The 111748-nt window shown below is 56.5% G+C and carries 118 protein-coding genes, 3 tRNA genes and 1 pseudogene (1 of these 122 cut by a window edge); 61 read left to right on the forward strand and 61 right to left on the reverse strand.

The annotated features are described in order from the left end of the window. The 10 genes and pseudogenes from IEX10_RS20195 to dusB form a co-directional block, all read right to left on the reverse strand. Positions 1–180, reverse strand: a pseudogene (locus IEX10_RS20195) (Arm DNA-binding domain-containing protein); the annotation flags it as partial. A gap of 291 nt (positions 181–471) precedes the next feature. After that, on the reverse strand, positions 472–1734 hold the full coding sequence (gene hflX / locus IEX10_RS10820) for a GTPase HflX (protein ID WP_188674795.1): 1263 nt from the start codon (positions 1732–1734) through the stop codon (positions 472–474). A 3-nt stretch (positions 1735–1737) separates the two neighbouring features. Next, the gene (gene hfq, locus IEX10_RS10825) at positions 1738–1974 is read right to left on the reverse strand and encodes an RNA chaperone Hfq (RefSeq protein WP_069299985.1); all 237 of its coding nucleotides are present in this window, start codon (positions 1972–1974) and stop codon (positions 1738–1740) included. Between the two features lie 130 nt (positions 1975–2104). Continuing rightward, positions 2105–3610: a TrkH family potassium uptake protein gene (locus IEX10_RS10830; RefSeq protein ID WP_188674798.1), complete on the reverse strand. Its 1506-nt coding sequence runs from the start codon at positions 3608–3610 to the stop codon at positions 2105–2107. 4 nt (positions 3611–3614) lie between these two features. Next, positions 3615–4991 carry a Trk system potassium transporter TrkA gene (gene trkA / locus IEX10_RS10835; RefSeq protein WP_188674801.1) on the reverse strand — a complete coding sequence of 459 codons (1377 nt, stop codon included), beginning with the start codon at positions 4989–4991 and terminating at the stop codon, positions 3615–3617. Between the two features lie 49 nt (positions 4992–5040). Then, the gene (gene ntrX / locus IEX10_RS10840) at positions 5041–6456 is read right to left on the reverse strand and encodes a nitrogen assimilation response regulator NtrX (protein ID WP_188674804.1); all 1416 of its coding nucleotides are present in this window, start codon (positions 6454–6456) and stop codon (positions 5041–5043) included. 27 nt (positions 6457–6483) lie between these two features. Continuing rightward, positions 6484–8730 carry a sensor histidine kinase NtrY-like gene (locus IEX10_RS10845; RefSeq protein ID WP_188674807.1) on the reverse strand — a complete coding sequence of 749 codons (2247 nt, stop codon included), beginning with the start codon at positions 8728–8730 and terminating at the stop codon, positions 6484–6486. A gap of 48 nt (positions 8731–8778) precedes the next feature. After that, positions 8779–10164: a sigma 54-interacting transcriptional regulator gene (locus tag IEX10_RS10850; protein ID WP_188674810.1), complete on the reverse strand. Its 1386-nt coding sequence runs from the start codon at positions 10162–10164 to the stop codon at positions 8779–8781. Beyond that, positions 10164–11273: a two-component system sensor histidine kinase NtrB gene (locus tag IEX10_RS10855; RefSeq protein ID WP_188674813.1), complete on the reverse strand. Its 1110-nt coding sequence runs from the start codon at positions 11271–11273 to the stop codon at positions 10164–10166. Before IEX10_RS10855 ends, IEX10_RS10850 begins: the two co-directional genes overlap by 1 nt. Next, positions 11270–12259, reverse strand: a complete 990-nt coding sequence (gene dusB / locus IEX10_RS10860) for a tRNA dihydrouridine synthase DusB (RefSeq protein WP_188674816.1) — start codon at positions 12257–12259, stop codon at positions 11270–11272. Before dusB ends, IEX10_RS10855 begins: the two co-directional genes overlap by 4 nt. Positions 12260–12397: 138 nt before the next feature. Here dusB and IEX10_RS10865 point away from each other — a divergent pair, with 138 nt between their 5' ends. From IEX10_RS10865 to IEX10_RS10875, 3 genes are read left to right on the forward strand one after another with little or no spacing between them, the layout of a single operon-like run. After that, entirely contained in the window at positions 12398–13549 is a 1152-nt protein-coding gene (locus IEX10_RS10865) for a bifunctional 2-C-methyl-D-erythritol 4-phosphate cytidylyltransferase/2-C-methyl-D-erythritol 2,4-cyclodiphosphate synthase (RefSeq protein ID WP_229678528.1), read from the forward strand. Further along, positions 13546–14037 carry a phosphatidylglycerophosphatase A family protein gene (locus tag IEX10_RS10870; protein ID WP_188674819.1) on the forward strand — a complete coding sequence of 164 codons (492 nt, stop codon included), beginning with the start codon at positions 13546–13548 and terminating at the stop codon, positions 14035–14037. Before IEX10_RS10865 ends, IEX10_RS10870 begins: the two co-directional genes overlap by 4 nt. After that, complete coding sequence (locus tag IEX10_RS10875) at positions 14034–14513, forward strand: CinA family protein (protein WP_188674823.1); 480 nt, start codon at positions 14034–14036, stop codon at positions 14511–14513. Before IEX10_RS10870 ends, IEX10_RS10875 begins: the two co-directional genes overlap by 4 nt. A gap of 7 nt (positions 14514–14520) precedes the next feature. Here the strand turns inward: IEX10_RS10875 and IEX10_RS10880 are convergent, their stop codons facing one another. Continuing rightward, complete coding sequence (locus IEX10_RS10880; protein ID WP_188674825.1) at positions 14521–14982, reverse strand: type II toxin-antitoxin system RatA family toxin; 462 nt, start codon at positions 14980–14982, stop codon at positions 14521–14523. Positions 14983–15101: 119 nt separating this feature from the next. Here IEX10_RS10880 and hpt point away from each other — a divergent pair, with 119 nt between their 5' ends. Next, entirely contained in the window at positions 15102–15644 is a 543-nt protein-coding gene (gene hpt / locus IEX10_RS10885) for a hypoxanthine phosphoribosyltransferase (RefSeq protein WP_188674828.1), read from the forward strand. On the opposite strand, the gene IEX10_RS10890 is transcribed toward hpt, so the two are convergent. Further along, complete coding sequence (locus tag IEX10_RS10890; RefSeq protein ID WP_188674831.1) at positions 15635–16513, reverse strand: LysR family transcriptional regulator; 879 nt, start codon at positions 16511–16513, stop codon at positions 15635–15637. The two genes, hpt and IEX10_RS10890, sit on opposite strands and share 10 nt — an antisense overlap. A gap of 108 nt (positions 16514–16621) precedes the next feature. On the opposite strand from IEX10_RS10890, the gene IEX10_RS10895 reads away from it, so the two are divergent. Next, positions 16622–17086, forward strand: a complete 465-nt coding sequence (locus IEX10_RS10895) for a c-type cytochrome (protein WP_188674834.1) — start codon at positions 16622–16624, stop codon at positions 17084–17086. A 32-nt stretch (positions 17087–17118) separates the two neighbouring features. On the opposite strand, the gene IEX10_RS10900 is transcribed toward IEX10_RS10895, so the two are convergent. After that, positions 17119–18081 (reverse strand): TDT family transporter, encoded by a 963-nt coding sequence (locus tag IEX10_RS10900; protein ID WP_188674836.1) that lies wholly within the window; start codon positions 18079–18081, stop codon positions 17119–17121. Positions 18082–18155: 74 nt separating this feature from the next. On the opposite strand from IEX10_RS10900, the gene speB reads away from it, so the two are divergent. After that, complete coding sequence (speB, locus tag IEX10_RS10905) at positions 18156–19124, forward strand: agmatinase (protein WP_188674838.1); 969 nt, start codon at positions 18156–18158, stop codon at positions 19122–19124. Between the two features lie 58 nt (positions 19125–19182). Here speB and IEX10_RS10910 read toward each other — a convergent pair whose 3' ends face one another. Both IEX10_RS10910 and IEX10_RS10915 read right to left on the reverse strand, forming a co-directional pair. Beyond that, positions 19183–19890, reverse strand: a complete 708-nt coding sequence (locus IEX10_RS10910) for an RlmE family RNA methyltransferase (protein ID WP_188674841.1) — start codon at positions 19888–19890, stop codon at positions 19183–19185. 2 nt (positions 19891–19892) lie between these two features. Beyond that, positions 19893–20987 (reverse strand): Ppx/GppA phosphatase family protein, encoded by a 1095-nt coding sequence (locus IEX10_RS10915; RefSeq protein WP_373287468.1) that lies wholly within the window; start codon positions 20985–20987, stop codon positions 19893–19895. 201 nt (positions 20988–21188) lie between these two features. On the opposite strand from IEX10_RS10915, the gene IEX10_RS10920 reads away from it, so the two are divergent. The 8 genes from IEX10_RS10920 to IEX10_RS10955 all read left to right on the forward strand — a co-directional run bounded on the left by IEX10_RS10920 (position 21189) and on the right by IEX10_RS10955 (position 27996). Continuing rightward, on the forward strand, positions 21189–21485 hold the full coding sequence (locus IEX10_RS10920) for a virulence factor (RefSeq protein ID WP_188674847.1): 297 nt from the start codon (positions 21189–21191) through the stop codon (positions 21483–21485). A gap of 26 nt (positions 21486–21511) precedes the next feature. Beyond that, a complete protein-coding gene (locus IEX10_RS10925; protein ID WP_188674850.1) occupies positions 21512–22441 on the forward strand; it encodes a methylenetetrahydrofolate reductase in 930 nt (309 codons plus the stop codon). Positions 22442–22452: 11 nt separating this feature from the next. Then, the gene (locus IEX10_RS10930; RefSeq protein WP_188674853.1) at positions 22453–23517 is read left to right on the forward strand and encodes a methyltetrahydrofolate cobalamin methyltransferase; all 1065 of its coding nucleotides are present in this window, start codon (positions 22453–22455) and stop codon (positions 23515–23517) included. 113 nt (positions 23518–23630) lie between these two features. Continuing rightward, on the forward strand, positions 23631–24134 hold the full coding sequence (locus IEX10_RS10935) for a VOC family protein (protein ID WP_188674856.1): 504 nt from the start codon (positions 23631–23633) through the stop codon (positions 24132–24134). Between the two features lie 62 nt (positions 24135–24196). After that, on the forward strand, positions 24197–24871 hold the full coding sequence (locus IEX10_RS10940; protein WP_188674859.1) for a hypothetical protein: 675 nt from the start codon (positions 24197–24199) through the stop codon (positions 24869–24871). 122 nt (positions 24872–24993) lie between these two features. Further along, the gene (locus IEX10_RS10945; RefSeq protein ID WP_188674866.1) at positions 24994–27051 is read left to right on the forward strand and encodes an ASKHA domain-containing protein; all 2058 of its coding nucleotides are present in this window, start codon (positions 24994–24996) and stop codon (positions 27049–27051) included. Positions 27052–27166: 115 nt separating this feature from the next. Then, positions 27167–27240, forward strand: a tRNA-Gly gene (locus tag IEX10_RS10950). Positions 27241–27504: 264 nt separating this feature from the next. Continuing rightward, entirely contained in the window at positions 27505–27996 is a 492-nt protein-coding gene (locus tag IEX10_RS10955; RefSeq protein WP_229678556.1) for a fasciclin domain-containing protein, read from the forward strand. 74 nt (positions 27997–28070) lie between these two features. On the opposite strand, the gene pgi is transcribed toward IEX10_RS10955, so the two are convergent. From pgi to zwf, 3 genes are read right to left on the reverse strand one after another with little or no spacing between them, the layout of a single operon-like run. Then, positions 28071–29675, reverse strand: coding sequence for a glucose-6-phosphate isomerase (pgi, locus tag IEX10_RS10960; protein ID WP_188674869.1), 1605 nt, complete (start codon positions 29673–29675; stop codon positions 28071–28073). Between the two features lie 11 nt (positions 29676–29686). After that, complete coding sequence (gene pgl / locus IEX10_RS10965; RefSeq protein ID WP_188674872.1) at positions 29687–30364, reverse strand: 6-phosphogluconolactonase; 678 nt, start codon at positions 30362–30364, stop codon at positions 29687–29689. Further along, on the reverse strand, positions 30361–31815 hold the full coding sequence (gene zwf / locus IEX10_RS10970; protein WP_188674877.1) for a glucose-6-phosphate dehydrogenase: 1455 nt from the start codon (positions 31813–31815) through the stop codon (positions 30361–30363). Before zwf ends, pgl begins: the two co-directional genes overlap by 4 nt. A gap of 141 nt (positions 31816–31956) precedes the next feature. On the opposite strand from zwf, the gene IEX10_RS10975 reads away from it, so the two are divergent. Next, complete coding sequence (locus IEX10_RS10975; RefSeq protein WP_229678529.1) at positions 31957–32919, forward strand: radical SAM protein; 963 nt, start codon at positions 31957–31959, stop codon at positions 32917–32919. Further along, positions 32919–33818 (forward strand): DMT family transporter, encoded by a 900-nt coding sequence (locus tag IEX10_RS10980; RefSeq protein ID WP_188674880.1) that lies wholly within the window; start codon positions 32919–32921, stop codon positions 33816–33818. Before IEX10_RS10975 ends, IEX10_RS10980 begins: the two co-directional genes overlap by 1 nt. Here IEX10_RS10980 and aroB read toward each other — a convergent pair. Both aroB and IEX10_RS10990 read right to left on the reverse strand, forming a co-directional pair. Continuing rightward, positions 33815–34927, reverse strand: a complete 1113-nt coding sequence (gene aroB / locus IEX10_RS10985) for a 3-dehydroquinate synthase (RefSeq protein ID WP_188674883.1) — start codon at positions 34925–34927, stop codon at positions 33815–33817. The genes IEX10_RS10980 and aroB overlap by 4 nt on opposite strands. Beyond that, a complete protein-coding gene (locus IEX10_RS10990) occupies positions 34927–35469 on the reverse strand; it encodes a shikimate kinase (protein WP_373287469.1) in 543 nt (180 codons plus the stop codon). The genes aroB and IEX10_RS10990 overlap by 1 nt, the downstream gene beginning before the upstream one ends. A 203-nt stretch (positions 35470–35672) precedes the next feature. Here IEX10_RS10990 and IEX10_RS20105 point away from each other — a divergent pair, with 203 nt between their 5' ends. From IEX10_RS20105 to IEX10_RS11005, 4 genes are all read left to right on the forward strand, one after another. After that, positions 35673–35807 (forward strand): hypothetical protein, encoded by a 135-nt coding sequence (locus tag IEX10_RS20105; RefSeq protein ID WP_268237044.1) that lies wholly within the window; start codon positions 35673–35675, stop codon positions 35805–35807. Positions 35808–35841: 34 nt separating this feature from the next. Continuing rightward, positions 35842–37248 carry a hypothetical protein gene (locus tag IEX10_RS10995; protein ID WP_188674889.1) on the forward strand — a complete coding sequence of 469 codons (1407 nt, stop codon included), beginning with the start codon at positions 35842–35844 and terminating at the stop codon, positions 37246–37248. Next, positions 37248–38168: a site-specific tyrosine recombinase XerD gene (locus tag IEX10_RS11000; protein WP_188674892.1), complete on the forward strand. Its 921-nt coding sequence runs from the start codon at positions 37248–37250 to the stop codon at positions 38166–38168. The genes IEX10_RS10995 and IEX10_RS11000 overlap by 1 nt, the downstream gene beginning before the upstream one ends. A 121-nt stretch (positions 38169–38289) precedes the next feature. Continuing rightward, positions 38290–39606: an HlyC/CorC family transporter gene (locus IEX10_RS11005; protein ID WP_188674895.1), complete on the forward strand. Its 1317-nt coding sequence runs from the start codon at positions 38290–38292 to the stop codon at positions 39604–39606. A gap of 124 nt (positions 39607–39730) precedes the next feature. Here IEX10_RS11005 and IEX10_RS11010 read toward each other — a convergent pair whose 3' ends face one another. Together IEX10_RS11010 and IEX10_RS11015 are read right to left on the reverse strand one after the other, a co-directional pair. Continuing rightward, positions 39731–41302, reverse strand: a complete 1572-nt coding sequence (locus IEX10_RS11010; protein WP_188674898.1) for a helicase HerA-like domain-containing protein — start codon at positions 41300–41302, stop codon at positions 39731–39733. 238 nt (positions 41303–41540) lie between these two features. After that, positions 41541–41744: a hypothetical protein gene (locus IEX10_RS11015; RefSeq protein WP_188674901.1), complete on the reverse strand. Its 204-nt coding sequence runs from the start codon at positions 41742–41744 to the stop codon at positions 41541–41543. Positions 41745–41755: 11 nt separating this feature from the next. Here IEX10_RS11015 and IEX10_RS11020 point away from each other — a divergent pair, with 11 nt between their 5' ends. Next, the gene (locus IEX10_RS11020) at positions 41756–42385 is read left to right on the forward strand and encodes an invasion associated locus B family protein (protein ID WP_188674904.1); all 630 of its coding nucleotides are present in this window, start codon (positions 41756–41758) and stop codon (positions 42383–42385) included. Between the two features lie 68 nt (positions 42386–42453). Here the strand turns inward: IEX10_RS11020 and IEX10_RS11025 are convergent, their stop codons facing one another. The 4 genes from IEX10_RS11025 to IEX10_RS11040 all read right to left on the reverse strand — a co-directional run bounded on the left by IEX10_RS11025 (position 42454) and on the right by IEX10_RS11040 (position 46766). Next, on the reverse strand, positions 42454–43668 hold the full coding sequence (locus IEX10_RS11025; RefSeq protein ID WP_188674908.1) for a beta-ketoacyl-[acyl-carrier-protein] synthase family protein: 1215 nt from the start codon (positions 43666–43668) through the stop codon (positions 42454–42456). Between the two features lie 3 nt (positions 43669–43671). Further along, complete coding sequence (locus tag IEX10_RS11030) at positions 43672–43938, reverse strand: acyl carrier protein (RefSeq protein WP_188674910.1); 267 nt, start codon at positions 43936–43938, stop codon at positions 43672–43674. A gap of 36 nt (positions 43939–43974) precedes the next feature. Next, positions 43975–45069 (reverse strand): UDP-3-O-(3-hydroxymyristoyl)glucosamine N-acyltransferase, encoded by a 1095-nt coding sequence (gene lpxD / locus IEX10_RS11035; RefSeq protein ID WP_188674913.1) that lies wholly within the window; start codon positions 45067–45069, stop codon positions 43975–43977. A gap of 89 nt (positions 45070–45158) precedes the next feature. Then, on the reverse strand, positions 45159–46766 hold the full coding sequence (locus IEX10_RS11040; protein ID WP_188674916.1) for a L,D-transpeptidase family protein: 1608 nt from the start codon (positions 46764–46766) through the stop codon (positions 45159–45161). Between the two features lie 318 nt (positions 46767–47084). On the opposite strand from IEX10_RS11040, the gene mepK reads away from it, so the two are divergent. After that, a complete protein-coding gene (gene mepK, locus IEX10_RS11045; RefSeq protein ID WP_188674919.1) occupies positions 47085–47657 on the forward strand; it encodes a peptidoglycan L,D-endopeptidase MepK in 573 nt (190 codons plus the stop codon). A 151-nt stretch (positions 47658–47808) separates the two neighbouring features. On the opposite strand, the gene IEX10_RS11050 is transcribed toward mepK, so the two are convergent. The 8 genes from IEX10_RS11050 to IEX10_RS11085 all read right to left on the reverse strand — a co-directional run bounded on the left by IEX10_RS11050 (position 47809) and on the right by IEX10_RS11085 (position 55645). Beyond that, positions 47809–49062 (reverse strand): glutamate-5-semialdehyde dehydrogenase, encoded by a 1254-nt coding sequence (locus IEX10_RS11050; protein WP_188674922.1) that lies wholly within the window; start codon positions 49060–49062, stop codon positions 47809–47811. Positions 49063–49088: 26 nt separating this feature from the next. Continuing rightward, positions 49089–50231 carry a glutamate 5-kinase gene (proB, locus tag IEX10_RS11055; RefSeq protein WP_188674925.1) on the reverse strand — a complete coding sequence of 381 codons (1143 nt, stop codon included), beginning with the start codon at positions 50229–50231 and terminating at the stop codon, positions 49089–49091. After that, entirely contained in the window at positions 50219–51250 is a 1032-nt protein-coding gene (gene obgE / locus IEX10_RS11060) for a GTPase ObgE (RefSeq protein WP_188674927.1), read from the reverse strand. The genes proB and obgE overlap by 13 nt, the downstream gene beginning before the upstream one ends. Before the next feature lie 70 nt (positions 51251–51320). After that, a complete protein-coding gene (locus IEX10_RS11065; protein WP_188674929.1) occupies positions 51321–51863 on the reverse strand; it encodes a GNAT family N-acetyltransferase in 543 nt (180 codons plus the stop codon). Between the two features lie 3 nt (positions 51864–51866). Further along, complete coding sequence (locus tag IEX10_RS11070; RefSeq protein WP_188674931.1) at positions 51867–52466, reverse strand: LysE family translocator; 600 nt, start codon at positions 52464–52466, stop codon at positions 51867–51869. An 80-nt stretch (positions 52467–52546) separates the two neighbouring features. After that, complete coding sequence (gene rpmA / locus IEX10_RS11075; RefSeq protein ID WP_069299940.1) at positions 52547–52816, reverse strand: 50S ribosomal protein L27; 270 nt, start codon at positions 52814–52816, stop codon at positions 52547–52549. Between the two features lie 11 nt (positions 52817–52827). Continuing rightward, positions 52828–53502 carry a 50S ribosomal protein L21 gene (locus tag IEX10_RS11080; protein ID WP_188674933.1) on the reverse strand — a complete coding sequence of 225 codons (675 nt, stop codon included), beginning with the start codon at positions 53500–53502 and terminating at the stop codon, positions 52828–52830. 205 nt (positions 53503–53707) lie between these two features. Beyond that, a complete protein-coding gene (locus IEX10_RS11085) occupies positions 53708–55645 on the reverse strand; it encodes a tetratricopeptide repeat-containing sulfotransferase family protein (RefSeq protein WP_188674935.1) in 1938 nt (645 codons plus the stop codon). A gap of 125 nt (positions 55646–55770) precedes the next feature. On the opposite strand from IEX10_RS11085, the gene IEX10_RS11090 reads away from it, so the two are divergent. The 9 genes from IEX10_RS11090 to IEX10_RS11130 all read left to right on the forward strand — a co-directional run bounded on the left by IEX10_RS11090 (position 55771) and on the right by IEX10_RS11130 (position 63040). Continuing rightward, positions 55771–55859: transfer RNA gene (locus tag IEX10_RS11090), tRNA-Ser, on the forward strand. A gap of 200 nt (positions 55860–56059) precedes the next feature. Continuing rightward, entirely contained in the window at positions 56060–56731 is a 672-nt protein-coding gene (locus IEX10_RS11095; RefSeq protein ID WP_229678530.1) for a TetR/AcrR family transcriptional regulator, read from the forward strand. A 36-nt stretch (positions 56732–56767) separates the two neighbouring features. After that, the gene (locus IEX10_RS11100) at positions 56768–57841 is read left to right on the forward strand and encodes a C4-dicarboxylate TRAP transporter substrate-binding protein (protein ID WP_188674937.1); all 1074 of its coding nucleotides are present in this window, start codon (positions 56768–56770) and stop codon (positions 57839–57841) included. Between the two features lie 65 nt (positions 57842–57906). Next, positions 57907–58476 (forward strand): TRAP transporter small permease subunit, encoded by a 570-nt coding sequence (locus IEX10_RS11105; protein ID WP_188674940.1) that lies wholly within the window; start codon positions 57907–57909, stop codon positions 58474–58476. Next, the gene (locus IEX10_RS11110) at positions 58473–59786 is read left to right on the forward strand and encodes a TRAP transporter large permease (RefSeq protein WP_188674943.1); all 1314 of its coding nucleotides are present in this window, start codon (positions 58473–58475) and stop codon (positions 59784–59786) included. The genes IEX10_RS11105 and IEX10_RS11110 overlap by 4 nt, the downstream gene beginning before the upstream one ends. A gap of 13 nt (positions 59787–59799) precedes the next feature. After that, a complete protein-coding gene (locus IEX10_RS11115; RefSeq protein WP_188674946.1) occupies positions 59800–60576 on the forward strand; it encodes a cyclase family protein in 777 nt (258 codons plus the stop codon). 5 nt (positions 60577–60581) lie between these two features. Beyond that, positions 60582–61511 carry a fumarylacetoacetate hydrolase family protein gene (locus tag IEX10_RS11120; protein WP_188674949.1) on the forward strand — a complete coding sequence of 310 codons (930 nt, stop codon included), beginning with the start codon at positions 60582–60584 and terminating at the stop codon, positions 61509–61511. Between the two features lie 3 nt (positions 61512–61514). Further along, complete coding sequence (locus IEX10_RS11125) at positions 61515–62543, forward strand: SMP-30/gluconolactonase/LRE family protein (protein ID WP_188674952.1); 1029 nt, start codon at positions 61515–61517, stop codon at positions 62541–62543. Further along, positions 62540–63040: an OsmC family protein gene (locus IEX10_RS11130; protein ID WP_188674955.1), complete on the forward strand. Its 501-nt coding sequence runs from the start codon at positions 62540–62542 to the stop codon at positions 63038–63040. Before IEX10_RS11125 ends, IEX10_RS11130 begins: the two co-directional genes overlap by 4 nt. A 15-nt stretch (positions 63041–63055) precedes the next feature. Here IEX10_RS11130 and IEX10_RS11135 read toward each other — a convergent pair whose 3' ends face one another. From IEX10_RS11135 to ypfJ, 3 genes are all read right to left on the reverse strand, one after another. Then, positions 63056–64051, reverse strand: coding sequence for an LLM class flavin-dependent oxidoreductase (locus IEX10_RS11135; protein WP_188674958.1), 996 nt, complete (start codon positions 64049–64051; stop codon positions 63056–63058). Between the two features lie 611 nt (positions 64052–64662). Beyond that, positions 64663–64747 (reverse strand) — tRNA-Leu (locus tag IEX10_RS11140). A gap of 65 nt (positions 64748–64812) precedes the next feature. Next, entirely contained in the window at positions 64813–65667 is an 855-nt protein-coding gene (gene ypfJ / locus IEX10_RS11145) for a KPN_02809 family neutral zinc metallopeptidase (RefSeq protein ID WP_188674961.1), read from the reverse strand. A gap of 116 nt (positions 65668–65783) precedes the next feature. Between ypfJ and IEX10_RS11150 the strand changes: the two genes are divergently transcribed. Further along, entirely contained in the window at positions 65784–66362 is a 579-nt protein-coding gene (locus IEX10_RS11150) for a YqaA family protein (RefSeq protein WP_188674964.1), read from the forward strand. Then, positions 66362–66826: a disulfide bond formation protein B gene (locus IEX10_RS11155; RefSeq protein WP_188674969.1), complete on the forward strand. Its 465-nt coding sequence runs from the start codon at positions 66362–66364 to the stop codon at positions 66824–66826. The genes IEX10_RS11150 and IEX10_RS11155 overlap by 1 nt, the downstream gene beginning before the upstream one ends. 6 nt (positions 66827–66832) lie before the next feature. Here the strand turns inward: IEX10_RS11155 and IEX10_RS11160 are convergent, their stop codons facing one another. The 3 genes from IEX10_RS11160 to IEX10_RS11170 all read right to left on the reverse strand — a co-directional run bounded on the left by IEX10_RS11160 (position 66833) and on the right by IEX10_RS11170 (position 69115). Continuing rightward, positions 66833–67417: an HNH endonuclease gene (locus IEX10_RS11160; protein ID WP_188674972.1), complete on the reverse strand. Its 585-nt coding sequence runs from the start codon at positions 67415–67417 to the stop codon at positions 66833–66835. A gap of 146 nt (positions 67418–67563) precedes the next feature. After that, positions 67564–68166, reverse strand: a complete 603-nt coding sequence (locus tag IEX10_RS11165) for a septation protein A (protein ID WP_188674975.1) — start codon at positions 68164–68166, stop codon at positions 67564–67566. 34 nt (positions 68167–68200) lie between these two features. Next, positions 68201–69115 (reverse strand): EamA family transporter, encoded by a 915-nt coding sequence (locus IEX10_RS11170; protein ID WP_188674979.1) that lies wholly within the window; start codon positions 69113–69115, stop codon positions 68201–68203. 27 nt (positions 69116–69142) lie between these two features. Here IEX10_RS11170 and IEX10_RS11175 point away from each other — a divergent pair, with 27 nt between their 5' ends. Next, the gene (locus tag IEX10_RS11175; protein ID WP_188674982.1) at positions 69143–69664 is read left to right on the forward strand and encodes an MgtC/SapB family protein; all 522 of its coding nucleotides are present in this window, start codon (positions 69143–69145) and stop codon (positions 69662–69664) included. A gap of 22 nt (positions 69665–69686) precedes the next feature. Here the strand turns inward: IEX10_RS11175 and ftsY are convergent, their stop codons facing one another. Then, complete coding sequence (ftsY, locus tag IEX10_RS11180) at positions 69687–71132, reverse strand: signal recognition particle-docking protein FtsY (RefSeq protein ID WP_188674985.1); 1446 nt, start codon at positions 71130–71132, stop codon at positions 69687–69689. A gap of 126 nt (positions 71133–71258) precedes the next feature. On the opposite strand from ftsY, the gene IEX10_RS11185 reads away from it, so the two are divergent. After that, the gene (locus IEX10_RS11185; RefSeq protein ID WP_188674989.1) at positions 71259–72152 is read left to right on the forward strand and encodes a transglycosylase SLT domain-containing protein; all 894 of its coding nucleotides are present in this window, start codon (positions 71259–71261) and stop codon (positions 72150–72152) included. Positions 72153–72270: 118 nt separating this feature from the next. Next, complete coding sequence (locus IEX10_RS11190; protein WP_188674992.1) at positions 72271–73275, forward strand: hypothetical protein; 1005 nt, start codon at positions 72271–72273, stop codon at positions 73273–73275. A gap of 39 nt (positions 73276–73314) precedes the next feature. Here the strand turns inward: IEX10_RS11190 and fabG are convergent, their stop codons facing one another. Both fabG and fabD read right to left on the reverse strand, forming a co-directional pair. Beyond that, positions 73315–74052 carry a 3-oxoacyl-[acyl-carrier-protein] reductase gene (gene fabG, locus IEX10_RS11195; RefSeq protein WP_188674995.1) on the reverse strand — a complete coding sequence of 246 codons (738 nt, stop codon included), beginning with the start codon at positions 74050–74052 and terminating at the stop codon, positions 73315–73317. 5 nt (positions 74053–74057) lie between these two features. Continuing rightward, on the reverse strand, positions 74058–74996 hold the full coding sequence (fabD, locus tag IEX10_RS11200) for an ACP S-malonyltransferase (RefSeq protein ID WP_188674998.1): 939 nt from the start codon (positions 74994–74996) through the stop codon (positions 74058–74060). 245 nt (positions 74997–75241) lie between these two features. Between fabD and rpsF the strand changes: the two genes are divergently transcribed. Genes rpsF through rplI form a run of 3 tightly spaced genes read left to right on the forward strand, consistent with a single transcriptional unit; the run spans position 75242 to position 76477 of the window. Continuing rightward, on the forward strand, positions 75242–75595 hold the full coding sequence (gene rpsF, locus IEX10_RS11205) for a 30S ribosomal protein S6 (RefSeq protein ID WP_188675000.1): 354 nt from the start codon (positions 75242–75244) through the stop codon (positions 75593–75595). 16 nt (positions 75596–75611) lie between these two features. Next, the gene (gene rpsR, locus IEX10_RS11210; protein ID WP_069299854.1) at positions 75612–75839 is read left to right on the forward strand and encodes a 30S ribosomal protein S18; all 228 of its coding nucleotides are present in this window, start codon (positions 75612–75614) and stop codon (positions 75837–75839) included. Positions 75840–75850: 11 nt separating this feature from the next. Next, entirely contained in the window at positions 75851–76477 is a 627-nt protein-coding gene (rplI, locus tag IEX10_RS11215) for a 50S ribosomal protein L9 (protein WP_188675003.1), read from the forward strand. 88 nt (positions 76478–76565) lie between these two features. Here rplI and IEX10_RS11220 read toward each other — a convergent pair whose 3' ends face one another. Beyond that, positions 76566–76976: a hypothetical protein gene (locus tag IEX10_RS11220; RefSeq protein WP_188675006.1), complete on the reverse strand. Its 411-nt coding sequence runs from the start codon at positions 76974–76976 to the stop codon at positions 76566–76568. Next, positions 76973–77680, reverse strand: coding sequence for a hypothetical protein (locus IEX10_RS11225; protein ID WP_188675009.1), 708 nt, complete (start codon positions 77678–77680; stop codon positions 76973–76975). The genes IEX10_RS11220 and IEX10_RS11225 overlap by 4 nt, the downstream gene beginning before the upstream one ends. Before the next feature lie 207 nt (positions 77681–77887). On the opposite strand from IEX10_RS11225, the gene IEX10_RS11230 reads away from it, so the two are divergent. From IEX10_RS11230 to IEX10_RS11240, 3 genes are all read left to right on the forward strand, one after another. Continuing rightward, the gene (locus tag IEX10_RS11230) at positions 77888–78421 is read left to right on the forward strand and encodes a tetratricopeptide repeat protein (RefSeq protein WP_188675012.1); all 534 of its coding nucleotides are present in this window, start codon (positions 77888–77890) and stop codon (positions 78419–78421) included. A gap of 101 nt (positions 78422–78522) precedes the next feature. After that, the gene (locus IEX10_RS11235; protein ID WP_188676398.1) at positions 78523–78894 is read left to right on the forward strand and encodes a DUF2237 family protein; all 372 of its coding nucleotides are present in this window, start codon (positions 78523–78525) and stop codon (positions 78892–78894) included. A gap of 152 nt (positions 78895–79046) precedes the next feature. After that, positions 79047–80429 (forward strand): aminotransferase family protein, encoded by a 1383-nt coding sequence (locus tag IEX10_RS11240; RefSeq protein WP_188675015.1) that lies wholly within the window; start codon positions 79047–79049, stop codon positions 80427–80429. 88 nt (positions 80430–80517) lie between these two features. Here IEX10_RS11240 and IEX10_RS11245 read toward each other — a convergent pair whose 3' ends face one another. The 3 genes from IEX10_RS11245 to IEX10_RS11255 all read right to left on the reverse strand — a co-directional run bounded on the left by IEX10_RS11245 (position 80518) and on the right by IEX10_RS11255 (position 83654). Further along, positions 80518–82002, reverse strand: coding sequence for an inorganic phosphate transporter (locus IEX10_RS11245; protein ID WP_188675019.1), 1485 nt, complete (start codon positions 82000–82002; stop codon positions 80518–80520). A gap of 126 nt (positions 82003–82128) precedes the next feature. After that, positions 82129–82347, reverse strand: a complete 219-nt coding sequence (locus tag IEX10_RS11250; protein WP_188675022.1) for a DUF2842 domain-containing protein — start codon at positions 82345–82347, stop codon at positions 82129–82131. 11 nt (positions 82348–82358) lie between these two features. Then, positions 82359–83654 (reverse strand): adenylosuccinate synthase, encoded by a 1296-nt coding sequence (locus IEX10_RS11255; RefSeq protein WP_188675025.1) that lies wholly within the window; start codon positions 83652–83654, stop codon positions 82359–82361. Between the two features lie 337 nt (positions 83655–83991). On the opposite strand from IEX10_RS11255, the gene secG reads away from it, so the two are divergent. The 3 genes from secG to IEX10_RS11270 all read left to right on the forward strand — a co-directional run bounded on the left by secG (position 83992) and on the right by IEX10_RS11270 (position 86698). Then, entirely contained in the window at positions 83992–84354 is a 363-nt protein-coding gene (secG, locus tag IEX10_RS11260; protein ID WP_188675029.1) for a preprotein translocase subunit SecG, read from the forward strand. 191 nt (positions 84355–84545) lie between these two features. Beyond that, positions 84546–86189: a CTP synthase gene (gene pyrG, locus IEX10_RS11265; RefSeq protein WP_188675032.1), complete on the forward strand. Its 1644-nt coding sequence runs from the start codon at positions 84546–84548 to the stop codon at positions 86187–86189. A gap of 56 nt (positions 86190–86245) precedes the next feature. Beyond that, the gene (locus IEX10_RS11270; RefSeq protein ID WP_188675035.1) at positions 86246–86698 is read left to right on the forward strand and encodes a tellurite resistance TerB family protein; all 453 of its coding nucleotides are present in this window, start codon (positions 86246–86248) and stop codon (positions 86696–86698) included. Between the two features lie 71 nt (positions 86699–86769). Here the strand turns inward: IEX10_RS11270 and IEX10_RS11275 are convergent, their stop codons facing one another. Beyond that, the gene (locus IEX10_RS11275; protein WP_188675038.1) at positions 86770–87993 is read right to left on the reverse strand and encodes an acyl-CoA dehydrogenase; all 1224 of its coding nucleotides are present in this window, start codon (positions 87991–87993) and stop codon (positions 86770–86772) included. A gap of 153 nt (positions 87994–88146) precedes the next feature. Between IEX10_RS11275 and IEX10_RS11280 the strand changes: the two genes are divergently transcribed. From IEX10_RS11280 to IEX10_RS11290, 3 genes are read left to right on the forward strand one after another with little or no spacing between them, the layout of a single operon-like run. Beyond that, positions 88147–88836: a type 1 glutamine amidotransferase gene (locus IEX10_RS11280; RefSeq protein ID WP_188675041.1), complete on the forward strand. Its 690-nt coding sequence runs from the start codon at positions 88147–88149 to the stop codon at positions 88834–88836. Further along, positions 88829–90199: a glutamine synthetase family protein gene (locus IEX10_RS11285; protein ID WP_188675044.1), complete on the forward strand. Its 1371-nt coding sequence runs from the start codon at positions 88829–88831 to the stop codon at positions 90197–90199. The genes IEX10_RS11280 and IEX10_RS11285 overlap by 8 nt, the downstream gene beginning before the upstream one ends. Positions 90200–90204: 5 nt before the next feature. Next, entirely contained in the window at positions 90205–91512 is a 1308-nt protein-coding gene (locus IEX10_RS11290; protein ID WP_444543229.1) for an NAD(P)/FAD-dependent oxidoreductase, read from the forward strand. Positions 91513–91551: 39 nt separating this feature from the next. Here IEX10_RS11290 and IEX10_RS11295 read toward each other — a convergent pair whose 3' ends face one another. The 8 genes from IEX10_RS11295 to IEX10_RS11330 all read right to left on the reverse strand — a co-directional run bounded on the left by IEX10_RS11295 (position 91552) and on the right by IEX10_RS11330 (position 100425). Then, positions 91552–93972 carry a GcvT family protein gene (locus tag IEX10_RS11295; protein ID WP_188675055.1) on the reverse strand — a complete coding sequence of 807 codons (2421 nt, stop codon included), beginning with the start codon at positions 93970–93972 and terminating at the stop codon, positions 91552–91554. A gap of 64 nt (positions 93973–94036) precedes the next feature. Beyond that, a complete protein-coding gene (locus IEX10_RS11300; protein ID WP_188675056.1) occupies positions 94037–94255 on the reverse strand; it encodes a hypothetical protein in 219 nt (72 codons plus the stop codon). Further along, positions 94252–95418 carry an aromatic ring-hydroxylating oxygenase subunit alpha gene (locus IEX10_RS11305; protein WP_188675058.1) on the reverse strand — a complete coding sequence of 389 codons (1167 nt, stop codon included), beginning with the start codon at positions 95416–95418 and terminating at the stop codon, positions 94252–94254. Before IEX10_RS11305 ends, IEX10_RS11300 begins: the two co-directional genes overlap by 4 nt. Before the next feature lie 93 nt (positions 95419–95511). Further along, complete coding sequence (locus IEX10_RS11310; RefSeq protein ID WP_188675060.1) at positions 95512–96405, reverse strand: LysR substrate-binding domain-containing protein; 894 nt, start codon at positions 96403–96405, stop codon at positions 95512–95514. Positions 96406–96462: 57 nt separating this feature from the next. Continuing rightward, positions 96463–97131: an SOS response-associated peptidase gene (locus tag IEX10_RS11315; RefSeq protein ID WP_188675062.1), complete on the reverse strand. Its 669-nt coding sequence runs from the start codon at positions 97129–97131 to the stop codon at positions 96463–96465. 20 nt (positions 97132–97151) lie between these two features. Beyond that, complete coding sequence (locus IEX10_RS11320; protein WP_188675070.1) at positions 97152–98117, reverse strand: LysR family transcriptional regulator; 966 nt, start codon at positions 98115–98117, stop codon at positions 97152–97154. A 51-nt stretch (positions 98118–98168) separates the two neighbouring features. After that, the gene (locus IEX10_RS11325) at positions 98169–99092 is read right to left on the reverse strand and encodes a LysR family transcriptional regulator (protein ID WP_188675074.1); all 924 of its coding nucleotides are present in this window, start codon (positions 99090–99092) and stop codon (positions 98169–98171) included. Between the two features lie 115 nt (positions 99093–99207). Next, entirely contained in the window at positions 99208–100425 is a 1218-nt protein-coding gene (locus tag IEX10_RS11330) for a cytochrome-c peroxidase (RefSeq protein WP_229678531.1), read from the reverse strand. 54 nt (positions 100426–100479) lie between these two features. On the opposite strand from IEX10_RS11330, the gene IEX10_RS11335 reads away from it, so the two are divergent. The 3 genes from IEX10_RS11335 (at position 100480) to hisH (ending at position 102303) form a co-directional block, all read left to right on the forward strand. Beyond that, positions 100480–100956: a tetratricopeptide repeat protein gene (locus IEX10_RS11335; protein ID WP_229678532.1), complete on the forward strand. Its 477-nt coding sequence runs from the start codon at positions 100480–100482 to the stop codon at positions 100954–100956. 121 nt (positions 100957–101077) lie between these two features. Further along, on the forward strand, positions 101078–101671 hold the full coding sequence (hisB, locus tag IEX10_RS11340; RefSeq protein ID WP_188675082.1) for an imidazoleglycerol-phosphate dehydratase HisB: 594 nt from the start codon (positions 101078–101080) through the stop codon (positions 101669–101671). Beyond that, a complete protein-coding gene (gene hisH, locus IEX10_RS11345) occupies positions 101668–102303 on the forward strand; it encodes an imidazole glycerol phosphate synthase subunit HisH (RefSeq protein ID WP_188675085.1) in 636 nt (211 codons plus the stop codon). The genes hisB and hisH overlap by 4 nt, the downstream gene beginning before the upstream one ends. 25 nt (positions 102304–102328) lie before the next feature. Here hisH and IEX10_RS11350 read toward each other — a convergent pair whose 3' ends face one another. Next, positions 102329–102718: a DUF2147 domain-containing protein gene (locus IEX10_RS11350; RefSeq protein WP_188675088.1), complete on the reverse strand. Its 390-nt coding sequence runs from the start codon at positions 102716–102718 to the stop codon at positions 102329–102331. A 137-nt stretch (positions 102719–102855) separates the two neighbouring features. Here IEX10_RS11350 and hisA point away from each other — a divergent pair, with 137 nt between their 5' ends. From hisA to IEX10_RS11370, 4 genes are read left to right on the forward strand one after another with little or no spacing between them, the layout of a single operon-like run. Further along, entirely contained in the window at positions 102856–103578 is a 723-nt protein-coding gene (hisA, locus tag IEX10_RS11355) for a 1-(5-phosphoribosyl)-5-[(5-phosphoribosylamino)methylideneamino]imidazole-4-carboxamide isomerase (protein ID WP_188675090.1), read from the forward strand. Further along, positions 103575–103853 (forward strand): hypothetical protein, encoded by a 279-nt coding sequence (locus IEX10_RS11360; RefSeq protein WP_188675093.1) that lies wholly within the window; start codon positions 103575–103577, stop codon positions 103851–103853. The genes hisA and IEX10_RS11360 overlap by 4 nt, the downstream gene beginning before the upstream one ends. Next, entirely contained in the window at positions 103846–104604 is a 759-nt protein-coding gene (gene hisF, locus IEX10_RS11365) for an imidazole glycerol phosphate synthase subunit HisF (protein WP_188675096.1), read from the forward strand. Before IEX10_RS11360 ends, hisF begins: the two co-directional genes overlap by 8 nt. Positions 104605–104608: 4 nt before the next feature. Next, on the forward strand, positions 104609–104926 hold the full coding sequence (locus IEX10_RS11370; protein WP_188675099.1) for a phosphoribosyl-ATP diphosphatase: 318 nt from the start codon (positions 104609–104611) through the stop codon (positions 104924–104926). Between the two features lie 27 nt (positions 104927–104953). Here the strand turns inward: IEX10_RS11370 and IEX10_RS11375 are convergent, their stop codons facing one another. After that, positions 104954–105979, reverse strand: a complete 1026-nt coding sequence (locus IEX10_RS11375) for a GT-B fold glycosyltransferase domain-containing protein (protein ID WP_373287486.1) — start codon at positions 105977–105979, stop codon at positions 104954–104956. A 95-nt stretch (positions 105980–106074) separates the two neighbouring features. Between IEX10_RS11375 and IEX10_RS11380 the strand changes: the two genes are divergently transcribed. Continuing rightward, positions 106075–106572 (forward strand): hypothetical protein, encoded by a 498-nt coding sequence (locus IEX10_RS11380; protein ID WP_188675101.1) that lies wholly within the window; start codon positions 106075–106077, stop codon positions 106570–106572. A 125-nt stretch (positions 106573–106697) separates the two neighbouring features. On the opposite strand, the gene IEX10_RS11385 is transcribed toward IEX10_RS11380, so the two are convergent. Continuing rightward, on the reverse strand, positions 106698–107969 hold the full coding sequence (locus tag IEX10_RS11385; protein ID WP_188675104.1) for a coiled-coil domain-containing protein: 1272 nt from the start codon (positions 107967–107969) through the stop codon (positions 106698–106700). 226 nt (positions 107970–108195) lie between these two features. Between IEX10_RS11385 and infC the strand changes: the two genes are divergently transcribed. Continuing rightward, entirely contained in the window at positions 108196–108747 is a 552-nt protein-coding gene (gene infC / locus IEX10_RS11390) for a translation initiation factor IF-3 (RefSeq protein WP_188676405.1), read from the forward strand. 55 nt (positions 108748–108802) lie between these two features. Here the strand turns inward: infC and IEX10_RS11395 are convergent, their stop codons facing one another. Next, positions 108803–109693 carry a glycine reductase gene (locus IEX10_RS11395; RefSeq protein ID WP_188675108.1) on the reverse strand — a complete coding sequence of 297 codons (891 nt, stop codon included), beginning with the start codon at positions 109691–109693 and terminating at the stop codon, positions 108803–108805. A gap of 73 nt (positions 109694–109766) precedes the next feature. On the opposite strand from IEX10_RS11395, the gene IEX10_RS20110 reads away from it, so the two are divergent. The 4 genes in view from IEX10_RS20110 to IEX10_RS11415 are tightly spaced (each overlapping or abutting the next) and all read left to right on the forward strand, a layout consistent with a single transcriptional unit that may run on beyond the window. After that, positions 109767–110111, forward strand: a complete 345-nt coding sequence (locus IEX10_RS20110) for an SH3-like domain-containing protein (RefSeq protein WP_268237045.1) — start codon at positions 109767–109769, stop codon at positions 110109–110111. Then, entirely contained in the window at positions 110111–110389 is a 279-nt protein-coding gene (locus IEX10_RS20115; RefSeq protein ID WP_188675112.1) for an SH3-like domain-containing protein, read from the forward strand. Before IEX10_RS20110 ends, IEX10_RS20115 begins: the two co-directional genes overlap by 1 nt. Further along, complete coding sequence (gene nthA / locus IEX10_RS11410) at positions 110379–111032, forward strand: nitrile hydratase subunit alpha (RefSeq protein ID WP_188675116.1); 654 nt, start codon at positions 110379–110381, stop codon at positions 111030–111032. Before IEX10_RS20115 ends, nthA begins: the two co-directional genes overlap by 11 nt. After that, positions 111032–111748, forward strand: the 5' portion of a protein-coding gene (locus IEX10_RS11415) for a DMT family transporter (RefSeq protein ID WP_188675119.1). Its footprint extends 183 nt past the window's final position; 717 of the gene's 900 nt are visible here — the first part of the coding sequence; its start codon is at positions 111032–111034; the stop codon falls past the right edge of the window. Before nthA ends, IEX10_RS11415 begins: the two co-directional genes overlap by 1 nt.

Raw genomic sequence — 111748 nt, forward strand, 5'->3', positions numbered from 1 at the left:
AAACCGACCTTCCTGTGCGCTTGCATGGTTTCTCTGCCGTTGCTTGATCTTGATTGGATCATCGCCGTTCGCCACAATCCGCCGCACATCATGGGCCGCTTTCCGGGCTTCTGCGAGAGACAGGAGGGGATAGGAGCCAAGCCCCATCTCGCGTTGTCGACCGAACAGTGAAAACCGGAAGGTCCATTGTGCCTGCCGTCTTTCCTCTTAAACAACCATAAGCCCTGTCCGTCGAAATGTTTGCCAGGCGACAGGGACTTTAACTGTGCGACTGTAAAGAAATTGGATTTTGCCATAAGGGTACCTCCGAAATATCTACAAACGCAGATGGCACTGCCCGGGAAATCCCGGACCGCGCTGAGACGCTACCGCACTCTTATTAAAGCACGATTTAAATCTCAGAGCGCTTGATACGAAGGATATACCCCTCCGGCGGGAGTATTTGGGGAACATTGAAGTAAGGGTGTGCTTTTAGCTACCGTACTTTTCGAATTGAGCGGCTTGTTTGGCGGTCCATGTTACGGTGATTTCATACCCCTGATCCCACAGGTCTTCTTTGTCGATGACGTTTTGTTCAAACAACCACGCGCGGCGGGCGCCTTCGGAGAAGGCCAGACGCAAGGTTTGGGTGGTTTTGGGATCGTCGAGCGCTTTGGCAACGCTGTCGAGAAGTGTGTCGATGCCCTGCCCCGTTACAGCCGACAGGATCTCTATATTCTCGGATCGTTCAGCCGTGTTGCGGGCGGTTTCATAGGCCTCGGGGGGGAGCAGGTCCACCTTGTTCCAGACCTCGATCATGGTATCGCTGGCGCTTTGGGTGACACCGAGATCGGCGAGGATGTCGGTGACATCTTCCGCCTGCGCCTCGGTTTCGGGATGGGCAATGTCGCGCACATGAAGGATCAGATCGGCATCCAGAACCTCTTCCAGCGTCGCACGGAAAGCGGCGACCAGTTGGGTTGGCAGTTCCGAAATAAAACCAACCGTGTCAGAAAGGATGATCTTGCGGCCCTCGGGCAGCTCGATTTCCCGCATTGTCGGGTCAAGAGTGGCGAACAGCATGTCTTTTGCCATCACATCCGCGCCGGTCAGTTTGTTGAACAGCGTTGATTTGCCCGCGTTGGTATAGCCCACCAGAGCAACAATCGGATAAGGCACCTTGGCACGGGCGGCGCGGTGCAGCTCGCGGGTTTTGACGACTTTGGACAGCTGTTTCTTCAGCCGGACAATCGCATCGTCAATGGCACGGCGGTCGGATTCAATCTGGGTTTCACCGGCACCACCGACAAACCCCAAACCACCGCGCTGGCGTTCAAGGTGGGTCCATGCGCGGACCAGCCGCGTCTTGGAGTAGCTGAGCGCGGCAAGGTCGACTTGCAGCACGCCTTCGCGGGTGGCGGCGCGATCCGAGAAAATCTCGAGGATCAGGCCGGTGCGATCCAGCACTTTCACCTTCCAGTGCCGTTCAAGATTGCGTTGCTGGATCGGTGTGACCGGACCGTCGATGATAACGAGAGTGACCTCTTCGGCCTTGATCCGTTGATCCAGCTCTTCGAGCTTCCCTTTACCGAACAGCAAACCGGCCTGCGGTTTGCGCAGGTTAACGACTTCGCCGTAGGCCACATCCAGTTTCAGGGCATGGGCCAGAGACACGGCCTCTGCCAGAGCATGCTCTGGCGCGCGGCGTGTTTCCTGATTGGCGATATCGGGGTGAAGGACGCAGGCGCGTTCCAAGGATCAGCTTTCCTCGCCGTCGTACAACTGCACAGCTTGGGCTGGCATGATGGTCGAAATGGCGTGTTTATAGACAAGCTGGCTTTGGCCGTCGCGACGCAACAGAACACAGAAGTTATCAAACCAGGTGATCATCCCCTGAAGTTTGACACCGTTGATCAGAAAAATCGTGACCGATACTTTCTGTTTACGAACATTGTTAAGGAATGCGTCCTGCAGGTTTTGTTTGTCGCCAGCCATTTTTGTCAGCTTTCAGTTTTATGCCCCGCATTGATTGGCGCGGGATATTGTTTTCGTTCCGAGCGAGACTAAGAGACAAATGCGGGGTTTGACCAGCAGAAAATTTCGCTTTTTGGTCAGTTGTGGTAATTTATCGCCAGTAGTTGGGGTTCAGCACGGCAATGACGGCCAAAGCCTCCAACCGGCCAAGGATCATGGCCACACATAAGATCAGTTTGCCAAGGTCTGAAATATTGGCGTAACCGGTAAAGCTCTCGCCCGCGGCATGGGCCAGAGGGCCGGTGTTTGACATGCCTGCCGTTGCAAACAACAAGCTATCGGCAAAGCCGATCCCCGTGGCCGAAAGCGCCAGCGCCGTCAGGCCGAGCGACAATACAAACAGCATCAAAAAGATCCATGCGATCTGCGCCCCTTCGCGGCGGATCAGTCGAACCCTTCGGGAGGAACCGGCAATTGAATTGGGGTGGTTCAGGCGTTGGATTTCCCGCTGGCTGTGTTTGTAAAGCGCATAGACCCGCAGCAATTTCACCCCGCCTGCTGTGGTGGCGATGCCGCCGCCCATGACAGACAGGCTCATCAGGATCAGACCGGTTGTGCCAAGCCCCGACCAGTTCCGCGCACCCTCCCAAGCGGCACTTTCAAAGCCGGTGGTCGTCAGGAAAGACATGACCATAAACACCGCGCCCCAGATTGCAGCAAGAACACTGGGCACCTCGGCCCCTGCAGACACCTCATAGGCGGCTGTCCAGTGGCGCAGGAACAACAGGAACGGAATGATTATAAGACAGGCCAGTGTCAGGTTGATCTCTTTGTCCAGCTTGATGTTCTGAAAAAACTCGCGGTCGCTGGCAAAAAAGAACGAGTGGCGGGAAACTGCAAAGAACAGGAAGAGGAACATCAGAACCTCACCCGCATAGCCGCTGGACGCCCCTTCCAACCCGCCAACCGGAGAAATACCGCTGGTCGAAACGATCGACATGGCATGAGAGACAGCCACCAACGTTCGATCCCCCGCTACCAGAAGGGTCAGGGTCAGCAGAGCGGTCACGGCAAGGTAAATCGGAAATATCTGCTCGGCGTAACGGGCGAGGCGCTGTTTCGCATCTGCACTCGCGATCTGGTTGCTGGATTTCTGCGTGCCCTGCCCTGCGGCGAAAATCTCAAACCCGCCGATGTTAAGGGGCGCAAAAATCGCCATCGCGACCACGAGGATGAAAAATCCGCCGACCCAGCCCACAATCGCCCGCATCAAATGCAGCGGTGCGGGCACGATTGTCGGATCGTCAAACAGCGTTGCGCCCGTCGTTGTCAAACTGCTGAGCATCTCGAAATAGGCCTGAAAATAGGTAATCGAGGTGACAAGATAATTGAACGGCAAGGCAAGCAGTGCGGGAATCGTCAGAAACGAGGCAAAGACCGTCACCAGATAATTCCGCGCCGTATTCGGGGCCGAATATCCTGTGACGGCAATTCCAACAAGCCCCAACAGAATAAGCAGGAAGGTGGTATAATAAAAGAATGTGCGCGCTACATCCCAATCTTCCAGCCGGATCGCAAAGACCATCGGCAGATACATCATCGCAACCGCAAAGCCGAGCAGTTGGACGAACAATGGAAGGGAGCGCAGCCAAGCCATCGCGCTAAAAGAAGTCGATCCGCACTTGCAAAAGCCGCTCTACATTTTCGATGTGGCGTGCAAGAGAGAAGATCACAACAATATCGCCGTCCTCGACACGGGTATCCCCGTTTGGCCGGATTACCTTGTCGCCCTTTTGGATCGCCGCAATGATCGCGCCCTCGGGTATGTTAATATCGCGTATGGCGCTCCCTGAAATCGGCGAAGTGGACATCACTTGTGCTTCGATCACCTCGGCTTCGGCATCGCCGATGGAGTAGACCTGCCGCACGCGTCCATGACGGATATGGCGCAGGATCGACGATACGGTGGTCGCGCGGGGGTGGATGAAGGCGTCAATATTTAGCGGACGCATCAGGGGGGCCAGTCCGTTGTCATTAACCAAAGCCACAACTTGGGGGCAGCCTTCGGCTTTTGCGCGGGTGGCTGTCAGAAGGTTGGTTTTATCATCGTCCGTCACCGCCAGCAGCGCATCGGCTTTGTCCAGATTAGCCTCCATCAGCATATCCATATCAAGCCCGTCACCGTGGAGCACAATCGTGCGTTCCAGCGCCTCCGCTGCCCGTTCGGCCACAGGGCGCGACTTTTCGATGACCTTGGCACGGACCCTGTCTGATCGTTTCTCAAGCTCGCTCGCCACCGCAAGACCAACATTGCCACCGCCTATGATGATGACCCGTTCCCGTTTCTTCGTGGTCTTGCCGAAGATTTCCAAGGCGCGGCCCACGTCGTCCTTGTGGGTGAACAAATAGATTTGGTCGCCGACAAACAATTGGTCGTCAGGTGTCGCGGTGAACAGTCTGTTGTCCCGACGGACACCACAGACCAGTGCGCGAAGGGTAGAGAAAAGCTCTGACAATTGGCGCAGCGGTGTGTTCACCACGGCGCAATCTTCATCGAGCGTAATGCCAAGCATCTCTACCTGCCCCATCAGGAACGGCTCGCTGTCAAAGGTGGACGGAGCGGCCAATTGGCGCAAAGCGGCGGCTGCCACTTCTTTTTCCGGCGAGATCACGACGTCGATCGGCAGGTGGTCCCGCTGGTACAGATCCGTGTAGATCACATCAAGATAGGACTGCGCCCGAAGACGCGCAATCTTGCGCGGGATCGAAAAGACCGAATGGGCCACCTGACATGTGACCATGTTGACCTCGTCCGAGTGTGTGGCGGCGATAATCATGTCCGCATCCCGCGCACCGGCGCGGCGCAGAATGTCGGGATAGCTGGCAAATCCGGCGATACCGGAAACATCAAGGGAATCCGTGGCCTGATTCACAAGGGCCGGATTGTTGTCCACGATGGTGACTTCATTGTTTTCGGCTGCAAGGTGGCGGGCAATCTGCCAGCCGACCTGTCCTGCACCACATACGATAACCTTCATGTCAGGCTCCTGTCGCTATGAGCCTGTGCTACCAGTTTGGGCGGCTGCGTCAATCGCCAAGGGGCTCTACCGAGTCTTCTTCTATTTCGGCGATGCGGGTTCCGGCCTTGTTTGTGGTCACAACATTCAAGGTTTTCAGCTTGCGGTGCAACGCACTGCGCTCCATCCCGACGAAATTCGCGGTGCGCGAAATGTTACCGCCGAACCGGTTGATCTGTGCCATCAGATATTCCCGTTCAAACATCTCGCGGGCTTCACGTAGGGGCAACATGGCATAGGTGTTGGACAGCCCTGCCCCTTCACCGCTGTTACCGCTTTCGTTTCCGGGGATTTCAGACGGTTCGATCTCGCCTTTGTCAGGGCCAAGGATCAACACCCGCTCGATCACATTACGCAACTGGCGCACATTTCCGGGCCAAGTCATGGTTTGCAACAAAGCTTCGGTTTCTTCGCCTAAGGGACGCACAGGCAGGCCCTGCGCTGCGTTCAATTCTTCCATGAAATGCTGGGCGAGCAGCGCAATATCTTCGCGCCGTGCCTCAAGCGAGGGAACGTTGATCGGCACCACGTTCAAGCGGTGAAACAGTTCTTCGCGAAAACGTCCTGCGGCGATCTCCTGTGTCAGGTCGCGGTTCGTGGCCGACAGCACGCGAATGTCCACGCGCACTTTGTCCGAGCCACCTACACGCGTGAAGGATTGCTCAACCAGAACCCGCAGGATTTTAGACTGCGTTCCAAGGGGCATATCCGCCACCTCATCAAAGAACACGATGCCACCGTGGGCCTGCTCCAAGAGACCCGGCTCAAACCCGCGTTCACTGCCTTCGCGCCCGAACAACACCTCTTCCATACGATCCGGTTCGATACTGGCAGAATTGACCGAAACAAACGGCGCTTTTGCGCGATCCGATTTGGAGTGGATATACCGCGCGGCCACTTCTTTACCGCAGCCCGATGGCCCCGTCAGCATCACGCGCCCGTTGGTTTTGGTCACCTTATCAAGCTGGCTCTGCAAATTACGGAAGGCCGTGGAATTGCCCACCATCACCGAAGACGTTACGTCCTTCACCTTCAGTTGTGCGTTTTCACGGCGCAACCGCGATGTTTCCATCGCCCGCGCGATTACCACCATTAACTGGTCGATATTAAAGGGCTTTTCGATAAAGTCATACGCACCCTGCTTCACCGCAGCCACCGCGATTTCAATGTTGCCGTGGCCCGAAATAATCACCACAGGAATATCAGGATTGTCGCGCCGAACGGTTTTCAGAATGTCGATCCCGTCCAGCCGGCTGTCCTTTAGCCAAATATCCAGAATAATCAGATCCGGCGCGTCTTTGTTAATTTCGGCGAACGTATCATCCGAATTGGCCGCCTTGCGGGTCGTATACCCCTCGTCCACCAGAATGTCGGACACAAGTTCACGAATATCTTTTTCATCATCAACGACGAGAATATCACCCATTTTACCACTCCTGACGGTCACCTTTGATCAGGCCACCTTTATATTTTCGGTTACATTACTAAATTCATTTCCAAATGGCAAAACGATACGTGCCATTGCACCCACCCGACCCGTACCGTCGAAAGCGGGGGCATCAAGCAGTTCCAGCGTGCCACCATGTTCTTCAATAATCTTCTTCACAATCGGCAGCCCCAGCCCCGTGCCACTGTCGCGGTGGGTCACATAGGGTTCAAACAAACGGGACCGGTTTTCCGCGGGCAACCCCATGCCGTTATCCTGAATTTCAATCTCGGTAGAGCCGTTCTCACAGCGTACAATCACACGGATCTCCGGCGCAAAGTCTTCCGGCTTTTCTTCCATGCCTTCAATGGCTTCACCTGCGTTTTTAATCAGGTTTGTCATCGCTTGATTAAACATGGTCGCATCAATCACCGCTTGGATGCTCTCGGCTTCCATAACAAGATTTACTTTGGTCGGGCTTAATGCTGACTGCTGCAACACCACCACATCGCGGATCAGTTTGGCCAGATCCTGATCGCGCCGTTCTGGTTCGGGCATACGTGCGAATTTGGAGAATTCATCAACAATGCGGCGCAAGTCGTTGGTTTGCCGTATAATAACGTCCGCGTACTGCCCAAGGTCAGCGCCTTCGTCGCCGAGTTTCGGACCGAATTTGCGTTTCATCCGCTCGGCGGACAGTTGGATCGGGGTGAGCGGGTTCTTAATCTCATGGGCGATCCGGCGGGCCACATCGCCCCAAGCCGCCATGCGCTGGGCGGAAACGAGCGACGTTACGTCGTCGAACGTCACAACGTACCCTTCCAGTTCTCCATCCTCAGATACCCGTTTGGCCATCCGCACCAACAGAATCTCGGGGCTTCCGGTTCGTGTCAGTCTGACCTCTTCCTGCGCAACACCGGAGGTTTTATCCTCGAGTTTTGCGAACAGTCCCGAAAACTCCGGTACTGCGAGGATCAGTTCTGCATTGGCGTCGCCGTCGACGTCCAGATTCAGCAATCGCGCCGCTGCGGTGTTCATCATGGCGATCTGTCCGTGTTCGTTCAGACCGATTACACCCGCTGTCACGCCGGACAGCACGCTATCAAACAAACGGCGGCGGCGTTCGGTACGCTCGTTCGCTTCAATCAGATCGTCGTGCTGGCGTTTGACCTGCTGGGTCATGCGGTTGAAAATCTGCCCGAGCATGGCGATTTCGTCGTCGCCGTCTTCTTCGCGCACCTGCACACCCAGATCTCCTTCCCCCACACGTTCCACAGCCCCCGCAAGGCGGGCGACAGGGCGTGAGAGACGTTCGGCAAACCACAGCCCCAGCCAGATCGCAGCCAGAATCACGATAAGGGCAAACGCCATGTAAATTAGGGCCAGATCAAACAGAAGCTGGTCCCGTTCCTGTTCCCCTTGATTGTAAAGCGCGACGGTTTCCTTGGTTTCATCCAGCAGGTTCAGGATTTCCCCATCCACGCGGCGCGATACATAGATATAGCGATCCGGATAGGTGCTAAGCCGCACAAGCGCACGGAACTCGTTGTTGTCCCAATCCTGAATAACAACCGTCTTGCCCGCTTCGGCCTCTTTCAGGCTGTTGTCCGAAGGCGGTTCAAAATCAAACAGATAGCTGCGTTCGCCTCGCGCCTTAAGGTTGGCGGCCCCGTCGATGACAAAGGCTTCTTTCAACCCCCGTTGAATACGCTGTTGGCCAAGCGTCAGCGAGGAGCGCAATTCCTGTTCGGCGTTAATCCCGAGGATTCGCCGCTGTTGGTTCAGGAATTGTGCCAGCAATTGCGCATCGGCCACCAGATCATTGCGTTGCTCGGTTTCATAGGCTTGTGCGGCTGCGAGAGAATTCCCCACTACGTTCTGCACACGGGTCGAGAACCAGTTTTCAAAGCCGAAGTTCAACAGAATCGTCGAGATCACCGCCACCATGACCGTTGGTACCAGCGCCACAAAGGCAAACACCCCCGAAAGGCGCATATGCAGACGCGATCCTGCGGTCTTTTTGTTGCGCGCGGTGACAATCCGCAGGATTCGCTGACTGACCAGCGCGGCAACAACCAACACATAGACAAAATCGCACAGCAGAACGAACCGGATCAGGTCGTTAGAGACCGATCCGTTGGTCGCGCGCAGCACAAAATAGGTGGTGAAAACCAGAATCGGGGCGAGAAGCGCCAGCGAAATCGCAAACACCGTCTGCACCCGCCGCTTCTTGCGCCAGCCGTTCACACGCCGCCAAAGAATACCAAGATGCATATTATACTGCTCTGCCGTTTCAGAAGTGCATCACTTACTGTTGCGCTTTTACGACAACTTCTTGGTCCTTGTCACCTGAATATCGAGCTCTCGGATTTTTTTGCGCAAAGTATTCCGGTTTATCCCTAATAATTCGGCGGTTTTGATCTGGTTTCCCCGCGTCGCGCTAAGCGAAAGTGCCAACAGAGGTAGCTCCACCTCTCGCAGAATACGGTTGTAGAGTCCGGGGGGCGGCAGCGCATCACCATGCAGGTCAAAGTAGCGTTTGATATGCGCCTCTACCGAAGTTGAAAGGCGGTCCGCTACCACAGGCGTGCCGCTTTGTTCCTGCTCGGCCATTTCTTTCAAGGCCTTTGATACAAAATCGCTGGAAATTTCGTCTTCGGGGCACAGGATCACCAGACGTTGGATGAAGTTTTGCAATCCACGTACGTTGCCGGGCCATTTGGCCAGACGCATTTGATCCATTGCGGATTTCGTCAATGTTTTGCGCGCCATTCCTTTGGCGGCACAGTCTTGCAGGAAATGCTGGCTCAGATCAGAAATATCCTCAATCCGGTCCCGCAATGGCGGCAACACAATGGGCATCACGTTCAAACGGTAAAACAGATCCTCTCGGAACAATCCTTCATTAATCAATGGCAGCACAGGACGATTGGTTGAAGACACAAATCGCAAACTCTGCGCTTGAACTGCATCTGATTGCGTCAATCCAAGCAAATGCAGCTGGCTGTCTGGCGACAGCTCGCTGAGTTCGTCAAGGTATACCGTCCCGCCCTGCTCTGTTTCATTCAAAACTGCGTGGTCAAGCTGGCTTGGCGTGGCCGTGCCGCAATTGATCCGCACAAATTTTGCCTGTGCACGGTTCCCCAAATCATGCAACGCATGTGCCAGCAAATCCTTGCCAGTGCCACTTTCCCCTTGGATCAGCACATTGAGGTCCGTGTTTACGACACGGGCCACGATCCGGTACACCTCTTGCATGGCAGGGCTGCCCCCCACCAACGGCAATGCAGGTTCCGCCGCGACAGGAGCGCCCGCTTTGACCGCTTCCGGCTGGTTGGCATGGCCCGGCCTGTTCAGCGCCTTGGATACTTTGGATAGCAGATCCCGTAGGTCAAAGGGTTTAGGCACGTAATCAAACGCCCCTGCCTCTGATGCGCGAATTGCCGTCACGACGGTGTTCTGTGCAGAGATCACGATAACCGGCAGGTTCGGGCGGCGTTTCATGATGGCGGGCAGCAGATCCAACCCGTTCCCATCCGGCATCATTACATCGGACACAACCGCATCGCCTTCGCCTTCTTCAACCCAGCGCCAAAGGGTCGCCGTGTTGCTAGTGGCCCGCACCTTACAACCGGCCCGTGTCAGAGCCTGCGTGAGAACCGTGCGTATGGTGCGATCGTCATCGGCAACAAGAACAGTGCCATCCATCAGAGAAATCCTTTTTTGGTGCGCCAGACAGGCAGGCGAAGGGTAAAGGTCGTACGACCCGGCATACTGTCACAATCGATCAGTCCACCGTGTCCCATGACGATTTTGGAAACCAAAGGCAGCCCCAGACCACTGCCGTTAGATTTGCTTGTGACAAACGGATCGAAAATCTCGGAAATCAGTGTGTCCGCAATTCCGTGCCCATTGTCAGTAATATCAATCTGAAGCGGCAGGGTTTCAGTGCGCCTGCCAGCCACGGCGAATTTCACGCCTGAATTGTAAGACGTGCGCAACTTGATTTTGCCGCGGGTTTCATCCACCGCTTCGGCCGCGTTTTTGATCAGGTTCTGGAATACTTGTAGCAACTGATCCGCATCCCCTGCTGCATCTGGCAAGGACGGGTCGTAATCCACTGAAAACGATACATGTTTTGCAAATCCGGCCTGTGCGGCCCGCACCGCACGGTCCAGCACGTCATGGATGTTAACCGCCGAACGCTGCGTGGGGCGGTCATCCCCGAAATGTTCAACCTTATCAATCAGTTTTGCAATGCGTTTGGTTTCCTGCTCGATCAGATCGGTCAGCTCGCGGTCCTCATCCGAACCGTTCATCGCCAGAAGCTGCGCTGCGCCGGATATACCGGCCAAAGGGTTGCGCAACTCATGGGCGAGCATGGCTGACATCGCCACAACAGAACGCGCCGCCGCCATATGGGTGAGAGAGCGGCTCATCTTTTGGGCAACGCCTGTGGGCTGGATGATCAGGAGCAAATCGTCAGAATCGCTGCCCACCGGTCCCACGTGAACGTTGCAGCGTACTGAATGCAGGTCGTTCAGCGCGACATCCACGTTATACTGCATCAGAGAACCGGATTTCATCCGCGCCTGCGCCACGGTCTCGGCAATCACGGAGTCCGCTCCGAAAAGAGTTTCAACGCTGCGGTTTCGCAGGATTTTTGCCGAAACCTTAACCATCTGCTCGCCCGCACTATTGCTAAGGCGGAGGTGGTTGTCAGTATCCAGAACGAAGGCTGGAAAGGGCAGATTGGCCCAAATCTGTTCAAAATTTTCGGGGGGCAGCCCGAAGTTCATGTCTTCGGCGCGGTTCATGCGGCCTCGTCTTGTCGGAACCCCAGCGGCAGTTGACGGATCAGCTGCAACACACGGTCGTTGTCGGTTTCGGTGTAAATCTGCTTACGCAGATCTGCGGATGTGGGCAGGACATCCATATACCACCCCAGATGTTTGCGGGCGACGCGGTTGCCCAAATCCGCGCCATAAAAGGTTAGCATCGCCTCGTAATGCTCTGAAATCATGTCAATAAACGCTTCACCTTGCGGGATGTCCGGCGCATTGACCCCAAACATTTCAGCCGCGATCAGCGCAGGCATCCACGGGCGGCCCTGCGCCCCGCGCCCGACCATCACGCCGTCAGCCCCGGACAGCTCCATCGCGCGACGGGCGGATTTAACATCAACAATATCGCCATTCGCCACCACAGGGACAGACACCGCCTGCTTCACCCCCGCGATCGCCGCCCAATCCGCACTGCCTTTGTAAAACTGACACCGGGTGCGGCCATGAATGGTTATCATTTGCACGCCCGCCTGTTCCGCACGGGCGGCCAGTTCGGGGGCATTCAGCAGGTCGTCGTTCCACCCCAACCGCGTTTTCAACGTGACCGGCACATCCACCGCTTCAATGACCGCCTCAATCAACGATACCGCGTGATCAAGATCTTTCATTAGCGCCGAACCGGAATACCCGTTCGTTACCTTCTTGGCTGGACAGCCCATGTTAATATCAATGATTTGCGCGCCGTTGCCTGCACAAAGCTTTGCGCATTCAGACATCCAGTAGGCGTCCTTGCCCGCAATTTGCACCGAAGTATTCGCCGCATGAAAGCCGAGTTCCGCGCGCGCCTGTGCAGAGGGGCGTTTTTCGATCATTTCCTGACTGGCCACCATTTCAGACACGACGAGCCCCGCTCCAAAGCGGCTCACCAGATTGCGGAAGGGCAAATCGGTGATTCCGGCCAGCGGTGCAAGGAGTACGGGAGGCGATATTGCCTTATTTCCGATCAGAATTTGGGTCATGCCTCTTTCTTGTGCATTCGGGCGGGGATTGCAAGTGTGCAACCGCAAGAAATCTCACCATTGTGACCGCGGCCCCCTTTGGGTATTGGAGAGCGATAATGCGCGAGAGGCGCGAGACAACAGACAGGCACAGCGGTTTTGTCAGATTTATCAGCAGAATTCCTGATCGTAGCAGCGGGTCGTGGCACCCGTGCTGGCGGCGGTATTCCCAAGCAGTACCGCCCCCTAAGGGGCAAGCCGGTGCTCTACCACACCATTTCCGCCTGTTTGGCAAGTGATGCGATCACCAATCTGCGGGTAGTGATTCACCCCGATGACCTGACGCTTTATAGTGACACGGTGGCCCCGATTACCGATGCAAGGCTGCAACCGCCTGTTTTTGGCGGGGACAGCCGCAGCGATAGTGTGCGGCGCGGGCTTGCTGCCTGCAATGGGAGCCATGTTCTGATCCACGACGGTGCCCGCCCCTTGCTGGAACGTGCCAAGATCGACGCGCTGCTGGAGGCACTTCACCACAAGCGGGCCGCTTTCCTTGCCGTGCTTGTGGTAGATGCGCTTTGGCGGGCGGATAGCGACGTGGCGCAGGCGCCTGTGTCGCGGGACGGGTTGTGGCGGGCGCAGACCCCGCAGGCGTTCCGGTTGCGCGATATTCGCGCGGCACATGACGCCACCAACGACGATCTGCCCGATGATGTAGAAACCGCACGGGCCTTCGGTCTGGAAGTCAGCATTGTTGAGGGCAGCCAGACCAATATCAAAATCACACAACCCGGCGATTTCGCGCTGGCAGAGCAACTTATGGGGGCAGAAATGGACATTCGGACAGGCAACGGCTTTGACGTTCACAAATTCGGACCGGGCGATCATGTCACGCTGAACGGGGTCACGATCCCCCATGATCAGGGACTGGTCGGGCATTCTGATGCGGATGTGGCGATGCACACACTGACAGATGCGATTTTCGGGGCTTTGGCGGAAGGTGATATCGGCCAGTGGTTCCCGCCAAGCGAACCCGAATGGAAGGGCGCTGCCAGCGATATTTTCCTGCGCAAAGCGGTTGAGCGCACTGCCGCGCGCGGCTTTACCATTACCCATATGGATTGCACGATCATCTGCGAGGAACCGAAGATCGGTCCTCACACCACGGCCATGCGACAAAAGCTGGCAGAGATCACGGGTATCGATGTAGATAGGATCAGCGTGAAGGCAACCACGACTGAACAGCTCGGCTTTGCGGGGCGTAAGGAAGGGATTGCTGCGCAGGCAACGGCAACATTGGTGAAACTATGACAAGATTTCTGGCCACGTGGTTCTATTCGGGGCTTTTGCCTTTCGTTCCAGGCACTTGGGGGTCGGCTGCGGCACTGCCTTTCGCAGTTATTCTACACGCGCTCGGCGGCTTTCCCCTGCTTCTGATCGCCACTATTGTGGTGTTCTTCGTCGGTTGGTGGGCGACCACCGTAGAAACCCGTGGCAAGGAAAACCACGATCCGGGCGAAATCGTAATTGACGAAGTCGCGGGCCAGTGGCTGACGCTGATGCCACTGTCGTATGTGCTTTGGTCCCACGGCAGTGCTGTGACAATCCTGCCTTGGCCGGGGTTGCTAGGCGGTTTCATCCTGTTCCGCCTGTTCGATATTCTCAAACCTTGGCCGGTGAGCTGGGCTGACCGGAAATCCACCCCGTTCGGCGTGATGTTCGACGACATCCTCGCAGGGATCTACGCCGCACTTCTGCTCAGCATCGGCGGCTATCTGGCCCACGGCGGGTTCTCATGACCCTTCCGGTAGACCTTGCCCGCCAAACGCTGGAGGCCTGTCGGGGCCGTGGCCAGATGGTGGCAACTGCCGAGAGCTGCACCGGCGGGCTGGTTGCGGCGAGTTTGACCGCTGTGGCGGGATCGTCGGATGTGGTGGATCGCGGGTTTGTCACCTACACGAATGATGCAAAGATGCAGATGATCGGGGTGACGCGGGCAACACTGGAAGCTTATGGCGCCGTGTCCGAACAGGTGGCGGCTGAAATGGCGCAAGGCGCGCTCGCAAATTCCAATGCGGGCATCGCTGTCAGCATCACAGGCATAGCAGGTCCCGGCGGATCAGAGCACAAGCCCGAAGGCCGCGTCTGTTTCGGACTGGCCACCAGAACCGGCTGCACCACGATAACCAAAGAATTCGGCGCACTGGGGCGTGCAGAGGTCCGGCTCGCCGCTACAAACTGCGCGCTGTCGGCGTTGCGGGATCAACGCTTCTAAGCCGGTTTCAGGACCCTGCTCCGCTGCCGTAAAGCTCTTTCGCGCGTTTTTCGAATGCGCCCACGATCCGGCGCATAGCCTCGTTGAAGACCACACCAATCACGGCTTGCAGCATTGCGGATTTGAATTCGAAATCCACGAAGAAATCCACCTCGCACCCGCCGCCTTCAAGTTGTTTGAAGGACCAGTGGTTGTTGAGATAGCGAAACGGGCCGTCGATATATTCCACGTCGATCTTCATGTCGTCGGGATGCAGGGTCACGCGACTGCCGAACTGTTCGCGGAACACTTTAAAAGAAATCACCAGATCCGCGTCGATCACTTCGGTGTTTTCCAACTGTTCGCGATTGCGAATCCGCGCACCGGCGCACCACGGCAGGAATTTCGGATAAGAGCCGATATCGGCAATCAGATCATATATCTGTTGCGCGCTATAGGGCATCTGGCGGGTTTCACTGTGCTTTGGCATGGGCGAACTTCTATTATGGTGCGACCACAGGGTCACTAAGATTGTTTGTCGCGGGTACTGACATTTTGTGCACGACAAGTAAATTGGCCCCCTAACCAGATCAAACGGGGAATCGCCTGATGGACCACAACAATTACGTCATCGACCAACTGATTTCGGCAAAATCCATTGCCGCACGGGTCGAGGCGCTGGCCGATACCATTTCCGAGCATTTCCACGATACGGACAAGCTGGTGGTTGTGGGCTTACTGCGCGGTAGCTTCGTGTTCATCGCCGATCTGGTGCGCGAGCTTGATTTGCCCTGCGAAGTGGATTTTCTGGAAACATCGTCTTACGGCAATTCGATGCAATCAAGCAAAGAAGTACGCATTCTCAAAGACTTGCGCGGCGAGATTGAAGGGCGCGATATTCTGGTGGTCGAAGATATCGTTGATACGGGCCACACGTTGAAACATGTGATCGGCCTGCTGCAATCGCGCAATCCGGCCCGGCTTGAGGTCTGCGCCCTGCTTGACAAACCATCCCGCCGCGAAGTCGATGTGAAGGCCACATGGACCGGTTTTGAAATCCCGGATGAATTTGTGGTGGGCTATGGAATCGACTACGCGCAGCGCAACCGGAACCTTGGCTACATCGGATCAGTGCGCTTCATTCAGGATTGATCCCCCGCAAGCAAGGCGCTGCGGTCCCTGACCTGCGCCGTTAGAAATTCGCGACACGCCTGAATGCGCGGCATGGAAGCCAGATCCTTGTGGTTTGCAACCCAGATCGCTGTCTCCATCCTGTCGAAAAAGCCGGAAATCAAACGCAGGTCCGGCGCATCTGCCGTTAGAAAACGGGGGAGAACCGCCAGACCAAGTCCGGCAGCACAGAGCCCGCGAAGCGTTATGAAGCTGTCCGCAGATCCGACGATCAAGCCGTCGTCGACATTTGATTGCTGCCATTTTCCCGCACAGGAGCGGAGCAACGGACCTGTCACGCCAAGCCAGTTTTGAACCTCACGCCCGATTGTCAGGTCTTTATGCCCATAAACCCCGAAGCCCATTTTCGCCACTTGCTCTCCGATCAATTCGTCGGGCAGGCTGTCTGCAGGGCGAACCGTGACCTCTGCCTCAAGCTGGTCAAAGTTCAAAGGCAGGTTTGAAGCCAGCACATCCAGTTTCAACTCCGGATGTGCGCGCTGTAATCCGGCGATCATATCCGGCAGGATAGTTTGACAGAGCGAATCTGTCGAAGTGATCCGAACCGCTCCCCGCACGCCTGCGCCCTGCCCTGTCACGGCGCGTTCGGTCGTCTCCATTGCGCGGCGTAAATCACGAAGCGCGTCCACCAGCCCGCTTTGATCGGTACGCAACCGGTATCCGTTGCGGGCGCGATCAAATATCTTGAGGTTATGACGTTCTTGAAAGCCGGTGACGCGCCGCAGAACCGTGGCATGGTTCACCCCGAGCGACCGCGCTGCGGCATTCAGGGATCCGTGTTCGACCACAGCAAGGATAAAGCGGTAATCGTCCCAGTTGTCTGTTTCCATCTCGTCATGCTAGTGCATTTTCGCACAGCTGACCCTCAATTATTTGTGAGTATCCTTTTTTTCTGCACAAGCTAGACTGTCATAGGAGTCAACCTAAGGGAGCCAGACATGAAAATCATCCTCGCCACCACAGCCACCGCGCTTGTTCTGTCCGCAGGGCTATTCAGCCCCGCAGTGGCAAATGAAGCCGCGATCAAAGCGCGTCAGTCACTTATGCAGCTTTATGCTTTCAACTTGGGACAGTTGGGCGCGATGGCGAAAGGCACTATGGAGTATAACGCCGAATCTGCGCAGGCTGCGGCGGACAACCTTCTGGCAGCGGCCAGCATGAACCAAATGGCGATGTGGCCGGAAGGTACGGACAATGCTGCAATGCCGGGCAAAACCGCGGCGCTACCAGAAATTTGGTCCACGTACCCGAAGATCGCTGAAAACGGACAGGCTCTGGTTGCTGCGGCTGAAAACATGGCTTCGGTTGCAGGAAACGATCTGGATTCCCTGCGCGGTGCAATGGGCGACGTTGGGAAATCCTGCGGCGGCTGTCACAAAAGCTTCCGCGCTTCTGACGATTGATCCCGCGACGCGCGAGACGAAAGAAAACGGCCTCAGGCAACAGCCGCTTTTGTTGCCTCGGCCAGCTTTCCGGCGAACCAGTTCTGATAGGTGCGGATCAGGATGTAGGGGATCAGCAGGCTGCCCGCGCCAAAGGATATTATCGCCAGAACCTGTGCGAACAGACCATGCCCAGATTCTACCGCCAGTATCTGAACCGCACTGAATGCAGCCAGTGGAAAACAGAAGTTCCCCCAATCGGGTGACCATCCCCCCCGCGCCATCCAAGGGATCAGCGGCACCAACGCAAGTCCTGTGATGTTCGTGGCAATCCAGAAGACGCCGAACCACGGCGCGTCCTGCAACTCATGAACCCCAAGCGCCACCAGCGCCGGTGGCACCAAGAACACCGCATAACTGCTGCGATGATGTTCGGGAACCGATGCGCGGGATCCGTTCCAAATGCTTAGGCCAAGGATCACCGCCCACAGCGGTACAGACAGCAGCAATATTGTACGACTGAACGCCACATGCCCCAACTCCGGCCCCGCCAAAGTCGCCACCAACACGCCCACCGTTGGCAACAGGAACACAGGTGTGACTTGGGACAAGGTGCTGTGATGGCGCAGCAGGATCAACACCACCGAAATAAAATAGACAAGATGCAGCCCGAGCGCCATCCACCAAACCAGAAACGCCCCGAGGCTGGTATAGGGAAGCAAAAACGCAGCCATCGCCATGGCACACATGGAGCCTGCAGAAACCGACCCTCGCGCAGGGTCAATCATCAGGTCATCCCAGAGCACGCCCGGACGGATGCAGAGTTTGGCGACATAACTGCTCAGCGTGACCAGCAGAATAAGGGTCGCCCCAATGCCCAGCCACACTCCGATGCCTTGGGGCACATCCCACACGCGAGCAGCCTCGCGCCAAGCCAGTGACAGACCAAACATCCCCAACAGACTGGGGAACAAGGCAGGTGGCGTCCGGCGCCAGAAGTGATTGAACAAAGCCATACGTTTTTTATTGCAGTGATTGCTGTCATAGGCCAACCATGATTTCAGATTTCGCGACGATAAGGGGCATCGACATGGCAGATCACGGGTACAACAGCGGGCGGTTGAACCTGCCATTCGTCGGAATCGCCACCTTTAGCAAGAAAGACTACCTTGCCGATTGGGACGCGCTGGACGCGGATGTTGCGATTATTGGTGCGCCGTATGACTTTGGCGCACAGTTCCGTGCTGGTGCACGTTTTGGCCCCCGCGCGGTGCGCGAAGCCTCGACCTTATTCGCATTCGGGCACGCCGGAGCTTATGATCACGAGGACGATGTGACCTATCTTGGCCCCGATGTGCATATCGTGGATATGGGGGATGCGGATATCATCCACACGGACACGATCCAAAGCCACGAAAACATCGAATATGCCGTGCGCAAGGCGCTGGTGGCCAATGCGCTGCCGGTGACAATCGGGGGCGATCATTCGATCAACATTCCCTGCATTAACGCTTTTGACGGGGAGGAAGACATCCACATCCTGCAAATCGACGCCCATCTGGATTTTGTAGATGAACGGCACGGGGTGCGCTTTGGCCACGGCAATCCGATGCGGCGCGCGGCAGAGAAGCCCTATGTCAGCGGGTTGTCCCAGTTTGGTATCCGCAATGTCAGCTCTACCGCGAAGGAAGGGTATGATGCGGCGCGGGGGATGGGGGCTGATATTCTGTCGGTCCGCCAGATCCGCAAGATGGGTGTAGAGGCAGCGGCCCAACGAATCCCAGCTGGTGCGCGGGTCTATGTAACCATCGACATCGACGGATTTGATCCTTCAATCGCGCCGGGCACGGGCACGCCGAGCCACGGCGGATTCTTGTATTATGAGGTGTTGGAACTGCTCCAAATCGTGGCGCAAAACCATGAAATCGCCGGAATTGATCTGGTTGAAGTGGCGCCCGATTACGATCACACCGGAGGTACGGCAATTCTGGCGGCGCAGATATTGCTGAACTTCCTCGGGTTTATCTTTCACGCCCGCAAATCCTTTGATGCGGGATGAGGATTACCCCCTGCGGGACGCTCCGCGGGGAGTATTATTGGAACACTGAAGCCTGATTCTACCCGCGAAAGCCTGTTGCGACGACAAATTTTTCGGAACTGTCAGAGCGGCTGGCCGGTGGTTTGACGTGGGCGACCTTGGTGAATTTCTGTTTGAGGATTTGTTGCAACTCCCCTTCGGCGCCACCGGCGAGCACTTTGGCCACGAAGGTTCCGCCCTCGTCTAACACGTCAAAGGCGAAATAGGCGGCGGCTTCGCACAGCGCCATGATCCGCAGGTGGTCCGTTTGTTTGTGGCCCGAGCTGGAGGCAGCCATATCGGACATCACCACGTCGGCCTTACCGCCGAGCCATTCCTTAACCTTATTATCGGCCTGCTCTTCGAGAAAATCGAGCACGTAGATGTCACACCCCGGAACCGGATCGACCTCTTGCAGGTCGATTCCCACAATGCGGCCCTGTTTCTTACCGCGTCGTTCACCATGGGCATTGGTGCGTTCTGCTGCGACCTGACACCAACCACCCGGTGCGCAGCCGAGATCGACCACACGCGCGCCGGGAACGAGAAAGCGGAACTTGTCGTCCAGTTCGAGGATTTTATAGGCCGCGCGACCACGATAGCCGTCCTTTTGCGCTTGTTGCACGTAAGGATCGTTCAGCTGCCGCTCCAGCCAGAGCTTGGAGGACAAGCGCCGACCCTTAGCCGTTTTAACGCGCACGCGAAGGTCGCGTTGACCGCGACCAGATGATTTCTTTTCGTTCGACATAATTAATGTGGCCTATCGCCTAGCACGCCTGCGGCGCTCATTTGACTGTAAAGCAATCCTTCGCGCAGACCGCGGTCCGCCACGGTGAGCCGGCTTGAAGGCCAGACCCGCAGGATAGCTTGAAGGATGGCAGCGCCGGACATGATCAGTTCATGCCGGTCGGTGCCGATACAGGGTGCCTTGCGACGCCCTTCGGGACCGATGTTCAGGTATTTCTGAACAACCTGGTCGATTTCCTGACGGCACATGGACACACCATCTACCTTGCAGCGTTCATAGCGGGACAGTCCCAGATGGGATGCCGCCACAGTTGTGACCGTGCCGGAGGTGCCGATGATCTGGCAATTCGCACCGTCCCCAATTTCTGGTGGGACGAATTCGTCGATCTGTTCTTCAAAGCAGCACGACATCAGCGCAAATTTGGCGCAGTCGTCTTCTACATCGTGGAACATGTCTTTCAGAGTTGCCACACCAAGGGGGACTGACTTCCAGTCCATCACCCGCGCTGTTCGCGTACACGTGCCCCCGCCCCGTTTGGTCAGGTCCAGTTCTACCAGTGCCTTGGCGCGGTTGCGGGCGGACACGCCGCTTAGATCCAGCCAGACCAGTTCGGTAGAACCACCGCCAATATCAACGATCAACAGTTGTTCGGCATCTTCGCCCAGATGAGGGGCGCAGCTGACTACGGCAAGGCGTGCCTCTTCAGCCGGGTCGATAATTTCAAGGTCCAGTCCGGTTTCGCGGCGCACAAGGTTCACAAAGCTGGTGCCATTGGTGGCACGGCGGCAGGCCTCGGTTGCGACAAGACGGGAATGTTTCACCCCATGCTGGCGCAGTTTCTTGCTGCAAATCCGCAGCGCCCCCAGCGTGCGTTTGATCGCAGCAGGCGCGAGCGTACCATATTCCGCCAGACCTGCGCCAAGATGAACCGGTTTGGAGAATGCGTCTACGACTTCGAATTCAGTTCCTTGCGGACGGGCAATAAGCATCCGGCAACTGTTCGTCCCCAAATCCAGCGCAGCAAAAAGACCCCCGTCGGCTGACGGAGTTCCTTTCGTATTCTGACCTGTTTTTCCGCTCTTACGGAGCGGTTGCATATTGTTGGCTCGCATGAGCTTGCACCAAATTCTGTTAATTTTAACCTATTGCGACCAGCGGGCTTTTACAAGTTTGTTATTTTTCTGTGCCGATACGTCATGCGTGTCGCTAAATTAACGGTCGCAGTCGAAAACGACCGTCTTATAATGGCGTGAACACAATAGAGCTTTAAACAAGCATGAGAATAAGGATTCTAAGAAATGCCTGACGTCACAATCGTTTACTGGCGCGATATTCCAGCACAAGTCATCGTCGGCAAAGGCCGTCGCGGTGCCAAAGTTCAACTGCCAGAGCGGTTTGAACAGGCCATCGACCGCTGTGCTATGAAGATCGATGCCAAGGACACCGACAGCTATCTGGCGGAGTGGCGCAAGGCAGAGCCTTATTCTGTAGACGGAGAGCAAGGCGAGATTGCAACCGCCGAAGCGGCCCGTCTGGATGCTGAATACGACAAGGATCGCATCAAAACCCTGATCAACAACGACGGCTGGGATTGACCCTGCCCCTTTTGAAAGCACTGCGCATGGCACTTTTGAAATTCAGTTCGAAAACCGACATTCGGGATGAGGTCAATCCCGAGATGGAAGCCTTCCTGAAAGGCTATTCCATTGAGGTTATGCCAAGAACCGCCGAGAAGATCGACGATTTCCGCGCTTTGCTGCCAAAAGGCACGCGGGTCTATATCGCCCACATTGAAGGCACCCCGATCGAGGATATGGTCGCGACAGCCAAACGTTTGCGCGCGGAAGGGTATGATGCGATGCCGCATTTTCCGGCGCGGATCATCAAGGACGAGGCCACGCTTGCGGACTGGATTGCGCGTTATCAAGGGGAAGCCGGCGTAGATCAAGCTTTGGTTCTGGCGGGCGGTCTGGCAAAACCTTACGGTGATTTCCATTGTTCCATGCAGCTGCTTGAAACCGGACTTTTTGACAAGGCAGGGTTTAAACGACTGCACACTGCGGGCCACCCCGAACCCAACACCGACATTGATCCTGATGGCGGACGCAAGAACGTGAATGAAGCGCTCAGCTGGAAACAGGCGTTTGCAGAACGGACCGATGCACAGATGGCGCTGGCGACGCAGTTTTGTTTTGACAGCAAGCCGGTGATCGAATGGGCCAACGACCTTATGGCGCAAGGTGTTGATATTCCTGTGCATATCGGGATCGCCGGGCCTGCAAAACTGCAAACCATGATCAAATTCGCCATTGCTTGCGGCGTTGGGCCTTCGTTGAAGGTCTTGCAGAAACGGGCTAAGGATGTAACCAAGCTGCTGATGCCGTTCGAGCCGACCGGCATTGTGTCCGAACTGGCCGCGCACAAAGCTGCCAACCCAGAGTTCAACATCGAGCAGGTACACTTCTTCCCGCTCGGAGGGATAAAAACAAACGCAACTTGGGCAATGGACCATGGTGGAAACTCCGCCCTGCCCGCCGCGCAACAAAACTAAGGCCGAATTGAATGACCCGTACTGTCGTCGAATCCAAAACCAAAACCGCCATCATCGGCTTTGATCAACCCTTCTGTGTCATCGGAGAGCGGATCAATCCCACCGGTCGCAAGAAGCTTGCAGCCGAACTGGAAGCGGGCGATTTTTCCACCGTGGAAAAAGACGCCATCGCGCAAGTGGCTGCCGGGGCCAATATCCTCGATATTAACGCTGGCGTTGTCTATAACTCCAACCCCAACCCGAACGAGACAGAGCCACCGTTGATGCGCTCTATTGTGGATATGGTCCAGGGTTTGGTGGATGTGCCGTTGTGTATCGACAGCTCTGTTCCTGGTGCGCTTCAGGCCGGTCTGGAGGCCGCCGAGGGCCGTCCGCTGCTGAACTCTGTCACGGGTGAGGAAGACCGTCTTGAGATGGTTCTGCCGCTGGTGAAGAAGTACAATGTTCCCGTTGTAGCGATTTCTAATGACGACACGGGTATTTCCGAAGATCCCGATGTGCGCTTTGAAGTGGCTAAAAAGATTGTTGAACGTGCGGCGGATTTTGGCATTCCGGCCCATGACATCGTTGTCGATCCGCTGGTGATGCCGATTGGCGCGATGGCAACAGCCGGTTTGCAGGTTTTTGCACTGGTGCGCCGACTGCGCGAAGAACTGGGCGTGAACACCACTTGTGGTGCCTCCAACGTGTCCTTTGGCCTGCCGAACCGTCACGGTGTGAACAACGCCTTCCTGCCCATGGCGATTGCGGCTGGGATGACTTCGGCGATCATGAACCCGGTATCTGCTCCGGTCAACCAAACCAAACTGGATGCCAAGAAAGCGGAATTGGCAGAGGCCGGTATCATCGTACCAGACGATATGGACATGGAGCTGTTCGCGCAGGTCACAGGTCTTGGCTCTACCAAATTCGGTCCGGGCAGTGAGATGACAGCAATCCGCGCGGCGAACCTGTTGATGAACAACGATGCCCACGGCGGAGAGTGGATTAACTTCAACAAAGCCCCCGTGAAAGCGGGCGAACAGGAAGCTGGCGCACGAGGCCGTCGCGCGGGCGGACGCCGTCGTCGCGGCTGATAAATCTTCCGGCCAGCGCGGGATCGTTGCGCTGGCCGGAACACTCTCTTCTTGCTTTGCCAGTTTTTGGAACCGCGCCCTGCGGTTAGGATGATGGCGAAAGTGAGACTGTTATGACCCATACTTACGCCGCACCGGCCGGCACCTCTGTCGGCCACATCCACCTAAAAGTCGCTGACCTTGACCGCGCCTTGGCGTTTTACTGCGGGGTTTTAGGGTTCGAGCTGACCCAACGATACGGCGCAGATGCGGCCTTTATCGCAGCGGGCGGGTATCATCACCACATCGGTCTGAACACTTGGCACTCCAAAAGCCAGCCCCCTGCGCCGCAAAACACAGCAGGACTGTATCACCTCGCCCTGCTCTATCCGACACGCGTCGATCTGGGACAGGTTCTGCTGCAACTGGATCAGCACGGAATACCGCTTGACGGGGCGGCGGATCACGGGGTCAGTCAGGCCATTTACCTGCGTGATCCGGATCGAAACGGGGTTGAGTTGTACTGGGACCGTCCGCACGCCGAATGGCCGCGCAACACTGACGGCGCACTGGCAATGGACAACAGCCGTCTTGACCTTGATGCCCTACGAGACGCGGGTCGCACGCCAGCCCGATAGTTCAGCGTGAGCTTGGCAGCACCGCGCAGAGCCTGTAGACGGGGGCCAGAAGTGGACTCCCTTTGACCGATCTGACTCCCCGTTCCCGATCCTTGCACCTGTACCGGCTGTTGGTACGGGTCGGCTTTATCGTGGCATTGGCCCTTGCGCTGCATTTCGCAGTGAACTGGCTGGGCGAGGAAGTGAAACAGGTCGAAAGTGGCGGTAAGAAGCTGATGTTAACGGGAATGCTGCTGCTGATCCTACTGGCTTATGCCGTTGTTATCGCGATACCTTTTGTGCCCGGTGTGGAAATCGGATTTGCCTTGATGGCAATGCAAGGGGCAAAGATTGCACCACTGGTGTTTCTCTTTACTTTTATCGGCCTGTCGCTCGCCTATCTTGTGGGGCACATGCTGCCCTACCCTGTGCTCTCGCGGTTTCTGGAAAGTTTTGGTCTGCGCAAAGCCGCACTTATGGTGCGCGACATAGAACCCCTCGACCTAGAGCAACGCACCCGTTTGATGAAATCCCGCCTGCCCGGATTCCTTGGGCCGCTGTTTGTGAACTGGCGGTATCTGTTTCTGGCGATCCTGATCAATATTCCGGGCAATATGGTGCTGGGTGGTGGCGGCGGTATCTGCTTTTCCGCGGGGCTAAGCCGATTGTTCCGACCACCAATGGCCCTTGCAACGCTGGCCCTCGCGGTGGCGCCGGTGCCTGCCGTATTTTACTTTATGGGCATTACCCTGTTCTGAACCAAAATTTCCGGAATTAATGCCGCAATTGAACCAAAACTGACGCGGGTTGGCTTTCCATTTTCGGCCACCCGCCTATTGTCGCCCTGTTGGTTCCACCCAAGTAGAACAGGCCGATAGATATGACCACTCCGAACGATCCACTGGTAATTTTCACCCCCTCCGGCAAAAGGGGGCGGTTTGCGGTTGGCACACCGATCTTAACCGCAGCGCGCCAGCTTGGTGTGGATCTGGACAGCGTCTGCGGCGGGCGCGGGATCTGTTCGAAATGCCAGATTCAACCGTCTTATGGGGAGTTCTCCAAACACGGTGTCACCGTGGACGACGATGCTTTGTCAGAATGGAATTCGGTAGAAGAACGCTACAAATCCAAACGCGGGATGATCGACGGACGCAGACTTGGCTGTCAGGCACAGGTGCAGGGCGATGTTGTGATCGACGTGCCGCCAGAAAGTCAGGTCCACAAACAGGTGGTGCGCAAACGGGCCGAGGCGCGGGACATCGTGATGGACCCCTCCACCAAACTGTTCTTTGTCGAGGTGCAACAGCCCGACATGCACGACCCGACTGGCGATCTGGAGCGGCTGGTCAAGGCACTGCGCGAGCAATGGGACCTGCCCCACCTAGAGGCCGATCTTGGCGTATTGGCCAGCATGCAGCCGATCCTGCGCAAGGGCGAATGGAAGGTCACCTGCGCGGTGCATCTGGGCGACGATATGTTCAGCCCGCGCATCATGCACATCTGGCCGGGCTTTTATGAAGGTTCTATCTACGGCCTGGCGGTTGATCTTGGCTCTACCACCATCGCGGGGCATCTGTGTGATCTGCAAACCGGCGAAGTGGTGGCCTCCAGCGGGTTGATGAACCCGCAAATCCGCTTTGGCGAAGACCTGATGAGCCGTGTTAGCTATTCCATGATGAACGACAGCGGCGCGCAGGAAATGACCCGTGCAGTGCGGGATGGTATGAACACACTGTTCACCAATATCGCCACCGAAGCGGGCATCGACCAATCCCTGATCGTGGATGCCGTATTCGTGTGCAATCCGGTCATGCACCATCTGTTCCTTGGAATTGATCCGTTTGAACTGGGTCAGGCGCCATTCGCGCTGGCCAGTTCGGACAGTATTTCTCTTCGGGCGCTGGAGCTGGGGCTGAACCTGCACCCTGCCGCGCGGGTCTATCTGCTGCCTTGTATTGCAGGGCACGTGGGCGCGGACGCCGCTGCGGTGGCCCTGTCCGAAGCACCGGACAAATCCGAAGACCTTGTGCTTGTGGTGGATGTTGGGACCAATGCGGAAATTCTGCTTGGGAACAAGGACAAGGTTCTCGCCTGTTCCTCCCCCACTGGTCCCGCTTTTGAAGGGGCGCAGATTTCGTCCGGCCAACGCGCCGCCCCCGGTGCGATTGAACGGGTGGAAATAGACCCTGTCACCAAAGAACCCCGCTTCCGCGTCATCGGCTCGGACCTTTGGTCCGACGAAGACGGATTTGCCGAAAGCATCCTGTCCAGTGGCATCACAGGTATCTGCGGCTCTGGCATCATTGAAATGGTCGCAGAAATGCGGATCGCAGGGATTGTTGATGGTCCGGGGCTGATCGGATCGCCTGCGCAGGTCGGCACGGACCGCTGTTTCCTTGACGGGCGCACCCATTCCTATCTGGTCTGGGACGGTACCGCCGATGGCGGACCGCGCATCACCGTGACCAACCGCGATATCCGTGAAATCCAGATGGCCAAAGCGGCGCTTTATTCTGGTGCACGGCTGCTGATGGATAAGTTCGGTGTCGATACAGTGGACCGGATCGTGCTCGCCGGTGCGTTCGGTGCGCATATCTCCCCCAAACATGCGATGGTGCTGGGCATGATCCCCGATTGCATCCTTGAAAAAGTCACCAGTGCAGGCAACGCAGCCGGCACAGGTGCGCGAATTGCACTGCTAAATGTCGCGTCGCGACGCGAGATTGAACAAACGGTCAAAGCAATCCACAAAATCGAAACTGCGATCGAGCCTCGCTTCCAAGAGCATTTTGTCAACGCCAGCGCCATTCCAAACAGCGTGGAGCCCTTCCCGATCCTTGAAACCCACGTCACCCTGCCGGATGTGAATTTCAACACCGGCGGCGAAGGCGACAGCGCGTCGGGCGGTGGCGGCAGACGCCGCCGCAGACGCGGTTAAACCGCCATTCCCAGCCCTGCACCCCGCGTAAAATTATAGGGTGCAGGGTTTCACGCGCAAAGCCCCTATCCACGATTGACGCCCCACCCCAAAGCCGCTAAATCACCCCGACAGAGCGGGTATGGTGAAAAGGTATCACGGCAGCTTCCCAAGCTTTAGTTACGAGTTCGATTCTCGTTACCCGCTCCAGTATCCTTCTATTCCCGCTTATCAAACCACTCGTGTTACCCAGATGTGCTGTGGTTATACTGCGCCTGCACAACGTGATCACGCAAACACACAAACATGTTACCGCCGAAAACGATCCGCTGACGAACAGCCCTCGTATCCCTTGCACAACACGCCGATAAACGGCGTTTCATTCTAGGGAGAACAATCGTGAAAAATATTCTGGTAGGTGCAGTGGTCGCAGGTCTTTTGGTAGCTGGTGCCGCGTTTGCGGAAAGCCACGGTATGAAAAATCCGATGGTTGGCGGCGCTGAGATGTTTGCTGACAAGAACATCGTTGAAAACGCCGTGAACTCTGCCGACCACACAACGCTGGTTGCCGCTGTGAAAGCGGCCGGTCTGGTGGACACGCTGGCAAGCGAGGGGCCGTTCACAGTATTCGCCCCGACCAACGACGCTTTTGCAGCCCTGCCCGCAGGCACAGTTGACACATTGCTGAAGCCGGAAAACAAAGACATGCTGACCAAAGTGCTGACCGCCCATGTGGTGGCTGGCAAGTGGACCGCGTCTGATATTGTTGCCGCCACGAAGAAAAGCAGCGACGGGTTCTATCACTTTAACGCAGTGTCCGGCGATGCTCTGTCCGCGAAACTGACACCGGGTGGTCAGGTGTTCATCTACGACGAAAGCGGCAATGCTTATAAAGTAACAACGGCGGATGTGATGCAGTCGAACGGCGTTATTCATGTGGTCAACGGCGTGCTCGTGCCGAAATAACCCAAGACGTTAAGGCACGTTTTACAGGCAGTTGAGCGGAGGCTCCGGTTGGAAACAGCCGGAGCCTTCGCAGCTTAGAGGGTCGCGAGCAAACCGCGGGTGGAGCCGTCTTTATCCTCGGATGTGGCTTCACCTTCGATCAACGGCAGCATCCGCGTGGCCAGCACTTTACCCAGTTCCACGCCCCATTGATCAAAGCTGTTAATCCCCCAGATCACACCTTCGACAAACACGCGGTGTTCATAAAGCGCGATAATCTTGCCGAGCGTTTTGGGGTCAAGAATATTATACATCATGGTCACACTTGGACGGTTTCCCGGAAAGACCCTGTGGGCGGCCTGCTTTTCCAGTTCAGCGCCCTCAAACCCTTGTTCGCGCATCAATTCGCGGGCGGCGTCCATGCTGCGCCCGACCATCAGCGCCTCGGATTGGGCGAGACAATTGGCCAACAGCAGCCGGTGCTGGTGGGCCAGCTCGCTTTCATGACCGCGCCGCGCGACCAGAAATTCGCACGGGACAACGCGGGTGCCTTGGTGGATTAACTGGTAAAAAGCGTGCTGGCCGTTGGTGCCGGGCTCCCCCCAGACAATCGGGCCGGAATGGCGGGGCAGCGGATTGCCCTCCATATCCACACCCTTGCCGTTGCTCTCCATGTCCAGTTGCTGAAGATAGGCCGGAAGCCGAAGCAAACGCTGGTCATAGGGCAGCACCGCGCGGGTGTTATAGCCGCAGATGTTGTTGTGCCAGATCCCCACCAGCGCAAGCAGGACCGGAAGGTTGTCTTCCAGTGGTGCTTCGCGGAAATGGGTGTCCATTTCTTCCGCCCCTTGCAGGAACGCAGTGAAATCCTCTGGCCCGATGGCCAGCATCACGGACAGGCCAATCGGTCCCCAGACGGAGTAACGCCCACCAACCCAGTCGGCAAAGCCGAACACATGATCGGACGGAATGCCAAAAGCGGCGGTTTTGTCCTGCGCAGTAGAGAGCGCTGCGAGATGATCACCGATCTGGTCTTCCGGCACCGCCTGCAACAACCATTTCTTGCCAGTTTCCGCGTTGGTCATGGTTTCAATGGTGGTGAAGGTTTTGGAGGCAATGATTAGCAGCGTTGTCGTCGGATCAAGCCCTTTCAACGTGTCGTTGATATCCGCACCATCCACGTTGGACACAAAATGCACCTTCGGGCCATCGTGATATGGCGCGAGTGCTACATTGGCCATTACCGGTCCAAGATCAGACCCGCCGATGCCAATATTCACAACGTCCGTAAAGGGCGCGCCGCTGGCTGATGTCAGCTCTGCGTTGCGCAATCGGATGGCAAATGTCTTCATCGCCTGAAGGGTTTCCAGAACCTCTGGCATCACGTCACGGCCATCCACAGTGACAGGTCGCCCCGAAAGGTTACGCAGTGCGGTATGCAGCACAGCGCGGTCTTCGGTCTGGTTAATCGCCTGCCCGTCAAACATCGCGTTTCGCGTTGCGTCGACACCTGCAGATTTTGCCAGATCAAGCAGCAGGGATTTAGCCTCTGCGTCCATATTGGTTTTAGAATAATCGAGCAGGAAATCCCCACATTGCGCCGAAAACGCTTTAAAGCGGTCAGGATCGTCGAACAGTGCTAAAATAGAGCGGTCGGCGTTATTTTCCTGATTTTGCGACAGGGATTTCCAAACATTCATAAATTAATTCCTTAATCCGCGTAATGGGTTATGGCCTGTTCCTGAACGATACGGATAGGCGCTTCAAGGGGGGAGTTGGCCGATTGCGCCCGTGCAAAAGCGGTTTTTTTATCAGCTCCCGCGATCAGGATATGAACCGCTTTGGCCGCTTGCAATACGGGGGCTGTCAGCGTCAGACGGGGTTCGGGCGCATTTGGTGCCCGCATTGGCAATAGAATTGGCGCTTGCGGGTCCAACGCTTCTGCCAGCAGATCGGCTTCGGGGAAGATGCTGGCGGTATGCATATCTGCGCCCATTCCAAGCACGCAAACATCAAGGGGCAATGCAGCTTCAATCGCATCGCGCAAGCTGTCGAGCACATCTTCGGGTGCTTCAGCCAGCTGATAAAACGGCACGAGTGTTGCGGCCGCGGCATTATCCTGTAACAGATGTTCGCGCAGCAAGCGCGTGTTGGAACGCTCGGAGCCTTCCGGCACAAACCGTTCATCCGTTAGCATCACCCTGACATTGGCCCAATTTAGATCAGCCTTGCGCAGCCGGTGGAAAAACGGCGCCGGGGTCGTCCCGCCCGGAACGGCGAGCGAGGCTGTCCCCTTAGCCGCCAATGCTGCACGCAACTGTTCCTCTACCGTTCCTGCAAGCCCTTGGAACAAGGCGTCACGGCTGTCGTATGTGATAAAATCGCTCATGATTTGATCTCTCGCCAGCGCCGACCGTCCTTGTGAAGAAGCATAAGACTGTCATCCGGACCTGACCCGCCCGGATCATAGGGCACAGGGCGGCTGCCTGCATCTTGCCAGGCTTCTATGATGGGATCGACCCAGGCCCAAGCAGCCTCGACCTCGTCGCCGCGCATGAACAGGGTCTGGTCGCCACGGATCACATCCATGATCAGCCGCTCATAGGCGTCCGGCATGACGGAAACCTGATCACCCAAAGCATCAGCAAAAGACATATCAAGAGGAACTTCGGTCAGGCGCATCCCACCCGGCCCCGGTTCCTTGATCGTCACCCGCATGGTGATGCCTTCATCCGGTTGCAGGCGGATCACCAGTACGTTGCCTTTGCGGTTGAAATCCCCTTCAAAGATGGAATGGGGCGGGTCTTTGAACACGATTGCGATTTCAGACATCCGCCCGCGCAGACGCTTGCCAGTGCGCAGATAAAACGGTGTGCTGGCCCACCGCCAGTTTGCCACTTTCACCTTCATCGCAATGAAGCTTTCGGTTTTGGAGTCAGGATCTTCGGCGTGCTCAAGATAGCTCGCCATATCGCGACCTGCCGAATATTGACCGCGCACCACCTCGGATGGGGCAACTGGTTCCAGCGCGCGGATCACCTTCAGCTTTTCATCGCGCACTGCATCGGCGCCGTATTTGCTGGGTGGTTCCATCGCAGAGAGGCACAAAAGCTGCATCAGGTGGTTTTGCACCATATCCCGCATCGCGCCCGATTTGTCATAATAACCGCCGCGCCCTTCTACGCTGACAGTTTCAGCCACGGTGATCTGTACGTGATCCACATGCTGCGCATTCCAGAGCGGTTCAAACAGCGCATTGCCAAAGCGCACCGCCATCAGGTTTTGCACGGTTTCCTTGCCAAGATAATGGTCGATCCGGTAAATCTGGTGCTCATCGAAACAGGCCCGCAATTCCGTGTTGAGCGCTTTGGCCGTTTCCAGATCATGCCCGAAAGGTTTTTCAACCACAATCCGGCTGTGTTCGTCGGTGATCCCATGCCCCGAAAGCTTGCGGGCGATTTCGCCGAACAGGCTTGGCCCAACCGAGAAATAGACCGCGTGGATCGTATCAGGGCGAAGTTTTGATTTCAGCTCTTTCCAGCCGGTATCCCCGAATACATCCAATGACACATATTCCAACATCTCCAGAAATTGCGCGACGGATTTGGCATCCTTCGCCGTGTCGCCCGCAAATTCCTTCAGCGCGTCTTTTACAAAATCGCGAAACCCCGCGTCGTCCAGATCGCCGCGTGACGCCCCGATGACTTTGGCGGTTTCAGGCATCTGCCCCGCACACATCCGGCGAAACAGGCCCGGCAGGATTTTGCGTCTTGCCAGATCCCCTGTCGCGCCAATGATGATCAAATCGAAGGGATCAACCGGTATAGTTTTTGCGACCATCTGGGCACCTCGGAACAGTTAATGTTAACGATAACGTAGTTGCGTCGCATACAGTCACAACTACGTGGGTTTTGCAAGCTTTCCTTTGAAAACTAACATACAATCGGATAGCGATCAGGCAAGCAATGACAGGCAGACCCTATGAACTATCAGAAATTCGATCTTCCCGACCCGCAACCGATGGGGAAATTCGAACATCCCGACATCACCGCTAAGGGCGAGACCCGTGCGTCTGTGGCGTTGAACGGGGCGACGACTCTGTGGTTCAACACCGGAACCCTATGCAATATTGAGTGCGAAAATTGCTATATTTTCAGTTCTCCTACCAACGACCGGCTGGTCTATATCACCCGCGCCGAGGTTGAGGATTACCTTGACCAGATAGAACAACGCGGCTGGCCCACCAAAGAAATCGCCTTCACCGGAGGCGAGCCGTTTATGAACCCCGAAATGGTCGATATAACAGCGGCTTGTCTGGAACGGGGTTATGAAGTTCTGATCCTTACCAACGCCATGCGTCCGATGATGCGTAAACGGGTGCAGACGGGTATACTGGACCTGCACAAGGCGCATCCGGGCAAATTGACCATGCGGATTTCGGTGGATCACCATTCCGCTGAATGTCACGATAAAGAACGGGGCAAAGGCAGTTTTGATCTTACTCTTGCGGGTATGGAATGGCTGCGCGATGCGGGTATTCCGATGCATGTGGCCGGACGCACGATTTGGGGCGACACAGACACAGAAAGCCGCGCCGGTTATGCCGCGCTTTATGAAAAACACGGGTTTGATATTGACCCGAACCACCCCGCGCAAACGATGCTGTTTCCTGAAATGGACGAGACCGCGGAAGTGCCTGAAATCACCACAGCCTGTTGGGGCATTTTAAATAAATCCCCCAATGACGTCATGTGTGCGTCTTCCCGAATGGTGGTTAAATACAAGGGCGATGGCCATCTTACGGTGTTGGCCTGCACTCTTTTGCCTTATGATCCGGAGTTTAACCTAGGCAAAACTCTTGAAGAGGCAGAGAAACCTGTGAAACTGAATCACCCCCATTGCTCTAAATTCTGCGTCCTTGGCGGCGCCTCCTGCTCCGCCTGATGCGCCGCTCCATTCTGTCCTGGGGCGCCCTTGCGGTGACGATTTTTGTCTGGGGCAGTTATCTGGTCTCTACCAGAGCAGCGATGACGCAACAGCTCTCGCCGGTTGATATGGGGGTTCTGCGTTCGGTCCCTGCGGCCCTTCTCATACTGCCTTTCATCATAAAACGCGGACTGAAACCCAAAACCGCGAACTGGCTGGATATTCTGATCATCGGCGGTGGCGGTGGGACCTTGTTTACTGTCCTCCTCGCCTCTGGCTATCAATATGCGCCAACTGTGGACGGCGGGCTGTTCACCCCGTCCATGTTGCCGGTTTTCGTGGCCGCGCTTAGCCTGATCTTTCTGGGGCGGGCATATGCGAAACTGCAATATGTCGGCATAGCCCTGATCGTTTTGGGTGCATTGGCCGTTGGCGGATTTGAAGCGATATTGAACACCGCTTCGGGCAGCTGGCGCGGGCATCTTTTGTTTCTGACCGGTTCGTGTTGCTGGGCGGCCTATACGGTGCGGTTCAACATATCAGCGTTAGACCCGATTGCCGGCGCGATCGTCATCCTTGGCTGGTCGTCCATCGCGTTTCTGACCGCAGTTGCATTTTTCGGCACGGGCCTGCATCTGGTCCCGACCCCGATCCTCGCTATTCAGGTATTTCAAGGAATTATGGCCGGTTTTGTTGCCAACTTCACCTTTCTTTACGCGATCCGCACCCTTGGCCCCACCATACCGGCTGCCGCAGCGGCGCTGGTGCCGGTGATCGCGGCTTTGGGCGGCTGGGTGTTTCTGGACGAACCAATCTCGGCCTTCAAATGGCTTGGGATTCTGGTGGTCGCCGCCGGTGTGGCGCTGGCATCGGGTGTGATTGAAACCCGCCGCCGCCGCAAACCGGCCGTATCCTAACGCGCGGAGAGCGCCTCTGACAAGACAGATTTCACCACGGACAGATCCACATCGCGGGTGACAAAAGCATCCCCAAGTCCCCGCGCCATAATAAAGCCGATCACCCCACCGCTGACCTTTTTGTCCTGCCCCATCAACGCGATCAAACCATCCGCATCGGGCAACGGTCCGTCAATTTCCGACAGATCACATTTCATTCCCATCGCTTTGAAGTGGTCGCGCACACGGCTCGGCGCTTCCTGTGCGCACAGGCCAAGCCGTTGGGACACTTCAAACGCCAGCGCACAGCCGATGGACACGCCTTCACCGTGAAGCAACCGGTCCGAATAGCCGGTGGCGGCTTCCAGCGCATGTCCGAATGTGTGGCCAAGGTTCAGCAGTGCACGGTCGCCCCGTTCCTGTTCGTCCCGCGCTACAATCTCGGCTTTCATCTGGCAGGACCGTTTAACCGCATAAATCCGCTTAGCCACGTCACCCTCGGCGGCCGCTGCCGCGTTTTCTTCCAGCCATTCCCAGAAATCCGCATCGCCAAGCAGACCGTATTTTGCGACCTCGCCGTAGCCCGCCAGATAGTCGCGTGTTTCAAGTGTATCGAGCAGCGACACATCGGCAAGCACCAGTTGTGGCTGGTAAAAAGCGCCCACAAGGTTTTTCCCGTGGGGGGAGTTGATCCCCGTCTTACCGCCCACAGAGCTGTCTACCTGCGCCAGCAGAGTAGTGGGCATCTGCACAAACCGGATGCCGCGGCGCACAATCGCCGCTGCAAACCCTGCCAGATCACCGATCACACCACCGCCGAATGCGATCAGGATGTCGTCTCGTTCGATTTTCTCCGCCAGCAACCATTCCACCGTGCGCTGCAACTGGTCCCAGCTTTTGGTGGCTTCCCCCGCCGGAAGCTGAAGCGTCACCGCGTCAATTCCCGCAGCCTCCAGTCCTGACAACAATGCGGGAAGGTGCTTGGCTGCAACGGTTTCATCCGTGATGATCGCCACTTTATTGCGCCGCAGGAATGGTTCCACGAAGGCACCTGCTTCGGCCAGAAGGCCTGTGCCGATTTCAATGTCATAGGACCGATGCCCCAGATCCACTACCACCTGTTCGCGCATTAGCGTGCTCCCTTTGTGACGCCGCTGTTTGGGTCGGCCAGCAAGGTCTGGATGACCCGCTGCGCCATATCTTCAAGGGACAGACCCTCTTCGCTGTCCACGACGATCTGTGCGTTCTGGTAGATCGGCGTGCGCGCCGCGTGCAGACCTGCCAGCGTTTCGCGCGGGTTGTCAGTGCGCAGCAAGGGTCGAGTCGTTTTATGACGGACCCGCGACCACAGCAGTTCGAGATCGGCCCGTAACCACAACGCAACCCCGTGTTTCGCGATCAGCGCGCGGTTGCTCTCGGCCAGATAAGCCCCGCCGCCCGTTGACAGGATGCAAGGTTTGCCGACCAGTAAGCGCTCTAGCACCTGACTTTCCTTGGCGCGGAAAAACGGTTCTCCATCGCGGGTAAAAATCTCGGCTACCGTCATATTGGCAGCCCGTTCGATCTCGTGATCCGAATCGAGAAACGGCACACCCAGCTTTTGCGCCACCAGCGTGCCGACAGCCGTTTTGCCTGCCCCCATCAGCCCGACCAGCACAACGGTCTTGTTCAAGTGATAGCCCAATCCAGCCCGTCCCCAAGTTCGGGGCTAGCAGGAAAATACGCAAGTTCCTGCCGATGCCCCATTATCAAATTCCAATTTGGGTGATAACATTGTCTAAACTTCATACAACCCCCTGAGGCCCGATACGGGGTCTTTCTTGATGGCAGCATCAAGGGGTAAAGCAAGAAAAGAAGGCAATAGAGGCAAAATCCATGGGCAGGATCATCCGTTTTCTCATTTTAGTACTGATCCTCGCGTTTCTGGCGGTTTTGGGGTATTCTTTCGTGGGCGATCTTTCCGCCCCCAAAACAGAGGTTACAGTCCCTGTTACGCTTGACGACACATAAGTTCTGTAGCGTCTTATTCCTAAGCTGTGTGCCCTTGTCCGCACTGGCACAGGGGATCGTCGGGGGCATTACCACCGAAGCGATCCGCACAAGCCAGCTTGATACAGTCCAGACCGATGCAGTGGGCATTTTAAGCCCCGAACAGTCCGGCATTCCACAGGAATTCTGGGGCAATAGCGATGTGGCAACGCTCTCCCGTTTGGTGGCACCCTTTCACGAAAGGGCGTTGCCACGGATCAACGCGCTTTGGCAACGGATCGTGCTAAGCGAGGTCAACCCGCCCCGCTACAACTCCAAGAAAGGTGCGTTGTTGCTGGCGCGGGTGGATTATCTGATCAACGCCGGTGCGCTGGAGCAGGCAGAGGCCTTACTGGACCGCGCCGGACAGCATACCCCCGCGTTGTTCCACCGTGCCTTTGATGTGGGATTGCTGGCAGGTCGCGCCCAATCTGCATGTGCTGCGATGCTGCGCAACCCAAGCCTGTCACCGGACCTTAAAGCGCGGGTTTTTTGTCTGGCGCGCGCCAACGATTGGTCCGCTGCCGCATTGACGCTGACCACGGCCAAGGCATTGGGCCAGATCGGCGATGCGGATGAAGAACTACTTGCCCGATTTCTGGATCCGGAGTTGTTCGAGGAAGCCGATGCACCGCCGCCACCTTCCCCGCTGACGGCACTTGATTTCACCCTTCGCGAAGCTCTCGCCCTGCCCCGCAGCGGCCGCGCCCTGCCGCTGGCCTTTCTGCACGGAGACCTTCACAGCCAGACCGGATGGCGCAATCAGGTTCTCGCCACTGAACGGCTGGTGCGTTCCGGTGCGATCCCCCCTGACCGGTTGATCGCGCTTTACCAAGACGGCGAACCGGCGGCGTCGGGCGGGATCTGGGTGCGAATTTCGGCGGTTCAAAAGCTGATCGATGCCATCGACCAAGCGGATGAAGACGCCGTGTCTCTGGCCCTGCCCGAAGCCTATCGCACCTTGCGCACTGTCGGATTGGAGTTTGCGCTGTCTGGTATGGCAGCCGATGAACTGCGCGATATGCAGTTGTCGCCCAAAGCCGCCGCGATCCGCTATCGTCTGTGGTTGATCCAGACCGATTACGCCGATCTGACCTTTGGCTATGAACCGCAGAACAGCACTGAGGCGTTTTTGCAGGCCATCACACAGGGCGACCCGTTGAAGAACCCGAAAAACGACATTGAGGCCGCAATCAAAGCAGCATTTGAAGGCACCACGCTCGATGTTTCAGCGGTAACAGATGCGCGTCAGGGCCGCTTCGGAGAGGCAATCCTGCGCTCTACCACCGACCTGATTGCAGCGCGCTATTCCGATCCGCTGGCGGTGGAGGCTTGTCTGTCAGCCCTTTTGCTGGCCGGTATGGAAGATGACGCCCGCCAGATCGCGCTGGCAGTTCTCTTGCAAAAAGCCGGACAGATTTGATGCAGAACTGGATCGAAACCTTTCTCGAAGCCATGTACGCCGAACATGATGCCTCTGAAAACACGCTCAAAGCCTACGCCGCCGACCTCCGAGAGTTCAGCGCGTTTCTCGCCAGTGCGAACACTGATTTCGCCCGTACAACCCGTGACGATGTGGAAGGGTATCTGATCTCGCTGGACCAGCGTGGCATGGCGCAGGCGACCCGCGCGCGGCGGTTGTCTTCCTTGCGCCAGTTGTTCCGCTTTTCTTTTGAAGAGGGCTGGCGCGAGGATGACCCCGCCACACAAATCCGCGGCCCCCGCAAAAAGCGCCATTTGCCCAAAACCCTGAGCGAGGTAGAAGTGGACAGCTTGCTGGAGGCAGCCCAGACCACGGGGCGCAGCGAAACCGACCGTTTGCGCAACAGCTGTCTGATCCAGCTTCTCTACGCGACCGGAATGCGGGTGAGCGAGCTGGTGTCCCTGCCCGTCGCCGCAGTGCGGGGCAATCCCGAAATGCTGCTGGTGCGGGGTAAGGGCGATAAGGAACGGCTGGTGCCGCTGTCACCGCCTGCGAAAATGGCAGTGGCAGCCTGGTTGAAACGTCGCGACGCAGATGAGGAAACCGCAAGGCTGAAAGGGAAACAACCTTCGCGTTTTTTGTTTCCGTCCAACGGAAAACTGGGGCATCTCACACGCATCCGGTTTTATACATTGGTAAAGGAATTCGCTGTGAACGGCGGTGTTAGCCCTGATGCCGTGACCCCCCACACTCTGCGCCATGCCTTTGCAACCCACCTTTTGGCTGGTGGCGCGGATTTGCGGGTGATCCAGATGTTGCTGGGCCATGCGGATGTGGCCACGACGGAAATCTACACCCATGTTTTGGATGAGAACCTCAAAAAACTGGTGATGGACCATCATCCCCTTGCGGACGAGTAAACTTTCCTGACGCCCCGTTGCAGCCAAACTGACGCGGATGATTGATCCTTCGCCCTATTCCGGTTTATTTGCAGGCAGGGTAAGATCGCAACAACACAGCCTTTTGTAAGGAAAATACCGGATGGATACGGCGCAAACCGCAACCGCTACTATGGATCTCAGCGCGTGGCTGACAATCGGGGGCATCATTTGTCTTCTGGCCATTTCTGCTTTCTTTTCGGGCAGTGAAACCGCTTTGACTGCGGCGTCGCGGGGTAAACTGCATTCTTTGGCGGATCGCGGCTCTGCCGGTGCAAACCGTGCGCTGCGGCTGACAGAAAACTCGGAAAGTCTGATCGGGGCGGTGCTGCTGGGCAATAACCTTGTGAATATCCTTGCAGCTTCACTGGCCACCAGCCTGTTTATGCGTCTGTTCGGGGAAAGTGGTGTCGCCCTTGCCACCTTGATCATGACCGTTCTTGTGTTGGTCTTTGCCGAGGTTCTGCCAAAAACCTACGCGATCCTGCAATCCGAAAAAGCGGCTACGCTTGTGTCTTTGCCAATCACCATTGTTGTCGCTGTGCTGGCACCCATTGTAAATCTGGTGCAACTGATCGTGCGGGGCATTCTGCGGGCGCTGGGCGTGAGTGCCGAAGCCGAAAGCGAAGCCTCCGCCGCGCAGGCAGAGATTGCCGGTACGATTTCTCTGGGTCATGTGGAGGGCACCGTGGACCGCGATGACCGAGACCGTTTGCTCGGCGCACTGGATCTGAAAGACCGCGAGGTTGAGGAAATCATGTTGCACCGCTCCGATATGGAGATGGTCGATGCTTCAAACGCGCCGCAGGATATTATCAATCAATGCCTGACCTCCCCCCACACCCGTCTGCCGGTCTGGCAGGACGATCCAGAAAACATTATCGGTGTACTGCACGCCAAGGATTTGCTGCGGGCGGTCAACAGAATCTTGCGCGGCGAACAGGATGCTGCGCCAAACCTTGACGGGTTCAACGTGCTCGATGTGGCAATGACCCCGTATTTCGTGCCCGAAACTACAACGCTTGACGATCAACTGCGCGAGTTTCTGCGCCGCAAGACCCACTTTGCACTGGTTGTAGACGAATACAGTGCCCTTCAGGGGCTGATCACGCTGGAAGATATTATCGAGGAAATCATTGGCGAGATTTCGGACGAGCACGACGTGGACGACCAGCCAACACCGGAAATCGATACCCTCGGTCATTACCTTATCGACGGTGCGATGACGATCCGCGACCTGAACCGTGCGCTCGACTGGTCCTTGCCTGATGATGAAGCTAACACCGTTGCCGGTCTGGTGATCCACGAAGCGCAGATGATCCCCGAGGCCGGACAGGTGTTTGCCTTTCACGGCTTCCGGTTTGAAATAATAGAGCGTGAGCAGAACAAAATCACCCAGTTGCGGATCAAGCCTCTGTAGAACGTTTACCGAACAATAACGGAACAGGGGTAGAACTTATACGGAACTTATCCGCATATGCCCCACCGAAAGATCCGTTATTCCGGTGGGAGCAGGATTTGGATATTTGAACCAAAAAGAGCTATTAGCGTCCTTTAAACAGGCTGCCGAGGATGCCCCGCACCAGTGTTTGACCGGTCTTGGTGCCAAGCTGCCTTGCCAGCGATTTGGCGAAGGTTGTTCCAACACTGTCACTGCGGGAACTGCGTTTGCTGGTACCCTTACTGCGGCTTGATCCGCCGTCATAACGACGCGCACGCTGGAATTCACGGGCGCGCTCTGCCTCGGCTTCTTCCGCATCTTCGGCCTGTTGTTCAGCCTGTTCCAGCTTTTCCGCCTCCGCTGCAGCATCCGCGGCCCGTTTGCGCAGGATTTCAAAAGCGCTTTCGCGATCCACGACGGCCTCATAGAGGCCGGCCACAGGGGATTGCGCGATCACCGACGTGCGCTCCGGCGCCGAGATCGGACCAAGCTGCGAAGATGGTGGCCGGATCAGAGTGCGCTCCACCACAGAGGGCATACCTTTTTTCTCCAGCGTGGAGACCAGCGCCTCGCCGACACCGACCTGTGTGATCGCCTCGCGGGTATCAAAGGCGGGATTGGCGCGGAATGTTTCGGCCGCAAGCCGCAGCGCTTTCTGGTCCTTCGGCGTAAAGGCCCGCAGCGCGTGTTGTATCCGGTTTCCTAACTGGCCAAGAATATCATCCGGCACATCCGCCGGATTTTGCGTCACGAAGTAAACGCCAACCCCTTTGGAACGGATCAATCGCGCCACCTGTTCCACCTTATCCAGCAAGGCCTTTGGGGCATCGTCAAACAGCAAATGTGCCTCGTCAAAGAAGAACACCAACTTGGGTTTGTCAGGATCACCCACTTCGGGCAGGGTTTCAAACAGCTCGGACAGCATCCACAACAGAAAAGTCGCATAGAGCCGCGGGGATTGCATCAGCTTGTCAGCGGCAAGGATATTGATCCGGCCCTGCCCGCCCTGTGTGGTGGAAATCATGTGATTGAGATCAAGCGCAGGTTCGCCGAAAAACGCATCTGCTCCCTGATTTTCCAGCACCAGTAACCGCCGCTGGATCGCACCAATCGAACTGCGCGCCACGTTGCCGTATTCCAGCGAAACCGCGTCGTCGTTTTCCCCCAACCAGACCAGCATCGCCCGCAGGTCTTTCATATCCAGCAGCGCCAGCCCCTGTTCATCCGCCACATGGAACGCAATGTTCAGCACGCCTTCCTGCGCATCGGTCAGTTCCATCAAACGCGAGAGCAGCAGCGGACCCATTTCCGAAATTGTTGTGCGCACGGGATGCCCCTGCTCCCCGAACAGATCCCAGAAGGTGACGGGGAAAGCATCGTAACCATAATCGTCAAAACCGATCTTTTCCGCACGGCTGGTGAAGGCTTCATGCAGTTTGAAATCCGGCGATCCGGCATGGGCGAGCCCGGAAAGATCCCCTTTTACGTCTGACAAAATTACCGGCACACCGGCCTTGGAGAAGCTTTCGGCCAGAATTTGCAGCGTTACGGTTTTGCCCGTCCCTGTGGCCCCTGCGATCAGCCCGTGCCGGTTCGCGTATTTCAGGATGAGAGATTGGGGATCTGCATAGTTGGGGCCGCCGCCACCAATAAAGAGGGAATTTGCGTCGTCCATATGGTAAGCTCCTGAGTGTTTGGCGAAAGAATACCCCATAATTCCACAGGTGCCACTGAAGAATCCGCCGCATTATTTTACCAAATGGTCAAGGGCGTTAAGATTAGTATATCCCTAATAAGTTACAAAGCTCACAAAGCAAGCCACTGTTGACGCGGGGAAAATTCTGTCTTAGCGTGCCCCTACAAATGTTCGGCTAGTCCGACGGGGAGAACTGCAAACGCAGAATTGAAGGCGCTTAGGAGAATACTCCAAGCGTCTTCTTCGCGTTTTGGGTGCTGGATTTTTCGGGAATTAAACCACATATAAACGCAGAAATTTCCACCTTACTGCCGGGGCTGAAAAAGACTTCGAAATGGGCAAAGCCCCGCACATCACAAAATTTTTCCTGACATTCCGACCAAATCGTTTTATGTAACCCAAAATGAATTGAAACAGCCAAGAGGCATCCTGATGAAGACTACTCTGATCCCCTTTGCACTGGCCGCTTTTCTGGCCGCCCCGGTGGCCTACGCGCAGGAAACAACCGCTGAAACAGATACAGCGCAAACCCAGAGCGAAGCACCCGCTGCACAAGAAAACTCCGCAACCGACAACGAATATAAGGTTGCCGATGAGAACGCTGCACCCGAAGAAGGTCAGGGCTATCTGCGTGAAGAGCACGGCGAATGGCAGGTGCGTTGCATCAAAGCGGTTGCGGACGAAGCAGAAGAATGCCGCCTGTTTAACCTGCTGAAAGACGAGGATGGCAACACCATTGCGCAACTGGATATGCAGGCCCTTCCTAAGGGTGGCAAAGCTGTTGCGGGCGTTGATCTGGCGACACCGCTCGGGTCTTTGCTGACCGCGCAGGTTGTAATGAAAGTCGATTCTGCCAAGGCGAAACGCTATCCTTACACTTGGTGTGATAACCTAGGTTGTTATGCTCGTTTCGGCATGACCGCTGGCGAAATTAGCGCGATGAAAGCCGGCAACAATGCTGTCGTGACGATTGCTTCCGTGACCGCCCCGGACCAGCCGCTTGGGCTTGACCTGTCGCTGAGCGGGTTCACCGCTGCGTGGAATGCTATCGCACCGAAGTAAGATTTCACATGATTTGCAGAATTAGAAAAACCCGCTTCGGCGGGTTTTTTGTTGTCATACAGAATGCTTCAGGAAAAACGCTTAAGGGCGAGCACAGCATTTAATCCGCCAAAGGCAAAGGCGTTGCTGATTGCGACCTCTACCCTTTGGTCCCGTGCCTGATTGGTGACGATATCCAAATCACACTCCGGATCGGGTGTATCGTAGTTCACAGTCGGGGCAAGAACACCGTCTTTCACCGCCGCTATGCAGGGCAGCAGCTCTACAGCACCGGTGCCGCCCATGATGTGGCCGTGCATGGATTTGGTGGAGGAAACGGCAACAGTCTCTGCCGCAGGGCCGAGCGCTGTGCGCAGGGCTGCGATTTCGGTCCGGTCGTTCACCGCCGTAGCTGTGCCATGCGCATTCACATATCCCACTTGCGCCGCAGACAGCCCACCATCTGCCAACGCACCGCTAATAGCTCGCGCCGCGCCGTCCTTATTGGGGACGACAATGTCACCGGCATCAGCTGTCATCGAAAAGCCTGCCACTTCGGCCAGAATGTTCGCTCCACGGGCGCGGGCATGTTCCAGTTCCTCAAACACAAACACCGCAGCCCCCTCGCCCTGCACCATACCGTTGCGTGTGGCACAAAACGGACGGCAGCCGTCAGAAGACATGACACGCAACCCTTCCCAAGCCTTCAGCCCCCCAAAGCAAAGCATGGAATCGCTGCCCCCCGTCAGCATCACATCCGCCGAACCGCCGCGTATCGCATGGAACGCCTGCCCCATCGCATGATTGGACGACGCACAGGCGGTGGCGATGGTATAACACGCCCCGCGCAGCCCAAAGATCATCGACAGCTGGCTTGATCCGGCGTTCATCATCAAACGCGGCACAACAAAGGGGTGAACGCGGTTCTTACCTTCTTCATAGACCAGACGGTAATTTTCATCCTGCGTCTGCAACCCGCCACCGGCAGAACCAAGCACGACACCGCTGCGCAAAGACAGCGCTTCGTCAAAATCCAAACCTGATTGGGCCACCGCTTCACGGGCGGACAGCACGGCAAACTGGGTAAAGGGATCAAACAGTGCCAGTTCGGAACGGGAGAAATGGGCGGCTGGGTCGTAACCCTTGATCTGCCCGCCAATCCCGACTGACAAGCGGTCCGCATTGGGGAACTCCAGCGGGGCAATGGCGCAGACGCCTTCCATCATTGCCGATACGGTCGCCTTGGCGGATTGCCCCAGCGCGGAAATCGCGCCCTGACCGGTGATCACAACGCGACGGCTCACGGGTTATCCTGTCGCTTTCTGCTCTGCGATCAGCTGATTGACTGCAGCTGTAATCGCGCCAACCGAAGACACATCAAAAGCCGAGGCTTGCGGATCATTGGCGTTGAAAGGGACTTCGATGGAGAAGGTTTCTTCAATGGCGAAAATCACCTCAACCACCCCCATACTGTCGATTCCGATGTCCTCCAGACTGGCATCGACAGCGATATCAGAAGGGGACAGCAAAGCCTGTTCGGCCAGAATTTCACGTATCTTTTCACTGACGGACATGGTGCCCTCTTCTCGCCTACGAACTTGGCCCTTTGATTACCCAGTTTCGTCCGTTTTGAAAACAGTCTTTTCCAGACGGGCGACCTTGGCCATCAAGCGGGGCAAACGGCGCAGGGCCTTATAAGATTCAATATTGAGGTCCATTTTCATTGCCGGATTGCCCATCATCAAACGCCCGGAAGGCACGTTACTGGAAATACCGGACTTACCGGCTGCAATAACGTCAGACCCGATCGTGATGTGATCTGCAACGCCAACCTGCCCCCCAAGCACAACGCGGTCGCCGATCTTGGTGCTGCCAGCCACGCCGACCTGCCCGCACAGCAGACAGTTTTGACCCACGCTGACGTTATGACCGACATGCACCAGATTATCGAGCTTGGTGCCGTCGCCGATCACCGTATTGGCAATCGTTCCCCGATCCACGGTCGCATTCGCCCCTACCTCTACCCGATCGCCAAGAACCACCGAGCCGAGCGAATTTATCCGTGCAAAGCCTTCGGTCTGGCTCGCTTGCGTGATCTGCCCAGTCGCGCGGGCTTCTTCCACTGCGCCCGGTTTCGGGGTGACATAGGAAAACCCGTCCACACCAATTGCCGCCCCTTGCTGAGCGTAAAACCTGTCACCGATCACCACCCGCGCGCCGATATGTGCACCCTGATAGATCGTGGCGTCATCCCCGATCCGTGCGTCCCGACCGATGGACACATGGCTGGCGATCCGCGCGTTCTGGCCAATGACTGCCCCGGCGCCAATGACCACGAATGGCCCGACAGAGGCGTTTTCGCCCACCTGCGCGGTTGGATCTATGATGGACGAGGGGTGAATACCTTCGGGGATGTCAGGCGCATGTTCAAACACCCGTGTCACGCCGGACAACACATAGCGCGAGCGTGGTGCAAAGATCGCGGCTTTCAGCCCCAAACCCTGCCAATCCGCCCCGTCCCACAGGATCGCGGCTTGGGCGTTTCCGGCCTGCAACGGTTCGGCGTAGCTTGGCTCCATCGCGAGCGCGAGTTGGTCCACTTGCGCGTTGGCCGGTTCAGCCACAGACGCCACCTTAAGGGCTGTGTCCCCCACAGCCACTGCTCCGAGTTCCGATGCGATCTGTTCAATAGTGAATCTGGCCACGTTGCCCCCGATATGTTCGTAAAGTTGTCGTCCTTAAACGAAAACGGGCGCCCGTTCCGGCGCCCGAAATTCCGAAATCTGTGGCGGTTCTAGCCTTGAACGGGGTCCAAGGCTACCCCGGCTTTGCTTAGCGCATCAAAGATGGTTTTGTCGCGGCCGTAAATGTCGTTGCGATAGTTCATCTTGCCAGTTTCACCCTGAAAGGCCGTCCGGTAATCCAGATAAACCGGCACCGGTGTTTCGAGGTTCACATACTGCTCCCGTCCGGTGTCCAGCCAGGAATGGAAGGCACCTTGTGGATTTGCTGTCTGACGTTCCAACAGTTTGTACGCGAAATCAAACGGCTTTTCGACACGTACACAACCATGGCTGAACGCCCGCACATCGCGGTTGAACAGGCTTTTGGATGGCGTGTCATGCAGGTAGATGTTGTATTTGTTCGGGAACATGAATTTCACCAACCCCAAGGCGTTCCGTTTGGACGGACGCTGCTTGATATTGTATGGGAAATTCCGCGCGTTATAGCGAGAGTAATTCACGTTATAAGGGTTCACGGTACGCCCGTTACGCCCCACGATCACCATATTCCGACGCGCCAAAAAGCCAGGATCTTTCTTCAGCAGCGGCAAATATTCTTTACCCGTGATGGAACGGGGAACGTGCCAAGTGGGGTTCACTACCATATGGGTCATTTCGTCGTGAAATTCCGGCGTACGATCCTTAGAGACCTTGCCAATCACAGTGTTTGACGAAAACGATACACGGTTATTGTCGTAGAGGTTAAAGCTGAAGTTCGCGAGGTTCACCACGATGTGGCGGCGGCCCCGTTCACGGTTCATCCAGCGTTCCCGCTCAAGATTGACGAGAACCTGTTTCAGGCGGGACTTAACCGGCGTGTTCAACACCTTCAGCGTTCCTGGACCGACAACGCCATCAACCTTGATGCCGTATTCCTCCTGAAAGGCTTTGACCGCGCTTATAACAGTCTCGTCATAGGCTGGATCAACCCCAAGGTCGCCGTACCCCATGCGGGACAGACGGGACCGCAGCGCAATCACATGTTTGCTCGACGTGCCGGGTTTCATTGTGACAGAAGGCACCGGATCTCCGAAACCGCCCTGCCCGATCAAACGCTCCAATCGCGTTTTTTCGTTCAGAAGATGGGTATACTCGGGATGCTTAGGCACCAATGCGCGGAAGAAACCGGATGGCGAGCTTTTGGCAATTGCCTCCAGCAACGCCAGTTCGGACCGGCGCGGCGGCTTCACCGCAATCTCGCGGTCGATCTTAATGGGTTCCAGAACGCCCGATGACAAATCCTGCGTGTAATCAAGAAAAATGCGGGTCGCCATAATCTCGGTTTTTGATCCGTCACCCTCGCGGGCTTTGCGCAACGCCGCTTCCAGTTCTGCGATCCGGTACTTCGCCGCGGGAAGTCCCTGCTCAGGAGAATTGCGAAGCGCATCAATGAGAGCGCTGGCACGGGGGGCGTTTTCGGTGCCAACCCAAAGCGGTTCATAGTTGCGGTTGAGATAGAACTGACGGGCATCCGCTGCGATGGATGTGTCCCCGAGAATTGCGGCGGAGAGGTCAACTTTGGTGGTGTTGGCCAGAACCGACGATCCGGTTAGCCCCCCTGCCAATGTGATTGCGGCTGCGGTTGCGACCCCAAATAATCTGGTACGAAAAAAATACATTAATCCCTCTTTAACACTGTCGGTTCCTTAATTCCCTTTTACCCTAAACGCTTACACAGGCCTAGTTTAAACGGGGTTGTGACTGATTATTGCCCAAATCGCTGTTTATCTATCACGCTAAAGCTGGGTGATGTGTGATGCGCGTCACGCATTGTGAAGAAGTAGACAGGTTTGGTTGGGATAAGCAGGAAAACGCTCATCCAAAATCTTGAACTTGGCGGTCGAATCGGAATGTGCAATAAAACGTCATCAAACGTTACCGGGACACTAATGAGCCACGACAAAGTGTGGCCGCAGAGACGAGACAGAGAATTATCTATGATGGGCACCTCCACCGATATCTTATCGCGCCGCAAACTGCTGGGCGCTTTCGCAGCAGTCGCAATGATTCCAGCCGCACCGCATTTCGCCAAGGCTGCCAGCTACAACAAAGGTGCTGGCAACATTCGCAAAGTGAACCTGCGGAACCAACGGACTGGTGAATCGCTGAACACGATTTACTGGATTGAAGGCAAATACGTTGAACCGGCGCTGGAAGAGATCAACTACTTCATGCGCGACTGGCGTCAAAACGCGGTTCGCAACATGGATCGCCGCAATGTAGACCTGATCGCCGCGACCCATAACCTTTTGCAAACTGACGAACCGTTCCTTGTTCTGTCCGGTTATCGCACGGCACGCACCAATAACATGCTGCGCGGTCGTTCTCGCGGTGTTGCGAAGTCCAGCTATCACATCAAGGGTATGGCTGCGGACCTTCGTCTCGGCTCCCGTTCTGTTTCGCAGATTTCCAAAGCCGGTCTCGCCTGCAATGCAGGGGGCGTTGGAAAATACTATCGCTCGAACTTTGTCCATCTGGATTGCGGTCCCGTTCGCACTTGGGGCGGTTAATATTGCGTTTCTAATAGGTTAACGCGCGAGGTTCACAAAAGTTCCCGTAAAGATGCAAAAAAACCCGCACAAGCGGGTTTTTTATTTCCGATTTTTAGATGCTCAAGGTAATCCGCGTAAGTGTCTGATTGCACGCATTAAAATCGAGAAGTTAAGCGCGTATAGTTCCGTTGCCCCGCACCAGATATTTGAAACTGGTCAGCTGTTCAGCCCCAACCGGCCCACGTGCGTGCATTTTCCCTGTGGCGATACCGATCTCCGCCCCCATGCCAAATTCCCCACCATCGGCAAACTGGGTAGAGGCGTTGTGCATCAGGATCGCACTGTCGAGCCGTGAGAAGAATCGCTGCACCGGAACCTCTGACTCGGCCATGATGCAGTCGGTGTGATTGGACCCGTATTTCTGGATATGGTCAATCGCCCCATCCACACCATCCACCAGTTTGGCAGCAATGATCATGTCGAGAAACTCGTGCCCGAAGTCATCGGCACTGGCAGCCGATACGCCGGAGATACCCTGCAAACCGGCGTCAGCCCGCACATCCACACCTGCCTTCAACAGATCCTCAACAAACGGGGCGCCGTGCGTTTCAAAGAAAGCGCGGTCCACCAACAGACATTCAGCCGAACCACAAATTCCGGTGCGGCGGGTTTTCGCATTTAAAACGACAGCGCGAGTTTTCTCAACATCGGCACTGGCATCCACGTAGATATGGCAAATGCCTTCGAGGTGCGCAAAAACTGGCACGCGGGCGTCCGCCTGCACCCGACCAACCAGCCCCTTACCACCGCGGGGTACAATGACGTCAATGTAATCGGTCATTGTTAACATTTCCCCAACAGCCGCACGATCCCGCGTTGGGACCAGCTGAATCGCTGCTTCTGGCAGACCCGCCGCAGAAAGTCCGGCTTTCAGGCATTCATGGATCAGCGCAGAGGAATGAAAGCTCTCAGAGCCCCCCCGAAGGATGGCAGCATTGCCCGCTTTCAGGCACAGCGCACCGGCATCGGCTGTCACGTTCGGACGGCTTTCATAGATCACGCCGATCACGCCCAGCGGTGTGCGCACCCGTTCAATCCGCAACCCTGTCGGCTGGGTCCATTCGGCAAGCACCTTGCCCACGGGATCATCCTGCGCAGCCACGGAACGCACACCGTCCGCCATTGCGCAGATGCGATCTTCGTCCAGCATCAAACGGTCCATCATCGCAGGCGACAGGCCTTTTTCACGACCGAAATCCAGATCCTTTTCGTTCGCAGCGATAATATCCGGCATCCGTTCAAGCATGGCATCCGCCGCCTTGGTCAGGGCGGTTTCTTTCTGTGCTGGCGTTGCATAGGCCAGTTCTTTACTGGCTGCCTTGGCGTCTGCGCCAATGCGCTGCATTTCTGCCTGAATATCCATCTCGTCCCTCGACTCTTCCCAAATTCCTAGATCACCATATCGTCACGGTGGATCAATGCCGCGCGGCCAGCATAGCCAAGCACTCCGGAAATTTCGGCGCTTTGACAGCCGGAAATAGCCATGGATTCACTTGAATTGTAACTTATAAGTCCACGTGCACATTCATTATTTTCCGCATCCGCTATGCGCACGGGGTCGCCGCGCTCAAACGTGCCTGTTACTGATACAACGCCAGCAGACAGCAACGATTTACCTGATTTCAGGGCCGCCACAGCACCGGCGTCCACCACAATGGTCCCGCGCGGCTTCATGCCTGCAATCCATTGCTTGCGTGCCGCTTGCGGGTTTGTTGCCGCCAGAAACCACGAACTGGCTGTACCGTTCTGCAGGGCCGCGAGCGGTTCGTGCTGGTTGCCTTCCATGATGGCCATGGCACACCCCGCCCGCATGGCGGTTTTGGCTGCCATCAGTTTGGTTTTCATCCCACCTTTGGCCGCAGCCGTGCCCGCATCGCCCGCCATCGCTTCCAGTTCGGGGGTGATTTCGGTCACCGTCTCAAACTTCTGCGCGTTCGGGTCGGTTTTCGGATTAGCGGAATAGAAACCGTCCACGTCCGACAACAAAACCAGCACATCTGCCCCCGCCATCGAAGCTACTTGCGCGGCCAGCCGGTCATTGTCGCCAAAGCGGATTTCGTCCGTCGCGACCGTGTCGTTTTCATTTACAATAGGTACGACGCCATGGCTAAGCAGTGCCCCGAAAGTAGCTCGGGAATTGAGATACCGCCGCCGGTTCGCGCTGTCATCCAGCGTCAGCAGAACCTGCGCCGTGTTGATGCCGTACGGCGCAAGGATTTCTTCATAGGCACGGGCCAGACGTATCTGCCCCACCGCCGCCGCAGCCTGTGCCTGATCGAGCGGCAAAGCCCCGTCCGGCAGGCCAAGCACCCGCCGTCCGAGCGCAATTGAACCGGAGCTGACCACGACAACGTCTCGGCCCTGTTGTTTTTGGGCGGCAATATCCTTGGCGAGCGACTTCAACCAGTCCAGTCGAAGCTGGCCGGATTCGGCATCTACCAACAATGCCGAGCCGATTTTGATCACCACCCGCTGTGCTGTCTGCAACGGGTTATCTGCGCGCAGGTCCGACACGGTTTCTACGGACGCCATCCGGTGTCCTCCGGTGCCGCCTCCGCTTTGTTCCGAGTGATGATTTGCGCCCGCACAGCCCGCAGAACTTCGGTCAGACCTTCGCGGGCCACACCCGAAATTTGCAGAACCTCGCCGCCGGTCGCCTGTTCCAGCGCATTGTGCTTTTCGGCCTGCTCCACATCATCAAGCGCGTCAATCTTGTTGAGCGCGGTAACACGGGGTTTGTGGGCCAGCTCCCCGCCGTATTGTTCCAACTCGTTGATAATGGTGTGATAATCGCCGACTACATCTTCGGATGTACCGTCGATCAGATGCAGCAGAACGGCGCAGCGTTCAACGTGGCCAAGGAACCGGTCGCCGATGCCTTTGCCTTCATGAGCGCCAGCGATCAGGCCCGGAATATCCGCGATCACAAATTCCGCGTTATCAACACCCACCACACCAAGATTGGGGTGCAGCGTGGTAAACGGATAGTCTGCGATCTTGGGACGCGCATTGGATGTCGCCGCAAGGAAAGTTGATTTTCCCGCGTTCGGCAGGCCGAGAAGCCCAGCATCCGCAATCAGTTTCAAGCGCAGCCAAACCGTGCGTTCCACAATTGGCTGGCCGGAGTTCGCACGTCGTGGTGCCTGATTGGTCGAGGATTTGAAGTGCAGGTTGCCAAAGCCGCCGTTACCGCCTGCCGCAAGCAGAACCCGTTGGCCCACTTCCGTCAGATCCGCGATTACGGTCTCTTCGTCTTCTTCCAGAATCTCTGTGCCAACAGGAACGCGCAGGACCGAATCTTCACCGTCTTTACCGGAACGCTGCTTGCCCATACCGGGGCGGCCGTTCTGTGCAAAGAAATGCTGCTGGTAGCGAAAGTCGATGAGGGTGTTCAGCCCCTCGACCGCCTCGGCCCAGACATCACCGCCCTGCCCGCCGTTGCCCCCGTCCGGTCCGCCGTATTCTTCATGGGCGGCACGGCGAAAGGACACGCAGCCATTGCCGCCTGCGCCGGATTTCAGATGTACTTTGGCGAGATCGAGGAATTTCATTGTCTCTGGCTTTCTGTCATGTTGCGCCACGGATATATCAAGGAATGATGCGGCTCAACCCGACTGTTGTCTAATCTTTAAGCCGCAGCACATAATCCCATGTATTCACCATACCGTTACGGGCAAGGCAAAACACTTCGCTTTCACCAATAAGGGCAAAACCTGAATTGGTAACAACCTTGGCCGAGGCCGGATTGTCCTGAAAGATGCTGGCAACCATCGAGACATCGTCCATAGGGTTGGCCGCGACCAGCGCGTTGAGCGCCTCGCTCGCCAGTCCGGTGTTCCAGTACTGCGGCGCGATCCAGTAGCTGACTTCGGATTGTCCTTCTGTCACCTGTTCCAGTTCCATCAGCCCAAGCAGCTCGCCCGCGTCTTGATTGGTCCCGTCAATCGCCCATACCTTTTCGGCACTGTCAGCTTTGCTAACCCGATCCAGAAACAGCGAAACTGCGCCCGGTGGCAAAGGATGCGGAATATTGCGGGTCATGCGGGCCAGCCGCTCGTCCCCGACGTAAAGCTCGATTAACCCCAGATCGGACGGACGCACAGGCCGCAGTGTAAACCGCCCTGCCGGAATGACCATCTGGCCGGAAATTTCAGACTGTATCATGGATCAACCTCCCTGAACCAAAACAAATAACACACTTAATACTGTAAGCGCAGCAAGCGCCCACATAAGCCAACGCTCCGCAGGTTTCCCTGCAACAGTCGCCGCCAGTCTGTCTCCCCCCCAACACCACAGCGGGTGCAGGACAAGCTGACAGGCAAACAGACAGGCCGCAATTATGGCGGTCGCCTGTAACGTTGGTGTGCCGGGGTCCACGAAATTTGTGAAACCGGCGGTAATCATTGCCCATGCCTTGGGGTTTAGCGGATGAACTACCAACCCCGCAGCAAAACCGGGCGCATCGTCATCGGCCCGTCCGGGCGAGAGCTTCAGGTTTGCAACCTTCCACGCCAGCCAGAAGATATAGGCCGCAGAGGCAAATTTCAGGATGGTGAACAACCAGGGCACCTGTGTCGCAAGGCCCATCAATCCAAAGCCGATAGGCCAGATGATCAACTGCTTGCCAAAGGCCACACCGGCGACAAATCCCAGAGAATTGCGCAACCCGTAGCGCGCCCCCGTCGCCAGCAACGCCATGTTTGCCGGACCCGGTGTGCCTACCTGACTGGCAGCGAAAGCCAGAAATGTTGCAGTTGCAACGCCCATTAAAAATTACCTTTAGAAACGAAAAAGGGCCGGTTTTTCAACCGACCCCTAGAATATTTAAATTCCGACTTTGGTTCGGCTTATTCTGCGGCCTCGGCTTGAGGAAGGACAGAAATAAAGGTGCGGTTTTTGAATCCCTTGCGGAATGTCACGGCGCCTTCGACTGTTGCAAAAATCGTGTGATCTTTGCCTTGGCCTACGCCTTCACCTGGCCACCATTTGTTGCCGCGCTGACGCGCGATGATGTTGCCCGGAATGACAGCTTCGCCACCGAACTTTTTGATGCCAAGACGACGACCTGCGGAGTCGCGACCGTTACGGGATGAACCGCCTGCTTTTTTATGTGCCATGAGTGCTCTCCTTAGCCTTTAGCCAGATCTTTGGCTTGGTCTACCCAACCTTCGCGCTCGATGCGACCTTTAAACGACAGTTTCTCGTCGAATTCAGCGATATCATCAGCACCCCAGCCAGCGATCTGAGCGAAAGTTGTCACGCCAGCAGCGTGCAATTTCTTCTCAAGAGCTGGACCAACACCGGACAGTTTTTTCAGATCGTCTGCGCCTTCAGCTGCTGGAGCTGCTTTTGCTTCGGATTTTTTCGCAGCTTTAGGGGCTGCTTTCTTTTCCGCCTTGGCTTTTTTCGGAGCGGCTGCTTCGGCTACTGCGGCTGTGGCAACAAAGCCTGCACCGTTTACAGCAGCGGTTACGCCGGATTTGTCAGCGCCGGAAGCCAGAATGTCAGTGATCCGCAGAACGGTCAATTGTTGACGGTGGCCCTTTTTACGCTGGGACGAGTGTTTCCGACGACGTTTGACGTAGTTGATAACCTTGGGGCCTTTGCCCTGCTCAAGGATCTCAGCCTGAACACCAGCGCCTTCGACGGTTGGTGCGCCAACGGTGGTTTTGTCGCCACCCAGCATCAGAACTTCGTTGAATTGAACGGTTTCACCAGCGTTGCCTGCAATCTTTTCGATTTTAAGCACATCGCCAGAAGCAACTTTATACTGTTTGCCACCAGTTTTTACGACTGCGAACATATGTTCGACCTTCTTATCTACCGCGTCCTGCGGCCCCCTGTGACCTGATCCAAGGATCAGAACCGGCGGTGTTTGTAGGGTTAAACCCTGCCTCGGACGGCGCGTCTATGATAGACGACATTAAAAGAACCCAACGGACGGATGTCTGTCAGGTGGGCGGGGTATCCTGTATCAGCGCCCTGTTGTCAACCCGTTTGCGCGGATTTTACGCCTCATAGGCGCCTGCCCATAAGTCCTCGTCCAAACCGTCGAACAGTTCGCCAAGATAAGGCGCGTAATTCTGCCATGACTTCACCGAAGTTCGGTAAATCTTCTGGCGCACCTGGTTGACACTGGCGGTACGCACAGCGCGTTTGGTCTTGTGGAACTCCAGCACACCATCTTCCCAAGGCAGGCCGAGATAGTCCAACAGCTTGCGGCTTTCGGCTTCCTGATCCGCCACCAGCGCCTCGTAGCGGATATGGTAAACAGCCCCCGGAAACAATTCATCCCAGCGGTGCATCATCGCTTTATACCGGTTGGCAAAATGGGCCAGTTCGCCCTGATTATAGGCGTATTGATGGGCGTAGGTGTCAAAGAAGTTCTTATAGATAGAGAAACAGTTGTCCCGTGGATCGCGCACCGTGTTCACAATTTTCGCGTTCGGGAACAAAGTGCGGATCAGACCCACGTTAAAGAAATTCCCCGGCATCTTGTCTACCACATGGCGCGCATCGCCAGCATTGCGCATCAGATCCCGCAGGTAGTCTTCAGTGAAGGTCTTCGCATCCGCTGCGGTTGCCCTGCTCCCCTTATCATAAAGTGGCTTGGCAAGATCAGTCGCGGTGTTTAGCTCTCCCGCGCCGTAAACTGCGGAATGGGTGGCGATGATTTGCTCGACCAGTGACGTACCAGAGCGCATCATCCCAAGCACGAACACAGGCGCATCGCTTGGATCGGCGGCATCTTTCAAATGGGCAAAAGCGTCTGTATCAAAAAGCTTGGTAATCCGGTCAAACTTTTCCGCGTCAGATTGCGGTAACGGCGGCAGTGCTGCACGATAAAGCCGGTTCGCCTGATCCAGACAGGTAAAGCTCTGCTCGTAGGCGGCCTGCTTTTCGTAATACTCACCAAGGGCAAAACCCAACTGCACCTTGTCAAGATCCGGCGTCGCCGGATCCTTAAACAATCGCTGTATTTGGTCCACCACCCCTGCCCGTTCATCCGACGGCACAAGACCAAGTATCAACCGAAGCGTTTTGGCGTGGTTAGGGTCAACTTCAAGCACCTTGCGAAAGGATGAAAGTGCGGCATCGTTCCGACCTGATTCATTCTGAATAATGCCAAGCTGCATAAAAGTTTCTGTATTTCGCAGATCAAGGGCGGCTGCTTTTTCCAGAATCTCCGTGGCTTCGGCACTCTTCCCGTCAGCGGACAAAACGCCGCCCAGATTGACCATCGCGCCGGTGTCTTTGGGCGCAATCGCCAGCGCCGCCCGAAAATCCGCCTCCGCCCCGATCCGATCATTCAAAGTGGACTTCAAACTTCCCCGACTGTTCAGCGCATTGGCATAGCGCGGTGCATGGCGCAGGGCGAGATCGTAGTGCTGCATCGCCTTGTCAGACTGGCCGATCGCGGCATAAGCCACGCCCAGATTGTGATGGGCCTCTGCGTAGTCGGGCTTTTTGGTCACGGCCTTTTGCAACACCGGAACCGCATCCGCTGCGCGGTCGATTTGCACAAGATAGGAACCGTAATTCGACATCGCCTCGACGAAATTCGGGTTCAGCTTAATCGCCCATTTATAAGCATCAATCGCGCCTTTCTGATCGCCTGTCATGCCGCTGGCATAGCCCAGAATATTAAAGACGAAAGGTTCGTTGGGGAAAGCCCGCGCCATTTCTTGTGCCATTTGACGGGCGCGCGCAAAATCGCCACTGTTCAGCACCTGCAACAGCGCATTGGCATCCGCTTGCGTCATCGCCCGATTGGCCGCACCGCCCTGTTTTTCCAGCCGCACCAGTGCTTTCTTCGCTTTGGAATGTTTGGGCGCCTTGGTCAGGATCTGTCGGTAGAGCGCAACAGCGCGCGCCACATCACCGGCTTTTGCTGCCTGCTCTGCTGCATCCAGAACCTGTTTGATCGTTGCGCCCGCGCCCGCCATAATTCACCCGATTTCCGTTTTCCTGCGCTTTTGACAAGCCAACTTGTCCCTGTCCAGTGCTTTCAGCCTTGCACAGCGTTCCAACCCTAGCTAAGAAGCGCCCGTTGCGACCAGCAACACCCCGCGGAGAGGTGCCGGAGTGGTCGAACGGGGCGGTCTCGAAAACCGTTGTCCCTTCTGGGGACCCAGGGTTCGAATCCCTGTCTCTCCGCCATTGTCTCCCCCGCAGCGACTATTCCCGCCTTAACAATTCATACCCGACTCATACCCGACGCATTTCAATCGCCACCTCGCGTTTTGGCGGCTTGTTCCCCTTGACACGACTCACGCCCTCCCAAATACTGACTGAGTGACCAGTTAATTTCTGCGAAGCGGAAACTTCGGGCGTGGTCGCAGGCTTGGGAGGGCTTCAATTTGGGACAGAAGAGCGCGAAAGCTGCTGGGGTGGAAACTCTATCCACGGCCAAAGAATCCCGTTTTGACGCTATTCTTGATTCCGCTGAAACCGTCTTCGCCCGCTCCGGTTATGAAGGTGCTACCATGCGCGAGATTGCAGAGCGTGCCGGCGTGGCCCAAGGGTTGATACACTATCATTTCAAGACCAAAGAAGTTCTGTTTGAAGCCATGGTCTCGCGGCGCTCAAAGCAGATCAACGAAGGGCGCGCCGCCCTGCTCGACCGGATCATGGAGCAAGGCGAAACCCCTGATCTTGAACCGATCGTCGAGGCGCTGTTTCGCCCCACAATCGAGGCCGGTATCTCACAGGCCAGCAACGGCGGGGCATTCGCGCAAATCCTTGTTTCCACCGCCAATTCCGCGCAGGAGCGAGAGCAACTGCTGACCGAGAAATACTACGACCCGATTGCGCAGAAATTTATCAGCGCCTTTATGGAAGTCCAACCCGGACTGACCCGCGCGAATGCAGTCTGGGCGTATATGTTCGCCATCGGAGTGGGCATGACCATGATGGCGAAAACCGGTCGCCCTGCCCGTTTGTCCGACGGGCTTTGCAATGATGGCGACGCGGATGAGATGCTGATCAAAATCGTCCCGTTCATCTGTTCGGGGATCAGGGCGCTCAGCTAATTACACAAGCGAAAATTCACTTCTGGGAGGAAAAGAATGAAACATTTACTTAAAAACAGCGCCCTAGCAGCGGCACTACTGGCAGGAACCACCGCGATTGCTCCGCCAGTGGCAGCAGAAGAAATCAGCGCCACGGTTGTGGCAGGTCATCCACCGGTGTTCCGCTGGGTCAAACACGTCAGCCAGACCTTTATCCCTGCGGTAAACGCTGCACTGGAAGGATCGGATTATTCGATCAGCTGGAGCGAACAATACGGCGGATCGCTGGCCAAAGTTGGCGACGAGTTGGAGGCCACAGAAGAAGGGCTCGCGGAAATCGGGCTGGTTTCGAGCCTGTTTGATCCGGCAAAACTCGCCGTGCAGAACGTGACCTATTTCACGCCGTTTGTGTCCAGCGATTCCACCGTGGTGGCAGAATGGATGGACAAGCTGCAAGCCAATGATGCGGATATGAAAGCCTCTTGGGAGGAGAACGGGCTAGAATATCTCGGCGGTGCGACCGGCATTGACGACTATCTGCTGATGACCAATTTTCCGGTAGAGTCCATTTCGGATCTGGACGGCAAGAAGATCGGCGCGCCCGGTCCGGCTGTTAACTGGCTGAAAGGTACGGGCGCTGTGGGTGTGTCTGGCAATCTGACAACCTATTACAACGAGATCAAAACCGGTGTTTATGACGGTGTGATCGTCTTTGCTTCGGCTGCTGTACCGGGTAAATTGTACGAAGTTGCCCCCCATGTCACCCGTATCGGGTTTGGCGCGCAATATGCCGGTGGTATCGCGGCCAATAAGGACTGGTACGACGCCCTACCCCCGATGGTTCAAAAGGCCCTTAAGGGCGCTGCGATCACCAACCGCATCGCCTATCACAAGGATCTGGATGCCACGGTCGGCAAATTCCTGAACATCATGGAAGAGAATGGCGCTACCGTGACGCAAGTCGATGAAGCCTTCCGCAAAGAATGGGCGGACGGCATGGATAACGTCGCAAAAATCTGGGCCGAAAAGCTGGATGCGGACGGTGTTGGCGGCTCTCGTGTTTTGAAATCCTACATGGACACCATGCGCGATGCAGGCGCGACGCCTGTGCGCAACTGGGATCAAGAGTAATCTCCCTGACTGGGGCGGGCCGTTTGCTCGCCCCTTTTTTTCCAAGCTGATTGGACCCTTCCGTTATGACTGATTTCCATGCCGACTCCGGTCAGGCGTTTCTGCCGCCGTGGTTTCAGGGCATCCGCCGGATTGCTGATGTGATGACCCTTGTGCTGAACGTGATCGGCACGCTTTTGATCCTTGCCGTGATGGTGTTGGTGAACGCTGATGTGATTGGCCGCGTGGCCTTTAACACGCCGGTGTCCGGCGTCCCCGAGATCGTCTCTATGTCCATCGTCGCCATCGTCTTTTTGCAAGTGGCACAGGCCTTTCGCAAAGGCAGGTTGACCCGCACCGATGCGGTGCTCGACTACATCCAGAAGCGTGCGCCGAGACTGCGCAGCTTGCTGGAATTCATATTCACTCTGGCCGCTATCGCACTGATCTGGCAGCTTTTTGCCGCAAGTGAGCCCCTGTTCGTTAAAGCATGGGTGCGCGGCACCTATGAAGGCACAGTGGGCGATTTCACCGCCCCGATCTGGCCGGTCAAACTGATCATCCTGATTGGTTGCGCTGCCCTTCTGGTGCAACTCGTGCTTCACGCCATCACCAGCCTTTTCGCGCTGACCTCTAAGAAAGGGACCTCCCTATGAGCCCGTTTGAAATTGGCCTGACCTCCTTTGGAGCTATGGTTGTTATGGTGTATCTGGGGTTCTGGGTGCCTTTCGCACTGATGTTGTCGTCATTCGTGGGCGTCTGGGTGATCAAAGGTTCGCCAATACTGGCAGGTAAACTGCTGGCGCTGGCAGCGTCTGAAACCATCTCCAGCTATTTCTTTGGCGTTGTGCCGCTGTTCATCATGATGGGGTTCATCGTTTCGGTTACGGGCATGGGGCGCGATGCTTTTGACGTGGCCAACCACATGTTCCGCCGCGTTCGAGGCGGGCTTGGCTTTGGGACCGTCGGGGCAAACGCGATCTTCGCAGCAATCACCGGAATATCAATCGCTTCTGCGGCGGTCTTCACCCGCATCGCCGTACCAGAAATGCGTCGCCATGGGTATTCCAAGCGGTTTTCTGTCGGCGTGGTTGCGGGATCCTCGGTGCTCGGGATGCTGATCCCACCCAGCTTGCTGCTGATCCTATACGGCCTGCTCACAGAACAATCCGTCGGAGACCTCTTCATCGCCGGCGTCTTGCCCGGTCTGTTGCTGGCCTTCGTCTTTTGCCTTGGCATCTTTCTGGTGGCCTTGTTCAAGCCCAAATTGATTGGCGAGGGCATTACCGATCCCTATGACGACGCGGATGCGCTGACCACGCAGGAGGTCTTGGCCAAAGGTCTGCCCATCGCCGCGTTGATTGGTTTGGTTCTAGGCGGGATTTACGGCGGCTTCTTCACCCCGATCGAAGCGGGTGCCATCGGCTGTTCCGGCGCCATCATCATCGGCCTGCTGCGCCGCGCCCTGACGTTAAAGGATTTCTGGGAGGTTCTCACCGACACCGGCCTGATCACTGCTGCGATTTCCTTCCTTATTATCGCCGCACAGATGTATTCGCGTATGCTGGCCCTGTCGGGCGTGCCTGCGGGCTTTGGCAATTTTGTCGCCACCGCTGAAATCGGCTACTGGGGCGTAATACTTGCCTATGTGCTGCTGGTGATCCTGATGGGGACCATTCTGGACAGCTCCTCCATCATGCTGATCCTAGTTCCCCTCATGCTGCCGGTTCTTGCCTTGTTGCAGGTGGATCTGATCTGGTTTGGCATCATCACCATCATCGCCGTTGAAATCGGCCTTCTGACCCCGCCCTTTGGCATATCGGTCTTTGTTATCAAATCTTCTCTGGATGATCCGAGCATCACGCTCGGGGACATCTTTTATGGCGCAGCGCCTTTTGCGGTGCTGATGCTGGTGGTGCTTGGCCTTGTGCTGGCCTTCCCCCAGCTCGCCACGGCATTGCTTTAGGAAAGGACACCTCATGCCCCGTCGTTTTGTAGATCTCTCTGTTCCACTGGAAACCGGCATCGCATCGGACCCGCCGATTATGCTGCCCGAAATCGAATACATGACCCACGCGCAAACCGCCGAGCAGGTTCTATCCTTCTTTCCGGGCCTCAAGAAAGAGGACTTGCCCGGTGGAGAAGGCTGGGCGGTTGAAAAACTGACCGTCGCCACCCATTGCGGCACCCATCTGGACGCGCCCTATCATCACCACTCCACCATGAGCAACGGAGAGCGCGCCATCACCATCGACGAGGTGCCGCTCGAATGGTGCATGAACCCCGGTGTCAAACTGGACTTCCGTCATTTTGAGGACGGTTATCTGGTCACAGCGCAGGATGTAGAGGCAGAGCTGAAGCGCATCGGGCATGATCTGCAACCCCTTGATATTGTTGTGGTGAATACGTCAGCGGGTGCGGCCTACGGACAGCCCGATTACCTGATGAAAGGCTGCGGCATGGGACGCGAGGCCACGTTGTATCTGACCGAACGGGGCGTGCGCGTCACTGGCACAGACGCATGGAGCTGGGACGCACCTTTTGCCTTGACTGCCAAAGTTTACGAAGAAACCAAAGATTCTTCGATCATCTGGGAGGGCCACCGCGCCAGCATGGATATCGGCTATTGCCACATGGAAAAGCTTAGCAATCTGGAAAGCCTGCCTGGCACCGGATTTGAGATTTCCTGCTTCCCTTTCAAAATCAAGGCAGCCTCCGCCGGTTTCACCCGCGCCGTTGCCATCTTTACGGAGTGATCCCGATGCGTCTTGCAACCGTTAACCACAATAACCGCGCAACCTTGGTTGCCGCCCTGCCCGACGATCAACTGCTTGACCTGCGCAGCGCTGCGCAACAGGCAGGGCTCGACGCGGATGATTTTTTGTCGATGCAAAGCCTGATCGACGCTGCGGAACAAGGGCTCTCTACAGCGCGGACTTTGGTGGCCAACCCGCCGCAAACCGCGACGATCCCGCTGGCGGATGTGTCCTTCCTGCCGCCGATCATGCCTGTGCAATACCGTGACTGTCTGGTGTTCGAGGATCATTTAACCAATTGTTTCAGGGTCATGGAAGAAGCCACAGGCCGCAACCACGAAGTGCCCGACGTGTGGTATCAACAGCCGATCTACTACAAAGGCAACCGCATGTCCTTTATCGGCCACGGCACGGATGTTAAGTGGCCACATTATGCCGAGCATCTGGATATCGAACTGGAACTGGCCATCGTGGTTGGCAAAACGGGCAAGGACATTAAGGCTGAAGACGGCATTAACCACATTTTCGGCTATACCATCCTGAACGACATTTCTGCGCGGGATGCACAAATGGCTGAAATGCCGGGGCAGCTCGGCCCTTGTAAAGGCAAGGATTTTGATACCGGCAACATCCTTGGCCCGTTCATTCTGACCGCTGATGAAGTCCCCCATCCTGTCGCGCTGAACATGGAAGCCCGCGTGAACGGCGAACGCTGGGGCGGTGGCAACAGCGCACAGATGCAGCATGACTTCGGCGCGATCCTCGCCCATATCTCGGCATCCGAAACCGTCTACGCGGGCGAGGTGATTGGATCAGGCACGGTAGGCACTGGCTGCGGTCTGGAACTGGGCAAGCGCCTGTCAGATGGCGACAGCTTTGAGTTAGAGATCGAAAAGATCGGCATCCTAGCCAACCGGATCGTTAAAGGAGCCTGAGCCGTGCGAAACCCCATCGACGGCTTTGAAATAGACCCCGACAGCCTTCAAACCATCGGGACAGACCTGCAACGGCCAGAGTGTATTCTGGCAGAACCGGATGGGTCGCTCTGGTCCGCAGATGCAAGGGGCGGCGTGGTTCACATCCGGCCCAACGGCAGCCAGACCCTGATCGCGCAGGGGGAAGCGAAAGGTTTTGCCAAAGCCAGTGACGATGCCAGCCGTTTTACCACCGGCACCCTGCCCAATGGTCTGGCCTTTGCGCGTAATGGCGACATTCTGATTTCCAACTTCGGCACAGACCGGCTCGAACTGATGAAACGCACGGGCGAAAGCGAGGTTCTTTACGACAGCATAAACGGCAAGCCGATTGGCAAGGTGAATTTCGTGCTGCGCGACAGCAAGGACCGTCTGTGGCTGACGGTTTCTACCACGATCCCGAACTGGATGGAGGCCTGTAGCCCCAATATCATCGACGGCTTCATCGCTATGGCCGATGACAAAGGCCTGCGGATCATGGCGGACGGACTGCATTTCACCAATGAAATCCGCTTTGATGCGGATGAGAGCCATCTCTATGCCGTGGAAACCTGCGGCATGAAGATCACCCGCTTTAAGGTGGCCGATGACGGCACGCTTAGTGGGCAGGAAACCTTTGGCCCTGAAAGCCACGACGCATTCATCGACGGGATCGCCTTTGACGCCTACGGCAACCTTTGGGGCACCCATGTGATGACCGACCGCATTTTTGCGATCACCTCAGACGGCGATCTGCGCATTCTGCTGGATGACGACAAAGGCTCGGCTGAAGGGAAAGCCCTTCTGAACGCATTCGCGCAGGATAAGGTCACCCCCGAACTGCAACTGGCTTGTGGTGGCAGCATCGCCAACTGGATGGCCAGCCTGACCTTTGGCGGCCCCGATCTGACAACCGTTTACATCGGCAGCCTGCGCGCAACGACAATCCCTTACTTCAAATCCCCCGTGGCCGGCCTGCCGATGATCCACTGGAACGAAAGGCACCACCCATGACTGATACCCAAGACCAACCCCAACAAGCGCTGGTCCAGTTTGACTGCAAAGGCCACGCGACCGGAAAAATGCGCAATGATCTGGAAGTGACCATGTCACAACCCTTCGCGGAAGGTCCGTTTCATATGGCCACGGATGAGGGCAGCTTTCACGGTGGCGATGCCTCTGCCCCGCCGCCGCTGGCGCTGTTTGTGGGCGGATTGACGGGCTGTATCATGACCCAAATCCGCGCCTTTGCGAAACGGCTGAAGGTGACAGTGAAGGATCTGGACGTGGAAACCCGCGTGGTCTGGAACTGGGAGGCAAAGGGCCGCGTTTATGAAACCGCGCCGAAGTCCTTTGAAATCGACGTGCTGATCGACAGCGATGATCCGCAGGATAAGGTGATCGAACTGATCGAAGCCGCCAAAAAGGGCTGTTTTCTGGAACAAACGCTGGGGCAACAGAACACCATACGCCACCGGATGAAAACACCCGATGGCTGGGTAGACGTATAATCTGACGCTATGGTGTCAGGGCTTGACCAGCCCTGACATCACATCCGCCGCAATCTCAAACGAACGCAACCGTGCCTGATGGTCGTGGATCATCGCGGTCACGATCAGCTCGTCCGGTTTGTAACGCTCCAGAATGATCTGTAACTGCGAATTCACAGTTTCTGGCGCGCCCACCGCCGACACAGACAGCGCGTGCTCCACGCCCTCCATGACAGCAGGCGGGATTTGCGATTTCACGTCATTCACCGGCAGCGGCAGCTTCCCCGGTTTACCCGTACGCAACCGCGCAAACGCCAGCAGTTGAGACGACCGCAGATATTCGGCCTGCGCATCCGTGTCCGCCGCACAAACTCCCGCCGCAACAATCACGTAAGGCTCTGCCAATGTGGGGGACGGACGAAAGGAGCGCCGGTACACATCCAGCGCCTGATCCAGCATGGCTGGGGCAAAATGACTTGCAAAGGCGTAAGGTAACCCCAGCATCGCGGCCAATTGCGCACCATAAAGGCTCGACCCGAGGATATAGACCGGCACCTGCGTGCCCACCCCCGGAATGGCGCGCACAGGGGCGTTGTCCGGCATATCATCGAAATAGGCCATCAGCTCTTGCACGTCCTGCACAAAAGTATCTTCAGGTGACATGTGACGGCGCAAAGCCCGCGCCGTAGCCATATCCGTCCCCGGCGCCCGCCCAAGCCCCAGATCAATCCGCTCAGGATAAAGCGTGGCGAGCGTGCCGAACGCCTCGGCCACCATCAAAGGCGCGTGGTTGGGCAGCATGATACCCCCAGCCCCAACACGCAACGTCGAGGTCGCCCCCGCCACATGGCCAATCACAACAGCCGTCGCCGCACTGGCAATGCCGGGCATATTGTGATGCTCCGCCAGCCAGTAACGGTAGTACCCCGCACGTTCCGCCAGTTGCGCCAGCTCAACCGTATTTTGCAAAGCCTGCCCCGTGGTCTGGCCTTCGGGAACAGGAGAAAGATCAAGTAGAGAAAAATGTTTCATATTAGCCTATGTAAGCATGGGTTTCAGTTCCCCAAGGGGATTGCTGACAGATCAACCGGAGTTTGTGGCGGAGTACAAGGGGAACGGTGGGTCGTTTGGTGGGGGTGACCAGACTGCGCGGTACCTAGGCACGGACAAAGCATCGCGGAATTGAATAGACGGCGGGGTGCTTTCAGGAGATCGAAGTTTGACTGGCGACGGGCCTTCAGCACTCCAAATGCTCTGGGTTGCACCAAAATTTTCACTCCCTTCTGGTCGAACAAATCACGTACATAACAAGAAAACCATTTAAGCGTCGAAAAACTTGTTTAAAATAACAAATTGTAGTATATCTCTAACTATATCATATACTTGAAGAGTAAAATTCCGGACTTTACCTAGGAACAAATACAGAATTTAACGTGAACATCCGAGCGAATTGAGAACGACATATAATCCACGCGCACTCCCCCTCTGTTTTCGATCATAAAACCAAGATGAGGAGTTCCCAACGCCACCGTCTGAACGAAAAGCGATCAAACCCGTGGCGAATGGTAACGCAGCGCGAAACCGTTCAAATCTAGTGATTGGTTAAGTGTTCTGAAACTTGGAACGTATCCAATGTTTTCAAATGGTACCCGAGGCCGGACTCGAACCGGCAAACCTTGCGGCGGGGGATTTTGAATCCCCTGCGTCTACCAATTCCGCCACTCGGGCAACGCTTGGGTGATTTAGCGGTCCGGCTTACTCGCGTCAACGGGAAAAATCGGGTTTTTTCAATGTTACAGCGAACTTGCTCCGAAGGTGTCGCATTGCTGGATGTCGGCGGTCTCAAATCCTCTCTGGAACCAGTTTTGGCGCTGGGCGGAGGTGCCGTGGGTAAAGCTGTGGGGATTGGGGCGCTGGCCTGCGTTGCGTTGCAGGGTGTCGTCGCCGATCTGACGGGCAGCGTTCAGCGCTTCGTCAAAATCGCCCCGTTCCAGCGTGCCAAGACGGTCCTGCGCATAACGCGCCCAGATGCCGGAAAAACAGTCCGCTTGCAGTTCGATCATCACCGAAACGCGGTTGCTTTCAGCCTGCCCCATGCGGGACCGCGCCTTATTGGCTTGCGCCAATATGCCAAGTTCGTTTTGCACATGATGGGCAATTTCATGGGCCACAACATAGGCCGCCGCAAAATCCCCTGACGCGCCAAGCCTGCGGGACAGTGTGGTGAAGAAATCCGTGTCGAGATAGGCCTTGCGATCGGTCGGGCAATAAAACGGACCAGAGGCACCGTTGGCCCCGCCGCAAGGAGACTGGGTTGCGCCCTTGAACAGCACCATTGTTGCGGGGCGGTAGGTGGCGTTCAACTGTTGTTCGAATATTTCAGCCCAGACGGTTTCCGTGTCAGCCAGCGTGACAGACACGAACTGCGCCGCCTGTTCGTCCTCGGGCGTCAGTTCCACCGTGCGGTTGCTGGTGACCTGACTGCCGCCGAGATTCAGGAACGGCGTCACATCCACCCCTAGGAAATAGCCAATAGCCAGCACGGCGATCAGGCCAAAGCCCCCAATTCCCCCGGCAGCGCGCACGCCCCCGCCCGAGCGGCGGCGATCCTCGATATTTCGGCTCCCCTGACGGCCTCTCCATTTCATCGTGCTACTCCCGAAAATGTGATTTTAATTGAAACTAGTGCGGCCGCAGAAAGGCGCAAGGCTTGACCCGTCTGATCCAACGGGGCATGAGAAACAAAAAACGAGAGGCGCGCGCAGTGTTACGCAGATTTTACGAGTGGATCCTGTCCCTCGCCCAGTCCCGCTGGGCTGTGGCGGCGTTGACGATTATTGCGTTTCTGGAAAGTTCGGTCTTTCCGATCCCGCCGGATGTTCTGCTGATCCCGCTGATCCTTGCTGCGCCGACCAGAGCATTCCCATTGGCGCTGATTTGTACCGTTTCTTCCGTGCTGGGTGGCGCGTTCGGCTATTATATCGGCGCGGAACTGTTTGACGCCATCGGGCGCCCGATCCTTGACTTTTACCACAAAGCCGATGCGTTTGAGGTGTTCAAGGTCCGGTTTAATGAACAGGGCCACTGGGCGGTGCTTTTCGCGGGGATTACACCGTTTCCGTATAAGGTTATCACCATCACCTCGGGGGCGACCGACCTGCCCTTCTGGTCCTTCATGTTCTGGTCCCTGATCGCACGCGGCCTGCGGTTCTTCATTGTGGCGACGCTTTTGTGGCACTTCGGCGCACCTATCAGGGATTTCATTGAACGCCGCCTTGCCTTGGTGTTCACTGTGTTCCTGATACTCCTTGTGGCTGGATTCTGGGCGGTTAAATACTTCTGATGCAACAGAGACTTATACTACTGGCAGCGCTTGGTTCGGCGCTTATGCTTGCGACGGCTTTCGGATTCCAGCACATCGGCGATATGGCGCCCTGCAAGCTGTGCCTGTACCAACGCTGGCCCCATGCCGTGGCTGTTCTGATCGGTCTGGTAGCGGCCCTGTTTCCCCATCGCCTGCTCGCATTGCTTGGTGCCGCGGCGGCCTTTACCACCTCTGCAATCGGGCTGTATCACGCCGGAGTGGAGTGGAAATGGTGGGAAGGTCCGACGACCTGCACCTCCGGTTCTGTCGGGGATCTTGCCGTAAAAGACTTGCTGAACCAGATTTTGGAGGCGCCAATGGTGCGCTGTGATGAAATCCCGTGGGAGCTGTTCGGCTTGTCCATGGCGGGCTGGAACGGCGTTATCTCGCTTGGCCTGACACTGATCTGGCTGGCAGCGGCCTTTCAGGGCAAGCGCCGCTAGGCGCGATCACGCTTCCAGTTCGGCATCCCAGTACAAGAAATCCATCCAGCTATCGTGCAAGTGGTTCGGGGGAAACTTGCGGCCAGCGTTCAGCAACTGGTTGGCCGATGGCTGCATCGGGGTGCGCCGCAGCTTCATACTGGCCTGTCGCAGCGACCGCGCGCCTTTACGCAGGTTGCACGGACCGCAGGATGCCACCACATTCTGCCATGTCGTCTTACCGCCACGGGACCGCGGCACCACGTGATCAAAGGTCATATCCCCGCGCGAGCCGCAATACTGGCAGGTAAACTCATCCCGCAGGAAAAGGTTGAAACGGGTAAACGCGGTGGTTTGGGCCGGTTTGACGTAATCCTTCAGCACAATCACCGATGGGATACGGATTTCGACCGACGGGGAGTGAACCGTCCGTTCATACTCCGCAACGATGGTTACGCGATCCAGATATGCCGCTTTCACGGCCTCCTGCCAGCGCCAGATAGATAGTGGAAAATAGCTGAGCGGCCTGAAATCTGCATTCAGGACCAGCGCGGGATTTTCCCGCAGGCCAGCCGGATTTCGGATAAACTCTTGTGTAAACTCGGAAGTCATAAGCGTCACGCATCCCTGCTCTGTTGCGTTGGTTGGCATCAGAGCGGGGCATCCCGCCCGTCACCGTAAGGAAAACTATATATAGATGGTTCCCTAGAACAACCCTCTATATTGAGCAGGTAACAGGCTTATGACGGGTTAAAGGATCAGGTTTTATCTTCTTCCGTGCTGTGCCGCGCGAACAGTGGCCCTTGCACGATGAAGAAAACGAACACCAGCGCGGTCAGACCGAAAGTCTTGAAATTCACCCAAGCATCTGTGGACATCAACCGCCAGACCAGCTCATTCGCGAGCGCCAGTGCCAGAAAAAAGGCACACACCCGCTTGGTCAGGATCATCCAACCTTCATGGGTCATCGGCACCATTTCATCCATGACAGATCGCAGATAAGACTTGCCCTGCAGTAGGCCGATCCCCAGCAATCCGCCGAACAGTACATAGATAATCGTCGGCTTCATCTTGAAGAAACGGTCGTCGTTGAACCAGATCGACATGCCACCGAAAACCACAACCAGAACGGCTGTCATCAGTTGCATACGTGACAGCTTACCCGTGAGCCACCACAGCAATCCGGTCGACAGCAAAAGCACCGGAATAAACGCGGCTGTGGCCACGATGAACCCTTCATAGCTTTGGCCGAACAGATCAAATTCCCGATCCTTCATCCGCGTATAGGCGACAAAGAACAGGACAACAGGCCCAAGCTCCAGCCCGAGTTTCAGCATCGGGTTGACTGACTTCTCACTCATAAAATTTTGCCTCTAAGCTACCGTTTCTTGTGATTTAGCCGCTAAACTCTACCAAAACCGCGCCGCCTGCAATGGCAACCATCAGCGCTGCGCGCAAAAGACCGACTTTCTCATGTAGGAACAGCCAGCCGATCAGCGCGGCAAACACCACAGAGGTTTCCCGCAGCACCGCAACCTCTCCGACTTTGTCGAGCCGCGTTGCAAACATGATGGAGCCAAAACTCGCAAAGGCAACCAACCCGCCAATGATACCCCGCCCCGCCATAGACCGCACCGAAGGCTGGACAGTCATCCTACGATAGCGGTAGAGCGCGATCCACGGGAACACCAGCCCGTCCAGAAAGAACAGCCAGAAGATAAAGGTGAACGGATTGACTGTGGCGCGCACCCCGTAGGCATCCCAAGTGGTATATGCGGCCACGCCAAAGCCTGTCAGCACCGCAAAAAACAGCCCCATGCCCATCGTGCGCCGGTCAATCCCGCCTTGCATCAGGTTGATCCCCGCCAACAGGAAAATGGCCGAGGACAGCAGCAGAACACCCGACCACTGCACCAGATTATAGCTCTCTTGAAACTTGTGCTGGAACACGATCCCCACAAACAGCATCGTCACCAGCGGCCCCATGCCCCGTACAACCGGATACACAACCGTATAGCTGCCCCGCGCATAAGCCATAGCCTGAAAGAACTTATACACTAGATGGATACCCATCGCCCCGAACAGCAAAGGCCACAGATGTGGTTCCGGCCAGGGCACCAGAAACAGGATCACCGGCAATGCCATCAGGCTGTAGCTTACATCAATCGCGCCGCGTGCCAGCCAGGGATCAAGCTTTCCCTTTTGCAACGCGCCAAAGACCGCGTGCAACATGGCCGCCAGTATCGCCAGCGCCAGTGCAAGATTGCGCCCTGTCTGGGTTCCGTCTACTTCTAATAACCATTCGGCCATATCCGGCCCCCGATTGCAGGATTTAATATGTATTCAGCTCTTGTCGACGAGTTTCAGATCAACGGTTCGGTTGTACCGCTCGGTATCGTCATTTTCCGTATGTTTGCGGCAACCTTAATGGGTGGTATTATCGGTTGGGAGCGGGAACACAACGCCCGCGCTGCCGGATTGCGCACCCATATGATGATTTCCGTTGCGTCCTGTCTGTTTGCGATTGTGGCGCTGGACCTGATCGCACTGGATACCGAAGATCAGGACCGGATCAAAGCCGACCCGATCAAGCTGATCAGCGCGATTACATCCGGCGTGGCGTTTCTGGCCGCTGGTTCGATTATCATATCAGGGGGCAAGGTCCACGGGCTGACCACAGGGGCAAGCATGTGGCTGGTCGGTGCTGTCGGGCTTAGCTGTGGCACCGGACGCATTCCACTGGCACTGGTCGCAACTGTAATCGCCCTGATCATCCTTTGGATTGTGAACCGTGTGGCGGCACGCCCGAAAAAGGACCTCGAAGAGAAAAAAGAAGACGAGGATGTAGAGCCGGTCTAGCGCGCGACAAAGGGCCTGCGCACTATTCCAGTCCTGTCAAGGCGCGGGCAAATTCTTCGGGATCAAAGGGCGCCAGATCGTCGATCTGTTCCCCCAGCCCGATGGCGTGGATCGGCAGGCCGAACCGGTCCGCCAGTGCGACCAGAACGCCGCCTTTGGCCGTTCCGTCCAGCTTGGTCATCACCAGCCCCGAAACATCCGCGATCTTCTGGAAAATCTCCACCTGTGACAGCGCGTTCTGACCCGTAGTCGCATCCAGTACCAACAGTGTGTTGTGGGGCGCTTCGGGATCCTTTTTACGGATCACCCGCACGATCTTGGCCAGTTCTTCCATCAAGTCCTGACGGTTCTGCAACCGCCCCGCCGTGTCGATCATCAACAGGTCGGCCCCGTCTTCTTCCGCCTTAGTCATAGCATCAAACGCCAGCGACGCCGGATCGGACCCTTCGGGCGCTGTCAGCACCGGCACGCCGGCCCGCTCCCCCCAGACTTGCAATTGTTCCACGGCGGCAGCGCGGAATGTATCGCCTGCTGCAATCACAACAGTCTTGCCCGCTGCCTTGAATTGGCTGGCCAGCTTGCCGATGGTTGTCGTCTTGCCAGAACCGTTCACCCCGACCACCAGAACCACCTGCGGGCGTTTCGCATAGAGCGGCATCGGACGGGCAACAGGTTCCATAATCCGCGTCACTTCACTGGCCAACAGCGATTTCAATTCAGCGGTAGACAGCTTCTTGCCCATACGTCCTTCGGCCAGATTGGCAGAGACCCGCATCGCGGTTTCAACGCCCATATCGGCAGTGATTAGCAAATCCTCGATGCTTTCCAGCATGGCATCGTCAAGCGCACGGCGCACAACAGTTTTGTCCGCAGTACGTCCACCAAACAAACGCCCCAGAAGTCCCGGCTTGGCGGCTTCGGCCTCTTGGGCCGCCTTTGCAGCCTCTGCCTCTGCTGCAGCCTGACGGGCGGACTCTGCTTCGGCTGCGGCTTGTTCGGCCCGCTTGCGCTCCTCGGCCTCGGCTGCCTCTTCGCGGCGGGCTTGTTCTTCGGCCTCAATCCGCGCCAGTCGCGCAGCCTCGGTTGCTTCGGCAGCTTTGCGTGCGGTTTCTTCGGCCTCGCGCTCTGCTTTGGCACGGCTCTCAGCGTCAAGACGCGCGGTTTCCTGCGCCTCCGCCTCAAGCTGTTCTGCATGACGTCGCGCCGCCTCTTCCCGCTCGGCCTTGGCCGCGTCTGCCGCAGCTTGCGCTTCTCGCGCAGCCGCTTCCTGTTCCGCCAGTTCCCGCGCAGCAGCCGCTTGGGCCTCTTGCGCTTGGCGTGCGGCGGTGGCTTCGGCCTGACGGGCCAGTTCCGCTTCACCGGCCTCTGCTTCGGCTGTGCCGCCATCCTCTACAATCGCGTCAAGCCCCTCTTCGATCTTGGAAGAAGAGTTGAACATGCGGTCTTTGAGTTTCTTGAAAAAGGACATATGACGGTTGCTCTTATAGAAGTGATTTCACATGCAGGATGCTCTATTGCACCTAACCTCCGACAGAGGATTTTTAAAGCCCGATTTTAGCGTGCCCTGCCCGTCCGTTGCGATATATCCCCCATTATGCGCCTGATCTTCATCCTTTTCCTGCTTACCGCTCCGCTTGCCTCGCCCGTGTTTGGCGAACCGCCCGACAGGCAATGCAACACAGGTCGTTGGGGTGCGATCTGGTGTATCCGCAATGATTTCATCGCCTATGACACCTGTCTGGCAATCCGCAATGCGGCAGCGTTGCACAAACTGGACACAGGGTTTTTCGCCCGCCTGATCTGGCAAGAAAGCCGGTTTGATCCATACGCCCTGTCACCCGCAGGGGCCGAGGGCGTGGCCCAGTTTATGCCCGGCACCGCAAAACTGCGCGGCCTTGGCGCCAGCTACAATCCGGCAGAGGCGCTGGATCATTCGGCCCATTACCTCGCTGAACTAATCGGGCGTTTCGGGAATGCCGGACTGGCCGCAGTGGCCTACAACGGCGGGGAACGCCGCGCGGCAGAGTTTATCGCAGAAACTGGCGGTCTGGCCCAAGAAACCGAAAATTACGTGCGCATCATCACTGGCCAAAGCGCGCAGGACTGGCGCGACACCCCGCCAGAAATCCTCGATATGTCTTTGAACAAAGACAAGCCCTTCCTGCCCGCCTGCCTCGCGCTGGCCCGTACCAGTCGCGTCAGCAAGCTGAAATCTCTGCGCCCCGTCCCAACCCTGCCACCGTGGGGCGTTCAACTTGCCTCCGGTTCCACAAAGGCCAAAGCCGCCAGCAGCTTTGAACGAAACTCCCACGCCTGTGACGCAGAAATCGGGAAACAGAAACCTGCGTACATCCGAAAGAAACCTCAAGTGGCTGGGCGCAAAGCCTATTACGTGGCCCGCCTTGGCGCCGTGTCGCGCGGGGCGGCCCAGCAACTGTGCAACCGCCTGCGCAAATTCAATTGCGCCTGCACGGTCTATAAGAACTGACACCTTTCCCCGTTAGCCAAAAAATTAATTGTGCAAACCGGATGCGAGGCATAGGATCAACGCAATTCCTAATTTTTCATTAAGCTATTTAATTCCCTCGCACGGAAAGGTGGACCCAATGGCTGCCAGCAAAGACAGCGCAATTATCGAAAGTTATGCGTCCGACAGCTTTAACAAAGCTTTGAGAATAATAAATAAAGACAAAGATACCGCGATAGGTGTTTTGTCGCAAAACCTGTCAAAAATCAAAAGCATCGCAATTCCGATTTCCCCAAAAGGAGTGTCGGAGTACGCAAAGAACAAAGCCAGTTGCGAGAAAGCTTACAAAGCTTTCATGCAGGAAATGAACGCGGTTTGGAGCAAAAAGGCGAAAAGCGGCAAGAAGCTCGACACGCTATATGACAATTACTGCCAGACAATTGCCGAATTAGAAGCCGAGAACGATCGCTGGACTGCGGTGCTCGGGGCGGATTTCATTCTGAAGGTTTCAAGCGGCTTGCAGCAATTGTTAAAAATGCGCGAGATGATGAAACTACGTGCCAGCGAGCTGTTGACGGAAATTGAAGCCCTCAAGAAAGATTTGAAAAAGGCTGAAAAAGAGGAGTGGCACACCTATGTCAAGAACGGCATTTCGATTTGCTGGTCTGTTGCGACCATGGTCATTCCACCGCTCAGGGCCATGAGCATGGTTCATAAACTGGCGGCGACGGGCTTGGTAGTATTATCTTCCGACGCGATTTTCGGGTCCAAAAGCGATATTGCCGAAGATGGAACCACTACTGCACTGGATGGCATGAAGATCGCATCAGCAGCCAAGAAGATGGAACGTGCCGCTACCGGTTTTGGCGCGGCGTCATTGGCTTTGAAGGCTGTCGTAATCCATGGAGATGTAAAGGAAGTTGCCGAAGTACGCTCTAAGGTCGAAGTGCTAAAAGGTAAAATTGATAACGCACAGAAATCTGTGAATTATATGAGCAAAACCCTGCGCAAAACCGAGGGTGAGGCGATAAAGATCAAGACCAGTTTGCGTCAGTTGGAAAAGAAGATGATGGCGCAGGTCCAGAAGGGACGCGATGCCAGCAAGATGCATAAGAACCTGCTGGCAAAACGCGCGAAGCCCTAACGATAGGGCGCCCTAAGTGATCAGGGCGCCTTATCCAGTTTAGATCATCGCCATACCGCCATTTACGTGCAAGGTCTGGCCGGTGATGTAGCTGGACTCTTCGGACGCCAGATAGGCTACAGCGGAGGCAATCTCATCGGGATTACCCATACGCCCCATAGGGATAGAGCCGAGCATCCCGTCCTTCACCGCATCGCCAAGTTCCGCAGTCATCGCGGTTTCGATGAACCCCGGCGCGACACAGTTCGCTGTAATCCCACGGGATGCAATCTCCTGCGCGTAGGATTTGGTCATGCCGATCATGCCCGCCTTACTGGCCGCATAGTTCACCTGCCCCGCATTACCCGTCACACCCACAATAGAGGTGATGTTGATCACACGACCCCATTTTTGCTTCATCATCGGGCGCATCACCGATTTCATCAGCCGCATGGTAGAGGTCAGGTTCACGTCGATAACATCCTGCCAGTCTTCGTCCTTCATCCGCATGAACAGATTGTCCCGCGTGATACCTGCGTTGTTTACAAGGATATGCAAACCGCCCATCGCATCAGATGCTTGCCCGGCCAACGCAGTTACAGCCTCTGCATCGCCGAGATTACAAGGGGTCACAAAAGCCCGCTCGCCCAGGTTCGCGGCTAGTTCTTCCAAAGGACCGACCCGCGTGCCAGAAAGCGCGACTGTCGCGCCTTGTGCGTGAAGTGCGGTTGCAATCGCCCCGCCGATGCCACCCGAAGCACCGGTCACGAGAGCGCATTTACCTGTTAAGTCAAACATTTATCTTATCCAATCTTTTCTGCGGCAGCTTTTACGCCGTCGGGATCATTCACCGCAACGCATTCGATTTCTTTGGCAATCCGTCGGATCATCCCTGACAGCGCCTTACCGGCACCGATTTCATAGACTTCGCTTACACCCTGCGCTGCAACATAACCTATGCTCTCGCGCCAGCGCACAGACCCTGTCACTTGTTCTACCAGCAGATCACGGATCACGGCGGCATCTGTTACAGCTTCGGCGCGCACATTGGCGATCAGCGGCACGGCGGGGTCGTTGATGGTCACTTCGGCCAGCGCTTCCGCCATACGATCAGCAGCGGGTTGCATCAAAGCGCAATGGAACGGCGCAGATACCGGCAGCAACATCGCCCGTTTTGCGCCTTTTTCCTTGGCAATCACCAGTGCGCGTTCAACAGCCGCTTTATGACCGGACACAACCACCTGCGCCGGATCATTGTCGTTGGCGGCCTGACACACTTCGCCCTGTGCGGCTTCCTCTGCCACTTGGGTGGCCGTGGCAAAATCAAGCCCGAGCAGGGCAGCCATTGCGCCAACCCCAACCGGAACCGCCGCCTGCATCGCCTCGCCGCGGATGCGCAACAAACGCGCGGTATCCGCCAGAGAAATCGAACCCGCCGCACAAAGGGCAGAATATTCTCCGAGACTGTGACCCGCCACGTAAGACGCCGCCTCAATCGTGACCCCTTCGGATTTCAACGCCGCCATTGCCGCCATCGAAGTCGCCATCAAGGCCGGTTGTGCATTTTGGGTCAGGGTCAGGGTTTCAATGTCACCTTCCCAGATCAGGCCCGACAGGCTTTCGCCCAAGGCTTCGTCTACCTCGTCAAAAACAGCTTTCGCTGCGGGATACGCGTCCGCAAACGCCTTCCCCATGCCGATGGTCTGGGCGCCCTGGCCCGGAAATACAAATGCGCGTGTCATTGATGCCTCTTTTATTTTTTAGCTTCATGTATTTTTAGTGTCTGTTACGGTTGGGGACAAGAAACTTCAACACGCGCGCCGTATTAAGCGCCAATCAGACCACTGGCACGCTTACAGCTTGCATTCACCTCAGGCTTCGCTATACCCGCCTCATCTTCCGCAGATTTACGTTCACGCGGATGCCTCTCGTACCGGGGGGCGGAAGATTAACCCGGTTTTGAAGCACGCTTACATATGGTGATAAAATGGCGCTCTACGAGCACACATTTATTGCGCGTCAGGATCTTTCCAACGCGCAGGCCGAAAGCCTGATTGAGCATTTCGGCGCCGTTCTGACAGACAACGGTGGTAAAGTTGTCGAGAACGAATACTGGGGCCTGAAGACTATGGCCTACAAAATCAACAAAAACCGCAAGGGCCACTACGCCTTTCTGAGATCAGACGCCCCTGCGCCTGCTGTCGCAGAAATGGAACGCCTGATGCGTTTGCACGATGACGTAATGCGCGTTCTGACCATCAAAGTTGATGAGCACGAAGAAGGCCCTTCCGTTGTAATCCAAGCTAAAAACTCCCGCGACGAACGTCGCCGCGAACGTTAAGAAAGGACGCTAAATCATGGCTAACAAACCATTTTTCCGTCGTCGCAAATCTTGCCCGTTCTCTGGCGACAATGCGCCGAAGATCGACTACAAAGATACGAAACTGCTGCAACGCTACATTTCCGAGCGCGGCAAGATCGTTCCATCCCGTATCACCGCAGTCTCTGCCAAGAAACAACGCGAGCTGGCTAAAGCCATCAAACGCGCACGGTTTCTGGCGCTGCTGCCCTACGCTGTGAAGTAAGGAGTAACCTCATGGATATTATCCTTCTCGAACGTGTGGCCAAACTGGGCCAAATGGGTGACGTGGTTTCCGTAAAGCAAGGTTACGCCCGTAACTTCCTGCTGGCCCAAGGCAAGGCGCTGCGCGCCACCAAAGGCAACATGGAAAGCTTTGAAAACCGCAAAGCTCAGCTGGAAGCACAGAACCTCGAAACCAAAAAAGAAGCCGAAGCTGTGGCTGCGAAACTGGACGGCGAGCAATTCGTTGTGATTCGTTCCGCTTCCGACTCCGGTTCGCTTTACGGTTCCGTTTCTACACGGGACGCAGCAACTGCTGCGACCGAAGCCGGCTTCACAGTCGACAAGAAACAACTGGTTCTCGAAGCACCGATCAAGGAACTGGGCGTACACACAATGCGTGTTGTCCTGCACCCTGAAGTCGAATGTTCCATCGAAGTCAACGTAGCCCGTTCTGCTGAAGAAGCCGAACTGCAAGCCTCTGGTAAATCCATTCAGGAACTGGAAGCAGAAGCAGAAGCAGAATTCGAAATCGCCGAACTGTTCGACGATATCGGTGGCGCAGCGCTTGACGATCTGGAAGACAATGTTCCGGCTGCTGAAGAAGAAGCAACTGGCGAAGAAGAAGAGCCTAAGGCTTAATCTTCCGACTGTTTTTCAAGTCAGACCAAATTTGAAAGGCCCGCTGGTTTCAGCGGGCCTTTTCTTTTGCGCGGCACGTAACGCCGCCCTAACCCGCCAGCCGCGCGATGCTGTCGGTCAGGCGACGGGCATCTGCAATCGCTTTGCTAAGGCTCTCGACCCGCGCCGGATCGGACCGCAGCGCGGCGGCCACCTGTCCTTCTTGTGTGGCGTTCAACCTGACACCGGCGGCCTGCGCTTTGGCACGCGCTGCGATCAGATCTGACTTAATGGCGCTGTGTTCCCCCCGCAGGCGGGCCAGCTCTGCCGTAAGGCGTGCGTTTTCCGCCTGTGCGCTGTCCACTTCGGCCTGACGGCTGGCGACACGACCATCATAAGTGCCGTTACTGGCACCAGCGACTCCGTTGAAGAAACCGCCGTCGCCGGGGTCTTCAGACGTCACACATCCGGCAAGTGTGGCAGCGGCCAATGGGATTGTTAACCTGCGAATTAACTTCATGACTTTGTTACCCCTTTCATCTGATTGGCCACGGATTTCATCGCAGCGATCCTTTGGGACAACAGGGCGATTTCAGTGTCTATTCCGGTCGCCTGTCCTTTGATCAGCCGCAGCGAACGGGTTGATTTAAATTCCTTTTCCCATTTCTGCGCCCCTTTTATGGCTTTGCTCATATTGTTAAGATTGGCCTTCGCCTGCTTTAACTCTCGGCGGATTTGCCGCTTTTTCGCACCGGAGGCGCGCAGGCCGTTCAGCTCGCTCTGTTGATAGGCCACGACCGCCTGCATCGTCGCAATAGAGGCCGCCAGTTCCTGATTGGCGCGGGTGACATCGTCCCTGATCCGCTCCAGCCGCAGTTCCTTGCGGCGGTATTTCTTCTGAAGTCGCGCCACATAGCTGCCGGAAATTGCACCAGCACCAATACCAATCTGCAAGCCGGAGTTATTGTCGTTACTGCTGAGCATATCCGCCAGCAATCCGACAGCAGCCCCCGCGACAATTCCTTCCGCCATTGTCCGTTGAAACGCCTTCGCCTGTCGCGCGAGTTCCGCCTCGCTGTAATGGGTCGCCGCAGATTTTGGTTGGTTGCGGATAAGCGGCGGATCTTCCCCAAGGGCGCGGGTCCGCGCACCCTGCGCAGAGGCCGTGGTAATCTGAAGAGTAACCAGCGCAGCGATCAGTGCCGTAAAGATCATCCGAAACATAACAAAACCCTTTCGGTTCGTTGTCTTAACCCTACGGTAGAGCGAGCCGGTGCAGGAATGAAATGTCAAAGATCACTGTTTTTCAATTCGCAGCATTTTTTGGTTGGGTCACTTTTACGTATAAATGCTATCACAGCAGGCATTTTCGGCTAAGCTCGTCGGAAATACCTATCTGTTATCTTTTTCGAAACCTTTGGGAGTTTTACTATGAAGATCATTGCAACCATCGGCTCCGGCCTGCTGGGTTTGTCTATCGCCACCGCCGCGCTGGCCGCTGGGGATGGCAATAGCAGTTCCACGCCAACTGAAGCGGCATGCAAAAAGAAAGGTATGGTGCTCGACACGGACAAGAAAAAATGTGTAGAGGCTGAAAGGGGCCTGTTCACGGATGAGGTTCTTTATATAAACGCACGCGCAATGGCCTATGACGGCCAGTACAACGATGCGATCCGGCTGTTGTCGCTTGTTCAAACCAAAGACGACCCCCGTGTGCTGAACTATCTGGGGTTTTCCCATCGCAAGCTCGGGGATTTACAAACCGCCCTGACCTACTACCAGCAAGCCTTGCAGATTGATCCCGATTACATCCTCGCCCGCAGCTATATGGGACAAGGCTTTGTGGCGGATGGCAATATGGATGGCGCACGTCAGCAACTAAGCGAAATTCGCACCCGTGATGGTGAAACCTCATGGGCCTATGTGATGCTGGAAAACGCGATTGAGACCCGCGTGACCTACTAACCCTCCAACGGTTTCTCCCTGTTTTCCCGTGACAATACCCTTTTGCGCAGCCTATCAATAGGGACTCGCAAAAGGGAAATGCCAACGTGACGAATACCGATATGGACGAAAGCCTTAACGTACTCGGAGAGGCGCTAAAGCCCTGCTCCAGCGATCCTGTAACGGGGTTTTACAGGGACGGTTGCTGCAACACCGGTCCGGCAGATCACGGCAAGCACACCGTGTGTTGCCTTATGACAGAAACCTTCCTCGCCTTCTCCAAATCGCGCGGTAATGACCTGTCCACGCCGCGCCCTGAATACGGCTTTCAGGGGTTGAAACCGGGGGACCGCTGGTGTCTGTGCGCTGATCGCTGGGTGCAGGCGGATGCCTTTGATGCAGCGCCCCATGTGGTTCTAGAATCCACACATATCAATACCTTAGAAACCATCCCGTTTGAAATTCTACGCCAGCGCGCTTTGGATATGAATTAACCCAACAGGTCCAGCGCGGCTCCAACTGGCCCTATTTGGTGAAAACTCTGGCCCTATGAAACCGGAGCATTTTGCCCCTTTCCTATTATCAGATAATCACGCAGGGTATGCCCCAAGTGACCTCCTCTTACAGACCCAGAAAGGTGCCCGTCATGGATGCGATAACCACCAACGACATCGAAGATATTATTGAAACAGACCGTGCCCATGTGTGGCACCACCTGATCCAACACAAGCCTTTTGAAACCATTGATCCCAAGATCATCGTAGAGGGTAAAGGCAACCGTGTCTGGGATGCCCGCGGCAAGGAACATCTGGACGCTGTGTCCGGTGGCGTCTGGACTGTGAACGTCGGCTATGGCCGCGAGCGGATCGCCAATGCGGTACGCGACCAGTTGGTTAAAATGAACTATTTCGCCCAAACCGCCGGTTCCATTCCGGGGTCCATCTTTTCCAAGATGCTGATCGACAAAATGCCGGGTATGAAACGCGTCTACTACGCGAACTCCGGTTCCGAGGCGAATGAGAAAGCCTTTAAAATGGTGCGCCAGATCGCCCATTCCAAACATGGCGGCCAGAAGTATAAGATCCTCTATCGTGAACGGGATTACCACGGCACAACCATCGCCTGTCTGTCCGCAGGCGGCCAACCTGAACGTAACGCACAGTACGGACCGTTCACCCCCGGTTTCGTCGAAGTGCCCCACTGCCTGGAATACCGCAACCAGTACGGCGTCACTGCCGAACAATACGGCGAGGCCTGTGTCAAAGCCACCGAGGAAGTCATCCTGCGCGAAGGCCCCGACACAATCGGCGCGATCTGTCTGGAACCGATCACAGCCGGTGGTGGTGTAATCGTGCCGCCCAAAGGCTACTGGGAAGGCATTCAGGCGCTGTGTAAGAAATACGAAATTTTGCTGCATATCGACGAAGTGGTCTGCGGCGTAGGCCGGACCGGCACATGGTTTGGCTACCAGCACTACGGCATCCAACCTGATTTCGTGTCTATGGCCAAAGGCGTAGCGTCTGGCTATGCGGCGATCTCCTGTCTGGTGACAACCGAAGCTGTCTTCGACAACTTTAAAGACAATGTAGACGATCCGATGAACTATTTCCGCGACGTGTCTACTTTCGGTGGATGTGCTTCCGGTCCGGCGGCTGCGATCGAGAATATGAAGATCATCGAAGAAGAGGGCCTGCTGCAAAACACCATCGACATGGGCGAGTATTGCTTGGGCAAACTGGGCGAATTGATGGACAAGCACAAGGTCATCGGTGAAGTGCGCGGCAAGGGCCTGTTTTTGGGTGCCGAACTGGTTGCAGACCGCGACAGCCGCGAACCGATGGACGAAAAGAAAGTCGCCGCAGTTGTCGCCAACTGTATGGCACAAGGGGTGATCATCGGCATGACCAACCGCTCCCTGCCCGGCCTGAACAACACGCTGTGCCTATCACCGGCGCTGATCTCGACAAAAGACGACATCGACGAAATCGCTGGCGTAATGGACAAAGCACTGGGCGAAGTCTTCGCGTAAACACGCAGAAGCAGATCAAGAAAAAGGGCTGCTCCTTGCGGGGCAGCCCTTTTTTTATGACTACTAAACAGCGGTAAGGGCAAACGCCTTACCCCGCGACGGTGTTCAACAGCAGGAACACCAGTGCGGACAGGATGGATGCTGCGGGTACTGTGATGACCCACGCCGCGATGATGGTCAGGAAGTGGGAACGGCGCACCAGTTTGCGGTGTTTGCGCTTTTTCTTGCCTGCCTTACCGGCTTCGGTTTCCACTACTTGTTGAACCAGCTCGTTGTTGTGGGTCACGCGCCAGTGGGCTTCGCGGAAGAAGCCGACGCCGAACACGGCTCCTACGGCGATGTGTGTAGAGGAAACAGGCAGGCCGAGCCAGCTTGCTACAATCACCGTAATCGCTGCGGAAAGCGCCACACAATAGGCGCGCAGCGGGTTCAGCTTGGTGATTTGCTCCCCCACCATGCGGATCAGTTTCGGACCGAACAGCAGCAGGCCAAATGACAGACCAAAGGCACCGACAACCATCACCCAGATCGGGATCGACACTTTGGCAACGACCTCGGCAGCCTCGGCAGTGTGCACAATCGCGGCGAGCGGGCCGATGGCGTTTGCCACATCGTTGGCGCCGTGGGCAAAGGACAACAGCGCCGCAGCACAGACCAGCGGCAGTGTGAACAGCTTGCGCACCGTTTCTTTGGAATTCTCTTTCCCCTCGGACTGTTTGCGGATCATCGGGTGAGAGATGAAGTAGAACAGAACCGCCGAAACAGCCCCAATCAGCAGCGCATATTGCAGATCAATCGAGACGATCTTTTTCAGGCCCTTCACTGCAAGGTAGGTGGCAAAAGCCCCCGCCATAATCGCGATCAGGATTGGCACCCAGCGACGTGCAGCGGTAATCTTGTCTTTTTGGTCGGAAACTTGGGATTTGATCAGCCACAGGAACAGCGCAGCAACGATACCGCCCAGAACCGGAGAGATCACCCAGCTGGCGGCGATCTGGCTCATCTTTGGCCAGTTCACGGCTGCAAACCCTGCCGCCGCAATACCCGCGCCCATAACGCCACCCACAACCGAATGGGTGGTCGAGACCGGTGCGCCGACCCAAGTGGCCAGATTCACCCAGACCGCCGAAGCGATCAGCGCAGACATCATCGCCCAGATGAACACACGGGGTTCTGACACGGCGGTCGGGTCAATGATCCCCTTGGAAATCGTGCCCACCACATCGCCGCCTGCCAGCAACGCACCGGCGCTTTCAAAGATTGCAGCAATGATGAGCGCACCGCCCATAGAAAGCGCATTGGCCCCCACCGCAGGGCCGACATTGTTGGCCACATCATTGGCGCCGATATTCAGCGCCATATAAGCCCCGAGACCGGCCGCCATCGCGATAATCAGGCCGTTGCCTGCCCATCCGAACACCAGACTGGTCAGCAGAATCGCAACGATGATGAATACCCCGCCCAATGCGGGGGCCACCAGTGGTTTGCGAATGGCGTAGTTGGCGTTTTCCAGCAAGACACGGCTGCCGAGATCCCGGTCTAGTGTCTTATTAGGGCGAGCATTTTTGACCATTAGAGTCCTCCACGATAGCGGTGATTCCCGCAAACGCGACCGCTATATGAATCTTTTGTAACAGAGATATGACGGGGGTCGGAAAATTCCAGAAATTAACCGGAAAGCTATGGCGGAGAACCCGGATCACTTTTGATCCGGGTCTTCCTTGCCAACGCCTTTGAAGACGAATTTGAACGGCAAAGCCCAAGCGACGCCAAGCACGATATAGATCAGCAACTCTACCAGCATGGGCAGCCGCGGAATCGCGTTCATCACTGTAACAGCGACGATGCAATAGATCGGCAGCCAAACCAGCAGCAGAACCAAAGACCAGCGCCGGCGCGCCTTATAGGACAATGCCATTCAACCGTTCCTTAATCGGCAAACGGGTCAGTCACGAGGATCGTGTCTTCCCGTTCGGGTGAGGTAGAGAGCATGGCTACAGGACAGCCGATCAGCTCTTCCACACGGCGCACGTATTTGATCGCCTCAGCAGGCAGATCCGCCCAAGACCGCGCGCCTTCGGTGCTTTGGGACCAGCCAGGCATCTCTTCGTAGATTGGCGTGCAACGGGCCTGTTGATCGGCGGCTGTCGGCAAATAGTCTAGCCGCTCCCCGTCCAGATCGTAAGCGACACAGATTTTCAGGGTTTCGAACCCGTCCAGCACATCCAGTTTGGTAAGGGAAATGCCAGTCACGCCGGATGTGGCACAGGTCTGACGCACCAATGCAGCGTCAAACCAGCCACAGCGACGCTGGCGGCCTGTTACGGTGCCAAACTCGTGGCCCCGTTCGCCCAGACGTTGGCCGTCGGCATCTTGCAATTCAGTCGGGAATGGGCCTTCACCAACACGGGTGGTGTAGGCTTTGACGATGCCAAGCACATAATCAATTGATCCGGGCCCGATCCCAACACCGGTTGCGGCTTGACCTGCGATCACGTTGGAGGATGTCACGAAAGGATAAGTGCCAAAATCAATGTCCAGCAGCGCGCCTTGCGCCCCTTCAAACAGAATCCGCTTACCCGCTTTGCGCTTTTCGTTCAGCACTTTCCAGACCGGCGCCGCATAGGGCAGGATTTCCTTGGCAATCTCGCGCAGCTGGTCGATCAGCCCGTCGCGGTCTACAGCTTCGATGCCAAGACCTTTGCGCAGCGGATCATGGTGCTGCAACGCACGGTCCACACGGGCGATCAATGTGGCTTCATCCGCCAGATCAGCGACGCGCACAGACCGGCGGCCCACTTTATCTTCATAGGCCGGACCGATGCCGCGCCCAGTTGTGCCAATCTTGGTTCCCTTGGAGGCCGCTTCTTCCCGCGCGCGGTCCAGTTCACCGTGGATTGGCAGGATCAGCGGAGTGTTTTCCGCGATCATCAGGGATTCGGGGGAGATTTCGACGCCCTGCTCCTGAATCTTGGCGATTTCCTGCACCAGATGCCACGGATCAAGCACCACACCGTTGCCGATGACCGAAAGCTTGCCGCCACGCACAACACCGGAGGGCAGCGCGTTCAGCTTGTATACTTTGCCGTCAATTACCAGAGTGTGGCCGGCGTTATGCCCGCCCTGAAACCGTGCGATGATGTCTGCACGCTCTGACAACCAGTCAACAATCTTCCCTTTGCCTTCGTCACCCCATTGTGCGCCGACAACTACTACATTGGCCATTTTGGCTGCCTCTTGATGTCTAAAAAACCCTACCCCGTATAACGACCCAATGGGGCGGCTGAAACACCAAAATCGCCGCAGGCTGCGGTTGACAGGAAAAACCCGCAATTCAGACAGGATATACCGGTAAAAGCATCACTCTGATCAAAAGGCGGTGCGACCCCCTGTCCGATCTACAGATCAAGCGGTTGAAACAGGCCGTCAAAGCCGCCATCTAGGGACAACTCGCCAATTCTGCCGGTGTCTGCACTTCCCAATAGACACCCCCAGCACAATCCGTTAGACACCCCCCGAAGCCGAATGATCCGGCCCACAGGCACAAAATCCGAGACCGCACATGCAGAACATCGTCCTTGTTATCCTTCTTATTCTGGCCCTGAGCCTGATTGTGACCGTGCTGATGCAGCGCTCCGAGGGTGGTGGACTTGGCATTGGCGGCGGTGGCGGCAATATGTCAGGGCGTCCCCCTGCATCTCCTGCGGCCAAGTTTACATGGATTTTGGGCGCCGGTTTCATGGCGGCCAGCCTTGCGCTGACCATCATCGCGGCCCGTGAGGATGGGAATAATTCCCTGCTGAACGGCGATCTGACAGCACCTGCTGTTTCTCAATCCGAAGACAGCACCACACCGCTTGGCGGCAATCTGTTGCCCCCGTCGGCCACAGACGGTCCGGCTACTCCGCCCAAAGCGGAAGACTGACCCTATAAATAGTTGGCCTTGCCCCGTGGTCTACAAGATCATGGGCAAAACACCCTAAAATCATCCATGAATCAAGGTGGCAGCTCTTGCGTTGCCACCCCGAATCCCGTTATCCTTAAACCCCGTGAGTAGAGGGGCTGAACAGGTTATCGGCCCACTAGTTTTTTTCTGACACGGGAGCTTTCCAGTCTATGGCGCGTTATATTTTCATCACCGGTGGCGTGGTTTCATCCCTTGGCAAAGGTCTCGCCTCTGCTGCATTGGGTGCCTTGCTGCAAGCCCGCGGCTATTCGGTGCGTCTGCGCAAGCTGGACCCTTATCTTAACGTCGATCCGGGCACCATGTCCCCGTTTGAACACGGCGAGGTTTTTGTGACCGACGATGGTGCGGAAACCGATCTGGACCTTGGCCACTATGAACGGTTCACAGGTGTTGCTGCACGCAAAACCGATTCCGTGTCCTCCGGTCGGATCTATTCCACAGTGCTGGAAAAGGAACGCCGTGGCGATTATCTGGGCAAAACCATTCAGGTTGTACCCCATGTGACCAACCAGATTAAGGAATTCCTCGAAATCGGTGACGATGAAGTGGATTTCATGCTGTGTGAGATTGGCGGCACTGTTGGTGACATCGAAGGCCTGCCCTTCTTTGAAGCGATCCGCCAGTTCGGACACCAGCGCCCGCGCAACAATTGCATTTATATGCACCTCACACTGCTGCCTTATCTGGCGGCGAGTGGCGAACTGAAGACCAAGCCGACCCAACACAGCGTGAAAGAACTGCAATCCATCGGGATCGCACCTGACGTGCTGGTTTGCCGATCGGAACATCCTATTCCGGAAAAGGAACGGGAAAAGCTGGCGCTGTTCTGTAACGTGCGCCCTGAATCGGTGATCGCGGCTTATGACCTTGGCTCTATCTATGATGCGCCGCTGGCCTATCATAAGGAAGGGCTCGATCAGGCGGTGCTGGATGCGTTTGGCATTACCCCTGCCCCCAAACCCAAGCTGGCAACATGGAATGACGTGTCCGATCGCGTTCACAATCCCGACGGCACAGTGCGCGTGGCCATTGTGGGCAAATACACCCAGTTGGAAGACGCCTATAAATCCATCGCCGAAGCCCTGATCCACGGCGGTATGCACAACCGTGTTAAGGTTAAGATTGACTGGGTCGATGCGGAGCTGTTTGACACCGAGGACGCAGCCCCCCACCTTGAAGGCTTTAACGCCATTCTGGTGCCCGGCGGGTTTGGCGAACGGGGCACGGAAGGCAAGATCAAAGCCGCCGAATTTGCCCGCACCCGCAAGGTACCTTACCTCGGGATTTGTCTCGGGATGCAAATGGCCGTGATCGAAGCGGCCCGCAATCTGGCCGGTTTGAAAGACGCGGGCTCTGAAGAGTTTGACCATGAATCCGGTAAAAAACGCTTCACGCCAGTGGTTTACCATCTGAAAGAATGGGTTGAAGGCAACCGCACAATCCAGCGGGATGCGGATGACGACAAAGGTGGCACCATGCGCCTTGGGGCCTATAACGCCACACTGAACGAAGGCTCGCAAGTGGCTGAAATCTATGGTGGAACCGCCATTTCAGAACGCCACCGTCACCGCTATGAGGTAGACATCCAATACCGCGACGATCTGGAAAAGCACGGTCTGGAATTCTCGGGCATGAGCCCCGACGGCCGCTTGCCGGAAATCGTCGAGTTCAAGGATCACCCGTGGTATATCGGCGTGCAGTTCCACCCTGAACTGAAAAGCAAACCGTTTGAGCCCCATCCCCTGTTCCGCGACTTTATCAAAGCCGCTGTGGAACAATCACGGCTGGTATAAATCCGTTCACGGACTTTATATTTGCCCATCCGGATACAGCGCACTAGGTTCCGATCATGTTTCAAGCTTTGATAGACCTGTTCACCGTTCCCGATGCCCGTGCCGATCTTCAACCCGAAGACGCGCGTGCTGCTTTGGCCACGCTTCTGGTGCGGATTGCCCGCGCGGATGACCGTTATGACCCTGCGGAGCACCAGATGATTCTGGATGTTTTGCAGGACCGCTACCAGCTAGGCCTTGAGGCCGCACAAGAGTTGAAAGCGGATGCAGAACGGTTGGAGTCCCAGGCCCCTGATACGGTCCGTTTTACCAAGATCGTGAAAGATGCCGTACCTTACGAGGATCGTATCAGCGTGGTTGAGGCGCTTTGGCGGGTGGCGATGGCCGATGGTCAGCGCGATCACGAAGAAGACGGTTTCTTGCGCCTTGTCGTCAATCTGCTTGGGGTGAATGATCGCGACAGTGGTCTGGCCCGTCAGCGGGTGATTGCCGCGCTCGATAACAGTTAAAAAGATTTTCGCTTAATGACTGCGGCCCTGCGATCTCTTGATCGTCAGGGCCGCAGTTGTTTTACGGCGTCTTAAAAGAACGCCTGCAGGCCCGTTTGCGCGCGGCCAAGAATCAGCGCGTGAACATCGTGGGTGCCTTCATAGGTGTTCACTGTTTCAAGGTTCATCATATGACGGATCACTTGAAACTCCTGTGAAATACCGTTGCCGCCGTGCATATCCCGTGCCATCCGCGCAATATCCAGCGCCTTGCCACAGTTGTTGCGTTTGATAATCGAGATCATCTCGGGCGCGGCATTTGCAGCATCCATCAGACGCCCTACTTGCAGGGCCGCTTGCAGGCCAAGCGTGATTTCGGTTTGCATATCTGCCAGCTTCTTCTGGAACAGTTGCGTTTGCGCCAGCGGTTTGTTGAACTGCTTGCGATCCAACCCGTATTGACGCGCCGCGTGCCAGCAGAACTCTGCTGCGCCCATCGCACCCCAAGCGATGCCGTAACGGGCACGGTTCAGACAGCCAAACGGCCCTTTCAGACCTTCCACATTCGGCAGCAGCGCATCGTCAGACACTTCTACTCCGTCCATCACGATTTCACCGGTAATAGACGCGCGAAGGGACATCTTCCCTTCAATCTTAGGCGCGGACAGCCCCTTCATACCTTTTTCCAGAACGAACCCACGGATTTTACCGCCGTGTTCATCGGACTTGGCCCAAACCACAAAAACATCTGCAATCGGTGAATTGGAGATCCACATTTTTGCACCGTTCAGCACATAACCGCCCTGCACCTTTTCAGCGCGAGTCTTCATGCCGCCCGGGTCAGAACCAGCATCCGGCTCTGTCAGTCCGAAACAGCCGATCCATTCGCCGCTGGCCAGTTTCGGCAGGTATTTCTTACGCTGCTCTTCCGAGCCATAGGCGTAGATCGGGTACATCACCAGAGACGACTGAACCGACATCATCGAACGATAACCGGAATCAACCCGCTCCACTTCCCGCGCGACCAGACCGTAGGTCACATAGCCCGCGCCAATTCCACCGTATTCTTCTGGGATTGTGGTCCCAAGCAAGCCCATCTCGCCCATTTCGCGGAAGATTTCCGGATCGGTCGTTTCCTTGGCGAAAGCTTCAATCGCGCGGGGCGCCAGCTTTTCGGCGGCATAGGATTTCGCAGCATCGCGGATCATCCGCTCTTCTTCGTTCAATTGGGATTCCAGCAGCAGCGCGTCCTCCCATTGAAAAGATCCCAGATCAGGTTTGTCTTTTGCCTTCAGGCTTGGCGCTTGCGCGGTCATGGTGTCACTTTCAGTTATTATATATAATTTGCTGATCAAAGGGGTAAGGCACCATCGTGCGATTGGCAAGTGCGCGCACCTCTGCACTCTATCCGCTTGCCTGTCCCTGCCACTCTGTGCAAGCTGTGGCCAAACAACTCTTACAGGTGAATTATGAAAATCGGTATTCTGCAAACTGGCAGATCCCCCGAACAGCTTGTGGCCAAGCATGGCGAATACGGCGAAATGTTTCAAATCATGCTTGCAGACCGCGGCTTTGACTTTCAAACCTACGATGTGATTGAAGGTGAGCTTCCTGAAAACATAGAAGAATGCGACGGCTGGATCATCACCGGATCAAAGTTCGGTGCCTATGAAGCCCATCCGTGGATTGCGCCGCTCGAATCACTGGTCCGTGCCCTGCACAAAGCCAAACGCCCTTTGGTCGGGGTCTGTTTCGGCCATCAAATCATTGCCCAAGCTATGGGCGGCAAGGTTGAAAAATTCAGGGGCGGATGGTCGGTGGGCCGCGTCGATTATCCGATGAGCGACGGGCGCACCCTGCCCCTGTTCGCCTGGCATCAGGATCAGGTCACCACACCGCCTCCCGGCGCCGTGACAGTAGCAAGTACAGAATTCTGCAAACATGCGGCCCTGACCATCGGCGACCACATCTACACCATCCAGCCCCATCCCGAGTTCAAAGCAGGTTTCGTCGAAGGCCTTGCGATGACACGGGCCGTGGGCGTTGTGCCCGAACCGCTGCGGCTCGCCGCTATCGAAAGCACCAAGACACCGGTTGCGCAGGCTGAAATGGCCGATCTTTTTACCGCAGTTTTCAAGGGGGCTATGGCTCATGGATGATAGTTTGAAATGGATAGAAAAAATCCCGCAGGCTGCACAGGACTATATCGCCAATCGCCGCCTTGAAGAGGTGGAGTGCATCATCTCGGACACCACGGGCATCAGCCGTGGTAAATGTATGCCAGCACGCAAATTCGGGCGGCTCGATCCGATGTATCTGCCCGACAGCATCTTTTATCAAACCGTGACCGGCTCTTATGTTGATATCGAAAACATCGAGAACCAGTACACGGAAGGGGATATGGTGCTTTCGCCCGATTTTTCTTCGGCAACTGCTGCACCTTGGACGGGCGATATTACGCTGCAAATCATCCATAACGTGACCGATGTTCACGGCGCGCCGATGCCACTGGTGCCGCGCAATGTGTTACGGCGCGTTCTCTCCTATTACGAGGCCGAGGGTTGGGAACCCGTTGTCGCGCCGGAGATGGAGTTTTATCTGGTGGCGCGCAACACCGACCCGAACCAACCGGTTGTCCCTAAACTTGGCCGCACAGGGCGACCTGCGGCTTCTATGCAGGCCTACTCCATGTCTGCAGTGGACGAATACGGTCCGGTGATCGACGACATCTACGATTTCGCCGAATATCAGGGCTTTGAAATCGACACGATCATTCAGGAAGGCGGTGCCGGTCAGGTTGAAATCAACCTCAAGCACGGCCACCCGATCAAGCTGGCGGATGAGGTATTCTACTTCAAGCGCCTGATCAAAGAAGCCGCACTTCGCCACGATTGTTATGCAACCTTCATGGCAAAACCGATGGGCGACCAACCGGGTTCGGCCATGCACATCCACCATTCCATTCTGGATAAATCCACCGGCAAGAACATCTTCAACGATGCGCAGGATCAGCCGACACCGGCCTTTGGCCACTTTATTGCCGGCCTGCAAACCCACCTCCCCGCCGCCACACCGTTTATCGCCCCCTATGTGAACAGCTACCGGCGATATGTGGCGGCTTTCTCGGCACCCATCAATCTGGAGTGGGCCGAGAACAACCGCACAACCGGCATCCGCGTTCCGATCTCCTCGCCTGAATCGCGACGGGTGGAAAACCGCGTCGCTGGCATGGACTGCAATCCCTACATCGGGCTTGCTGCCTCTCTCGCCTGTGGGTTTCTCGGCATAAAAAACAAACTGGAACCCCGGATCGCAGCTTCTGGTGAAGCCTATGACGCGGATCGTGACATCCCGCCCACTATGTACGAAGCCCTGACCCTGCTTAGCGAAAACGAAGAACTAGCCGATATGATGGGACCAGAGTTCACGGCCGTTTATACTGCGGCGAAGAACAAAGAATATGACGAGTTTCAGGAAGTCATCAGCCCGTGGGAACGGGAACACCTGTTGATGAACGTCTGATGGCTTTGAACCTACTTCACGCCAATGACACCGCAGGAACCTACCCGCAAAGCTGGTACGCCGCGACTGCCGATACCCTGCCGCCCTTTCCGACACTGGAAGGGGATCACAGCGCGGATGTTTGCGTCATTGGCGGGGGCTTTACCGGATTATCAGCCGCACTGCACCTGGCAGAACGGGGCTTTCGCGTCACCCTGCTAGAGGCCCAACGCATGGGTTGGGGCGCGTCAGGGCGCAACGGCGGTCAGGTTGGCTCCGGTCAGCGGCGCGATCAGATGGAACTGGAGAAAATGGTCGGGCGCGATGATGCCCGCCACCTGTGGTCCCTGTCCCAAGACGCCAAGGCGCTGGTCAAATCCCTAAGCGAGACCCACGGCATTGACTGCGCCCATAAACCCGGCGTTGCCCATGTGGACTGGAAAGCTGGCGATGTCGCGGATGAACACGCCTACGCCGAACATCTCGCCAAAAACTACGGCTATACCAAAATCAAACCGCTTGACCGGGCGGCGGTCTGTGATCTGCTTGGCACCGATGTCTACCACGGTGGCACGCTGGATATGGGGGCGGCCCACATCCACCCCTTAAACTTCGCGTTGGGCTTGGCCCGCGCCGCGCAAAAAGCAGGCGTGACCCTTTACGAACAATCCGAAGTCACAGGTATTCAGCAGGGTGATCCGGTTACAATCAACACTGCCAAGGGCAAGATCAGCGCCAGTCATCTGGTGATCGCCTGTAACGCCTACCTCGGCGGGTTACACGAAAAAACTGCTGCACGCGTGATGCCGATCAACAATTTCATCGTCGCGACAGAACCCCTCGGTCAGGACGGCGCAGAAGCGCTGATCGCGCAGGATGTGGCCATAGCCGACAGCAAATTCGTGGTGAACTACTATCGCCGCTCCGCAGACCATCGGCTGTTGTTTGGCGGCGGCGAAACCTACAGCTATCGTTTCCCCAAAGACATCCGCGCGCTGGTGCGCAAACCCATGCTGGAAATCTACCCACAACTGAAAGACGTAAAGCTCGACTACGCATGGGGCGGCACCCTTGGGATCACTGTCAACCGGATGCCCTATTTCGGACGGATTGCGCCGAACATCCTGACCGCATCAGGGTATTCCGGCCACGGCGTAGCCCTTGCAACCCTTGCAGGGCGGATCACAGCCGCAGCCATCGCAGGACAGGCCGAAGACTTTGACGTTATGTCCCGCGTCCCAACCATCCCGTTCCCGGGCGGCCGCACCCTGCGCTACCCCAGTCTCGTGCTTGCCATGTCATGGTATGCGCTGCGGGATCGGTTCGGGCTCTGACGCCATCGCTCTTTTTGGTTCAAATATCCAAATTCCGCCCTATACCCGCAAACGATGCCCCGCAGGGTCAAACAACGGCTCCGCAAGTATCACGGCACGGTGGGGCCGCCCGAGAACCGCAACATCAAGTTCGGTCCCCGGCCCCGCATGGGCTGTTTTTACAAAGGCCAAAGCACAGGACGCCTCCACGGTATAGCCGTACGCCCCCGAAGTGATACGCCCCACAGGCGTGCCGTTAGGCAAGAAGATCGGCTCTCCGCCCGAACTGTCTGCATCTTGTGTTTCAATCCGCACACAAACCAGCTTTTCCCGCGGCGCTTTATCCTTGATCGCAGCATAGGCGTCGCGGCCCAAAAACTCCGGCTTGTCCATCTTGACCAACCGCTCGAAGCCGACCTCCTGTGGCCAATACTCCGGCGAATACTCGCGGCTCCACGATCCGTAGCCTTTCTCGATCCGCAAAGACCCAAGCGCACGGCTCCCCACAGGGATCACCCCGAGATCACGCCCCGCCTCAAACAGCGCTTCCCAAAGGCGGATCTGGTCCGCTTCGGCCACGTAAACCTCCCAGCCAAGATCGCCGGTGAAGGAAACCCTGATCCCGATCGCTGCGATTCCTGCAAGGGTGAAACGGCGGGACCGCATGAAAGGCCAACCGCTGTTTGACAAATCCTCTTGCGTCAGGCGTGCCAGCAATTCACGGGATTTTGGGCCCGAAATATTCACGCCGCAATAGGCTTCGGTCACACTCTCAAAAGCAGCATCTTCCGGCAGCGGCACCATCTGGAAATAGCGCTGGTGATAGCGTTCGGCGATGCCGGTACCGACCATGAAAAAAAGATCCTCCGCCAGTTTCGTTATGGTGAAATCCCCGGCGATTCCGCCGCGCAAACCCAGCATTGGTGTCAGACAGGAGCGACCAATCTCGGTCGGCACATGGTTCGCCACGACACGGTTCAGCCAATCAGCAGCGCCCTTGCCGGTAATCTCGTATTTGCCGAAATTGGAAATATCGATCACGCCGACATTTTCCCGCAAGCTGCGGCATTCCCGCCCCACCGGCTCAAACCAGTCCTGTCGGGTAAAGCCATAACTTTCCTGCCCGCTCTGCCCCTCTCCAGCGTACCAGAGCGGATGCTCCCAGCCATAGTTCAGACCATGCACCGCCCCCATTTCCTTCTGACGCCGGTACATCGGGCGCAAACGTGTTTCGCGGCCTGCCTGCCGTTCTTCATAGGGGAAATGAATGGCGAACCGATTGGCGTATTGATCGGCCACTTTCTCCTGTGTGAACTTACGATCCGCCCAATTCCCAAACCGGCTCAGATCCCACGGGAACATATCAAATTCGGGCTCGCCATCAACGATCCACTGGGCTGTCATCAATCCCAGACCGCCCGATTGGCTAAAGCCCGGAATGATACCACAACAGCAGAAGTAGTTCTTTAGCTCCGGTACCGGCCCGTACAATGCGGCACTGTCGGGCGACCAGATCATCGGTCCGTTGATCACCCGTTTGATCCCCGCCGTGGCTGCAACCGGCACGCGCTCCATCGCCCGTTCCAGATTTTCCATGATCCGGTCAAGGTCTCCGTCGAACAACTCATGCCCGAAATCCTGTGGTGTGCCGTCCTCGGCCCAGAACTTTAGCTGTTTTTCGTAAGCGCCAATCAGCAGGCCATTGCCTTCCTGACGCATGTAATATTCCCCGTCCCGATCCGCGACTGACGGCAATCGTTCCGTCATGGCCGCGATTTCAGGGATGGTTTCGGTCACCAGATACTGGTGCTCGGTCGGTTGTAGCGGCAGTTTAACACCCGCCATAGCCGCCACTTCCCGCGCCCAAAGCCCTCCCACATTCACCACCCATTGCGTGTGAATGTTGCCTTTCGGCGTTTCCACGATCCAGCTGCCATCGAGTTGTGGATGGGTCGCTGTGGCTGGACAGAACCGATAAATCTCTGCCCCCATCTGACGGGCGCCCGCTGCATAGGCTTGGGTCACACCGGAGGGATCGACGTTGCCTCCGTCCTCCTCAAACATGATGCAGCGCACTCCGTCCAAATTCAGCAGCGGGTTCTTTTCCAGCGCCTGCTCGGGGGTGAGTTCGTAAAATTTCTCTTGGAAATACCGTGCTTTGGATTCCTGCAAGCGCAACTGGTGTTCCCGCGCTTCGGTCTGGGCGAGGTAAATGGAACCGGGTTGGAACACGCCACAGCCCTGTCCGGTCTCCTGTTCCAGTTCTTTATACAGATTCATCGTATAGTACTGAATTTTAGAGATATTGTTGTTGTCATGCAGGCCGTGCAAATTGGCCGCTGCATGCCAAGTGGAGCCGGACGTGAGTTCGTCCCGTTCAAGAAGCACCACATCACGCCAGCCCAGTTTGGCAAGGTGATAGAGGATCGAGCAGCCCACTAGACCGCCTCCGATGACGACAGCTTGTGCGTGGGTTTTCATCTGCGTTCTCCTGTGGACGGCTGCACGGTGGGATTTGAGTATTTTTGGAACATTGAAGCGGGTTTCAGGCTTCGCGTCCGTAGGAGCGGAGTGTGGAATGCAGGGTTTCGGCTTCGGGCAGACCCGCCTCTAGTGCGTAGATGTAAGCGTGGGTCAGGTAAAAGCAGCCGCGTATTTCGTCCATTTCCAGCGCTGAGTTTCCGGCCTGTTGGTAAAGCCGCACCAAAGCGGGGGAATTCTGTGCCGCGTGGGCGTCCAGCAGAGCCTGATCGAGCGGGATCATTTTTTTCGCTCCGACGCGGCGCGGATCAGCGCATCTGCGACCCATTTGTGAAACAGATGCGTCGGCCCGTCCATCACCGGAGAGAATTTGCCACCGTCAAAGTACGGGGCGTGCCGACCCTTTTGCATGCCCTCTACAACGAAGATGTCCTCTTCAAAAATCTCTTTCCACTGACGGGTGTTCTTTTCACGTAGAGGGGCGAACTCCGCGTCTGCTGCCTCGGGTTTGGCATAGAAAATCTCAACATGCTCGCGGGTTTTGTCGAGCGAGAGGGGTTCCAGCAGGATGGCATAATAATGGTCGCGGTGCGCCCCCAGCAGTACATTCGGGAACACGCTGATATATTCCGCGCCTGTGTCCCATTGCGGCCCGAGACCTTCAAAATCGGGAAAAACCGTGCCGTTTTCGCCGGCAAGTTGGCGGTACACCAACGTACCCTGCCCCGCGTAGCGATCCTCTTTCGTGATGTTGTAGTGATCCTCTAGCCGTGAATAGCTGTTCAGACCGGGGTGGACCCAAGGCAGATGATAGCTTTCGCAGTAATTTTCCACTGCCAGCTTCCAGTTACATGAGACTTCTAGGCAGAAAGAGCTGTCAGGACCGGCATGGTGCAGCGGCTTTTCAAACATCGACCAGCGAGCCATCAGATCTTTATGGACGTCTTCAAACGGCGCGGCTGTGCCCGAGACGTTCGCATAGACCACACCCAACCAGACGAAGCTGTTGATCTCGATCAGCCCCAGTTCATCCCGTTTGATGTCTTCGTGGATGTTCTGGCCCGGACCGCCCACATGAGGGGTGGACCGCAAGCGCCCGTCCAGCCCGTAGCACCAGCTGTGATAGGGGCAGCGTATGGTTCCGCGAATATTGGCAGGTTTGTCGAGAAGGATCATCCCGCGATGGCGGCATGTGTTTTGATAGACCCGCACCAGACCTTCATGATCTCGCAGGATCAACAGCGGCACGCCGAGAAAATCGACCGGTTTCGCATCACCGGAATTTGGCACATCCTTGACAAAGCCGATGCCGGACCAATTGTCGAAAAGAACGGCTTTTCGTTCCTGATCAAAGACGTCCTGATTCGTATAATGGGCATTTGGCAGCCCACGCGCCTGTGCGACATCCTGTGTCACTGCGTTCAAATCCGAAAGAGCGATTGTCATCCTGCCACCCGTCCCAAACTGGTTTCCTAGCGCTGACTATGCTTTTGTAAAAGCGACACTGCCAAGATCGAGAAACTTGTTTTTGAGATGAATTCAGCTCATGTGACGTTCGCGCATCCAGTCATAAAGCGTCCGTGTGGCGTCTGGCATAGCGGGGTTGGCTGCGATTAGGTAGAAGGCGCCGGGTGCGGCGCAGCTGTGATCGTCAAGGGTTACCAGCTTTCCCTGATCCAGCAGAGGCGCGGTCAGTTTGCGCCAGCCGAGCGCCAGCCCTGCCCCTTCCTGTGCCAGTTGTATGGCAATTGAATAATTGTTTACGCGGCGTGCCGGTGCGATGGGGCCGTGATATTTCATCATATCGAACCAGACCGCCCATGTAGTCCAGTTTTCATTGCGGGCGTCCATGTTGATCAGCGGTTCCCGTGCAAGATCTTCCAGTGTTGCGTCTTGCAACCGTTCTGCCAATGCGGGCGTGCAAACCGGCACCAGTTCATCCCCGAACAAGCGGGTGTGCTCTGGTTCTCTGGGCGGCGTCAGGCGGTATTCGATAGCCAGATCCGCGTGGATCGGTCTTTGCAGCAACCGGTCCGAGATTTGCTGATTGATCTGGATGCTCTCGAACTCTCGCCAGAACGAAATGATCCGCGGCGTCAGCCAGAGAGAGGACACCGCCGTGGTGGTCGCGATCTCCACTTTTGGCGCATCCGCCTGATTGCGCAAGGAAGCGGTGATGGCGGCAATGTCGCGAAAGCTGTGGCTGAGCACCGCAAAAAGCCGCTCTCCGTCGTCGGTCAGGGTCACGGCGCGGTGGCCACGGGTGAACAGCGCCAGACCCAGCCATTTCTCCAGCGCTTTGACCTGATGGCTAACAGCACCCGGTGTAACGTTCAGCTCGGCAGCGGCCTCGTTGAACGCGCCACGGCGGGAGGCTGCCTCAAACGCGCGCAGCATGGTTAATGGCGGCATATCATAGGGTTTGGATCGCATGGACGTACCTGCTTGCGGATGGGGCGTCAGAACAGGTTACACAAGTTTGCCCCTCGATCAATCAGCGAGTGGTTCGCGCAACTGTGGACCTTCCACCCGTCCTGAGTTGACCTCAACCCCGACGCGGTGGCGGGCAAAGTAGGCCGGATCAGCAGAGCGCATGAGCGTGGCAGCCCCTTTGCCTTCCTCCCCGAGCCAGAGACCGAAGTTTTCAGGTGTCACAGTAACGGGTTCGCGGTGGTGAACCTCGGCGATGTCCGCGCCTGCATCAGTTGTGACCATGGCGCAGGTGACGGAACGGGCGCCGTCAGGGCCGCTCCAGACCTGCCAGATCCCACCAAAGGCCATTAGCGGGTCTTTGGCCGCATAGATGTACCAAGGTTCCTTCCCTTTGCCTTTCTCGCGGTGCCATTCGTAAAACCCGTCCGCTGGTATCAAACAGCGGCGGCTGCGCACCGCATCGCGGAAGGCTGGTTTTTCGGCGATTGTTTCGGCGCGCGCGTTGATCAGCAGCGGTCCGTCGGTCGGGGATTTATACCACTTGGGCAGAAACCCCCAGCGCATCGGGACCAAATGGCGCGCCCCGTCGTGCAAAACCGCCACGGGGATATCCTGCGTTGGACAAATGTTATAGTGCGGTTGCTCCCACTGTGCGGTGATCTCGGTTGCGCCAAACCAGCCAGCAACAGCATCGGTCGGAAGGGTCAGGGCAAATCGGCCGCACATTTTACTACTCCTAAAAGCGATTACTCCACGCGGAAATCCGGCCCCATCCAAGGAAACTTCTCAAGGCAGGGCTCCACCAGCTTCTGGCGGATCAAAGGGCGCATCAGGCCCGCAACATCACCCGCGATAGTGTCCATCTCTCCCTGACGGGCAATCAGGGAAATACTGCGGGTCAGCGCCTTGAAAGGCAGTGGCATCACATCAAGCGCACCATGAAAGCGCTGCGCGCTCATGTAGCCGAGAGGCGTGGTAACCGACCAACTGCGCCCGCTTGCCACCATTGAAAGGATCGCGTGGTAGCTGCCAAATTCGAAACGGTTGGGAAGGTTGATCCGCTGGCGCGACAGATGTGCCTCTATTTGACGGCCCATCATCTGGCGGGAAGAATAGCGCACGAAAGGCAGTTTTTCGAGCTGTTCCAAAACGGGTTTGGACTGGTCCACATAGCCCTTAGGGGCCACAGCGACAAAAGGCTCCTGCATCAGGCTATGCACTTGCATCCACGTCTCGGCGATATTCAGATCCGCCACCACCACCAGATCGAGCGCACGGGACTCCAAAGCATCCGACAGGGTGTAGCTGCTGGCACTTTCCAGCAAGAACTGACACCCCTTGAGCGCACCGGCAAGCTGCTCCATCAGGGCGGGCGTGACCTCGGCGTCAAAATCCTCAATCAGGCCAAGGCGCAACCGGCTCATTTGCGAAAAGTTATAAACTGCCAGTTCGGCTTTGGCCTGATTTGCTTCTGATAAGATGGCCTGTGCCCGCTTTAAAAACAGGCCACCCGCAGGGGTCAATTGTTGGGGCCGCGTGCTGCGATCCAGAAGGCTCGCGCCGAGCGCGGCCTCCAGATTGGTCAACTGTTGGGACACAGAAGAAATGCTTGCCGAAAGGCGCTTGGCCGCATTGGACACAGAGCCTTCCTCAACAGCCGCTATAAAAACTTCAATCGCCCAAAGCGATAATTTTCCAGGGGTATCTACCATAGCACCATTAAGGGCAGCAGTTCGCTTGGAACAAGTCCCTTTCTAACAAAATCAGGGTTTTGGGCGGTAGTAAATTTCGGCACGCATCCGATTCAGCCGATCATCTATGTGATCCAGAAACGTCTGGATCAGCGGAAGGCGCACATTATTTTTCCGCCATTGTGCAAAGAATTCCAGCTGCTGGACAGGCAATTCTTCGAGCACCCGCACCAAGCGTCCACTTACCAGATCCTGGCCGACCCGTGATTTCGGCAGAATGGCAAGTCCCGCGCCGCAACGACAGAGATTGTGAACCAGACCAATATCATCACATTTAATCCGATAGGAGATCGCAGGAAAAACACTGCCCGCGCCGTGGTAAAACAGCTTCGCCCATTCCGAAGCCGAAAAATCCGTACCCAGCAGGATCGGAATCTTCGACGGTATTTCGCGGATAGGTGTGGCCTTGACCCGTTCGGCCAGATCAGGGGCAGCATAAAACGCGGCTCCGGTGCCTTCAATCTTGCGAAAGCTGATGTCTTTGCTGGTCGGGCTGTCAGAGGACACCACCAAATTAAACAGCTCCAGCCCTTTTTCAGAGGTGTCCTGCTCAAAATTCAGTTCGATACTCACGGTGGGATGGGCCAGCAGAAAATCCTGAACCACCTCGCGCAGAATGCCGCCTGACAGAAAAACCGGCATATCCAGCCGCAATACCTGCGCCCGCGCACCACGGTCACCGGTCAGGGTTTCCAACCCTTCGCTGCCGATTTCCATCATTTCCCGCGCAGTCTGATAAATCCGCTGCCCCTCTGTGGTCAGCTCGAAAGAGCGCGCACGACGAATGAGCAGCTGTTTGCCCAGTCGATCCTCTAGGTTAGAAATCAGATCAGATGTTTTTGACTCAGAAAACCCGAGAGCCTGCGCCCCCGCCTTGACGGAGTTGTGGTCCGCCACGACGGCGAAAGCAATCATGGAGAGATGCGAGTCAATCATAACAGTTTGGCCGATAAACGAGGGTAAATCTAAAAGTCACTTTTACATTTACCTTACAGTAACAAGATACCCCCCCACCTTCAACAAATAGAACATTGACCCAACGGCAACCGAATTAATCTCCAACCGGTGTCAGGCCGGATGGAACGGTGTCAGGTACGGTTTGAAGGTTCATTTGATCGCGGGACAAAGTGCTGGAGGACGGGGCCGACAGGCTGTGCAGAAAGTGAATCAACTGGTCAATCTGCTGCGAGTCCAATGTAGCAGGCACTTGCGCTGCACGGGGATAGGCCAGAAAGGCCGCGCGAATGCGGTTAAGCTCGGTGACATCCTGCCAGTGCGGCATCGTATCTGGCGGGATGAAGTCTGCCAATCCTACCAACGGGTCCATATGATGCCAGATCACAGCGCGCAGCGTCGGGAAGGCACCGTTATGCCCATAAGGCGCGGTATGGGCCACATTGCGCAGAAACGGCGTACGAAAGCGATAGCTGTCCCTGACGTCATCGCTGACCGCCAGCCGCCCCGTATCACGGGCCACCGGATCGAACCGGCGGATGCGCCCCGGCCCCAACGGTGGCATTGCAAGGTTATGGAACGTCTGATCCGACAGCAGCGGACCGCTATGACACTGGCTGCACTGCGCAACGCCGTAAAACAGCGCCATGCCGTCACGTTGATCCGCCGTCAACGCGGTGCTCTCCCCCTCCAGATAGCGGTCAAAAGCCGAACCGGTACTGCGGAACGCGGTCGATATATAGGCCGCCAGCGCGTTTGCAAGCAGCGCTATATTTATGTCGTCGTGCCCTGCCATTTCACGGTAGCCAGCAATCGCCGCAACCCGATCTGCGATCCTGTCCCATGCTTGCGGGGCCGTTTGCTGCGCGGCGGCGGCGATTTCGTTGCTTTTCGGATGACCGCCCATTTCCATACGTGCGATCAGCGGAAACAGCACCTGCGCTGCCAACAGGCCGTTTAATCCTTCGGGCAGCAGTTCCCCCGCCGGAGAGCGGATCACCGCCCCCTGCCATTCCACCCGCCCGTCATGGAACAACCGCCGCACCTGTCGCGCGCCCAAATCCCACAGTGCCGGAGCATTGCGCGCCTGCCGTCCCACCGCCTGCCCCATCTGTCGCCCTGCCCCGTGGCCGGTTCCACCTTCCCCGATCCCAAGCGCCTGTCCGTCACTGCCCCCATATCGGGGATTGTGACAGGTGGCACAGCTTATGTTCCGGTTGCCTGACAGCACCGGATCAAAGAACAGCGCACGACCGAACGCGACCTCATTGGCGGGGTATTGCGCGAAATCCCCCGCGACCAGAGCCTTGGGCAACTCTTGCGCCTGTGCTACTCCAGCGAACAGCCCTGCACAGTAAAGGACGATCCAATGCGTAAACTTGCCCTTGCCGCCTGCGTCCTCGCCGCGCCGGCGTTCGCCGATATGCAAGCTGCGCGAGATGCGTTTCAGCGGGGACAATTTACGCAAACTGTCACACTGCTTACCCCAGCAGCGCACTCGGGCAATGCAGAGGCAGAGTTCCTTTTGGGGCGGATTTACGCGCTGGGCCTTGGCCACTCGAAAGATCCCGTAAGGGGCGTCGAATTTCTGAAACGCGCAGCAGGCAAAGGCCATCCGGCGGCGCAATTGCATCTTTCCAAAGCTTACGCCAGCGGTGCAGGACTGGCCGCGCCTGATCCGCTCCGCGCGCTTCTTTGGGCGGAACTTGCCGTTCAGGCCAAGGCCGAAGGCGCAACGGACCATCTGGCCGAACAACGCCGCAGCCTGCCTGAACAGGACCAAACCCGTCTTGCGCCATTGTTGTCCGATTATCGGAAGCATCTGTTTCCCTTCACGCCCGAGTAACACAGAAATCCGACCCGACTGCAACATTGCACCCTGCGCTGCGCGTTGATCCATCTTCCCCCTTGGAACAGCCGCCCTGCCAGCCTATAACGCGGCCAAACACCAGCAAAGGCCCTGCCCCATGCGCACAGCGACCCTGACACGAAACACCGCCGAAACCGCCATCACGGTTGAAATCAACCTCGACGGGACCGGCGTTTATGACAATGAAACCGGCGTTGGCTTCTTTGATCACATGCTGGACCAGCTTTCGCGCCATGCGCTGATTGATATGAAGGTGCGGGCCAAAGGCGATTTGCACATTGATGACCACCACACCGTTGAAGACGTGGGACTGGCGCTGGGCAAGGCGCTGGCCGAGGCTGTGGGCGACAAACGGGGTATCCGGCGTTACGGCTCCTGTTTGCTGCCAATGGACGATGCGCTTGTGCGCGCTGCACTTGATCTGTCGGGGCGGCCCTATCTGGTTTGGAAAGTCGACCTGCCCACTGCGAAAATCGGCAGCTTTGACACCGAACTGGTGCGCGAATTTTTTACTGCCTTTGCCATGCAAGGGGGCATCACCCTGCACGTAGAGGCGCTTGACGGGTTCAACAGCCACCACATCGTGGAAGCTGCCTTCAAATCTGTCGCGCAAGCTCTGCGGGCCGCGCTTGAAACTGATCCGCGCAAGGCGGATGCGATCCCGTCGACCAAAGGCACCCTGTCCGAATGATTACTGCGATTGTAGATTATAACTCCGGCAACCTGCGCTCTGCGGAGAAAAGTTTCCAGCGTATGGCGTCCGAAGTGGGTGGCGGCGATATCATCGTCACCGACGACCCCGATCAGGTGCGCCGCGCGGATCGCGTGGTACTTCCGGGCGTGGGCGCATTTGCGGATTGCCGCAGCGAACTCGGCGCTATTAACGGTTTGTTCGGCGCGATCGAAGATAAGGTGAAGGCGGGCAATCCGTTCCTTGGCATATGTGTCGGCATGCAGATGATGGCCACTTGGGGGCGCGAGCATGGCAATCACACAGGCTTTGACTGGATCAAAGGCGAGGTTGTCGCCCTGACCCCCAACGATCCTGCACTGAAAATTCCCCACATGGGTTGGAACAGCCTGAACCAGACACCGGACCACCCTGTGTTTGACGGGATTTCAGCAGGCGATCACATGTATTTCGTACACTCCTACCATCTGGTTCCTGAAAACCCTGAGGACATCGTGGCCACAGTGGATTACGGCGGCGACATCATCGCAGCCGTGGGGCGCGACAACATCATCGGCACCCAGTTCCACCCCGAAAAGAGCCAAGCAACCGGCCTGCGCCTGATCGGTAACTTCCTGAAATGGGCCCCGTAACAGAGGCCCGTCTCAAACCTGTCGCTTATTTCACCCGCGCCCAAGTGCCACCACTGCGACACACGCCCAGAACGCAGCCTTTGACGTTCAGGCTGTTCCCGTTCAGCACCAGTTTGCCGGAGTAGGTTTTGTCACGATCCGGCGAATACACCTTGCCGCCGCCATAGTTCCCGCCACCCTTGTTCTGCATATCATAGATCAGTTTGCGGCCCTGATTTTCCGACTTGAACGCCTTACCGTTCTTATCGAAAGAGTTCACCAACACGCCACAAATCTTGCTGCCACAAGGGCCAACCTTAATGTGACCGGAATTGCCGTTGTCATCCGCAATCGTGCGCCATGTGCCATAGATATTATCCGCATAAGCCGGTGCCCCCAGCGCTGCGAGTATGGCGATAACTGCCAGTTTCTTCATAGTATCCTCCCTAGTTCTTTGTGATCCTGCGCAGCCCTTGGCCGCCGGTCAAGCAAAACCCAAGGGAAAGCAGACCTTTGCAATTCTGCGCCTATGGGGCTAGAGGAAGGCGGAACGACGAAACTTCGGGCAATACCATGATTCTATACCCTGCGATTGATCTTAAAGACGGCGCCTGTGTGCGGCTTTACAAAGGCGAGATGGATCAGGCGACCGTGTTTAACGACGATCCGGCGGCGCAGGCGCAGGCGTTTGTAGATCAGGGCTGCGACTGGCTGCATCTGGTGGATCTGAACGGGGCTTTTGCAGGGGAACCGGTGAACGCACGGCCTGTGGAAGAAATACTGACGAACGTAAAAGTCCCCGCACAACTTGGCGGTGGCATCCGTGATATGGCCACTATCGAGCGCTGGCTGTCCAAAGGATTGCAACGGGTGATCCTTGGTACTGTCGCCGTCGAAGACCCCGATCTGGTACGCCAAGCCGCCAAAGCCTTCCCCGGTCATGTGGCCGTGGGAATTGATGCGCGTAACGGCATGGTTGCGACCCGTGGCTGGGCCGAAGAAACAACCATAAACGTCACCGATCTGGCACGCCAGTTCGAAGACGCAGGGGTTGCTGCAATCATTTACACAGACATCAACCGCGACGGTGCGATGCAAGGCCCTAATGTGGAAGCCACCGCTGATCTGGCTCGCGCGGTTTCCATTCCGGTGATTGCATCGGGTGGCGTGTCCTCTATGGCCGACTTGCAAGCCCTCAAAGATTGCGGCGCACCACTGGACGGGGCAATTTCAGGCCGTGCGCTTTATGACGGGCAGATCAACGTGGCCGATGCAGCAGCGCTTTTGAAGGCATGAGGCTGAAGCAAATCCTCGTCGTGCTCTACACCCTGCCCTTGATGGTGTTTCTGTGCACCACCATCTTTGCAGTGATTGCGGATATGATCGGAAGCTGTGCCTATATTGATGGCACTATCACGAATTGTACCGCTTGGGGGCGGGATTACAGCTGGATGTATGACACCGCTACCCCTGTCGGTTTCATGTCCAACTGGGCCTTCCTTGTCGCATGGATTCTCCTTGGCGGCTGTACTATGTATGCGCTGGACTGGTTGAAGAAACGTAATGCTTAAAACCCGAATTATTCCCTGCCTTGATGTAAAAGACGGTCGCGTTGTAAAAGGCGTGAACTTCGTTGATCTGATAGATGCGGGCGATCCTGTTGAATCTGCGAAAGCCTATGATGCGGCTGGCGCCGATGAACTGTGTTTTCTGGACATTGCCGCTACGGTGGAAAATCGCGGCACCATGTTTGACGTGGCGCGGCGCACGGCGGAACAGTGTTTCATGCCGCTGACCATCGGTGGTGGCGTGCGTTCCCCTGATGATGTGCGCAACTTGCTGCTGGCCGGTGCGGATAAGGTCTCGTTCAATTCTGCCGCTGTGGCAAATCCTGATGTGGTGGCCCAATCCGCCAACCGGTTCGGATCCCAATGTATTGTGGTGGCGATTGACGCGAAAACCGTATCCCCCGGAAAATGGGAGATTTTCACCCACGGCGGCCGCAAGGGTACGGGCATCGACGCGGTGGAATTCGCCAAAGACATGGCTGCGAAAGGCGCCGGAGAAATTCTGCTGACCAGCATGGACCGCGACGGCACCCGCGCAGGGTTCAACCTGCCCCTGACCCGCGCTATTTCCGACGCTGTAAACATTCCCGTAATCGCTTCGGGCGGTGTTGGCACCCTTGACCATCTGGTGGACGGCGTGACGCAAGGCGGCGCTTCGGCCGTTCTCGCCGCGTCTATTTTCCACTTTGGCGACTTCACTATTCAAGAGGCCAAGCAGCATATGCAGGCCGCAGGTATTCCGGTAAGGCTCTGAGATCATGGCAAATGTACTGACGCGGCTGGCCCGCACGATAGAGTCCCGCAAAGGGGCAGACGACAAGAAATCCTACGCATCAAAGCTTTTTGCCCGCGGCCCTGAAAAATGCGCTGAAAAGTTTGGCGAAGAGGCTGTAGAAGCAATCATCGAAGCGGTGAAAGGCGACAAATCCAAACTTACAGAAGAAGCCGCCGATGTGCTGTTTCATCTGCTGGTTATGTTGTCCGCGCGCGATGTAAAGCTAGAGGACGTTTACAAAGAACTGGAGCGGCGCGAAGGCACCTCCGGCATTGTGGAAAAACAGTCCCGCAGCAAATAACAATCGCTGCGACGGCGTTCGCGCCGGTTAGCGATACCACATATTGGCCTTTTTAATCTGCTGACGGATCGCCTGTTCCTTGCGCGGCAGGTTGTCCCGATCAAACATGTCCCGCAACTTGCGCCCCTTGCCCTGAAACACCAGACGGCGGAACGGTTCGTGGGCTTTCACGACCTTCTTGATCGGATTCGGGGCAAGCACCTTTTCTAACACCTCGACCGTCTCATCCGGCGCTGTCGCGTATAGCAGCGGCAGGTAGCGGTAATGCCAACTGACCTCCCCATCAAGCAGACCGGACGGCAACGTATCCCGCGCGCCACCCAATTTGTGGATCACCAGCGGCAGCGCGATCTGATCCAGCCATGGATAAAGCTGTTGAGTCTCGATCTGCCACGGCGGGTCTCTCTCGATCTCGCTGGCATAATGGGTAAAATACGTCGCAAATTCAGCGGGATCCTTGTAGAAAAACCACCCGGCGTTGAAATAGAGATAGCGTTTCCAATATTCGTCAGGCTGTGACAGATCCAGCGAACTGGCATAATCCAGTTCGAATTTATCATAGAGCGACTTCCACATTTCACCGTAACCCGGACCATAAAGATCAACCTCCGGCCAGGTGTTTTCCCGCTTCATGGAGGCCGTGGGACGGTCAAAATCAAATGGGACAGCATTCAGACGACCCGTGAAAATCGTATCGGTGTCAAAGAAAACGAACGGCTCGTTGTCGGGTAAAGCTGTCAGGCCGATAATCTTGTTGCCGTTCGGATATCGGCTGCCAAAAACCCCGTTCTGGAACGGGATAATTTCCGCGCCAAGGTCTTGCAAAAGGCGGCGCACCTGCGGGTTCTGAATCCGCGGGTCGTACTCCCAGCGTTCTGAAGGTTGCGGCTCTCCCAGAATCAAGCGCCCGGTGAAATTCGGGTTCTTGTCAAAAAACGAGGCGACGAAAAGGACCGCCTCATATTCAAGTCGTCCGCCCTGCACGATTGCAAAAACATTATAGTCTTGTGCCACTGTCACTGCCCGTTTTGGTTTTGCCGATCTATAGCCAATCGGGGCAAACAATGGAATGGAGTCGGACCCGTCATGCGAAATTTCTTGCAAATCTCCCTAAGTCGCGCAGAGTTTCCTAATAGAGAGGACCCGATATGTGCAGAATCTTCCCATTTTACCAAAGCCCGAGAATGCCTGTGTCCAAGCCGAACAATGGCTTGTCCCGTTTCCCGATCCTAAAAATCGCAGCCTTAATGCCTTTGCTCGCTTTATCCCTGCCCCAAACCGCAATGGCGCAGGGCAAGTTTCTGACTGCCGCCCAGATTAAACCGATCCTGACTGCCACCAAAGCCAACTGGATCGCTGTGCGCGAATACGGTGGGCAGGATTTATTGTATTTTACACACCTCCTGTCGTGGCGTTGCGGTCTGACATCTATAGCCTACAGCCTGAATGATGAAGAAACCTTTAAGGACTGGCCGATTGGTCATTGTGACGAAGACCTGCCCAATCCGAACGTGCTGGCAGACGATCAAAATATCTACACTGGCTTCCCGCCCGATACGATCAAGGCGGTTACAATCAGGATTACCTATGATGATGAAACGCAGGACGAGACCCGGTATGAACGCAAGTCAGTGCGGATTCCTTAGGTACAAGTGGTTGCTTTAACTAATTAAATTTCAATTCACACCACATTCCAAAGCGGCGACAAAACTGCCGCCGCTCTTGTGTTAAGATAATTTTCACACTTCATCAGGTATTATAACATCCGAGGTTACTGGAGCGCCTCATAACGGCCTTTGGCCTCGTCCGCAGCAGTCTGGCGGGCGGCGGCCTGTTCCGTTGCTTCTGCCGCTTCCTCCTGCGCGTTTGAAGCTTGGGTTTGGGCCGTTTCAACGTCTGCGCGGGCGTCCGTTTCTGCCTGCTGTGCCGCGTTCAGTTCGGCTTGGGCTTGCTGCAGGCTAGACTGGGCTGTTTCGATGGCTTCCCTTGCAGTTTGCAGCGCAGCTTCTGCTTGGGCCTGCGTGTTAGAGGCTTCACCGGCTGCGGTTTCGGCCTCACTGACCAGTGTGGCCGCTGTGTCATACTCGGACTGGGCCTGTGCCAGTTCGGCGCGGCGCTGCTCTGCTGCGGCTTCTGCATCGGTTACAGCGGCTTGTGCGGCAGCGATGGCATCCTTGAAGCCCTGTGCGGCTTCGCTTGCCGCATTCAAACGCTGTTGGGCTGCATCTGCTTGGGCCTGATCGCTTTGCGCTTTGGCTTCGGCGGCTTCGAGGGCTTCTTGTGTGGCCCGCGCAGCGTCTCGGGCGGTCTCTGCTGCTGTTCGGGTCTGGTCGAGCAGTGTTTCGTCGATCGCCGCTTGGGTTTCAGCACCATCGCTGGAACCAACCTGTGATTCCAGTTCCGCCAGCTTTTCTTCGGCGGCGGCGGCGTTTTCTTCCGCCTGCTCGGCCACGTTTCGGGCATTGTGGGCGGGACCGGCAGAGGCCTCGGCGGTGGCAACTGCGCTGCTCATTTCACGCTCTGCTACGGCTTCTTGGGCCAGCTCGTCCTGACCTTCGGCCTCAGCCGCGTCTAGGGCGGATTGTGCGGCGGTAACATCGTCCTGTGCTTTGGCGTAGGCGGCTTTCGCCCCTTCTAGCGTTTCCATTGGCGCGTCCAGCGACTCTTCTTGGACTGCATCGCGTGCAACCTGTGTTGCCTGCGCTGTTGTCTCAACTTGGGTTTCAGCTTCGGGAAGTGCAGCCTCCGCAGCAGACACCGCCTCTTCGGCCGCAGCGACAGCTTCTTGTGCCGCCTTAACTGCCGCCTCGCTCGTTGCCACCCGCTGTTGGGCTGTTTCTACCGCAGCACCGGCGGCTTCGGCCCGCGCAACTGCGTCGGCTTGTGTCTGCACGGCGGTTTGTGCTGCAACCTGCGCTGACTCCGCTTCGTTCTTTGCCGCCTCAAACACAGCCTGACGGTCCCGCGAGTTTTTGTCGACGACCCCCCAAACAGCAATCAGCACGATCAGCGCAAGCGCGATAAATCCAGCAATCTTTTTCATTTCCATCCCTTGGTCTTTTAACAGGCCACCCCAACACCGGTGGTGGCGATAATGCGCTTTTCAGCTTGGGGATTTGGGCGAGGCTTGCAAGACCTAATTGGAATGATACCCCTAATTCCGACGGCACCAAGTGTTTTCGGGGCCTATTAAAAATGGGAGGTTGAACCTTTCGCAGTGCAGGGCTACATAATAGGCACATTTTAAAGCTACAAAGGACTAGAAACCGATAGCCCGCAGACCTCATCACGCGCCACCACAGCGCGACACTGGCCCCCGCGTCAATGAACGCATTACCTCCAATGAAATCCGTCTTATCGGAGCAGAAGGCGAAAACGTCGGCGTTGTGACGCCAGCGAAGGGTAGAGAACTCGCTGCCCAAGCCGGTCTGGATCTGGTTGAGATCTCGCCAAACGCCAAGCCGCCTGTCTGTAAGATTATGGACTTCGGCAAGTTCAAATACGAACAGCAAAAGCGCGAGTCCGAAGCCCGCAAGAAGCAAAAGATCATCGAAGTTAAGGAAGTCAAATTCCGTCCGAACACGGATAACAATGACTTTGATGTGAAAATGCGTAATGTTTTCAAGTTTCTGGGCAATGGCGACAAGGTGAAGATCACCCTGCGTTTCCGTGGTCGTGAAATGGCGCACCAGCGTTTGGGCTCGGAACTTTTGCACCGCGTTGCGGATGCTGTGACAGAAGCCGAGGCCGGTAAAGTGGAAAATATGCCCAAGATGGAAGGTCGTCAGATGATTATGATGATCGGCCCCGTCAGCAAGTAAGCGGCAGCTCCTATATTCGGAGATACCAAGATTTTAAGGCGCCTTCGGGCGCCTTTTATTTTGCCTTCACGGCTTTGGCCTGTTCCTTGACCCGATCAAATTCCGCCCGTTTGGCGGCAATCTCTGCCGCGCTCAGCAAATCGGGATTGGAATAATCCTTCTGCCAATCTGCCTCGCCGGACCAGACGATTGGCGACTGACGTGTTGTTCGCGGTGCCGTGGCATCAGCCAAAAGCTGCACCGCCATGCGGGCTGTTTCCAGCTGCGCGTCCGGATTATCGGGCAAACCAGCACCGTTCCCCAGAGGAAAGTTGCAGAACAACAGCCGAGGCACCCCGACACGTTCAACAATATCCCGCGCGCAGCCCATGACCACCGTTGGAACGCCGGCCGCTTCCAGCGTGTGTGCCGCAATCGAAACTGACTGATGGCAGACCGGGCAATTCGGCACGAGAACAACCCCGTCGAGCGCATCTTCCTGCGCAAATCCGACCAGCGCCTCGGCATCCGCGCGCGTGCGCGACTGGGACCGGTTGGTGGGGAGCCCGTAAAACCGCTGTGCAACTGCTCCGATTTCTCCGGCGGCGGCCAGCTTTTGCAGGGCTTGCAACGGAAAATAACTCCGCTGGTCCGCCGCAGTCGTGTGCACACGATCATAAGCGATGTGGGATATGCCAAGCACCGGTTCAGGGTCCACAGTCGCAGCGAAAGGTTCGAAAAACTTCGCCGCCCCGTTATACGGCGCACCCGCGCCCTGCTCTCCCGCGCCCGCCTTTATCGGGGCTGCCGTGGTAACAATCCCGATACGCGCCGCGCCCAACGATGTGGCAAGCGGCGTGAACGGCACTGTTTCATGAACCGCCCATTCATAAGGCGCACCATAGCCAAGCGCTTGATAATAGGCGCGAATGCGCGGGATGTAGTCAAGTGGCGGGTGCGTTGTCATGAAATCTCTCGTTGTTATCTTACCCTACGTTACGTGGCTTGCCCCTGCAATCCAACTCCCCTAACGTCAGCTTATGGAAACGGATAAAATACACCGCTGGCATGATATGGGTGGCCAGCCCGCCGGAGAGATCAATCGCGAAGAGCACGATTTTGCCCTTTGGGAAAAGCGTGTTGATGCCTTGCAGGTGCTGACCTCTACTAAGGGGTACTTCACCGTGGACGGCCTGCGCCGCGTGTTGGAGGATATGGGCGAAGAAGCCTTTGAAACCATGACCTATTACGAACGCTGGGTGCAATCTGTGAACCAGAACCTGCTGGAGGCCGGCGCTTATACGATCGCTGAACTGGCTGAACGGATGGAGCAGGTCCAATCCCGTGGCGAAACTTACGGCGAATGCGCCGGACCGGGCGAGTGATGGGCCAACCGCAAAGAGTGCGTGTCAAGGACTGGCACCCCCCCGGCCATATACGCGCACCACACTATCTGCGCGGAAAAACCGGAGAGATAGAGCGGGAACTCGGTCCGTTCGCCAATCCCGAAGAACTCGCCTACGGACACAAAGCTAGCCGCCGCCGACTGCTGCGGGTCCGCTTTACGATGGGTGAGCTCTGGGGGGCAGAAGCGGAAAACCCTGCCGATATCCTAGAAGCTGAAATTTACGAACACTGGTTGGATCCGATCAATGCCACATGACCACCACGACCATTCGCACGAGACCGACGGGCTCAGCCCTTCGGGGCATCCGTATCAACCGGATCAGGATCACAAGATAACCCGCTGGCAAACAATGGAAATTGCTATGCGTGAATTGCTGATAGAAAAAGGTATTATCACGGCTGCGGAAATCACAGCGACAGTAGAACAAATGGATCGCCGCTCCCCTGCGGATGGTGCAAAGGTTGTGGCGCGGGCTTGGGTTGACCCCGCTTTCAAAGCGCGCCTGCTTGAAAACGGCACCGAGGCTATCCGTGAATTAGGTGTTGAACCGGGCGTCCTGAAACTGATCGCGGTGGAAAACACGTCAGCGGTGCATAACGTTGTCGTTTGCACGCTGTGTTCGTGTTATCCGCGCAATCTGCTGGGCCTGCCGCCGGATTGGTACAAACAACGGGCCTATCGCTCTCGCGTGGTGAAAACACCGCGTAAAGTGCTGTCCGAATTTGGACTGGAACTGCCCGATTCTGTGCAGGTTCGTGTCCACGACAGCACCGCTGACATGCGCTATCTGGTGGTTCCGCAGCGTCCCGACGGCACCGACGGAATGGACGAAACCGCGTTGGCAGATCTTGTCAGCCGCGATGCAATGATCGGCGTCGCCGTCGCGCGGCACCTGTAATGGCTGCGCTTAACCGGTATTGGAGCGGGCTTGGACCGCTGGCCAAGGGTGCGCTGATGTTCATCCTCACTATCTTTTTGTTTTCCATCATGGACAGTATTGCGAAGTCGCTGTCCCAAAGGCATCACCCGCTGGAAGTCGTCTGGGCCCGTTACACCGCGCAAACCGTGATCGCCTTTCTGGTGCTCTCACCGCATCTGCGACGCCTTTTACGCACAGATCATTTAATGCTGCAGATTGTTCGCTCGGCTTTTCTGTTCGGCGCTACGATGTGCTTCTTTACGTCACTGGCTTTTATGGAAATGGCATCCGCCACTGCAATATTTGAGATCGCGCCCCTGTTCCTGACCATTGCCGGTTATTTCGTCCTCAAGGAAAAGGTCGGCCCGCGCCGCTGGATCGGGGTTTTTATCGGCCTGATCGGAGCCATGATTATCATCCGCCCCGGATCTGACGTATTCACGCCGGTTGCCCTGCTGCCTGCACTGGCCGCCGCCTGTTTCAGTGGCTACGCGATTTCCACCCGTTTTCTGGGGCAGGAAGAAAGCCCCTGGACCAGTTTCCTCTACACAGCTTTGATCGGCTGCATCGCCAGTTGCTTTATCGTCCCCTTCGTCTGGTCGACACCATCACTGGTTGATGTGGGTCGTATGTCGATGATGGGTGTTGTCGGCGGCATCGGCCACCTGTTCCTGATCCGCGCCTTCACCATTACC

This window comes from Neptunicoccus cionae, from assembly GCF_014643735.1.
Taxonomy (GTDB): Bacteria; Pseudomonadota; Alphaproteobacteria; order Rhodobacterales; family Rhodobacteraceae; genus Amylibacter; species Amylibacter cionae.

Coding starts and splice junctions, on each gene's coding strand:
- hfq (WP_069299985.1), bottom strand. CDS start 1,974: ATGGCTGGCGACAAACAAAACCTGCAGGACGCATTCCTTAACAATGTT.
- IEX10_RS10830 (WP_188674798.1), bottom strand. CDS start 3,610: ATGGCTTGGCTGCGCTCCCTTCCATTGTTCGTCCAACTGCTCGGCTTT.
- trkA (WP_188674801.1), bottom strand. CDS start 4,991: ATGAAGGTTATCGTATGTGGTGCAGGACAGGTCGGCTGGCAGATTGCC.
- ntrX (WP_188674804.1), bottom strand. CDS start 6,456: ATGGGTGATATTCTCGTCGTTGATGATGAAAAAGATATTCGTGAACTT.
- IEX10_RS10845 (WP_188674807.1), bottom strand. CDS start 8,730: ATGCATCTTGGTATTCTTTGGCGGCGTGTGAACGGCTGGCGCAAGAAG.
- IEX10_RS10850 (WP_188674810.1), bottom strand. CDS start 10,164: ATGGATGGCACTGTTCTTGTTGCCGATGACGATCGCACCATACGCACG.
- IEX10_RS10855 (WP_188674813.1), bottom strand. CDS start 11,273: ATGAACCGCGCCGAAGACATGAACTTCGGGCTGCCCCCCGAAAATTTT.
- dusB (WP_188674816.1), bottom strand. CDS start 12,259: ATGACCCAAATTCTGATCGGAAATAAGGCAATATCGCCTCCCGTACTC.
- IEX10_RS10870 (WP_188674819.1), top strand. CDS start 13,546: ATGACAAGATTTCTGGCCACGTGGTTCTATTCGGGGCTTTTGCCTTTC.
- IEX10_RS10875 (WP_188674823.1), top strand. CDS start 14,034: ATGACCCTTCCGGTAGACCTTGCCCGCCAAACGCTGGAGGCCTGTCGG.
- IEX10_RS10880 (WP_188674825.1), bottom strand. CDS start 14,982: ATGCCAAAGCACAGTGAAACCCGCCAGATGCCCTATAGCGCGCAACAG.
- hpt (WP_188674828.1), top strand. CDS start 15,102: ATGGACCACAACAATTACGTCATCGACCAACTGATTTCGGCAAAATCC.
- IEX10_RS10890 (WP_188674831.1), bottom strand. CDS start 16,513: ATGGAAACAGACAACTGGGACGATTACCGCTTTATCCTTGCTGTGGTC.
- IEX10_RS10895 (WP_188674834.1), top strand. CDS start 16,622: ATGAAAATCATCCTCGCCACCACAGCCACCGCGCTTGTTCTGTCCGCA.
- IEX10_RS10900 (WP_188674836.1), bottom strand. CDS start 18,081: ATGGCTTTGTTCAATCACTTCTGGCGCCGGACGCCACCTGCCTTGTTC.
- speB (WP_188674838.1), top strand. CDS start 18,156: ATGGCAGATCACGGGTACAACAGCGGGCGGTTGAACCTGCCATTCGTC.
- IEX10_RS10910 (WP_188674841.1), bottom strand. CDS start 19,890: ATGTCGAACGAAAAGAAATCATCTGGTCGCGGTCAACGCGACCTTCGC.
- IEX10_RS10915 (WP_373287468.1), bottom strand. CDS start 20,987: ATGCAACCGCTCCGTAAGAGCGGAAAAACAGGTCAGAATACGAAAGGA.
- IEX10_RS10920 (WP_188674847.1), top strand. CDS start 21,189: ATGCCTGACGTCACAATCGTTTACTGGCGCGATATTCCAGCACAAGTC.
- IEX10_RS10925 (WP_188674850.1), top strand. CDS start 21,512: ATGGCACTTTTGAAATTCAGTTCGAAAACCGACATTCGGGATGAGGTC.
- IEX10_RS10930 (WP_188674853.1), top strand. CDS start 22,453: ATGACCCGTACTGTCGTCGAATCCAAAACCAAAACCGCCATCATCGGC.
- IEX10_RS10935 (WP_188674856.1), top strand. CDS start 23,631: ATGACCCATACTTACGCCGCACCGGCCGGCACCTCTGTCGGCCACATC.
- IEX10_RS10945 (WP_188674866.1), top strand. CDS start 24,994: ATGACCACTCCGAACGATCCACTGGTAATTTTCACCCCCTCCGGCAAA.
- IEX10_RS10955 (WP_229678556.1), top strand. CDS start 27,505: ATGAAAAATCCGATGGTTGGCGGCGCTGAGATGTTTGCTGACAAGAAC.
- pgi (WP_188674869.1), bottom strand. CDS start 29,675: ATGAATGTTTGGAAATCCCTGTCGCAAAATCAGGAAAATAACGCCGAC.
- pgl (WP_188674872.1), bottom strand. CDS start 30,364: ATGAGCGATTTTATCACATACGACAGCCGTGACGCCTTGTTCCAAGGG.
- zwf (WP_188674877.1), bottom strand. CDS start 31,815: ATGGTCGCAAAAACTATACCGGTTGATCCCTTCGATTTGATCATCATT.
- IEX10_RS10975 (WP_229678529.1), top strand. CDS start 31,957: ATGAACTATCAGAAATTCGATCTTCCCGACCCGCAACCGATGGGGAAA.
- IEX10_RS10980 (WP_188674880.1), top strand. CDS start 32,919: ATGCGCCGCTCCATTCTGTCCTGGGGCGCCCTTGCGGTGACGATTTTT.
- aroB (WP_188674883.1), bottom strand. CDS start 34,927: ATGCGCGAACAGGTGGTAGTGGATCTGGGGCATCGGTCCTATGACATT.
- IEX10_RS20105 (WP_268237044.1), top strand. CDS start 35,673: ATGGGCAGGATCATCCGTTTTCTCATTTTAGTACTGATCCTCGCGTTT.
- IEX10_RS11000 (WP_188674892.1), top strand. CDS start 37,248: ATGCAGAACTGGATCGAAACCTTTCTCGAAGCCATGTACGCCGAACAT.
- IEX10_RS11005 (WP_188674895.1), top strand. CDS start 38,290: ATGGATACGGCGCAAACCGCAACCGCTACTATGGATCTCAGCGCGTGG.
- IEX10_RS11010 (WP_188674898.1), bottom strand. CDS start 41,302: ATGGACGACGCAAATTCCCTCTTTATTGGTGGCGGCGGCCCCAACTAT.
- IEX10_RS11020 (WP_188674904.1), top strand. CDS start 41,756: ATGAAGACTACTCTGATCCCCTTTGCACTGGCCGCTTTTCTGGCCGCC.
- IEX10_RS11030 (WP_188674910.1), bottom strand. CDS start 43,938: ATGTCCGTCAGTGAAAAGATACGTGAAATTCTGGCCGAACAGGCTTTG.
- IEX10_RS11040 (WP_188674916.1), bottom strand. CDS start 46,766: ATGTATTTTTTTCGTACCAGATTATTTGGGGTCGCAACCGCAGCCGCA.
- mepK (WP_188674919.1), top strand. CDS start 47,085: ATGATGGGCACCTCCACCGATATCTTATCGCGCCGCAAACTGCTGGGC.
- IEX10_RS11050 (WP_188674922.1), bottom strand. CDS start 49,062: ATGGATATTCAGGCAGAAATGCAGCGCATTGGCGCAGACGCCAAGGCA.
- proB (WP_188674925.1), bottom strand. CDS start 50,231: ATGGCGTCCGTAGAAACCGTGTCGGACCTGCGCGCAGATAACCCGTTG.
- obgE (WP_188674927.1), bottom strand. CDS start 51,250: ATGAAATTCCTCGATCTCGCCAAAGTACATCTGAAATCCGGCGCAGGC.
- IEX10_RS11065 (WP_188674929.1), bottom strand. CDS start 51,863: ATGATACAGTCTGAAATTTCCGGCCAGATGGTCATTCCGGCAGGGCGG.
- IEX10_RS11070 (WP_188674931.1), bottom strand. CDS start 52,466: ATGGGCGTTGCAACTGCAACATTTCTGGCTTTCGCTGCCAGTCAGGTA.
- rpmA (WP_069299940.1), bottom strand. CDS start 52,816: ATGGCACATAAAAAAGCAGGCGGTTCATCCCGTAACGGTCGCGACTCC.
- IEX10_RS11080 (WP_188674933.1), bottom strand. CDS start 53,502: ATGTTCGCAGTCGTAAAAACTGGTGGCAAACAGTATAAAGTTGCTTCT.
- IEX10_RS11085 (WP_188674935.1), bottom strand. CDS start 55,645: ATGGCGGGCGCGGGCGCAACGATCAAACAGGTTCTGGATGCAGCAGAG.
- IEX10_RS11100 (WP_188674937.1), top strand. CDS start 56,768: ATGAAACATTTACTTAAAAACAGCGCCCTAGCAGCGGCACTACTGGCA.
- IEX10_RS11105 (WP_188674940.1), top strand. CDS start 57,907: ATGACTGATTTCCATGCCGACTCCGGTCAGGCGTTTCTGCCGCCGTGG.
- IEX10_RS11110 (WP_188674943.1), top strand. CDS start 58,473: ATGAGCCCGTTTGAAATTGGCCTGACCTCCTTTGGAGCTATGGTTGTT.
- IEX10_RS11115 (WP_188674946.1), top strand. CDS start 59,800: ATGCCCCGTCGTTTTGTAGATCTCTCTGTTCCACTGGAAACCGGCATC.
- IEX10_RS11120 (WP_188674949.1), top strand. CDS start 60,582: ATGCGTCTTGCAACCGTTAACCACAATAACCGCGCAACCTTGGTTGCC.
- IEX10_RS11130 (WP_188674955.1), top strand. CDS start 62,540: ATGACTGATACCCAAGACCAACCCCAACAAGCGCTGGTCCAGTTTGAC.
- IEX10_RS11135 (WP_188674958.1), bottom strand. CDS start 64,051: ATGAAACATTTTTCTCTACTTGATCTTTCTCCTGTTCCCGAAGGCCAG.
- ypfJ (WP_188674961.1), bottom strand. CDS start 65,667: ATGAAATGGAGAGGCCGTCAGGGGAGCCGAAATATCGAGGATCGCCGC.
- IEX10_RS11155 (WP_188674969.1), top strand. CDS start 66,362: ATGCAACAGAGACTTATACTACTGGCAGCGCTTGGTTCGGCGCTTATG.
- IEX10_RS11160 (WP_188674972.1), bottom strand. CDS start 67,417: ATGACTTCCGAGTTTACACAAGAGTTTATCCGAAATCCGGCTGGCCTG.
- IEX10_RS11165 (WP_188674975.1), bottom strand. CDS start 68,166: ATGAGTGAGAAGTCAGTCAACCCGATGCTGAAACTCGGGCTGGAGCTT.
- IEX10_RS11170 (WP_188674979.1), bottom strand. CDS start 69,115: ATGGCCGAATGGTTATTAGAAGTAGACGGAACCCAGACAGGGCGCAAT.
- IEX10_RS11175 (WP_188674982.1), top strand. CDS start 69,143: ATGTATTCAGCTCTTGTCGACGAGTTTCAGATCAACGGTTCGGTTGTA.
- ftsY (WP_188674985.1), bottom strand. CDS start 71,132: ATGTCCTTTTTCAAGAAACTCAAAGACCGCATGTTCAACTCTTCTTCC.
- IEX10_RS11185 (WP_188674989.1), top strand. CDS start 71,259: ATGCGCCTGATCTTCATCCTTTTCCTGCTTACCGCTCCGCTTGCCTCG.
- IEX10_RS11190 (WP_188674992.1), top strand. CDS start 72,271: ATGGCTGCCAGCAAAGACAGCGCAATTATCGAAAGTTATGCGTCCGAC.
- fabG (WP_188674995.1), bottom strand. CDS start 74,052: ATGTTTGACTTAACAGGTAAATGCGCTCTCGTGACCGGTGCTTCGGGT.
- fabD (WP_188674998.1), bottom strand. CDS start 74,996: ATGACACGCGCATTTGTATTTCCGGGCCAGGGCGCCCAGACCATCGGC.
- rpsF (WP_188675000.1), top strand. CDS start 75,242: ATGGCGCTCTACGAGCACACATTTATTGCGCGTCAGGATCTTTCCAAC.
- rpsR (WP_069299854.1), top strand. CDS start 75,612: ATGGCTAACAAACCATTTTTCCGTCGTCGCAAATCTTGCCCGTTCTCT.
- rplI (WP_188675003.1), top strand. CDS start 75,851: ATGGATATTATCCTTCTCGAACGTGTGGCCAAACTGGGCCAAATGGGT.
- IEX10_RS11220 (WP_188675006.1), bottom strand. CDS start 76,976: ATGAAGTTAATTCGCAGGTTAACAATCCCATTGGCCGCTGCCACACTT.
- IEX10_RS11225 (WP_188675009.1), bottom strand. CDS start 77,680: ATGTTTCGGATGATCTTTACGGCACTGATCGCTGCGCTGGTTACTCTT.
- IEX10_RS11230 (WP_188675012.1), top strand. CDS start 77,888: ATGAAGATCATTGCAACCATCGGCTCCGGCCTGCTGGGTTTGTCTATC.
- IEX10_RS11235 (WP_188676398.1), top strand. CDS start 78,523: ATGGACGAAAGCCTTAACGTACTCGGAGAGGCGCTAAAGCCCTGCTCC.
- IEX10_RS11240 (WP_188675015.1), top strand. CDS start 79,047: ATGGATGCGATAACCACCAACGACATCGAAGATATTATTGAAACAGAC.
- IEX10_RS11245 (WP_188675019.1), bottom strand. CDS start 82,002: ATGGTCAAAAATGCTCGCCCTAATAAGACACTAGACCGGGATCTCGGC.
- IEX10_RS11250 (WP_188675022.1), bottom strand. CDS start 82,347: ATGGCATTGTCCTATAAGGCGCGCCGGCGCTGGTCTTTGGTTCTGCTG.
- IEX10_RS11255 (WP_188675025.1), bottom strand. CDS start 83,654: ATGGCCAATGTAGTAGTTGTCGGCGCACAATGGGGTGACGAAGGCAAA.
- secG (WP_188675029.1), top strand. CDS start 83,992: ATGCAGAACATCGTCCTTGTTATCCTTCTTATTCTGGCCCTGAGCCTG.
- pyrG (WP_188675032.1), top strand. CDS start 84,546: ATGGCGCGTTATATTTTCATCACCGGTGGCGTGGTTTCATCCCTTGGC.
- IEX10_RS11270 (WP_188675035.1), top strand. CDS start 86,246: ATGTTTCAAGCTTTGATAGACCTGTTCACCGTTCCCGATGCCCGTGCC.
- IEX10_RS11275 (WP_188675038.1), bottom strand. CDS start 87,993: ATGACCGCGCAAGCGCCAAGCCTGAAGGCAAAAGACAAACCTGATCTG.
- IEX10_RS11280 (WP_188675041.1), top strand. CDS start 88,147: ATGAAAATCGGTATTCTGCAAACTGGCAGATCCCCCGAACAGCTTGTG.
- IEX10_RS11285 (WP_188675044.1), top strand. CDS start 88,829: ATGGATGATAGTTTGAAATGGATAGAAAAAATCCCGCAGGCTGCACAG.
- IEX10_RS11295 (WP_188675055.1), bottom strand. CDS start 93,972: ATGAAAACCCACGCACAAGCTGTCGTCATCGGAGGCGGTCTAGTGGGC.
- IEX10_RS11300 (WP_188675056.1), bottom strand. CDS start 94,255: ATGATCCCGCTCGATCAGGCTCTGCTGGACGCCCACGCGGCACAGAAT.
- IEX10_RS11305 (WP_188675058.1), bottom strand. CDS start 95,418: ATGACAATCGCTCTTTCGGATTTGAACGCAGTGACACAGGATGTCGCA.
- IEX10_RS11310 (WP_188675060.1), bottom strand. CDS start 96,405: ATGCGATCCAAACCCTATGATATGCCGCCATTAACCATGCTGCGCGCG.
- IEX10_RS11315 (WP_188675062.1), bottom strand. CDS start 97,131: ATGTGCGGCCGATTTGCCCTGACCCTTCCGACCGATGCTGTTGCTGGC.
- IEX10_RS11320 (WP_188675070.1), bottom strand. CDS start 98,117: ATGGTAGATACCCCTGGAAAATTATCGCTTTGGGCGATTGAAGTTTTT.
- IEX10_RS11325 (WP_188675074.1), bottom strand. CDS start 99,092: ATGATTGACTCGCATCTCTCCATGATTGCTTTCGCCGTCGTGGCGGAC.
- IEX10_RS11335 (WP_229678532.1), top strand. CDS start 100,480: ATGCGTAAACTTGCCCTTGCCGCCTGCGTCCTCGCCGCGCCGGCGTTC.
- hisB (WP_188675082.1), top strand. CDS start 101,078: ATGCGCACAGCGACCCTGACACGAAACACCGCCGAAACCGCCATCACG.
- hisH (WP_188675085.1), top strand. CDS start 101,668: ATGATTACTGCGATTGTAGATTATAACTCCGGCAACCTGCGCTCTGCG.
- IEX10_RS11350 (WP_188675088.1), bottom strand. CDS start 102,718: ATGAAGAAACTGGCAGTTATCGCCATACTCGCAGCGCTGGGGGCACCG.
- hisA (WP_188675090.1), top strand. CDS start 102,856: ATGATTCTATACCCTGCGATTGATCTTAAAGACGGCGCCTGTGTGCGG.
- IEX10_RS11360 (WP_188675093.1), top strand. CDS start 103,575: ATGAGGCTGAAGCAAATCCTCGTCGTGCTCTACACCCTGCCCTTGATG.
- hisF (WP_188675096.1), top strand. CDS start 103,846: ATGCTTAAAACCCGAATTATTCCCTGCCTTGATGTAAAAGACGGTCGC.
- IEX10_RS11370 (WP_188675099.1), top strand. CDS start 104,609: ATGGCAAATGTACTGACGCGGCTGGCCCGCACGATAGAGTCCCGCAAA.
- IEX10_RS11380 (WP_188675101.1), top strand. CDS start 106,075: ATGTGCAGAATCTTCCCATTTTACCAAAGCCCGAGAATGCCTGTGTCC.
- IEX10_RS11385 (WP_188675104.1), bottom strand. CDS start 107,969: ATGAAAAAGATTGCTGGATTTATCGCGCTTGCGCTGATCGTGCTGATT.
- IEX10_RS11395 (WP_188675108.1), bottom strand. CDS start 109,693: ATGACAACGCACCCGCCACTTGACTACATCCCGCGCATTCGCGCCTAT.
- IEX10_RS20110 (WP_268237045.1), top strand. CDS start 109,767: ATGGAAACGGATAAAATACACCGCTGGCATGATATGGGTGGCCAGCCC.
- IEX10_RS20115 (WP_188675112.1), top strand. CDS start 110,111: ATGGGCCAACCGCAAAGAGTGCGTGTCAAGGACTGGCACCCCCCCGGC.
- nthA (WP_188675116.1), top strand. CDS start 110,379: ATGCCACATGACCACCACGACCATTCGCACGAGACCGACGGGCTCAGC.